Here is a 115343-nt window from a genome sequence, read left to right on the forward strand (position 1 = left end):
TACACGATTTCCATGGTTTTCATTTCGTCGCCGCCGCGCTTCTCAAACCACTCGAACGTGTACTTGTCCGGGCTCACGATGGTGATGACCTCGCGGCACTTCTGAATGCCGCCCATCTCACCGAGGTTCATCTCGCACTCGAAGTTGAACACCTTGCCGTCCTGCGTGCAGTGACCCTCAGAGGTCATCAGGCCCGTGGACATCGAATCGCCCCAGACGTTGATGTACTTGCCGGTCATGTTGTCATAGCAGGTGAGGCCCTTGCCGGTGAACTTTTCGCCCTCCCACTCGCCCTCGTACTCGCCTTCGAGGTAGCGGCCGTCCATGATCATGCGATTGACCGCGACGCCGGTCGAGACCATGGGTTCGCCGCCTGGCTCCATCCACATGGTGTTGACGACGTCCCAGGTGCCGACCATGGACTTGAGGTGCTCCTGATGTTCGCCGGGCTGGTTCATGGCCTCCCACTGGGCCATCATCTCTTCCGGATCCATCTCCGGTTCGTCGGACGAAGCACAACCGGTGAATGATGCAAGCGCAACCGCCGCGGCGGCCGACCAGCCGAAGATGCAAAGCCGATTCATGACGTCTCTCCTGCAATTGATCACCCGATCGAGTTGAAGCCGGGCAACGTGCCGGCGGCGATCGGTATTTGTTCGGATATCTTTGCATCGTGGAGCGTCTTTGGCAAGTTCGCGCCAGCCGACTCGGAACCGCCCGCAGGGCCCGGCTACAACTACCCATGACTGCCTCCAGACTTCTCTCGACCCTCGGGCTCGACACTCATCCCCTCGTGTCCAAGGCGCGCCCCTCGGAGGGCCAGTGGATCGCCACGGAGAATCCCACCACAGCTGAGTCGATTGCATGGGTGCGCCTGTCCGACCGCGTCAACTACGACGCAGCGGTCGTGAGCGCCGCCGACCGGTTTCGCAAGTGGCGGCTCGTTCCGGCTCCCAGGCGCGGCGAAATCGTGCGGCAGATCGGACTGGCCATCCGCGAACGAGTCGAGCCGCTGGGCGAACTGATCTCTCTCGAGATGGGCAAAATCAGAGCCGAGGGCATCGGCGAGATCCAGGAGTGCATCGACATCTGTGACTTCGCCGTAGGCCTGTCGCGCCAACTCTACGGCATGACGACGCACTCCGAACGGCCGCAGCATCGCATGTACGAACAGTGGCACCCGCTCGGGCCGATCGGGATCATCACCGCATTCAATTTTCCAGCGGCGGTGTGGGCCTGGAACGCGATGGTCGCGGCCGTGTGTGGCGACACGATGATCTGGAAGCCGTCACTGCTCACCCCGCTGACCGCGATCGCGCTGCACGAAACCGTCGAAGCAGTCATGCGAGCACACGATCTCGAAGGCGTGTTCGAGTTGATCATCGGCACGGATGAGCAGGTCGGCGAAGCCATGATCCGCGACAAGCGCCTGCCGTTGATCTCGGCCACCGGCTCGTGCAGAATGGGCCGCCACATCGGGCAGGTGGTGGCGTCGCGGTTGGGACGAACACTGCTCGAACTGGGCGGCAACAACGCGCTGATCATCTGCGATGACGCCGATCTCGATCTGGCGGCGCGCGCCGTCGTCTTCGGGGCCGTGGGCACCACCGGCCAGCGCTGCACGACGACACGGCGGCTGTTTGTCCAGCGCGGCGCGGCCGAAGAGGTCACCGGCCGACTTATCAGCGCCTACGAGACCATCCTGCCGCGCATCGGCGATCCGCTCGATCCGCACACGCTCATGGGGCCGATGATCCATGTCGGCGCCGTCGAGGCGATGATCAAGGCCGTTGACCAGGCGCGGGCGCAGGGCGGTGAGGTGCTTTTCGGCGGCAATCGCCTGCAGCGAACCGGCTACTTCGTCGAGCCCACGATCATCCGCGCCGCCGCGTCCATGCCCATCGTGCACGAGGAGACGTTTGCTCCCATTCTCTATCTCATCGAGTTCGACGATCTCGAGACGGCTATTGCGGAGCAGAACGCGGTGGACCAGGGGCTGAGCAGCGCGATTTTCACGGATTCGGTGCGAAGGGCGGAGCGCTTTTTGAGCCACGCCGGCTCCGATTGCGGCATCGCGAACGTCAACATCGGAACCAGCGGAGCCGAAATCGGCGGCGCGTTCGGCGGCGAAAAGGACACCGGCGGCGGGCGCGAGTCAGGATCGGACGCGTGGAAGGCCTACATGCGCCGCCAGACCTGCACGATCAACTGGGGCAGCGAACTGCCGCTGGCCCAGGGGATTCGATTTGAGCAGTAACGCTTCGGAAAACCGAATCTGGTGGAGCAATGCGTTGTTCCGGGGCATCTACCCGGGCGTGGACATCGCGATATGAACCAGTCGTCGACCTACCGCATCCGCTTCTCGGAATCCGGTCCGACGTAGATAACGCAATCCGCGCGGCCCTCATCCTCTTCGCGCAGCGTGTCGGACCAGTCGTTCACCATCGAAATCGTCCAGAGGAGGACGTCGCTGCGCTGATCGGCAATGCGCGAAACCGTGCCGCCGGAGTAGTCACAGTGCATCTGCCCAACGACGTGCACAACCGGGTGCCGCCCCTGGGCGACGGCCGACAGGATTGAATCAGCCATCGTGGCGTCCCACATGTTCTGCGCGCGGTAGTAGCCCTCGCCGTCGACCGGCGGCGCATTCGGGTTCGGGCTCCCCTCGCCGTGGTCCCCCATCATTTCAAAGAACTTCTCGCGATACCGGCCGCCGGTGAGCGACTCGGGAACGACGAACAACCTCTGCTGCTCGGCGCTGAGTTGACGCAGCGAATCGAAGCCATCGAGGCGTGCTTTTGTGACATACCGACGGGGAGCATTCGCGGCGATGACCGGTTGTCCGTTGGCCCTGGCCGTCTCGACCATGGCCCGGTGGCCCGGAGGATAGTTCGATGCGAACCGGTCAGCCGCGGCCCAGAACTCCGGTTCCTTTTCAGTGACTCCCGTGAGGTAGTCATCAAGCGAGACTTGCTCATCGCGCTCGAAGAACTCCATGCTCAGCGCCGCGTCGGGCTGCGCCGCCGCGACCTGCTCCCACAGCCGTAACGCCGTGGCGAGCCCGATCGGGTGGCCGTGCCTCTCGCCGATGAGCACGACGTCGGCCTCGCCGGCCGCCCGGACGAGATCCTCCCACTGCATCGGCGAGCCGTTCATGCCGTTGAAGAGGCGCAATTCATGCACATCAACCTCTGCGACTGGCTCATTGGGGTCGGGCAAGGGGCGCACCATCCGATCGCCCGGTCCCTTGCAACCCACCAGAAGCGACAGGCTCGCGATCACTGCAACTGCGGTTTTATGAATCATGCGCAAGGATCGCACGCGCCGGGGGCCGGTCAACCGGCTTGCGCCCAATCAGGTTGACATTCCTGAAAGGTGAGGCGCGCTCAGCCGCCCAGCGCTTCGGCGTTGAGCGACTTTGACCTCGGCCGCACGAGCGGGGCCGCCTGCTTGTCTGCATGGTAACTCGAGCGCACCATCGGGCCGCTTTCCACGCCGCGGAAGCCTCGCTCGAGACCCTCCCGCCGGAAGCGCTCGAACGCGCCAGGATCGACCCAGCGATCCACGGGCAGGTGGTTGCGCGTCGGCTGAAGGTACTGGCCGATGGTGAGAATGTCGCAATCGCTGCCGGCTCGCACATCGTCCATCAGTTCGAGCACTTCGTCATCGCGCTCGCCGATGCCGACCATGATCCCCGTCTTGGTGACCAGCCCGGCGTCCTTGCAGCGGCGCAGCAACTCGATCGATCGATGGTACTTCGCCTGGGGGCGGACCGTGCGGTACATCCGCCGCACCGTTTCCATGTTGTGGCTGAGCACCTCGGGTTCGGCGTCGATCACCTTCTGCAGCGCGTCCCATTTGCCGCAGAAGTCCGGTATCAGCACCTCGACGCTCGTGTCGGGGCACATGGCGTGCGTCTGGCGGATGGTCTCAGCCCAGATCGACGCTCCGCCATCGGGCAGCTCGTCTCGGTTGACGCTGGTGATGACCACGTACCTGAGATTCATGATCCGCACGGCGTCGGCCACGCGACCCGGCTCATCGACGTCGAGCACCGGCGGCCGGCCGGTCTTGACATGGCAGAAGCCGCACGAGCGCGTGCAGACATCGCCGAGGATCATGATGGTGGCGACCCCGTCGGCCCAGCACTCGCCCATGTTGGGGCACTTGGCCTCTTCACAGACGGTGTGGAGGTTGTGGCCCGTGACCAAATCGCGCAGTTCGTGGTACTTCTCTCCCCCGGGCAGCCGCGCGCGGATCCACTGCGGCTTGCGCCGGCGGAAATCCAGCGGCTCGGCGCTGAGGATCAGGTTGGAAAGGCTCAGGCTGCTCATGGGAACTCAAGTTTATGCATCGGCTGGATCGGGTGGCGCTGGAGTGAAAGTCTGCGGCCGCCGTTGGGGTCAGGTCGATAGTCGCTGGATGACCGCCTTGACGGATCTGCATCGTCAGGGCACGCACGGCTCACCGCGGATAAGATGCCAAAGGCCGAGTTCCGGCCCACGGCGCCCTCCCGCGGCCCGCGCCGCAGCCCAGCCGATTCTCCCTTCATCGGAGTTCGACACGATGACCGTCGATTCGACCCGCTCTGAGACAAGTTTCACCCGACGCAGCCCGCTGGCGATGCGGCGCTGCGTCCTTTCCAATGTCGCGCGGCCGCGGCCGTTTTTTGCCCGCGCGGGGCTCTGCGGCATGGTCCTTTCCGCGGTCAGCCTGACCGGCTGCCAGTGGGACTCGTTCATGGACCCGTCCGTGACGGGCCGCTTCGACGAGACGCCGATCCGCGTACCCATTCTCGACCGCATCGCCGTGATCGAAACCGATCAGGACGATTCGATCCAGGCGACGGAGATCCAGCCGTCGGATCTGATTGCCGAGCCGGTCATCTACAAAGTCGGCCCCGGCGATCTGCTGACGATCGATGTCTTCGAGTTCATCGCGCCCGGCCAGCCTTACGTCATTCAGCGCAGCGTGGATGAGCGCGGTTTCATCACCATCCCACAGTTGGGACAGGTGTACGTGGCGGAACTGACCGAGGCCGAGATCCGCGACAAGATCGCCGATCTCGTTGATCCGCAGTTCGTGCGCAATCCGGTGGTGAGCGTCGTTTCGGAAACCAAGCGCCAGACCACCTACAACGTGATCGCCGGCGTGGGCACCTCGAACACCTACTTCATTCCCGAGCCGAACTTCCGCCTGCTCGACGCCATCGCAACGGCCGGCGGCATTCCCGACACCGTGCGAACCATCAGGATCGTGCGCCAAGTTCCGCTTAAGCGCGAGGTCGAACTCGGCCACGGCAGCCCGGAGCGCGACGATCCGATGGACGATGAAGTCCCGGTAGAAATGCCCGAGCCGCGGAGCCCGGACGAGGACATTCTCGATCTCATCGATGACGTGATTGAGGGCACGCCCGACAAGCCCGGTGTGGTCGGAGCCGACGCCTCTGATTTGCGGCACCGCACGAGCCGGCGCCAGCCGCCCGCCGGCGATGGCGCGCAAAATGTTCCGCCGGCGATCGATATGCCCGCTCCAGCAAGCGAGGACCGCGACACCGATTGGGCCTACCTCGGCGGCAAGTGGGTGCAGATCGCGCGCAGTCCTGAATCCAAGGCCCTGGCGGCCAAACAGGAGACGCAAGAAGCCGAGCAGGAGTTCGAGCAACTCGTGACGCAGCGCGTGATCGAGGTGCCCGTCGAGCCGCTCATGGATGGGCTCGCGTCGTACAACATCGTCATTCGCCCCAACGACATCATCATGATCCCGCGACCGCTGCAGGGCCTGGTGCACCTCGATGGCGAAGTCGCGCGAGGCGGCACGCTGGCCATCCCGCTCAACGGCCGCCTGACGCTCAAGCGGGCCATCGCGGCCTCCGGCGGCCTTGGGCCGCTGGCCATTCCCGAACGCCTTGAGATCCACCGCATCCTCAACGACAACCTCGAAGCGATCGTCATGCTCAATTACCGGGCGATCAAGGAGGGCGTCGAGCCGGACGTGTATCTCAAGCCTGACGATCTGATTGTCGTGGGCACGACGTGGTACGCAGCGCCGCTGGCGGTGATCCGCAACGGCTTCCGGACCTCGTATGGGTTCGGATTCCTGCTCGACCGGAACTTCGGCAATGACGTGTTCGGGGCGCCTCCAGTGAACAGGGTTGGCCAATAGTCCTGAAAAACCGGTCCAATAACGGAGCATCTTGCTACAATCCGGTGTTTTGGAAACCGGAAGCGGCCGATGGTGATGCTGCCCGGTACGGGTATTCCCGGACCCGGGTCCTATGAGCGGATCGATCGGGCAGACCAGGCAACATGCAACCTCGTGCAGGGACAGGCAAATCCGAGGCCCGCTTAGCGCCAGGGACGTGGGTCAGCATCCTTCTGCTGGGCCTCGCGTTCTGCGCGTTCTTCTACCATTTTCTGCTCAATCAGATCGAGCACAGCCGTGACCCGGACTGGTCGCACGCGTACTTGGTGCCGTTCATCTCGCTCTACTACATCTACGAGAACCGCCGTCGGATCCTGACGCTGCCGGCGCGCGTGAATCTGCTCGGCCTGCCGCTGATTCTCTTCGGTGTGGCCGCGTACTTTTTCTTCACCTTCGGGCCGACCTTCAATCACTTCTTTCAGGGAATGGCGATGGTCACGACGCTGATGGGCGTCGTACTGCTGATGGTCGGGTGGCGCATGTGGCTGGCGCTGATGTTCCCCATGCTCTATCTGATCATGGGCATTCGCATGCCGCCGCGCCTGCTGCTCCAGGTCACGCCGACGCTGCAGGTCTGGGCGTCCAAGGGCTCGTACTACCTGCTCAACATGATCGGCTATGACACCGACATCTCAGGTACGGTGCTGACGCTGTACCGGAACGGACAGTCGATTCCGCTCAATGTCGCCGAAGCGTGCGCGGGAATGCGCATGATCGTCGCGTTCATCGCCCTGGGCATCGCCATTGCGTTTCTGATGACGAGCAAGTGGTGGCAGCGCATCGCGCTGGTCCTTCTCGGCGTGCCCGTGGCGATCCTGATCAACGTGCTGCGCGTCACGACGCTCGGCGTGGCGGCCACGTACAACGTCGATCTGGCCAAGGGCCAGACGCACCTCTACATCGGCATGCTGTGGCTGATTCCCGCGTTTCTGCTCTACATGGGAATCGTCTGGGTCATTCAACATCTCTTCATCGATGGCGCGGACTCCCACCCCGCGGACAAAACCGCGCGCACGGCGCCGCCGGCCGTCATCATGCGCTCGCCGTCGCCGCTGCATCGGCGCCTGGTTCCAATCATGGTGGCGCTCTTTGCGGGCGGCGCGCTCGGCTTTGCCCCCGCGCAGCAGTGGCTCGGCGTCTATCTTCGAAAAGAGCCCGTCCCGCTGCGCCGCCAGTTGAGCGAACTGCCGATGCAAGTCGGCCGCTGGAAGACGATCGGCAACGACGAAGTCGTATCGGAGGAGATTCTGCGCGAATTTGGCACGGAGGAGTACGTCACCCGGAACTTCGCCATCGACGGCGATCCCGCCAACGGAATTCTCCAGCTGCATGTGTCGTACTACACCGGCGGCATCGACGCCGTACCGCATATTCCCGATCGCTGCTACGTCGGCGGCGGCCTGACGAGGTCGGCAACCACCTCCGCCATTCGGCTTGACATTGATGACTCGCTGTGGTGGCCCGATCCCGAGTTTGACCCGAGCGATCCTCAGGCAGGCGCCGAGCCGTACCGCATGGCGCAGACGTCGGATCAGAGCCGGCAAGTCGTTCGCATGCCGCGCCTGCCCAACGGCCTGCACCTCAATGCGGCGGAGTACTGGGATCAGCGAAAGCCCGATGACACGATTGCGGCCGGCTACCTGTTCGTCGCCAACGGCGGCGTCACGGCTTCTCCGGAGGGCGTGCGCCTGCTCGCGTACGACCGATCATCCGAGTTCGCGTACTACTGCAAGTTGCAGGTCACACTCCAGCGGCCCGACCGCGGCGTCGATCGCCATGAACTGGCCGCGGTCGCCTCCGAGTTCCTCAGCGCGATGTTGCCCGATTTGATGTCCTGCCTGCCCGACTGGTGGGAGGTGGAGCACGGCCAGTGGCCGCAGATTAAGGCATCGGATGATTCCGAATCGGGGGAAAGCCCTTTAGGCTACAGGACTTCAGAAGATGCTGGCGTCCCGGGCAGTCGGCAAGTGCCGCTGCACGGCAATGGATGAAAGGCTCTCTATGCCCGCTCGGATCAACACGAAAGTCGTCATTCCGCTCATCGTCATCCTTGCCGTACTCGCTGGCGGCGTAATCGGTCTGGCCTGGTACACCGTGCGTCGAAGTCCCGAGTACTACCAGCGCAAGGGAGATGCGGCTGCAGCCACGAGCGACTGGCGCACCGCCGAGGAGTTCTACTCGAAAGCGGTCTTCCAGGATCAGGGCAACATCGAGTTGCTCGATACGTGGCGCGAAGCCATCCTCAAGATCGTGCCCGCCGACGCGATTGAGGCGGAGAAATACTGGCGCGACGCCCAGGGTGTGCTGAAGAAGAAGACCGAGAGCCGCCCTTTCGAGCCGCAGTACCACATTGACTGGCTCAGTCACATTCTGGAGCTGGTCATGCCCGACATCAGCTCGGGCAATGCGACGTACCTGGCGGACCAGGCGAACCTGATGATCGAAGGCAAGCCGAGCAGCGACGACAACCCGCTCTGGGAACAGGCATACCGGTTCCGCGGCATTGCCAATGCGCACCGGGTTCGCGAGACAGGCCTCGATCCGCAGATACGGGCGCAGGCCATGGAGGACCTCAATCACTGGCTGGCGCAGCAGCCCGATGACGCCGTCGCGACCGCCGCGAAGATGAAGTGGCACGCGTTCTCGGCCGAGTCGATGGCGTCCGGCTCCAAGCCGCGTGAAGCACTGGCCGAGGTCGATCAGGCCGAGTCGATAGGCACTGAGTACCTCAAGGCGCATCCGAACAGCGTGCTGGTCGCCACCACGCTCGTGGAGACGCTCGAGGTTCGCCGGTCCATCGAGCGCCGGCTTCCGGAGGGCCCGAGCGACGCGGCGGCGAGGCAGCAGGAGTTGCTCGCGACGGCCGAGCGCATGGCGCTGGACCAGTCTGATCTGCCCCCGTGGATGAGCCGCCGCCTGGCGATGGTGATTGATGGGCTTTCGGATGATCGAAACCAGGCCGCGCCTCGCGCCTTGAAAGTGCTCGAACACGCTCTCGAATCGAAACCGGAGAACCCGAGTCTGCGCTTCGAGCGGGCCAGATACCTCGCGCGAAGCGGCGAGTCAGAGCAGTCGCAGGCCGCGTACGAGGCGATCATCGAGAGCGCGAATCTTCCGGTGAGTTATCCCTCGGTGAAGCTCTTCGAACTGCGGCCGGCTGCCGTCAGCGAAATGTTCGATCTGGACTTCGAAGCCTGGGCAAGGACGAGTCCAAACGATGCCGCGGCGTCGCAACAGGCGCGCGACCAGGTCAAAGCGAGGCTGAATCAGTATCGAAGTATGGTTTCGGACACCGATCCGCAACTGCTGTTCATGGACGGATGCGTGGCACTGACCGACGGCAAGGCCGAAGTCGCCGCCAACCGCTTCAACCAGTACCTGTCCACGGTTGGTGACAACGAAATCACGACCAACAAACGCATCAGCGCGCTGCTGCTGCTCGCGTCGTCACTGCGCCAGTCCAACCAGATAGGCGCGGCATACGGATACCTGGCTCAAGCCGACCAGCTCGCCGGCTCCGTCAGCCCCCGAATCATCCGAGGACTGATCGAAACGGACCTCGCATCGCGCAACTTCGACCGGGCCGAGCGGAATCTGAACCGACTCGTCGCCCTGGATCCTGATTCGCCCGCGACGACGGATCTGCGCAACAGCCTGGCCATCGCACGCGACGGGGCCGGCGCCGGCGTTGTCGATAACGAGGTTCTCGCCGCCATCGTCGAGGCCAACGGCCTGCTGGCAAAGAAGGAAGTGGATCAGGCGCGGTCGATGCTGCTCTCCGCGCGCCAGAAGTATCCTGAGAACATCGCGCTGATCTTCAACATGGTCCGGCTTGAGCAGAGCCAGGGCAACACCGAGAAGGCAATCGAGTACGCCGATGAGGCGCTGGCCATCAATCCAAAGTCCGAGGAACTGCGAATTCTCAGAGTGATGCTCGCCGGCGGAGACCTCAAGGCCGCCATCAGCGAAGTGATCGAAGACCGAGCGGGCCTCACCGAATTCGAACGGCACATGGCCAAGGCCATGGCGTACGCCAAACGAGGCTTTGCCGCCGAAGCGAATGCGGAGTTTGACGCGGCAAAGGCCATCAACCCGGATGCACCGGCCATCATCGAACGGGACTTTGGGCTCGCGTTCCAGCAGAACGATCTTTCGGCCATGCTCAAGGTGGTGCGCCATGCGCAGGAGACCAATGCCGATCTCGCTAAGGGCCTCACGTACCGGGGGCGCTATGAACTGGCCAGCGGCGACGTCGCCGCGGCGATCGCCACGCTCCTGCAGGCGAGTAATCTCAAACCCTACGACGGCGCGGTGTGGCGCTTCCTGGGCATTGCGTACCGCGAAGCCGGCAACTACACCGGCGCGATCGATGCCTTCGGCAAGGCGCTCGACAGAGAGCCGGACAACGTCGCCACCCTGAAGGAACTGGCGACGCTTCAGGTTCAGCGTGAGGAGTACACCAAGGCGCTCGAGAGTATTCGAAAGGCCCAGGCCTACGCGCCCTCGGATGTCGAAATCCAGAACCGCCTGCTCGAACTGGAAGGAATGCATGGCAATCGCGCCCGAGCGATCGAGATCCGCGAGAGCATGCGCGACAGCGGCGGTGGCGTCGAAAATTCGCTGCTGCTGGCCCAGTTGTACGAACTCGACGGGAAGTACGACGAGGCCAGGGAAGTGCTCGATTCGGTTACGCCAGCCGACGAACGGGAGCGCCTTCTGCTCGCTCAGTCGCGCGCCCTCTGGCACCAGCGTCAGAACCAGGCGCAGGAAGCGCGAGACGCACTGCTTGGGTTCATCGAGTCAACTCCCCCGCCGTCCAACGAGATGATGATTCAGGCGATGCTCGCCTTGATGGGACACTACGTCGAGACCGGCCAGACCGACGAAGCGATCAAGACGGCCGAGCGGGCCGTTCAGTATCAGCATCCCATTCGGCGCGAAGCCGATTTCAATCTGGCGGCTCTCTATGAGAAGCAAGGTCGGATGGAAGACGCCGTCAAGAAGTACGAAGAGGCGTTTGTCAGCGGCGAGGAAACGCCCCACTTGGGGCTCCTGCTGATCGACCTGCACCTGGCCCTTGCCGGCCCGACGGAAACGCAGGACCCGGCAGGCGCCGCCCGGCACCGCGCGCGAGCCGCGGAACTGCTCGATGAGATCGAAAAGGAAAATGGCACGAGCGTCGAAGCGCTGCTGCTTCGCGGGCAACTGCTCGTACAGAACCGGGAGATCGACGCGGCGGAGCGGCTGTTCAATGACGCCGTGGCGCGCTACCCGCAGGATTCACGCGTTTATACGGCGCGGGCCCAGTTCAACCTCGCCTGCATCATCGAATCGGCCGACGTCGGGCGCGCCAACCGCGTCCGCGCTGATGTCGATCAGGCGATGGAGCTGAGCCCCAATGACCACAAGCCGCTCCTCACGCTCGTCGATCTGGCGAGGGCGCGACGTGATCCGGCGACCGGGGCTTTCAGCCCGGACTACGACACGATGATCGCCACATGGCGGCGAATCCTGGAGATCGATCCAAACCAGGATGAGGTACGCGCCGAGATGATTGAAACCGCCTTCTCTCGAGGCCAAAACTCGCAAGCGCGAATGCTCCTTCAACAGGCGATGGACCTGCAGCCGGATCGCGCCGCATGGTTCACGATTCGCGGCGATCTCGAGCGCAAGACGGGCGAGCGGCCAGAGGTCTACACGCCGTTCTACCTGCAGGCGTTCGAGAAGCAGCCCAGCGCCGACCGACTCGCCAAACTCTCGCAAGGCTTTCTGCTGTACAATCCGCCGCGCGCGTCCGAAGTCATCGCACTCTACGCGGAGTGGGGGGCAGGAGTCGGCGATGATCCGACGCATCGGCTCATCCTCGCCCGGGCGCAGGCGGCCGAGAAGAACTGGCCGGCGGCCCTGGAGGGCCTGCGCGAAGCGGCCCAAGTGACACTGCGGGTGACGGATGAGAATCGCCGCGACTTCCTGATCCAGGACTGGTATCAGACGTTGCCGGTGGTCGCCGCGCCCGATCAGTACATCAGCCTGAGCGAGGAGTGCTTCGGCTCGTTCGATGACCCCTGGCCGCAGGGATTGCTGGGCAACGCGCTGTACATCGCCTCCACTCAACCGCAAACGACTGACCCCGAGGGGCTGCGCCAGGCGGGAATCGAGCGGCTCGAAGCGGCGAGGCGCCGCATCGTCGCGATGGCCCCCTCGCAGCGCAAGACGCGCCTGCAGCAAGAAGTCGGCTGGAGCCTCGCGGGGGCCTACCACAGTGCCGGCGAGCCGGCAAAGGCCGTCGAGGTGTGGCGTTGGGTGCTCGAATCGGCTCCGGATCACTTTGGCACCCTCAACAACCTCGCCTTCGTCCTCGCCAACGACCTCAACGACCCGGTGGCGGCGCTGGAACCGGCAAAACGTGCTTACGAGGCCGATCCTGCCGACCCGACGGTGCTCGATACCTATGGTTATGTGCTGTTTCGGAACAATCGGCTTGATGACGCGGAGAGGGTGCTGCGCGACAGCTTGGATCGACTCGAGCAGGCCGCAGCCCGGATGCACCTCGGACAGGTTCTTGCGGCCAAGGGCAGCGTCGAGGCGGCCCGTCGCGAACTCACGCGGGCTCGAAGCCTCTCCGAGCAGCAGGGCAACGCAGCGCGAGTCAAGGAGATCGACGAGATTCTCAAGACCCTCTAGCGCCAAAGGCTGCGACCACTGGCGACTCGCCGGATTACCGGCATTTGGTGCGCGATTGAAGGGATCGACCCTATGACGACCATGCAAAGTTCAACCCCCACGACCTCTCCGCCGCGCCCTGGCCCGCCGCGCCTGCCCCGTCCCGCCAGTTCTGCCGCAAGACCGGCCGCGGCCGTGGCGACCGTCGATCCGCTGCGCGTGGTGCGCCAGTACTTCTGGTGGATCGCGCTGAGCGTTGTCATCGGCGCTGCCGTGGGACTGGGGGCGCATTTCATCTGGGCCTGGACGGCTCCGGTCTACTCCGCGACCACCACGTGGCGCATCAATCCGCCCAAACGAACTCTGGCATCGATCAACGACCCATCCAGCGTCACCGGCGAGCAGATGGACCGGTCCATCGCCACCGTCGCGGTCATGATCACCAGCCCGAACATCCTCAGGCCGGCCATCACGTCGCCGGAGGTGCGCCGAACGGAGTGGATTCAGGAGTTCATGGGTTCGTCGGGCAACATCGAGATCGACAACGCCCTGGCGGACCTCGAAGATCGCCTTGACGCCTCGACCGACGGCTCGCTGCTGGTCGGCATCACCGCAAAGGGGCCAAAGAAGGAAGACCTCGTCTCGATCCTGACCGCCATCAACCAGGAATACAGGAACTTCCTCGCCAAGGAGCGCGAGCGCGTCAAGACCGGCACCGTCGCCGCCTTTCGCACCCAGCGCGAGACGCTGGAATCTGAGATCCAGTCGATTGGCGAGCAGATCGCCCAGCGCATCGAGCGCGACAAAATCAATCTGAACGTCGAGAGTTCGGACCAGGCGATGGCGCTGAACCTGATTCGCCAGTCCATCAACCAGAGGCAATCGGACCTGTCGCTGGTCATGGCGTCAAGAGCCGCGGCTGAGCAGCGGCTCAGTGAGCCTTCGCTCACCTTTAATGATGACGAACGGGCCGCTGCACGGCAGGCCCCGAATATCATGCGGCTCGAAGCGGAGATCCTCCAGTTGCGCACGGACATCCGCGATGCCCGCCAGCGCTTTGGCGACAACCACCGATACGTAACGGGGCTTGAGGATCGGCTGAGCGCCACTGAGGCCGAGTTTGACACCGAACTCGACCAGGTGATGCGCCGTGATTTCCTGGGTCGCCTCGAGACCGCTCGGAACAACGAGAACAGCATCCGCCAGATGCTCAGCCAGCTCGAGACCGAGCGCGCGGCCGCGGAAGCCAGACTTAACGATCTGCAGAAGGCCGTCGAGTGGGTGAACACGAAGAAGGCGGACCTCGCTCGCGCCCAGGCGCGGCGCGACGCCCTCGAGTCGCAGATCACCGAAGCCGTCATGGCCAGCCAGATGCAGGATACGCTTCAGGCGAGCGAAGCGCAGCCGCCGGAAGCCGATGCGCTCCCGGTGTTTCCCCAACTGATCGTCATGGTGCCCCTGGGCATCTTTCTCGTAGCAGGCTTCACGACCGGCGCGATTTTCCTCCGCGAGATGACCGACCGACGCATCAGAGGACCGGGCTGCGTCGGCGTTCTGCCGCACGGCCAGGTGCTCGGCGTCGTGCCTCACACCGACGAGGACCCGAGCCATCCCAAGCGCATCGAACTCGTGCAGGTCGACGTGCCGCGCAGCGTCCTCGCCGAGAGCGTGCGCCACATCTTCGCCCCGCTCTCGCGCCGCATGAGTGAGAATGGGCATCACTCGCTGCTGCTCGTGGGCGGGCAACCGGGCGCCGGCTGCACGTCGCTGATTTCGAATCTCTCCGCCTGCTTTGCCGGCAGCGAGCGGCGCGTGCTCGTCATCGACGGCAACTTCCGCCGGCCGCGCATTGCCGAGGTGTTCGGCGTGGCGGCCTCGCCGGGTCTTGGCGACGTGCTCAACGGGGCGGCAACGCTCGATCAATCCGTGCAGGACTCGCGCGTGGAGAAAGTCTCCGTACTCACGGCCGGCAGCGAATCGAGCCGGCAGGTCGATCTGCTCACGACGCCGCGCTTCGGCCGCGTCATGGCCGAAGCGAGGCAGAAGTTCGACTTCGTGCTCGTTGATGCTCCAGCCGCGGTCGTCTCGGGCGACTGGCAGACCCTGGCCAACCACGTGGACGCCACGGTGCTCGTCGTGCGCTGCATGCAGGAAGAGCGCGGCCTGGTGTCGCGGCTCATCTCGCAATTGCGCGACGCCAAGCCCGAGCACCTGGGCGTCGTCATCAATGCAGTGCGCAGCGAAGCCGGAGGATACCTCAAGCGCAATCTCAAGCAGATGGACCAGTACCAGCGAGCCGGAAGATGAGCATGGCCTCTGACGGGCGCCCGGCAGCCCAATTGCGGCCGTTTCCCAGATGACCAACCCACCGACCACTACGGCGCTCATCACGGGAGGCGCAGGGTTCATCGGCTCGCACCTCGCCGAGCGCCTGCTCGCCCAAGGCTGCCGCGTGGTTGCGGTGGATGACCTGTCAACCGGCAGCGAAGCGAACGTGGCGCACCTGCCGCCCGATCGATTCAAGCTCGTTCGGTCTGCCGTGGTCGATGCCATGGACCAACTTCGCGCGAGGCAGTTCGACGAGGTCTATCACCTCGCGGCGGGCGTCGGAGTCGATCTCGTGCTCGAGCGCCCTCTTGAAGTGATCGAAGGCAGCCTGCGCAATGCGGTCGCACTCCTCGAAGCGGCGCGATCCTGGGGCCGCGGCGGCCGAGCCTGCCCGGTCCTGATGGCCTCTTCCAGCGAAGTTTACGGCAAGTCGGCGAAAGTCCCCTTTCGCGAGGATGACGACGTCGTCTACGGCCCGACCACGATGACGCGCTGGTCCTACGCTTACGCCAAGGGCATGGATGAATTCGTGGCGCTTTCCTACCATGCGCGGCACCAGTTGCCGGTCGTGCTCGCGCGGTTTTTCAACACCGTCGGCCCACGGCAGTCCGGCTCATGGGGCATGGTGCTGCCGCGATTCGTCCAGGCCGCGCTGCAGGGCCAGCCGCTGCGCATCTTCGGAGATGGAACGCAGCAGCGATGCTTCTGCGACGTGCGCGATGTCGTGTCCGTCCTGCCCGCGCTGCTTCGCAATCCCGCCTGCCGCGGCGGGGTTTACAACGTCGGCAGCAGCCAACTGCTGAGCATCCGGCAACTCGCCGAGACAGTGATCCAGGTGCTGGGCAGCACGAGCCGACTGGAACTCGTGCCGTACGACCACGCCTACGGCCCGGGATTCGAGGACGTTGCGGTGCGGCAGCCGGATCTCACCCGGCTGGAAACCGCGACCGGATTCGAGCCGACGATTACCATCATGCAGACGATCCGGGACCTGGCCGAGTCAATGGAGTCCGTAGGGGCCGATCGCACGTCCGCGTCGGCGGCGCCGGGGGGAGAGTAAGCGGCGATGCTCGCGGAACTCATGCAGTTGGTCGATCAGGCGCAGCGCCAGTTTGGCTCGCTCGACGACGAGACCGGCAGCAGCCTGCTCAACTTGCCGACAGGCGGGAGCACCGATGCCGGCGCCGGGGCGACAGGAGCATCACCCGGCGGGATTCTCACCGCCAACGGCGTGATCAACGATTATCTCGTCGTCTTCATGGTGGCGTTCCTCGTGACGCTGATCGTCACACCGCTCGTGCGGCGCATCGCGCTCAAAGCGAGGATCGTTGACTGGCCCGACCAGGGGCGAAAGGTGCATCGCGAGCCGGTGGCGTACCTGGGCGGCGTGGCGGTGTTCGCCGGGCTGCTATCGGGCATCATGACCAGTTACATCACGGCTCTCTACCACCCTACGCTCGCAACCGTCCCTCTCAACATCGTGATCGCCATGGCGATCATCATGTTCACGGGTCTGTTCGACGACGTGTTTCACTGGGATCCCAATCTCAAGGTTGGGCTCCAATTCACCGCCGCCGCCGTGCTGGCGCTGGATGAGCAGATCGGTGGTCGCGTGGCCGCAGGGCTTCTGCATCCCGTCGAAGAATTCATGAATGGCGCGATGGGGCTGGCCGTCAATCTCTCGCGGCTGGACATCATGCCCGGATCGGGCTCGGTGGAGATCGACCTCGTCTACTGGACGGGCGCGATCATCATCGGGGCCTTCGTCATCGGCGGATGCAACGCGGCCAACCTCATCGACGGCCTCGACGGCCTGCTCACAGGCACGACGGCCATCATGGCCGCATCTCTGCTTGTCATCACGCTCGTGGTGGCGGCGATGTTTCCGCACATGGCGGGGCAACTCACCGGCACCCGCGTGATCCTGTGCTTCGCGCTGCTCGGCGCCGCGCTGGGCTTCCTGCCTCACAATTTCAGACCGGCGTCGATTTTTCTTGGCGACGCCGGGTCGCTGCTGGTCGGCTTTACCGTCATCGTGATCATCCTGCTGCTCGGGGAGACCGGCTACACCCACCTGGTCTTTGCCGGGCTCATTGTCTTCGGCCTGCCGATTCTCGACACGACGCTGGCCATCATCCGCCGCCGACTCAATGGCATGCCCATTTCCGCTCCGGATGACAACCACCTCCACCACATGCTCAAGCGAACCAAACTGGGCGTGGTCGGGGCCGTGTTTGTCCTGTACGCGATCAGCATCGCCTTTTCGAGCGTCGCGCTGCTGCTCGTGCTGCTGCGGGCGCGCGTCGTGTACGCGCTGGTCATCGTCATGGCGGGGTTCATCGTGGTGATCGGCGTCAAAGCCGCGCGGCGCAAGCAGCAGATGGCCGACCTCGACGGGCTCACCATACCGCGCAGTCGCAGGGCCGGCGGATCCGTCGAGCGGATCGCGCCCCGGCCTGCGCCTCGCGCTGCACCCGAGCGGTCCGCCACCCTCGCCGCCGCCGAGAGCCCCGGCACCGAGGCGGTCTGAGTCGCCCGCCGCCGGTCGGCCTCAAGTCGCACATGAATCGGGTCGATGCGCCCGGTGTATGTTCAGCTCCATTCCGCAAAGCGCGATACCTCTCATCATCGGGATAATCGTCTTCACCATCATGGAGATGCTCCGTGTACTCTCGGTCTGGAAGCAGAGCGCCACGAAGTTGCACCAGTTGAAGTACGACACGCATTCCCTGCGCCTGCGGCTCAAGCGACAGTCGGCCGAGCGCATCGTCGCCGAAGAGCGCCACCGCGCTTCGTTCTCAAATCAACTCGCCGCCTGATCAGCGGCCCTTCAATGCGGCAAGTCGCTGCAGCAGCACCGCGTGCGAACGCTGGCCGTTGCGGAAGCACGCGAGTTCGAACTTCTCGTTGGGCGAGTGCACGCGATCGTCATTGAGCCCGAATCCGATGAGCAGCGTTTCGAGGCCGAGAACGCTCTTGAAGCCTTCGACGATCGGAATCGATCCGCCGGATCGGATGAGCACCGCCTCGCGGCCCATCGCCTCCTTCAGGGCGGCGCGCGCCGCCGCCATCGCCGGGTGATCGATCGGCGTCAGGCAGGGCCGGCCGATGCCGTGATCCACAACCTCGACCCGGCAGCCGGGCGCGAGTTGGGACTCGATCCACTTGCGGAAAGCGGCGGTAATCTTCTTCGGATCCTGGTCGGGCACGAGGCGAAATGAGATCTTGGCGGAAGCGGATGACGAGATGACGGTCTTGGCGCCCTGTCCGATGTAGCCGCCCTTGATGCCGTTGACATCGCACGTGGGTCGGCCCCACTGCCGCTCAAGCAGGCTGTAGCCCGCTTCGCCGTAGCCCTGCGACAGTCCCGCCTCGTCGAGAAACGCCCGTTCATCAAAGTCCAGTGCCGCCCACGCCTGGCGCTCCTGCTTCGTGAGAGGAAGGACATCGTCATAGAACCCCGGCAGCGTGATGCGCCGATCGCCGTCGTGCAGCAGGCCGATGATCCGCGCCAGTTCGTTGATCGGGTTGGGCACGCAGCCGCCATACAGGCCCGAGTGAAGGTCGCGGCTCGGGCCGTACAGGAACACTTCAAGATAGACCAGCCCGCGCAGCGAATAGGTGATCGCCGGGGTATTCACATCCCACATGCCCGTGTCGCTGACGACGGCGAAATCGCACGGCGAGCCGGGTGCGTCGCGCCCGACGAGCTCATCGCGCGACTGCTTCAGGAATTCGTGCAGGTTGACGCTGCCGCACTCTTCCTCGCCCTCGATTACGCAGGTGATGCGGCACGGCACGCCGCCGCCGGCCTCGTTCCAGGCGCGGCAGGCCTCGACGAACGTCATCACCTGTCCCTTGTCATCGACGGCGCCGCGGGCCACGATGCGCTGGCCGTGCGGCCCTTCGACAATCTCCGGCTCAAACGGCGGCGAGTCCCACAACTCGAGCGGATCAGGCGGCTGCACGTCATAGTGACCGTAGAAGAGCAGATGCGGTCCTTCGTAGCCCTTGGGCCCCGGATGGTGTGCAAACACGACCGGATGCCCCTTCGTGTCGCGCAGCGAGGCGGTGAACCCGATCGACTTGAGGTCGTCTGCGAGCCACTGGGCGGCGCGTCGGCAGTCGGGCTTGAAGGCTGGATCGGTGCTCACGCTGGGGATGCGCAACCAGTCGCTCAGCCGCTCGACCGACGCGTCAAACTGGCTGTCGAGATGATTCAGGATCGCAGACGTGTTCACGATCTTCCTCCCTGTGACTGTGATGTCCGTCGCTTGCGCGGTGGATCAGACGCGCGGCTTGCGCCGCTGCATGGCGGCAACCGCTTCATGGTAGACTTCGACGCACTTTCGCGCAGCGCCGTCCCATGTGAGCAGCCGAAGTTCCATGGCGCCGTTGCGCTTGAGCGTGTTGCGCAGCGGTGGATGGCGGAGCACTGCGATGATCTTGTTGGCCATCTCGTCCACGTCCCAGAAGTCGACCTTGAGCACGTGCGTGAGCGCTTCGGACACGCCGGACTGCTTGGAGATGATCACCGGTACATCATGGCTCATGGCCTCCAGCGGCGCGATGCCGAACGGCTCCGAGACGGAGGGCATGACGTAGCAATCCGCCATCTTGTAAGCCCGCGCCACGTCATCGCCGCGCAGAAAGCCCGTGAAGAGGACCTTCTGGCCGATGCCCATCTGCGCCGCGAGTTCGATCATGCGCGTCACCATGTCGCCTGAGCCGGCCACGACGAACTTCACGTTGTCGATCTTCTCCAGCACGCGCTTCGCGGCGGCAATAAAATACTCCGGCCCCTTCTGCATGGTAATGCGGCCCAGGAAGAGCACAATCTTGTCCGTCGGGCGGATCTTGGTCGGCGCCGTCGCGGGCGACTGACCCTGCTCCACGCCGTTCCACACCACGCGGATTTTCTCCGGACTCACGTTGTAGCGGTGGATGGCGATGTTGCGCGTCCAGAAGCTGACGGTGATCACGCGCATTGCGCTGTGCATGCCTCGGCGCTCGATCTCGTACAACTGCCGGTTGACGTTTTCGCCGGAGCGGTCGAATTCGGTCGAGTGCAGGTGGACGATGAGCGGGATGCCCGTGAGCCTCGCAATGGCCATGCCGGCGGGATAGGTGAGCCAGTCGTGCGCGTGGATGACGTCGTAGTGCTCGCCGCGAGTGAGCAGCACGCACAGTTCGGCGTAGCGGCGCACGTCGCCGATCAGATCGCCGCCATAATCGCCGCCGCTGGACGGCCGGCTGAGCCCGAGAAAGCCCGGCGTGCTCGCCTGCGCCGCCGAGATTTCGCCCAGCGACTGGCCGCCGCCGGGTGTGCCCTGCTGGGCAGCGTCGCCGCGGCGCACGTACTCGCCCTTGCGGATCAGTTCCTCGATCTGCTCCTGCGTCAGCCCCGCGCCGGCGCCATAGGGCGAACTCACGCCCGACGGGACGGCGCGAAAGGTGACGTGCGAGAATTCCGACGTGCGGAAGTCATACGCCTCGGCGGCACGCAGCGCCGCCCCGCCGCCGGCCGGCACTTCGCCGGTGGCTCGGTATTGCCGCAGGACCGGCTCGGCGCGAGCCACGTCCCCCGCCGTCACCTGCTCGGGGCTCAACAGCCGCACGTGCGAGGCGTGCGAGCGATTCACGGCCTTGGGAAGGACGAAGGTGATCTCATGCCCGAGCGCATCGAGCGCCTTGGTCAGGCCGTAGCAGGCCGTTCCAAGTCCGCCGGCTATGAACGGCGGGAATTCCCAGCCGAGCATCAGGATGCGCATGACTCACCACTCTCATTCGTCGCCAAAGGTCTGCCGCGCTATTCGCCACACCGTTTCTCGTTACATCTCTTCCTTCGACCCAGCCACGTCGCCCAGCTCCCGGAACGCCGCCTCGTACGCCAGCAGGTGCATCGCGGCGAACTGGACTGCGGCACGAAGGTCACCGAGGCCGCCGATTTCGACCGGCGTGCGAAACGTGAACAGCCGGTCTTCACTGCGGTAGTGCTGGTAGGTGATCTCGGCTTCGATGCCGAGTTCGGCCAGTTCCTCTTCAATGAGCTCTTCAAGCTCGTCGCCGGTGTGTTCGAGATCAGCTTCGATGGACTCGCTCAGCCAGCGGTCGGGCGTGACGAAACTGACCCACACCTGCGCGGGATCGGACTCATCCGGCTCGACGCGAAAGTAGGCCTCGCTCTCACAGCCGCGCGCGCGGCATTCGAGGCGGGCGCCATTCAGTTGCACCGAGTCGAAGACATCTGCATCGCGCGCTCGCGCCCGCACCTGTTCGAGCAATGACTTGAGATCCACACCTGGTCCTTCCGGACGAAACTCAGAGGAGAACACTAGACGCGGCGGCGGCGGACAACCATGCGATGCAACCTCACCGGGCGGAATGCGGGATATTCCCGACATCGCCGCATCGCGCCGGCGCCCGGACAGGCAGGTTTGCCGAGCGCCGCGGCCACGCGTCTACAATGCCGCGACGTGACCGCCTCCACCAGCGCCGCCGAAACCTGGACGACGCGCCGCCTCCTCCACTGGACGACGGAGTTCTTCACGCGCAAATCGCTCGATTCGCCAAGGCTTTGCGCTGAACTGCTCCTGGCGCACGTGATCGGCTGCGAACGGATGCGGCTCTACATGGAGACGGAGCGGCCGGCGGCGCCCGAGGAACTCAAGACACTGCGAGGCCTCGTCGAACGGGCCGGCCGGCACGAGCCTGTCCAGTATCTGCTGGGCGAGGCCTGGTTCTACACCCGGCCCTTTGCCGTCACGCCCGCCGTGCTCATCCCCCGCCCTGCCACCGAGCGGATCGTCGAGGAGGTCCTGCAGACCGCCCGCGCGGGTGCGCAGCAAGAGACGGCGATGACGGTCATCGACATCGGCACCGGCAGCGGCATCCTCGCCGTCACCCTCGCCGCCGTGCTGCCCGCGGCGCGGATCATCGCTACGGATATTTGCGCCGAGGCGCTCGCCGTGGCCCGAGGCAATGCCGCCCGGCACGGCGTGACCGATCGAATCGAGTTCGTTGAAGGCTCGCTGCTGGAGCCGCTGGCGGACCGCCGTCCTCCGGTTCGGGCGGATGTGCTCGTCTCGAATCCTCCTTACATTTCGGATTCGGAGTGGGACGACGTGGCGCCGAACGTGCGCGATTACGAGCCGGCCTTGGCGCTGCGCGCCGGCGCGGATGGCCTGGACATCCTGCGGCCGCTGATTGCCGAGGCTCACCACTTCATCAGGCCCGGCGGGCGGCTGCTGCTCGAGATCGCCGCCTCGCAGGAGGCGGCAGTGAACTCGCTCGCCGCAGTCAATCCTGCGCTCAGTAGCGTGCGCGTGCTGAAGGATTACGAAGACCTGCCGCGCGTTCTGTCGGCCACGACTGAATCACACGGCGCTTGAGGCGAAGCCTCTACTTCGCCTTGCCGTTCTTACTGCCTTTGGCGGAGTCGGCCGGCTTTGCGGCACACGTTCCTTCGCCGCAGGCGCAGGAGCCCGGCTTGCTGTCCTTGGACTCCTTGCCGCCGCTTTCGCCCGCCGGCTTCTTCTCCGCGTCGGCGGCCTTCTTGTAACCTTCCGATCGATAATCGGTCTGGTAAAAGCCGCTGCCCTTGAAGATCACGCCGGCCCCGGTGCCGATGAGGCGTTCAAGTTTCGCCTTGGCGCACTTGGGGCACTTGCGCTTGACCGAATCGGTCATCGACTGGAAGAGTTCAAACTCGTGGCCGCAGGCGCGGCAGACATAGTCATACGTTGGCATTCGTGTACTCCGTTACGTCGGCGAACTTCACTGCTCGCCTCGCGCCAGCGCGACCTTGGCCGGCCGCACGACGATATTGCCCACTGCGTAGCCGACCTGCATCTGCTGGGCAATGTGATTGGCTTCGATTCCCGGGGCGTCAATACGCATCATCGCCTCGTGCCGGTTCGGATCGAACTCATCACCCGGCTGCACTTCGATCCGCGCGGCGCCGTGGGCGGACAGCACCTTGAGGATCTCATCGCGCACCATGCGCACGCCCTGCTGCACGCTCTTCTCGCTTCCCGGGCCGAGGTCCTGCTCGCTGACGAGGTCAAGATTCTCGAGCGCCGGCACGAGTTCGCGGATCAGATCCGCCCGCGCGCGAAGGCGAGCCTGCTCCTCGTTGGCGTAGGCGCGGCGCTGAAAGTTCTGGAAGTCGGCCAGCGCGCGCTGGTACTTGGCCGTCGCTTCGTCGCGCTCGGCTGTGAGCTGCTCGATAAGCGCCTGCGTTTCATCGACGGTGTCGCCGTCGTCCGGCGCCTGGTCGAGTTCGTCCTCGTGAAGTTCTCGTTCGCTCATGGCTCAGTCTTCCTTCCCGGCCAGGAAGTCCTTGATTCGATTCCAAAAGCCCTGCGTCTCAGGCAGGACCGAGTGATCTTCCGTCTCCGCATACTCGCGCAGCAGCGCTTCCTGCCTGGGCGTGAGGCGCTGCGGAATTTCGATGCTCAATTGAACGAGCAAGTCGCCGCGCCGTCCGCTGCGAAGGTTGGGTAATCCCTGATTGGCCACCTTCACCACCCGCCCGTGCTGGGTGGCCTTGGGCACGACGACTTCGTGCTCGCCATCGAGTGTCGGGATCCGGACCTTGGCGCCCAGCGCCGCCTGCGTGAAACTGATTGGCAGGCGGATGGTGAGGTTGTCCTCTTCGCGTTCGAAGACCTTGTGCGGCGTGACGCGCACGACCACGTGCAGATCGCCCCGTATTCCCTGGCCGTGCGGCGCCTGCTCGGGGGATGGCGGCTCGCCCTCGCCGCGGATGGCCACGGCCTGACCCGAGCGGATGCCCGGCGGTATCTTGACCTCGAGCCGGCGGCGCTTGGGAACTCGGCCCTGACCACGGCACGTCTCGCACGGCTCGGTGATGATCGTGCCCTGCCCGCGGCAGGTCGGGCACGTGGTGACCATGCGGAACATCCCGCCGAGGCCCGACTGAGCGACTTGCCCATGCCCGCCGCACGTCTGGCAGGGCGTGCGCTTGGTGCCGGGTTTGGCGCCTTCGCCGTGGCAGGTGTCGCAGACGTCCAGGCGCGTGAAGTCGACCTCGGCTGTCGTGCCCGAGAGGACCTGTTCGAGCGTGATTTCGACCTGGGTCTCGAGGTCGTAGCCGCGCGCCACGCCCTGCTGCCGGCGGCGCCCGCCTCCGCGCGATGCCCCGCCAAAGCCTCCGCCAAAAATCTCGTCGAACATCGAGAAGATGTCCTGCGGATCCATCGAGCGGAAGTCGTGCCCCGGCGTGCCGCGCAGTCCCGCGTGGCCGTACTGGTCGTAAGCCCTTCGGCGGCTGTCGTCGCTGAGGACCTCGTAGGCTTCGGCGGCTTCCTTGAACTTCGCCTCGGCCTCTGCGTTTCCGGGATTGCGATCCGGATGGTACTTCATGGCCAGGCGGCGATAGGAGCGCTTGATCTCGTCTCCATTCGCCGTCCGCTCGACGCCGAGCACTTCGTAGTAGTCGCGCGTGGTGGCCATCGTCATCTCCGGGTCCGTCCGCTTACGAAAGCCCACGGAAGCGCGCGAGCGCTCCGTGGGGCTGTTTGAATCCATCGCGAAGCGCTGTTGATCACGCCACGGCGCCTTCGGTCGGCTCCTTCTCGTCCTTGAGCTCCGTCACGAGCACATCCGTGGTGAGCATGAGACCCGCTACCGACGCGGCGTTCTGAAGCGCCGTGCGCACGACCAGGGCCGGATCGATGATGCCGGCCTTGACGAGATCGACGAACTCACCGGTCGCGGCGTTGAAGCCAAAGTTGCCCTTGCCTTCGCGGACCTTCTCGACGACAACGTCGCCGTCTTCACCCGCGTTTTCGGCGATCTGGCTGGCCGGGGCTTCGAGCGCGGCGGCGACGATGTCGAAACCGAACTTCTGATCGCCCTTGGCCTTCTTGCGGCCGTCGATGACCGCGTCGATCGCGCGAATGAGCGCCACGCCTCCGCCCGCCACGTAGCCTTCCTTCGCGGCGGCACGGGTCGCGGCGAGAGCATCCTTCACGCGGTCCTTGCGCTCCTTCATCGCGGTCTCAGTCGCAGCGCCGACATTGAGGATGGCCACGCCGCTGGTCAGCTTGGCCAGACGCTCCATCAGCTTTTCGCGGTCGTAGTCGCTCGTCGAGCGGTCGTACTGGGTGCGAATCTGCTCGGCACGCGCCTGGATGTCCTTCTTCTTGCCCGCGCCTTGCACGATCGTGGTGTTGTCCTTGTTGACGACGATCTTCTTGGCGCTGCCCAGGTCGCTAAGTTCGATCGATTCGAGACTGCGGCCGAGATCTTCAGAAAAGAACGTGCCGCCCGTGAGCGTGGCGATGTCGCCGAGCATGGCCTTGCGCCGATCGCCAAAGCCGGGCGCCTTGACCGCGCACACCCGCAGCACACCGCGCAGCCGATTGACCACGAGCGCCGCCAGCGCCTCGTTCTCGACATCCTCGGCGATAATGAGCAGCGGCCGGCCGCTCCCCGCCACGCGGTTGAGCAGCGGCAGGAAGTCGGAAAGGTTACTGATCTTCTTCTCGTGAATGAGGATTGAGACGTCTTCGAGCACGCACTCGGCGGTTGCGGGATCGGTCATGAAGTACGGACTGAGATAGCCTTTGTCAAACTGCATGCCTTCGACGTATTCGAGCACCATCTCGGACGTCTTGCCTTCTTCGACTTCGACGACGCCCTCCGATCCGACCTTGTCGATCGCCTCGGCAATCAGTTTGCCGATCTCGCGATCGTGGTTGGCCGAGACGGTGGCGACTTTCTCGTAGTCGTCGCGGCCCTTGCACTTGACGGCCATGCCCTCGATGGCGCTGCACGCGACCTCGGCGGCGGCGGTAATGCCGCGCTGTAGTTCAACGGAGTTGTGGCCGGCGGCGACGTAGCGCAGCCCCTGGCCAAAGATGGCCTCGGCGAGCACCGTCGCGGCCGTGGTGCCGTCGCCGGCCTTGTCGGCGGTCTTCTTGGCGACCTGCATGACCAGTTTGGCGCCCATGTTCTCGAACGCCTCGGCCAGATCGATCTCCTTGGCGACCGACACGCCGTCCTTGGTGACGGTCGGCCCGCCATAGGACTTCTGAATGAGCACATTGCGCCCGACGGGGCCCATCGTGACGCGGACGGCGTCGGCCAGGCGGGTGACGCCCTTGCGGATCTCGACCTGCGCCTCGTTGCCGAACATCATCTGTTTCGTGGACATGATTCAGTATTCTCGCTTTGAGTTGGAGTGGTTATCGAGCCGCTCGCGATCACTTCTCGATGACGCCGAGCAATTCGGATTCCTCGATGATCACGTGCTTGACGCCCTTGATCTCGATTTCGCTGCCCGCGTACTTGCCGTAGACGACGGTCTCGCCCTTCTTGACGCCGACGGCGGCGCGCTTGCCGTCCTTGAGCAGCCGGCCCGGCCCGGTGGCGACGACGGTGCCCTGCTGGGGCTTCTCTTTGGCGCCTTCGGGCAGGTACAGCCCTGAAGCGGTCTTCTGCTCCGGGTCGTTGGGTTTGATCAGCACTCGATCATCGAGCGGTTTGACTTGCATGGGTGAACTCTCCTGTGAGGGGTTGTTTCGTTTCATGATGTAATCGTCGCCAGCGCTTTCTCGCGCGGAATCCTGGTTGCAAATCCAAAGGGTGGCCGCTCCTCTTTATCCGGCACGTCGACCAGTTCGATCTTCAGGATGTCGCCCGGCCGCACCGACAGGGCCACGTTGCGCTTGCGCGAATCCTGCCCGATGAAGTGCATGCACACGACCTCCTGCCAGCCGGTTGGATGCGTCACCACGCGCTTGCCGTGACCTGAGATCAGGTACTCCGAACCATCGCGCAGCGTCACGCGCACCACGAGCATTTTGCACTTGTCCGGCGTGTCGCACATCTCGCCCGCCAGATCGGAAAACAGCAGTTCGATCTCCTCGACCCAGTCGACCCCGGCCGGCGCGAACGGCGGCGGCTTGAGCGATGCGGGGCGCTTGCGGCTCGCCGCCCGGTCCGCACCGCGCTTCGCCTTCGTCTTCGCCTTCGATTTCTTCTTGCCGGGTGAGGGCATCGGCTCCTTTCATCAAGACGGAAGCGGCGCGGTCAGAATCCCATGCCGCCCATTCCACCCATGCCGCCGCCCATACCGCCCATCCCTCCCATGCCTCCCATGCCGCCGCCGTGGCCATGGGCGTGGGCGTGATCGTCTTTTTCCTCGGGCTTGTCAGTGATGATGCAGTCGGTCGTGAGCAGAAGCGAAGCGACGGATGCAGCATTCTGAAGTGCTGTGCGGTCGACCTTCGTCGGGGTGACGACGCCCATCTTCACGAGGTCGCCGTATTCGTCGGTGAGCGCGTTGTAGCCGAATGATCCCTTGCCCTCGGCAACCTTGGCGACCACGACGGTGCCCTTCTTTCCGGCGTTGTCGGCGATGGTGCGAAGCGGGATGCTCAGGGCGTTGCGCACGAGATCGACGCCGTGCTGTTCATCGCCCGTGCAGGAGTTGCGGACCTTCTCGAGGGCGGGGATGGAACGGACAAAGCTGACCGCCCCGCCGGGTACGATGCCTTCGGCGACGGCGGCGCGGGTGGCGTGCAGCGCATCTTCAACCATCGCCTTGCGGGCTTTGAGTTCGGCTTCGGAGGCGGCGCCGACGTTGATCTGCGCCACGCCCCCGGCGAGTTTGGCCAGGCGCTCTTCCAGCTTCTCCCGGTCGTAATCGCTCGTCGTGTTGCCGATCTCTGTGCGAATCTGCTCGATTCGCGCCTGGATTTCCTTCGTGGAGCCGGCGCCTTCGATGATGATGGTGTTCTCGCTGGTGATCTCGAGCTTCTTGGCCAGACCGAGCTGGCTGATCTGCACCTGGTCGAGATCGATGCCGAGGTCCTTCATGATGGCCGTGCCGCCGGTGAGCACGGCAATGTCGCCGAGCATCGCCTTGCGGCGGTCGCCGTAGCCCGGCGCCTTGACGGCCGCGACGTTCAGCACGCCCCGCAATTTGTTGATCACGAGTGTGCTCAGCGCTTCGCCCGTCACGTCCTCGGCGATGATGAGCAGGGGCTTCTTGGCCTGCTGCACTTTCTCGAGGAAGGGCACGAGTTTGGTCAGCGAGTCGATCTTGTCTTCGTAGATGAGGACCAGCGCCTTCTCGAACTGAACCTCCATCTCATCCACGTTGGTGACGAAGTTCGGAGACAGGTAGCCGCGGTCGAACTGCATGCCCTCGACGAGGTCCACGTAGGTCTCAAGGCTCTTGCCTTCTTCGACGGTGATCACGCCGTCCTTGCCGACCTTCTCGAACGCGTCGGCCATGATCTTGCCGATCTCGGGATCGTTGTTGGAACTGATGGTCGCGACGGACTGGATGTCATCCTTGCCGCGCACCGGCTTGGAGAGCTTGCCGATTTCCGCCGTCACGGCTTCAACCGCTTTGCGCATGCCGCGCACCAGTGCGTTGGCGTCGGCGCCGGCGGCGATGAACTTGAGCCCTTCCTTGAACAGGGCCTCAGCGAGCACGGTCGCAGTCGTGGTGCCGTCGCCGGCGTCGTCGCTGGTCTTGCTGGCTGCTTCCTTGACGAGTTGAGCGCCGAGATTCTCGAACTTGTTGCGCAGCTCGATTTCTTCGGCGACGCTCACGCCGTCTTTGGTCACGGTCGGCCCGCCCCAGGACTTGTCGAGCACGGCATTGCGGCCGCGGGGGCCGAGGGTGCTCTTGACGGCGGCGGCCAGCTTCTGCACGCCGGCGAGCAGCTGCTGTCGGGCCTCGATGTCGAACGAGAGTTCCTTGATTGCCATGGGACCGTTTCTCCGGTTGTCTCTGGTGGATTGGTTCGTGGAAGCGTCGGCCAACGGATCACGGCGCGGCGGATCTGGACCCTCCGCGCCGGCCCGGCATGACTGCAACGCCGGTGCCGGGCCGCGGGGCCACCCCAGCCGCTTCAGAGAGTCGCAAATATCTTATCTGCAACTGTTTACGGTAAACAACGAGCCCGCAGGCTGCCGGCGGGGCCTGTCAGGACTCACGAGGCTGCCGCCCCGACCTGCCAGCATGGCAGGCGGGCGCCTCAGCCGATCACCTCATCCAGCCGGTACAGCGGCCTCGCCAGATTTCGAGCCATGCGGCTTGAGTCGATCAGCAGGTTGAGCAGCGCCAGCAGGAGCATCGCAGAGCCAATGAGCAGCAGCATGGCCCCCGCCAGGGCGGAATTGTCCACGACGGCCCCCGCGAGCCCACGGGAATCGAGGACCGCGGAAATCACTCGCAGCGCGTCTCCCAGGAGGATGACGCCGAGCAGAACAAAGATGGCGAGGAAGCCCTGGCGGCTGGCGCCTCCGAGGCGGTGCGGGACGCTGTACCGGGCCAGCAGGAGCACAACGGGTCGAAAGCCGACGATCATCGCCAGCGCCGCGGCGTCGAGCGCCAGCCGGAGAACGGACCTCGCCACATTGGCGTGCACCAGATCGACCCACTCGTTCACGGGCTGACGCGACCGAACGTCGTAGAAGAGCACAGCGCCGTGCAGCAGCGCCCAGCAGATCAGGCCGCCGCGAGCGAGGTTCAGGCCCCTGCGATAGTCGCGCGGCGCGGCGGCGCCGGTGGGACGCTGAAGGCAGAACGTGGCCAGCAGAGCCGCGCCGGCCAACACGCCGATGAGCACGTAATGCCCGATGGTGACGTCGCCCATCAGCGGCGCGCCCGGCGAGCGGATTCGGCGGACCAGCGCCAGCAGGTACGGCCACCAGAGCAGCGCAGCGCTGAGCAGCATGGCCATCGTGACCATAACGAGGCACACCCCCAGGCGTCGCGGGCGATTCAGCAGCGCCAGGCGCACGTCCGCAGGATCAACGATCGGCCGCAGCGAAGGCCACGCCGCGGCGCCGCACTCCGGGCAGGCGCCGGCGGGATCCACGCCCTTGAGGTTGTAGCCGCACTGCTGGCAACGAACGGTCAGCAGGATGGCGCCTGCGGGGAATGCAGGGGTGGCATCTTCGCGCTGTTGCTTCGAGTCCATTGAGACACAGGCCCACGCGGATACGAACACGCCTCGGCTCGCACATCGTCTTCGCCAACCGCGGCACCGAGCAGAGGATTCTAACCATCGGATGAACGGGAAGTGTCGGCGAAAGACGGCGTAGGATGCCATCGATGTCTCCTGCGTCGTCATCACCGCTCAGCGGAGCCGTCCGGCCCCGCGCTCGCGCCCGTTGGCTGTGGCGGACACTGGTTTCAGTGGGCCTCGGAAGTCTGATCACCATCTCAATTGCCTGGGCTGGCGCTGTCTCCGGGCGCCTCAACTCGGTCAGCCGAAGTGACAATGGCGGCTTGGGCTACCTCGATGATCATGTCATCACGTTTGCAATGCGATCGAAATGTTGGTCCGGGACGCGCCTTCTCTGGTCCTGGCGGACGGACCTGCAGCCCGTGGAGTCGCTGAGCGACAAATCGCGCCGCTTTCGCGAGTTGGTGCTTGACGGCGGCAGCGCACCCCCATGGAGCCGAGTGCGCACATGGCCGACGCCTTACGCCGGCGTGAGCCAGCGCTACCTGCGCACTCTTCCACCGGACATCGTTGCGCGAGCCATGTTGGAAGATGGATTCGGCTGGCCGAAGCGCTGTCTTTCGATCGTCTACGGCTATGACCTCAAAGGCATGCGCTGGATCGTCGCAGTTGACGGTGCTGCGATTGAGTTATCAGGTCAGGCCACCGGCCTATCGGGCACTATCCAGCGCGCACTTCCCCTACTTCCCTACTGGCCGGGCCTGCTCATCAACTCGGCCCTCTGGGCCGCGGTGGTATTCACTGTGCTTTGGGGATGGACGGTCTTGCGGCACCGGCGTCGAGTCCGAAACGGCTGGTGCACCGCATGCGGCTACGACCTGCGCGCCCAGCGTGGGCAGACCGACGGCGACGGGCGTTGCCCCGAGTGCGGTGCCGGATTCAAGAGCGCACGCAGCGCGATATAGTCCCGGCTATGCCTGTACGGGAGGTGAGCAAGCGAGAAGACGCCGCACCGACGGAATCAAAACTGACTGTTGATTCCAAGGACGGCCCGACCATCCGCTCGGGCAAACTGGCCGGCCGGTCGCTCTATTCGGCGATCTGGATCATCGCTCTGCCCGTGCTGCTGGGCCAGTGCGCCAATGCGATGGTCAGCCTGGTGGACAAGATTTTCGCCGGCTTCCTGCCGGCCGAACTCGTCAAGCCGGCTCTCGACGGCCTCGGACTGGCCGGGTACGTCACGTGGTTCATCAGCATCTCGATGATGGCCATTGGAGTTGGCGGCATGGCCATTATCGCCCGGGCCGTCGGCGCCGGACAGCGTGAACTGGCCGAACGAACGCTGGCGCAGTGCGGGCTGCTCTCCATCGTCTGGGGTACCGTGGTCGGGGCGGCGCTATGGATCACGTGCCCGGCGATGGCGCGCATCGCACACCTCAGCCCGGACGCCACGGCCGACTGCGTGTCCTACATCCGCATTCTCGCGGCGGGTCTTCCCGCCACGGCCTACCTGCTCGTGAGCATGAGCTGCCTGCAGGGCGCGGGCGAGACGGCGCGGCCGTTTCTCATTCTCGTCGTCGTCAACATCATCAACGTGATCGCGAGTTGGGCCTACTCCGGCGTTGAAATCACTGTCGCCGGGAGCATCATCTACAACCCCGTGGGCATCAACGCCAACGTGCAGGGCATCGCCTTTGGCACCATCACCGCCCAGGCCTGCGGCGCCGTACTGATGCACCTGCTCATGCGGCACGGCATCGCCGATCTCAGATTCCACCTCGCCTTCATGCAATTCGACCGCGACCTGTTTCGGCGCATCGTGCGCATTGGCGGGCCCGGCTTCATCGACGGGTTGGGCATCTGGCTGGGGCAGTTGTTCGCGGTGCTGTGGGTGCTCGGCGCGATCGTAGAGCGATCGGATCTCGACGAGGGAATGATCGGCGCCCACGAAATTGCCATTCAATGGGAGTCATTCAGTTTCCTGCCGGGTTACGCGATGGGCGTTGCGGCCGGTGCATTGGCGGGCCAGTATCTCGGGGCGGGCAATCCGAAGATGGCGCGGCGGGCGATCCGCGCGTGCCTGTACGTGGCCATGGCCATCATGGGATTGGCAGGCCTCGTCTTCATTCTCGCGGGAGATCAACTTACGCTGCTCATCAGCCGCGATCCGGTGCACCTTGAACTCGCGCCCAAGGCGCTGTTCATCGGCGGCTTTGTCCAGGTGTTTTTCGCCATGTCGATGGTGCTGCGCGGCGCGCTGAGCGGCGCCGGCGACACGCGCATGAGCATGATCCTCGCGTGGACGAGCACCTACGGCGTGCGCCTGCCGGCGTCGTGGATTCTCGGCTACGTGCTCGGCTATGGCTTCGTGGGCGTCTGGATCGCGCTGAGCGGCGAACTCGTCGTACGCGGCCTGTTGTACTTCGCCCGCTACCTCTACGGCGGCTGGGCGAAAATCGAAGTGTGAAACGCAATCCAGGTCACAACGGAATCACAGCCAAGACACCCGGCATTGATTGCTTCGTGTCTTCGTGTCTTCGCGGTGAACGTTGGTTGTCCAATGCGAAGACCGTCAGACGCGCTCGATGAGCATCGCCACCGCGTTGCCGCCGCCCAGGCACAGCGACGCCACGCCTCGCTTCAGGTTGAGCCGCTTGAGCTGATGAACGAGCGTCACGAGCACGCGCGCGCCCGAAGCGCCGATGGGGTGCCCGATCGCCACGCCGCCGCCGCACACGTTGACCCTGTCTTCGGAGATCTCGAGCGACTTGAGGTCGGCGAGCATCTGCGCCGCAAACGCTTCGTTGATCTCGAAGAGATCGACGTCCTCGACGCCGAGGCCCGCCTTGGAGACGCAGCCGCGAATGGCTTCCACGGGCGCGATGAACAGTTCCTTCGGGTCGACGCCGTGTGTGTGGTAACTGACAATGCGCGCCAACGGCCTGAGACCCATGGCCTGCGCCCGGCTCTCGGAGGCAATCGCCAGCGCCGCGGCGCCATCGGAGATCTGGCTCGAGTTCGCCGCGGTCACCGTGCCGGCCTTGTCGAACGCGGGCTTGAGTTTGCCGACAGATTCGAGCGTCGTGTCGGCGCGCACGCCTTCGTCGGCGGTGATGTCCTGCTTCTGCTTCGCGTCGGCGGCGGAGACGGGCACGATCGCACTGCCGTACCAGCCTTTCGCCTGCGCCGCCGCAGCGCGCTGGTGCGACTGCACGGCGAAGCGGTCCTGTTCAGCGCGAGAAATGTTGTACTCCTTGGCGATCCATTCCGCGGCTGATCCCATGCCCCAGTCGCAGAACGGGCAGTGCAGCCCGTCGGCGCGCATGTGGTCGATGAGCTGCGCGTCGCCGAATTTGATCCCGGCGCGGACATACGTCAGATGCGGCGCCAGCGACATGTTCTCCATGCCGCCCACGATGAACGAGTCGCCGTCGCCTGCCTTGATTGCCTGCGCTGCGAGCATCGCCGCTTTGAGCGATGAGCCGCAGACCTTGTTGACGGTGAACGCGTTGAGGCTGTTGGACAGACCTGCCTTGAGGCCCGCCTGCCGCGCCGGATTCTGTCCCAGCCCGGCCTGCAGCACCACGCCCATGATGACCTCGTCCACCTTCTCCTTCAGCGCCGGCGCATCGGCGAGCACCGCTTTGATCGCCAATGCGCCCAGCTCCGTGGCGGGCACGCGCGAAAGTCCTCCCATGAACCGGCCGATCGGAGTGCGCTTGGCGGAGACGATGACTGGCGTGGCGGTAGGCATGTGTCGTCCATCCTTGACTGGTCAACGGCGTGCGGCGTCGAATCGCTTCGACAATCGGGAAATCATAGAACAAGGCGTTTGGCACGGTAAGGTTGCGCACGCTGCGGGGCGCCGGATTGGGGATTTCGCCCGCAAGCGTTTGCCCGAGGGCGCGTCTAAACTGCCGTACGTTCGGATGTCGCCTCGCCCATGCCGGCGCGCGGCCCGAGTGTTCAATCGCCGTCCACGCTTCCGAGCCGCTGCCCGGCCCTTTCGAGACCCCCTCCCATGACCGTCGATCTGCACCATCGCGTCACCCTCAAGCACGACACGAACCAGGCGCTGGGAATCGGCCGATTTGCCGTGGATTTCATGGCCGGCAAGATCGGAAAGCCCGCGGAGAGCGTTTTCGACCGCGTCACTCTTTTCCACACCGACGCCGTGCTGTGCGGACTCTCAGCGCTGGCGCTGCGCACCAATGCGCCGACGGTGCTGCGGCAGGAGGCGATGGAGTACGAAGACTCCCGCGGCGCCTGCGTCTTCGGCTCGGCGAAGCGCGTGCACGCGGAAAAGGCAGTGGTGGCCAACAGTTCCGCAGTGCGCGAGTGGGACTCGAACGGCACGAATTTCGGGTATAACCCCGACCTCGGTCACACCGCCGGAGAGTTCGGACACAACGACTTCTATCCCGTCGTGATCGCCGCGGCCCAGATGCGCGGCCTCGACGGCCGTACGGCGCTGCGCGGCATGATCCTTCTGGACGAGATTCGCGGGCGTCTGGCGGAAGTGTTCTCGCTCAAGTCGTACAAGATCGACCACGTCGTTCACGGCGCGATCGCTTCCGCAGCGACGTTGGGCGCGATGATGGGCGCGACGGCCGAGCAGATCGAGTCGGCCATCGGCATGGTCGTCGCGCATTACATCCCCTTCCGCGCCATCCGCGCCGGCAAGCAGTTGAGCGACTCCAAAGGCGCCTCGGCCGCCATCAGCGCCGAAGTCGCCGTGCTGTCGATGCTGCGCTCGATGCGCGGCTTCGTCGGACCGCGCGACATCTTCCGCAACAAGGAAGCCATCTTCCGCCTCAACGAACCGACGGATGGCGACCGCTCGCCGTTTGACATCGTCCTCTGCCACAGCGGCGACCAGTTCGCGGTGATGGGCATGCACTTCAAACTGGGCCTCTACGAGCACCAGTCCGCCGGCGCGCTGCAGGGGTTGATCAATCTGCTGCAGCAGTCGCCGGCGCTGCTCAACGAGCCAACGGGCAGGCACATCCGGTCCATCGTCATCAAGGCTTACCAGCCCGCGTTTGGAATCATCGGCGATCCGGCCAAGCGCGACCCGCACACGCGCCAGAGCGCCGATCACTCGATGGTCTACATCGTGGCGACCAAATTGCGCAAGGCGCTCGAACTCGCCGCGAGCAAGGGGTCAACGCACCTGGCCAACGACAACGACGGCTACTGGAAATCGCTCATGCTCTCGCCGTTCGACTACAACGAGCCGGCGATCTTCAACAGCGACACGCGGCGCCTGATGGAGCGCATCACCTTCGAGCACGGAGGGCCGGAGTACGACGCGAAGTATCCGGATGGCATCCCGACCTCGATGGTGATCACGGACGACGCCGGCCGGCGGCACGACAGCGGGCTGGTCATGTACCCCGCCGGGCACGCCCGCAACACGACCGCGAACCTCAAGAACATCCTCGATCACAAGTTTCGCATGCTTGGCGAACTGGCTGCGGCAGATCCGGACGCGCTTCTGAAACGGCTCGATCTGGCCGATAAGACGGCAGAGGACGTCGCCGCCCTGTACGACGTTGAGATTCTTGATCGCGGGAAGTTTGAATGATATGACGACGCACCCGGGACGAGTGCTGCGGGAACGGATGCAACGCTCTGCGGTCATGGCGCCCGGCGCGTTTGACGCACTGGTCGCGCGCGCCGTGGGCCGCGCCGGCTTTGAAGCGGTCTACATCTCCGGCGGCGCCACGGCCAACGTCGCGGGGTATCCCGACATCGGCCTCATCACCCTCAGCGAGATGACGCGCACCATCCGCGAAATCAGCCAGGCGTCCGGACTGCCGACCATCGTTGACGCCGACACGGGCTATGGCGAGGTCGAGTGCGTCATCCGCACCACGATCGAATACGAGCGGGCCGGCGCTGCGGCGATGCACATCGAAGATCAGGTCTTCCCGAAGCGCTGCGGGCATCTCGACGGCAAGGAACTCATCTCCATCGACGCGATGTGCGACAAGATCGCTGCTGCCGCGCGGAGCCGGCTTTCGGAGGACTTCATCATCATCGCGCGAACTGACGCGGCCGGGGTGAGCGGATTCGAGGCGGCCGTCGAGCGAGCCAATGCCTACCGCGCTGCCGGGGCGGACATGGTTTTCCCCGAGGGGCTCACGAGCGAAGAGCAGTTCGGCGAGATGGCGCAGCGGTCTCCGGGCCTGCTGCTGGCCAACATGACTGAGTTCGGTAAGACGCCGCTCATCACCGCCGAACGCTTTGCCCGGCTGGGCTACGCGCTGATCATCTATCCTCTCAGTATGATGCGGCTGGCCATGGGACACGTCGTGCGCGGTCTCGAAACGCTGAGGCGCGATGGCTCCGCGGCAGCGCTCATCGACGACATGCAGACTCGGGCCGAACTGTACGAACTGCTCGACTACACACCCGGCCGGCAATGGAACTACCCCGGCCGCAGCGGGCGCGATCTGGGCCACTCAACCAACGACTGATGACTGCATACAGATTGATCAAGTGGAGGCTCGACATCCATGACACCCTCACAAGCCACAGCCGCCAGTTCAGGACTTGAAGGCATCGAAGCCGGCTCGACCACTATCTGCAACGTCGGCCAGGGCCAGTTGCTCTACCGGGGCTACGAAATCCACGACCTGGCGGAGAACGCCACGTTCGAGCAGGTGGCGCACCTGCTGCTGGTCGGCCACAAGCCCAGCTCCGCCGAACTCACACGATTCAAGAGCGAACTCGTCAGTCTGCGCTCGGTGCCGGACTGGATCATCGACATCGTCCGCCGCGTCGCACCCAAGTCGCACCCCATGGACACGCTGCGCACCGGCGTGAGCCTGCTCAGCCACGTCGATGCGCATATCGGCAGTAACTCGCCCGAGCACAATCTCGCCAAGGCCAAGCGGCTGCTGGCGGCGATCCCGACGATCATCGGCGCCGGCCAACGGGCCATAGACGGGAAAGCCGCCGTCGCCCCCGATCCGTCGCTTGATCATCCCGCAAACCTGCTCTACATGATGACCGGCAATCGGCCGAGCGAACTGGTTGCCCGCGCGATGGACGTCTCGCTCATTCTCTATGCTGAGCACGAGTTCAACGCTTCGACGTTCACCTGCCGCACGATCGCCGGCACGCTGAGCGACATGCACTCGGCGGTGGTCGGCGGCATCGGCGCGCTCAAGGGGCCGCTGCACGGCGGCGCCAACGAAGCGGCGATGGACATGCTCAAGGAAGTCGGCACACTCGACAACGTCCGGCCCTTCATGGACGATGCGTTCGCCACCAAGCGCAAGATCATGGGATTCGGCCACCGCGTCTATAAGAACGGCGACCACCGCGCGCCGATCCTGCGCTCCTGGGGCCTCAAACTCACCAAAGAGCGACCGGAATTCAAGAAGTGGTTCGACATCGGCGATGCGGTACAGAAGATCATGCTCGACGAGAAGCACATCCACCCCAACGTGGACTTTCCGTGCGGCATGACGTACTTCACGATGGGCATTCCCGTGCCGCAGTACACGCCGATTTTCGTCGCCTCGCGCATCACCGGCTGGTGCGCGCACATCATGGAGCAGCACGAGAACAACCGGCTGATCCGCCCGCTGAGCACCTACGTTGGGCCGGATCGGCGGGAGTGGAACGGGTAATCGGCGTGCCCACATGTGTGGAGCAGAGGCAGCCTACAGCGCCGCGTCGATCCAGCCGCCTCCAATGACGACATCCGGCTCGGCCGCGTCATAGCAGACCACCGCCTGTCCTGGCGCGACGGCGAATTGTGGTTCGTCGAAGCGCACTTCGATCACGCCCTCGCCCGTGCGCTGCACGCGCGCGGGAACCGGCTCGCTGTTGTAGCGGATCTTCGCCAGGCAGGAGCGCCACTCGCCGAGGGCCGGTTCGTCGATGAGCCAGTTCGATTCCCGCGCCGTGCATCCATCCGAGAGCAGCATCTCGCGCGGGCCGACGGTAATCGTGTTCGCCTGCGGGTCGCGATCGACGACATAGATCGGATAGCCCAGCGCCACACCGACGCCGCGGCGCTGACCGATGGTGAAGTGCTGATGGCCGGCGTGGGCGCCGATCTCCCGTCCGTCGGGATCGAGAATCGCCCCGGCGCTGACCGCATCCGGCGTGCGCCGCTTCACCAGTCCCGCGTAGTCGTTGTCGGGCACGAAGCAGATCTCCTGCGAATCGGGCTTGTCGAAGACGGGCAGGTCGAACTCGCGGGCCAGCGCGCGGATCTCGCTCTTGCGATACCCGCCGATGGGCAGGAGCATTTCGTTCAATCTCTCGCGCGGCGCCCCGAAGAGCACGTAACTCTGGTCCTTGTCGCGATCGACGCCGCGCAGCAGTCGCGGCGATGCCCAGGGATGACTATCCCTGGGCGTTGACGTCCCGTTACGATCGATTCTCGCATAGTGGCCCGAGGCGACGTATCGCGCGTCGATCTGCTTCGCGTATTCGTGCAGCCGGCCGAACTTCAGCCAGTCATTGCAGCGCACGCAGGGGTTCGGCGTTCGGCCGGCGTTGTACTCGCCGACGAAGTAATCGATGATGCGCCCGAAGTCCTTCTTGAAGTTGACGACGTAGAACGGCACGCCGAGTCTCGCCGCCACCAGCCGGGCGTCGGCTGCGTCGTTGATCGAGCAGCAGCCCTGATGGCCGATGCGGAGCTTCGACGGATCGCACGATTCGCTGTCCGGGGTGAGTTCATCGAATGTCTCGCCGGGCGAGCCCAGGCGCATGAAGCAGCCAACGACTTCGTGGCCTTGGCGCAGCAGCAGCGCTGCGGCGACGCTGCTGTCAACGCCGCCGGACATGGCCACCAGCACCTTTTCCCGCCTGCCGCTCATTTCCGTTCGCAAGGATAGACGGCCGCCGCTAAACTGACGCTGATGCTGGTCTACGCGGGGATTGACGAGGCGGGATATGGGCCGATGTTCGGCCCCCTCACCGTCGCGTGCGCCACGCTGATTCTGAGCAACCACGAACCCGCCGGCGGGGCGCCGAAGATGTGGTCCCTCCTCCGCGGCGCCGTGGCTCGCCAACTGACCTCCGCCAAGGGCCGCATCGTCGTCTGCGACTCGAAGAGACTGAAGCGATCCAACGGCGATCCGGACAGTCGAGACCGCCACCCGCTCACCCACCTCGAGCGCGGCGTGATGACTTTTCTCGCGGCGGATCGGCAGACCGCGCTTCCCGCGCATGACCGCGCGCTGCTGGACTTCGTGTCGGCAGGCGCCTGGGCCGATCTTGAGCGCACGCCGTGGTACGCGGGGGCTGATGTGCCGCTGCCGGTGGGCAATGACGCCAGTCGGCTGCGCATCGACGCCAACGTGCTGGGCAACGCCCTGAAGCGCAACGGCGTCGTGGTCGATTCGTTGTGCTGCCATCCGCTGACGGAAGCGCAGTTCAACGAGGCGGTCGGCCGAGTGCGCACCAAGGCCGCGGCGAGTTTCCACCTCGTCGGCCGTCACCTCGCGGCGATCTTTGACAGGCACGGAGAGCGCCACCCGCGCGTCGTGGTCGATCGCCAGGGCGGGCGCATGCGCTACCGCGAACAGTTGCAGATCTTGTTTCCCGAGTCGATGATCCGGATCCTCGATGAAGAGGAGGCGCTGAGCCGCTACGAGCTGTCAGCCGATGGCGGGCGCATGACGATCACGTTTGTCGAGAAAGCAGAAGAGTCGCACCTGCCCGTCGCGCTGGCGTCGATGCTCGCCAAGTACGTGCGCGAGCTGCTCATGATCCGCTTCAACCGCTACTTTGCAGCGCTTCGGCCCGAACTCAAACCGACCGCGGGCTACGTCGAAGACGGCCGGAGATTCCTCGCCGATATCGAAGACCTCATCGAACAGCATCGTCTGCCGCGCGAGCGGCTGGTGCGCTGCTGTTGACAGTGCGGGCCGCCCTACGATTTCGTCAATGAATGCAGATATGGCCATGATGAACCGCGCGGCGCGCCTCGGAGCGCGGGGTATTGGCCGCGTCGAGCCCAATCCGCTGGTTGGCTGCATCATCACGGACGAATCCGGCGAGATCATCGGCCGCGGCTGGCATCAGCGATTCGGCGGTCCCCACGCCGAAGCTAACGCGCTCGAAGACTGCAGACAGGGCGGCCGCGACCCGCACGGCTCTACGTTGTACGTCACCCTCGAACCCTGCAACCACACCGGCAAGACCCCGCCGTGCACCGAGGCCATCATCGCCGCCGGAATCGCGCGCTGCGTCATCGCCCGGCGCGATCCGAGCGCGGCCGGGGGCGGGGCGCGACGACTGGAATCGGCCGGCATCCAAGTAGACTGGATCGACTGCCCGCGCGCGGCACGCCTGACCGATTCGTTCATGCATCGCATCGCCACGAAGCGGCCGTGGGTGATTGTGAAGTGGGCCCAGACGCTCGACGGCGCGATCGCGACGCGCGATGGCAGGAGTCGCTGGATTTCCAACGCCTCCAGCCGCGCCGCAGTTCATCGCCTGCGGGCCCGCATGGATGTGATCATGACCGGCGTGGGCACAGTGCTCAGCGATGACCCGATGCTCACGCCGCGCAACACGCGCCGCATCGCCCGGCCGGTCCGCCGCGTGATCGTCGATCCTTCGCTCATCACGCCGATCGAGTCTCAGATTGTGCGGACGGCCGTCGATGTGCCAACGACGATCGCCGTGGACGCCACTGTGGCGGCAAGCCATATCCCCCTCGTCGAACAGTTCGAAGAGCGAGGCGTCGAGATTCTCTCTGTGACGCCTCTGCAGGGCGATGTCGATCTCACCGAGCTGCTCGAGACGCTCGCGGACCGTCACCGCGCCTCGCGTGTTCTCGTCGAGGCCGGCGGTGGACTCGTCGGCAAATTACTTCGCTCGCAGCTGGTTGATGAAGTGATCACCTACATTGCGCCCACGGTCCTCGGTGATGCGGAAGCGATCGGACCCGTGCGCGGGCTCAACCCAAAGTCGATGGACGCAGCCGCAGCTCTCCGGCTCGTGCGCATTCGGCAGATTGGCAGCGACGTCGAGGCGATCTACCGCCCGGCGCGGCAGCAGGCCTGACGCGAAGGCTCAGTGCCTCCGCAACTGCTCTTTCGATGCGTGTACTCAGATGCCGCGGGTATTCGCCGCTCGGGCCATGCGGTTCTTCTCGCGCGCGGCCTGGAGCGCGGCAGTACGGGCCTTTTGCGAACCTTCGTCGGTGGCGGTCATCGCCAGCGCGGCTTCGAGTTCCCTGTTCGCGTCCGAAGCGATGAGATTCTCCGCCGGCGTGGACTTGTCGCTGAGGATCGTGAGCTGGTCGCCGAGCATCTGGGCGAATCCGCCTTCAAGCAGGTACCACCGGCTGGCGCCGCTCGCGAAGTCGAGCCGCATCGAGCCGATTCCGACGCGCGCCAGCAGCGCGCTGCGGCCGGGGGCGATGCCAACCTGCCCGTCCCATGCGGGAAAGGTCACGTAGGTCACCTGCTCGTCGAGCACCTGAGCTTCGGGGGTCACCAGGGTGCAGCGGAACGTCTCGGCCATGCTCAGCGGTCTCCGGAGAGTGGGAGCAGAGTGTAGACCCGGGTGGGAAACGGTCAACGCTGCCCGCCGCGCATGAGAGATTCACCCCAGTTCGGAGGCAGCGGCGAGTGCGGCGCTGCCCGTCAGATCGTCAGAACTGGGCAGGCCGTCGCCCCAGTGCAACTCAAACCAGAGGGCGATATTGAGCACGGGCCACAGGGTAAGCCACTGGCCGCCGGGATCGCTCGCGAGGGCGAGGGCGTCGCGCCGGCGGAACAGCTCCCCAGCCGCGGCGGCCCGCGGCAGCCACGACGCCGCCGGAGCCAGCCACTTCTGGAATGAAAGCGGGAAACTTGCCTTGGGCCGCTGGAGCACGTCGAGGGGGATGTCGCGCGCGAATGCGGCCCGGAGCACGCGCTTGGTTTCGACCCCGCCGCGCGCCAGGGTCTGCGCGGCGCTGGACCATCCCCCATCCGCCGCCGGTCGGGCGCCGAACTTGTACTCGAACGGGAGCGTCGCGGCGAGTTCCGCCAGACGAACATCGGCAAACGGCGTGCGGCCCTCGACGCTTTCCGCCATCGTCGATGTGTCGAGCCGGCCCAGCAGTCCGGACAGGTTGATGCGCTGGTGCACGCGCAGCAGGCGCTGCTCGGCTCGAATATCGACTTCATCAGCACGGCCGAACTGCGCGGCGATCTCCTCGTGCAGCAGCCGGTCGTACTCGGCGGTCTTGAGCACCTCGTCCGTCAACAACGAACCTTTACGCGCAGTGTGAATCCACGAGTTGGATCGAAGGTAATGCTCCGCCTCGCTGCCCAGAGACGGCGAGCCGTACTGCGCTGCGAGTTCCGCGCGGAATCGCGCCGGTGAATCGGACTGCTGCGCGTGGATGGCGTCGAGGCCGCAGAGGATGGGCAGAGCATAGCCGCCGAAGAGTTCATCAGCGCCCTCGCCGCTGAGCGCCACGGTCGCGTGCGGTTTGAGGGCCGCGGCGACAGCCCGGATCGCCGTCTCGTTGGGTGTGCTCACCGGGATGGCGTTGCAGGCGATGAGATCGAACCAGGCGCCGGTGAATCGGTCGGCATCCACAAGCGTGTCGTGATGTTGCGCGCCAAACTGCGCGGCGACGCGTGACGCGAAGCGGCGGTCCTCGCCGCAGTCGTCGGGGTCGGCGGCGCACCAGGTCCGCAGAGCGTCACTGGCTCCCAGATCGCGGCAGACGGAGGCGATGATCGCGCTGTCCAGCCCGCCCGACAGCAGCAGGCAGCGCGGCACGTCGCTGCGCAGATGTGCCGCAACCGAGTCGATCACCGCCTCTCGAACCAGTTCCGCCGCGTCGTTGAATTCGATATCCGTACGTTCGAGCGACGGCTCGCACCAGTATTCGTGCATCTTCCAGCGCGGCTGCCCGCCCGCGAAGGACACCTCGATGCACTCACCGGGCAGCGCGGTGTGCACGCCGGCAAAGAGAGTCCGGCGGCCAAGCGTCGTGCGGATCGTCGAGAGGTAGGCGGACACCACAGCCGCATCAGGCTGGCTCGTCATGCCGGGGTGGGCCAGGATGGCAGCGGGCGCGCTGGCGACGACGATCTCGCGTCCGATGGTGGCGTAGTAGAGCGGCTTGATCCCGAACGGATCGCGAGCCAGCAAGACCCGGTTCTCGACGAAGTCGTAGAGCGCAAAGGCGAACATGCCTCGCAACCGCGTCAGCGCCTCGCTTCCCCAGGCGATAAGTGCGTGCAGGAGTGTTTCGGTATCGCAGCGCGTGCGGAACTCGATGCGATACCGCTGCTGGAGTTGGCGCCGAATCTCCGCGTCGTTGTAGAGTTCGCCGTTGTAGATGAGCAGGTAGCGCCGGTCCGGCGACCACATGGGCTGCGCGCCGCCGTCCGGGTCGATCACTTTCAGGCGGCGATGGGCAAAGAGCACGTTGCGGTGCTCGGCGAACCCGGCGTCATCAGGTCCGCGCTGTCTCATGCAGTCGCGCATGCCGGCCGCGACGTCTGTCGAGACGCTCGGCCGCTTTCCCGGCGGGGCGATGATTCCAAGGATGCCGCACATTCCAAGCCTCCCAAACCGACACCAGAATATCGGCTCAGCGGAGGCTCCCCGGCCACGAACTCGCCGTCAAACCCAGACCTGGCAGATCAGAGCCGGCTCGCGCACCTTGCCGGTAAACTCGCCAATCGTCGAAGTGACGAACTTCACCTCGTATTCGGGGTGGGCGTCGAGCCACTCGTTGATGGTCTGATCCATGAATGCCAGCGAATCGGAGTTGAGTTTCGAGTGAAACGTCCGGACATGAATCGCGCCCGCGCCCGTGACATTGGGCCGACGATTCCATTCCGATTCAGGTCCTCCGCCGTGGCGCTCGAAGGTGCGAATCTTCTTGCTGCCTTCGACCAGCGGCGCCGGATTGGGCAGATCGACCGGGCTCAATTCTTCGTGCTCAACCTCGAAGCCCGAAGATCCGCTCGACGCAGATGATGATGACGCTCCAAAGCCCGTCGGCTCGGAGAATCGGATCTTGGGGTGCTGCGGGTTGTGGTCCTGCGATCCGCTCATGGAAACCCCCGTTTCGAGAATTGGGACATGACTGCGGCTGATACAGGCTACCACGACCAAGACGGCCTTGCAAGCGAAATCCGGATTCGCGGCGAAATCAACTCAGCCGATGGGCCTGCTGATGTCTGATCGACCATTGCTGCGGCGCGGGATCACCGTCCCAGTGCACACTGAGCAGCAGGTGCTCGGCGGCGGGCTCAACTTCTGCAGCAGGCGTCCACCAGCCGGACCGGACGCGCCGGACCAGGCCGCGGTCGCCGGCCACCGGGCCTTCGTAGTCGAGATACGTCGCGCGGTGGTCGGCGAGAGGTTCGACGGCAAGGTCTTCACCTGGCGGGACTTCGTCTGGCCGGAGCGCAACCCGCCATGTCCGCAGGCGCTTGGTCGCCGGGTCGTCCACGGCGAGCATCCAGTCGAAGTGCGCGCTGCCATCGGGCTGCTCGTGGCGGAGGATGACCGTTCGCAATCGCACCGGTGGAGGATACGGCCCGCCTTGCTGACCCGCCGTTCGCCACTGCGGCCCGGAGCGTGATATGATGCCCCTGAACCCTGCGACACAAGGAGTCCACGCATGGCACGGTGGATGGCCGTCCTGCTGATCGCCGCCTCACTCTGGCCGATTGGCTGTTCGAACAAGAGATCGCTCCCCGAATTGCGCGCCGACGGGCAGTACGCGCTCGACCACGAGCATTTTCAGGATGCGCTGGTCGCGTACCAGCAGGTTCTCGAGGTCAAGCCTGAGGATACCGAAGCGAACTACGGCCTCGGCAGGGCCCACCTCGCGCTGGGCGATCCGATGCGGGCTCGCACGCATCTGGGCATCGCTTATCAGCAGTCGAGCCACAACCCGGACCTCACGTTCCAGATTGGCGAGCAGCTGGCCGAAGCCATGGCCCGGAGCGGCGACCAGCAAGGCATGGTGATGTTCCTCAGGGACGCCGCCCAGAGCCGCGGCGAAGTGCGCGACTATCTCCTTTGGGGCGATATGGCCGCGAAATACGGCGACCCCGATTCGGCGGAACTCGCCTACCGCACCGCCATCCGCATCGAACCCACGCCCACCGTGCTGCCCTACTGGAAACTGGCCACCTTCTACGAATCGATCGGCAAGACCGAAGCCGCGACCCAGCGCCTGCGCCAGGCCTACTGGATTGAGCCGGAGAACCAGCAGGTCATCGAAAAACTCGAAACGTACTTCGCCGTGGTCGGTCCGAGTTTGAAACTCGCACCCGATCGCTGAGCAGTGCCGGCTGATTGAAGCGCGATCCTGATCGTCATGGCATCCACCGCACCTCGCCAACGCCTGACTGACCGCCTCGCGCTGCTGAGCGAAATGACGCGCCTGCGCCTGCTTCGGCTGCTCGAGATTGAGGAACTCGGCGTCGGCGAACTCGCATCCATTCTGCAACTGCCCCAGAGCACCGTCAGCCGGCATCTCAAGTCGCTGCTTGAAGGCGGCTGGATCGTGCGCCGCTCCGAAGGCACGGCCAGCATGTACCGCCTCGTGAACGAATCGCTGAGCGAGGAAGCGCGCGAACTGTGGCAACTCACCCGCAGGCAACTCGGCGAGCCGCCGCAGGTGCGCCAGGATGAGCATCGCCTCAAGCAGATCCTCGCCAAGCGCGAGACGGACACGATTGCCTACTTCGGCCGCGTGGGCGGCGAGTGGGACGCGATCCGCAGCGAACTGTTCGGCTCGAGCTTTGTGGATGAGGCCCTGCTGGCTCTTCTGCCTCCTCAGTGGACCGTGGCCGATCTTGGCTGCGGCACCGGCGACATTGCCGTGCGCCTGGCCACGCTGGTCGAGACGGTGCATCTCGTGGACATGAGCAAAGCGATGCTCGCCGCCGCCCGCAAGCGCCTTGCCAGGCACAAGAACGTCCACTTCCACCACAGCGATCTCACGGGCCTGCCGCTCGATGATGCCAGTGTGGATGCAGCAATCATCTCGCTCGTCCTGCACCACGTGAACCACCCGGCGACGGCGATCCGCGAAGCCGCGCGCATCCTCAAGCCCGGCGGCCGCCTGCTCGTCATCGACATGCTCGAACACGACCGCGAGCAGTACCGCCAAACGATGGGCCACAAGTGGCTCGGCTTCAAGCCGGCGGAGATGAGCGAGTGGTTCACCGCCGCGGGCCTGGGCCATCTCCGGACCGTCCACCTGCCCTCTGACCCACAGGCCAAGGGCCCGGACCTGTTCGTCATGGCCGGTTCGCGCGGGGCATAGCGACAGCGGCATCAGTGCCATCGGGTGCCATGGTCAAGCGAGGCTCTGCGAGCGCGGGCCATGCGGGCGCGCGGCACTCGATTCATCGACAGGCCCACCGCGCGAACGGCGTGGCCCGCGGGTCGCAGCCTTCGACTCAGGCTCAGACCAGGAACCCGACCTCTGGACCACGGCACCAGCGCCACGCCCCTTCCACTTCTGAGCCTTCTGTGCCTCTTTGCGGCTGATCCGACGGGAAACCGGATGGCACCGATTCCTCGCGGCCGCTCGGCCCTTGTCCGCCGCCGAATCTGCTTCTACACTCTATCCGGATGAACGGATGAATGCCGGCTCTCTCATGGCCGCCCGACCGCCCCGTCTTGACGAAATACCCCGAGAAAACCACACCAGAACGCTCTCGAAAGGACCTCTTGCCCATGACCACCGCCACTGCGACTCGCCCCAGTTCCGCCGGCGCCAAGGCTGACCGGCCCGCCTTCAAGGTCAAGGACCTCAGTCTCGCCGAGTGGGGCCGCAAGGAGATCATGCTTGCCGAGGACGAGATGCCCGGCCTCATGGCCTGCCGCACCAAGTACGGCCCGAGCAAGCCCCTCAAGGGCCTCAAGATCATGGGCAGCCTGCACATGACCGTGCAGACCGCCGTGCTCATCGAGACGCTGACCGAACTCGGCGCTGATGTCCGCTGGGTCTCGTGCAACATCTTCAGCACCCAGGATCACGCCGCCGCGGCCGTGGTGGTCGGTCGACCGGAGTCCGGCGGCACGCCTGAGAATCCCAAAGGCGTTCCCGTCTTCGCATGGAAGGGCGAGACGCTTGAAGAGTACTGGTGGTGCACCGAGCAGGCGATCTTCTGGCCCGATGGCTCCGGCCCGGACCAGATCGTCGATGACGGCGGCGACGCGACGCTGCTCGTTCACAAGGGACTCGAGTTCGAGAAGGCCGGCAAGATCCCTGCCTTCGACGCCGACAATGACCCTGAAGAATGGGGCGTGATTCTCAACCTGCTTCGTGACATCGCCAAGCGCGACCCCGGCGCGTGGAAGCGCATCGCGCCTGGCATCCAGGGCGTCTCCGAAGAAACCACGACCGGCGTGCACCGCCTCTACGAGATGCAGAAGGCCGGCACGCTGCTCTTCCCCGCCATCAACGTCAACGACTCGGTCACCAAGAGCAAGTTTGACAACCTCTACGGCTGCAGGCACTCACTCGTAGACGGGCTGAACCGCGCCACCGACGTCATGCTCTCGGGCAAAGTGGCGATGATCTGCGGCTACGGCGACGTGGGCAAGGGTTGCGCTCAGGCGCTCAAGGGCCAAGGCTGCCGCATCGTGATTGCCGAGATCGATCCGATCTGCGCGCTGCAGGCCGCAATGGAAGGCTACCAGGTCGGCACGGTCGAAGACTGGGCGGACAAGGCCGACATCTTCATCACGACGACGGGCAACTTCAACATCCTCACCGCAGCGCACATGGCGAAGATGAAGGACAAAGCCATCGTCGGCAACATCGGCCACTTCGACAACGAGATCGACATGGCCGGGCTCAAGAAGACCAAGGGCATCAAGAAGACCAACATCAAGCCTCAGTACGACATGTGGACCTTCCCAGACGGCCACAGCGTGCTCATCCTGGCCGAAGGTCGCCTGCTCAACCTCGGCTGCGCCACGGGCCATCCGTCGTTTGTGATGAGCGCTTCGTTCACCAACCAGGTGCTCGCCCAGATCGAGTTGGCGCAGAACCAGCAACAGTACGAGAAGAAGGTGTACACGCTGCCCAAGATTCTCGATGAGGAGGTTGCCCGCCTGCACCTGGGCAAACTCGGCGCGAAACTGACCAAACTCACCGACAAGCAGGCCGCGTACATCGGCGTCCCGGTCGAAGGGCCATACAAGCCCGAGCATTACCGGTATTGAGCGGCGCCGCAGCACGACTTGAACACAAAGCCCAGGTAATGCGTTACCTGGGCTTTGTTCTTGCGCCGCGGATCGCGTCAAACGAATAGATCGCCAGCGCGATCCAGATGATGACGAAGCACACGAGGCGGGGGGTGCTCAGTGGTTCGTGGAAGATGAGCCAGGCGATGAGGAACTGGCCCGAGGGCGCGAGGTATTGCAGGAAACCGACCGTGACCAGCCGCAGCCGGCGCGCTGCGCAGGTGAACCACAACAGCGGCAGCGCGGTGATGACACCGCCGGCGATGAGCAGCGTATCCGTGAGCCCTGATCCGCTGCCAAACGCTCCCCCGCCGTTCATTCCCGTCCAGATGAGATAGCCGATGCACAGCGGGGCGAGCAGCAGCGTTTCGACCGTCTGTCCGACCATCGCCTCGACGGGAACGAGTTTGCGAATCAGGCCGTAGGCCGCGAAAGTGCACGCCAGCGCCAGGGCGATGACGGGCGCCTCGCGCGAGGCGATGGAGAGGTAGATCACGCCGGCAGCCGCGATCGCCACGGCGAGCACCTGCAGGCGCCGCAGACGCTCGCCGAGAATCAGATAGCCCATCGCCACACTGATGAGCGGGTTGATGAAGTAGCCCAGGCTTGCCTGCAGCACCTGGCCGGTTTCGTGCACCCAGATGAAGAGGTACCAATTGACGCAGATGAGCGCCGCCGTACCCACGAGCACCACGAGCACGCGCGGCGTGCGAAACAGCACTCTCCACAGCGCCGGCCCCTGCCGACGGATGAGCACGAGCGAGACGAGAAAGACCGCCGACCAGAGAATGCGATGCGCCAGGACCTCGCGGCCGGGCGCGCGGGCGACGATGATCTTGAAGTAGAGCGGCGCCACGCCCCACCAGAGATAGGCCGCGAGTCCGTAGGCGACGCCTGCGCGAGCCCGCGCTGCGGCATCACTTCTGGACAGCAGTGGATCAGCAGCCGCGTCACTCATGCGCCGCGCCGTCAGTTTCCATTGTGCACCATGAGCACGCGCCAGGAGATATACGCCGCGTACGCGAGCAGCAGGAAGAGCCCTTCGCGCCGGATCAGGCGCTGGTTTGCCGTGAGCACCATCGGCACGAGCACAAACGACAGCCCCGCCAGCCAGATGAGATCGAACCACCCTCCGGCCGGAACAGGGATAGGTCGAACGGCCGAACTCACACCCATGATGAGCAGCAGGTTGAAGATGTTCGAGCCGATCACATTGCCCACAGCTATGTCTGACTGGCCGCGGTACACCGCCACCACCGACGTAACCAGTTCCGGCAGGCTGGTGCCCACGGCCACGAGCGTCAGGCCCACGACAACCTGCGGCACTCCAAAGGACAGCGCCAGCATTGTGGCCTGCTCCACTGTCACCTGCCCGCCGCCGATGAGCAGCCCGAGACCGACAATGCTCATGACAGCGCTCACCGCCAGCGACCGATCTTTGCTCTCGGGCGCGACTTGATCGAGCACCTGGGCCGACTCGGTCCGAATAGTGTCCTCGGGACTGGACTTGTAGAGCACCTCGGCCGCGGTGTAGTACAGAAACACGCCAAAGAGCAGCAGCATGATGAGCCCGTCGCTGCGATCGAACGCCCCGGCGCTGGCGCGGAGCCAGTTGTCGGCCGCCATTACGCACACGGCGATCGTGGCCAGAAGCATCATGGGCAGTTCGCGGCGGATGACCTGGCTGCGGATCTGCAGCGGTCGAATGAGCGCGGCGATGCCGAGGATGAGCCCTATGTTGGCGATGTTGCTGCCAACGATGTTGCCAAACGAAATGTCGCCCTTGTCCTCCCAGGCCGCGAGAACGTTGACAGCCAGTTCGGGCGCGCTGGTCCCGAACGCGACGACCGTCAGGCCGACGACCAGTTCGGATACGCCCAGGACGCGGGCCATCGTCGAGGCGCCGCGCACGAGCAGATCGCCGCCGACGATCAGCATGACGAGGCCGAGAATGAGCAGCAGCAGCGGAATCAGCATCTCGAAATCGAACTCGCTTCGGGTGTCGTGGCCATGAGTGAAGGCAAGGATAGCCGCGCGCGATGGCGCATCCCGCAGGCTCGACTCGCAAGCCCGCGATGCTAATCTCCGCCATGTCGCCAGGGTCAAACCGCAGGCACGAACGGATGACCGCGGCGCAGGCGCGCCTGCTGCTGCTCGATGCGCAGGGCCTGGCCGCCGCGCCAACCGGCGCCGCCGATGCGCAGCGCGTCTACGACCTCGTCGAGCGCATGGGCTTCGTGCAGATCGACTCGATCAACGTCGTGGACCGCGCGCACCACCTCATTCTCGCGGCACGTCTCGATCGGTTTCGCCCGGCCATGCTCGACCGACTCGTCGAGCGCGACCGCCTGCTCTTCGAGCACTGGACGCACGATGCATCGCTCATCCCGACAAAGTGGTATCGCCACTGGCTGCCGCGCTTCAACCGCCAGCGCACCGGCAAGTGGTGGCGCGAGCGGATGGGGCCGAAGTTCCCGCAGGTGATTGCCCACGTGCGCGAGCGCATCGCCGCCGAGGGTCCCCTGCTCTCGCGCGACTTCGAGCACGATCGCAACGGAGAGTCCGGCGCCTGGTGGGGCTGGAAGCCGCAGAAGGCCGCCCTCGAGCATCTCTGGCGCACGGGCGATCTGCTCATTGCGCGGCGCGACAACTTTCAAAAGGTCTACGACCTCGCGCCGCGCGTGCTCGGCGAGTTCACGCAGTCTGAGCCGCCCACTGGTGAGGAGCAGGTCGAGTGGGCCTGTGTTACGGCGCTGCAGCGCCTGGGCTGCGCGACTCCCAGTGAAATAGCGAAGTTCTGGAATGCGATTTCCCTCGCCGAGGCTCGCGCCTGGTGCGACGCCGCGCTTCGGGTCGGCCGGGCGGTTCCCGTTGAAGTGGAGGCCGCCGATGGCGCCAAGCCGCGCCTCGCCGTGGCTTTTCACGACTGGCGCAGCCGTCTTGATGCGGCGCCGCGGCCGCCGAAGCGCGCTCGGCTGCTGTGCCCGTTCGATCCGGTGCTGCGCGACCGGGCTCGCGCCGGCCGGCTGTTCAACTTCGACTATCGCTTCGAAGCCTTCGTCCCCGAGGCGATGCGCCGCTTCGGTTATTACGTCATGCCGGTGCTCGACGGCGATCGGCTCGTGGCCCGCGTCGATCCGAAGTTCCATCGCGACAAGGGCGTGCTGCGCATCGCTCGACTCTGGTGGGAGCCGGATGTCAGCGTCAGCGACGCCATGCTCAGTCGCATCGAGGCAGCCGTGGATCGCCTCGCGCGCTTCGTCGGAGCCGACTCGTGGTCCATCGGCCGCACGAGCGTGCGGCGAAGCAAGAGGTTCGCCGTTTAGATGCGGTCAGACCACTCGCTGAATCGCGCCCAAGCCCATCGGCTCAGCGGCATGCCGATCAGCGTCAACACCACGCCCATCGACAGGCCGATGATCAGCGTCCATTTCAGGTCGAACCAGATCGGCCCGAGAATGACGCACCAGATGATCAGCGGCCCCATGACGAAGATCATGTTGAATGTGATCGCGCCCGTCATCTCGCCGTGACGGTCTTCCTGTCCGGGTTTGGCGCGGTACTCGGCCATGTGCGAGCGATGCTATTCGTCCCATGCAAAGACCGCCCGGCGCAGGCCGGGCGGTCTCGTAAATCAGGTCAAATGTGCAGGTCGAATCAGTTCTCGTTCTTGCTGAAGGGGCACTCGCCGGTCTGGCCTTCGCAGTGCGACTTGTCGCCGACCACGGCGGGGCTGGCGGCCTTGGCTTCGGTGCAGTCGTCGCAAGCCTCGGCCTTGGCGCAGCACGAATCGGACGTCTCGGACATCGCCACGTCCTTGTCATTGCTGCTGCAGCCGACGAACGCGAAGCACGCCAACGAGGCGCCGATCAGGAACATCTTCTTCATGGGAGTCAACTCCTTCTGGTCCGCCCCACCTCAACGGATCAGGCGGCTGACGCATCCGCAACTGCGCGGCGCCCCAAGCGCCGGCGGTGGAATGCTGTTTGCAATCTGAACGAGTATACCGCCCTGCAGGTGGCCGGGTTCGGTCCGGCATGCGCTATTCACGCAAAACGGCGCCGACCTGCCGGCCCATTTCCGCCACCACCGCTGCAATCTGGGGATCGACCTCATCGTGGCGGAGGGTCCGCAGTGGATCGCGAAACGTCAGACGCACCGTGACGCTCTTGCGGCCCTTTTCGACTGGCTTGCCCCGATAAACACCCACGAAACGGATGGACTCGAGATTGGCCAGGTCGAGCGTTTCGATCCCACTCTCAATCTGCATCCAGGGAATGGAGTCATCGACCACGAGCGACAGATCCCGCTGGATCGAGGGGTAGGCCGAAAGGGTGTCCAGGGCCGGCTCCCGACGCTCAAGAGCGAGCAGGGCTTCAAAGTTGAGTTCGGCGACGACCAGCGGCGTCTCGATGTCGAAGTTCGCCTGCTGCCGGCGGCTCAGAAGTCCCATGATGCCCAGCCTCGCGTCGCCGATGCTGACGGTCGCCCCTGCGCCCGGCTCGAACCACGCGATGTCTTGCGCATCCACTCGCACCGATCCGGCAGGTCCGAGCAAGGCCGTCGCGACGGCGTCTAGCGCGCTGCGCATGGCGCGCAGCCCCTGCTGCCGATCGGGTGCGTCGAGGCACAACCCGAGCATGACCTGCTCGGCCTTCTCGCCATTGATGGTCGCAAAGCACGCCGCCTTCTCAAAAAGGCGCATTTCCTTCTGACCGAGATCCTGATTGCGCTTGCGGCAGCGCAGCAGACCCGGCAGCACGCTGGCCTGAAGCGCCGGCTCGGCCTTGCGGCGGTCGTCCTGCAGTGTGAGCAATTCAAATCCGGGATGCAGGAACGCTTCGGCGTCCTTCATCGGCAGGAATGAAAAGGTCACGACTTCAAAGAAGCCACTGGCCGTAAGCGCCTGCTCGACCGTGCGGCGCCGCTGCACCGACTCCTGAAGTCCGACGACGTCGATCTCGATTCGATCGCGCGGCTCGATCTGGTCGAGGCCGTGAATGCGCACGACTTCCTCGATCAGATCGATCTCGCGAGTCAGATCGAGTCGATGCGGCGCGATCGTGCACCTGATTTGCGACCCGTCGCCGTCCAGTGCGGGGTTCAGGCCGAGCCTCGCAAGAATGCCGACCATCGCTTCGTTGCCAATTTCGATCCCGGCGATCTGCCGGCAGCGATCGCATCGCATCGCGACCACGGGTGGTTCGGGCAGCGATGCGGCCGCCACGATGGCGTTGCCATCCCATTGGCCGCCGCACAGCTCGGCGATCATCGCCGCAGCGCGGTCCGCGGCCGCGGCCACCGTGGCCGGATGAACGCCGCGCTCGAAGCGATAACTCGACGGCGACATGAGTTTGAGCCGCCGGCTCGTGGCGCGCACGCTGGCGCCGCTGAATGACGCGGCCTCGAGGATGATGTCAGTCGTCGCGCTGCTGACCTCCGTGTCGAGTCCTCCCATAACGCCGGCCAGCGCCACTGGCCGCTGCGCGTCGGCGATGGCGAGCATGGACTCGTCGAGCGTCAGTTTCGAGCCATCGATGGCGGTTAGGTTTTCACCCTTGCGGGCGCGGCGGATCACGATCTTCGGGCCGCTCAGTTTCGCCAGATCAAATGCGTGCAGCGGCTGGCCAAGTTCAAAGAGGACGAAGTTGGTGATGTCAACGACGTTGTTGACGCTGCGCTGGCCGATGGACTCGATACGCTGCCTGAGCCAGTCCGGACTCGGGCCGACTCTGACGCCGCGAATGACGCGGGCGCTGTAGTACGGGCAGAGGTCATGCTCGAGATTCTCGACGGGCACGCCCGACGCGGCCACCGGCTCCGGACGCGATGTCTGCGGAACGCGGAGTTGCCGGCCCGTCACCGCCGCGGCCTCACGCGCCAGGCCGACCATGCTGACGCAATCTCCGCGGTTGGACGTGATCTCGATGTCCAGACGCGTGTCGCCGCCCGGCAGGTCTTCGCGCGACTCGCAGCCGAAGCCTGCCCCGGACAGGGCATCGACCAGAGCATCGATGTCAAGCGGGCGATCCAGATACTCGTTGAGCCAGTGGGCAGTGATGATCATGAGAGCCAAGGGTAGGTGAAGCAGGCGCGAGTGGCGATTTCGCCGCCCGCCGGCAGGCCGGAACGAAAACAGGGAAACGGCCCCGCACCAAATCTCGGCATATCGGCGGAAAATCGGATATATTAGTCATGTATTTGAGGCTGCGATCGGCACAAACCTTCGAAGGAGGCCACATGCGCGCGTACCGACACCTCACCCTTGCTCTGCTCGCCTGCTCGACAGCCTGGCTCGCCGCGACGGCCGCGCTCGCCGGGCCCGTCGATGAACTCGTCGCCCAGGTCAGTGCAACCACCTACCGCCACTACCTCGACGACCTCCTCTACACGCACCTGGGCCAGAACCGCGGCTACGGCGCGGAGCACGATCTGGCCCGCCAGAACATCTTCGACCACTTCCAGTCGCTCGGCCTTACGACGTCGCTCGAGCCGTTTGAGTACGGCAACACGTACTACAACGTCGTGGGCGTGCACGAGGGATACACCCGCCCCGAGCAGATCTACATCGTCGGCGCGCACTTCGACTCGGCCAACACGCCCGGAGCCGATGACAACGGCAGCGGCACCGCGTGCGTGATGGAACTCGCCCGGGTAATCGCATCGCACCGCTTCGAAGCCACCATCGTCCTCATCGCGTTTGATCGCGAGGAGCAGGGCCTCTACGGCTCCAAGGCGTACGCGCAGTCCCACTCTGGCGATGACATTCGCGGGATGATCTCCACCGACATGATCGCTTTCAATCCGGGCGGAGCGAACCGCGCCTCGATTTACGGCAGGACATCGTCCGATCCGTGCAAACAGGCGCTCGGAGACGCGCTCACGCAGTGGACTGGAATCGAGCCGATCTACCACGGCTCCATGGATCGCAGCGACCACGCCCCGTTCGAGTGGGAAGGTTTCGAAGCAGCCCTGCTCATCGAGGACGAGTGGGGCTCCAATCCCCACTACCACCGCTCGACGGACAGCGTCGATACGCCCGACTATATCGACTACGACTTTGCGGCTGACATGACGCGCGGCGTGCTGGGCTGGCTTGCCACGGCCGCGACCCCGATCGACGCCGTGCTGGCAGGCCCCGTGCCCGGCATCGCCGGCCAGGTGAATCAGTGGACGATCACCGGCGCGACGCCTGATACGCGAACCTACTTTGTCTACAGCATGGCCAACGGCTCGCATGAAGTGCCGGGTTGCCCCGGCGTAACGGTTCAGATGGCCGCGCCGATCATTGCCGGCTCGATCGTGACCGACGGCAACGGAGACGGCACGTTTGCGCGGTTCGTGCCGGCCGGCGCCTCGGGCCGCAGCATCGGCCTGCAGGCGGCGCAACCAGCCTCGTGCATGATCAGCAACGCCGACTGGCACCAGTTTGAGTAACGCCGCGCGCTCGGCGCGCTTCGACCCTGGCTCTCCTCTTCCACGCCTGGCTTCGCCACAATGGCCGGGCGTGGTCTTTTTTTGTGCTGCTGACTCGCCAGAGGCGGATCGCTTATGCTTTGAGCGATGACAACGCTGCTCATCGCCGTCGCGGCCGGGCTTGGCTTCATCATCGCCTACCACACCTACGGGCGCTGGCTGGGCCGGCGCATCTTCGCTCTGAGCACAAAGGCCGTGTGCCCCTCGCACCGCCTGCGCGATGACAGCGACTACGTACCGACCAAAAAGGCCGTCATCTTCGGGCATCACTTCACGTCAATCGCCGGCACCGGGCCGATCGTCGGGCCGGCGATCGCGGTGATGTGGGGCTGGCTGCCGGCGCTGATCTGGGTCGTGCTCGGCTCGGTGTTCATCGGGGCGGTGCATGACCTGGGCGCACTGGTCGTGTCCCTGCGCCACAACGGGCAGACGATCGGCGACGTCGCCGGCCGAGTGCTCAATCGGCGCGTGCGCGTGCTCTTCCTGCTGATTCTCTTCATGGGCCTGACGATCGTGCTGGCGATCTTCGGCCTGGTCATCGCCACGGTCTTTCGCCAGTACCCGGCGTCGATCTTTCCGTGCACGGTGCAGATCCCCATCGCGGTGGCCATCGGCGTCTGGCTGCATCGCAAGGGCGCGAGCCTGCTGCTGCCGTCGATCATCGCCCTGGTGATCATGTACCTCACCGTCGTGATCGGCGATGAGAACTTCTCGACCGACCTGCCGGTGCTGGCCCACGTCATGCACGGCCTGCACGCGGCCAATGCGTGGATGGCGTCGTGGTCGAACATGACGTGGGTCATCGTGCTGCTGATTTACTCATATGTGGCGTCGGTGCTGCCGGTGTGGCTGCTCCTCCAGCCGCGCGACTACATCAACAGCCTGCAACTGCTCTCGGCGATGGGGCTGATCGTGCTTGGCCTGGTCGTGGCGGCGTTCATCGGCGGCGCTCCGCCGGTGGAAGGGGCAGCCCGCCAGCCGCTTGAGGTCGTGGCGCCGATGTGGAATCCGAATCCGATCGGGGCCCTGCCGATTTTTCCTTTTCTGTTCATCACGATTGCCTGCGGCGCGGTCAGCGGCTTCCACTGCCTGGTGAGCAGCGGCACGAGCAGCAAACAGATCGAAAGCGAACCCGATGCACGTTTTGTCGGCTACGGGTCGATGTTGACGGAGGGGTTTCTTGCGACGCTGGTCATTATCGCTTGCGTCGCCGGATTAGGTTTGGGATCGACGTTGCGAACCTCATCAGGTCCGAATTATTACCAGGCATTTGTATCTACGATTCGCGACTTCGTCGATCCAACCGGCGTACAAAAAACGCTCGAGATCGCAGTTCCAGGGGACTCGCGCGCTGGCTCGACGCCTCTTGGTCTCCGTCTTGCACGACTAGGGCTGCAAGGAGGGATCAACTGGGGTTGGCACACGCAAGCTCCCAAGGAGGACATGGGACCTGAGACCGGTCTCTATCGGCCGCTTGGTCCAGATTCTCCGCCAACGGCGATCGTCTTTGGGACAGATGGTGTTGTAGTGCGCGGTGACGTGGAACTCGAATCAGAGATTCAGGCGGCGGTGGTAGGCCGGGCCGCATTCAACACGCGCTATCAATCCTGGTCCGCCGCAGGCGGCCTCGCGCGGACCGTCGCCGCGTTCGTAGACGGCTCGGCCAATCTGCTCCGCGCCATCGGCCTGCCGCTCGGCGTGGCCGTCGCGCTGATGGGCGTGCTCGTCGCCTCATTCGCCGGCACGACACTTGACACCGCCTGCCGCCTGCAGCGCTACGTGGTGCAGGAACTCGCCGCGACGTTCCTGCCATCTCGCCCCGCAAGCGACTGTCCCAAGTGCGGCTACACACTCTGGCAACACGCGACATCACTGCAGTCGCAAAGCGACGCGGCCTTCGCCCCGGAGGGGCGCGAGAATGTAGCCACGGGTGGAGTGAATCCCGAAGGGATGAGCGGAACCCGTGGACAGGATGCGCAGAAACTCCCAAGCCCCGAAGGGTCGACAGAAACACCCGGCGCGCGAGAAGGACACACGACTCCTTCGCCCCTCCGGGGCGATGATGATCGCGCGCACACTTCCCACGGGTTCCGCGATGCCCAGAGCAGCATCGCTCCACCCGTGGCTACGCTCGCCGGCCCCGCCGGGGCCGAAGACGCTGCGTTGCTTCGCTCTGCTCAGGCGGAACGCAACAAGCCGCCGACCAGCGATATCCAATGCCCCGAGTGCGGCGAGATGATCACTCCCGAACAGATCGAGCACGCCGGACGCTCGATGCCCGGCAGCGCATTCAACATCCTCAACCCCATTCACTGGCTCACCAACAAGCACGGCGCGACGATCTTCGCCATCGTCATCGCCACCGTGCTCGCGGCCCTGCCCACAACGCAGATCACGCCGGGCTTCTGGTCAACCTTGTTCACCGACGGGCCGGGCGGCGCCTGGACATGGATGACCACCAACGGCGGAATTGGCGGCCTGCTCCTCTGGCCGCTGTTCGGCGCGACGAATCAGCTCCTCGCCGGCTTGTCGTTCATCGTCATCACGATGTACCTCTGGCGGCGGCGCAAGCCGCTGTGGTTCCTCATCGTGCCGATGGTGTTCATGCTCATCATGCCGATGTGGGCGATGACCTGGCAGGTGTTCATCGGCAGCGCCGACTCGCCGCGCTGGCTCACGCCCGAGATCGGCGCGACGAAGTGGCCGCTGGCGCTCATCGGCATCGCTTCGATCATCATCGAGATCTGGATGATCGTCGAAGCGCTGCTCGTGTGGCCGCGCGTGCGCGGCATTGTCGAGCGCGGCGCCACCGATGCGCCCTGTGCAACCGGCGCACCCGTGACGGCATGACACGTGCAGCAGCGCAGAAGCCGCGATATGAAAAACAAAAAACCGCCGTGCGAAGCTCCGACACCCGCACGGCGGCAAGAAGACCGCGGTGACAAACCGCGATGTCCAAGGATAGACAGTCGGACTGACCATAGCCGCGACATGAAGCCCAAGTCAATTGAGAAATCAGATGTTGAGCGAAATCGCGCAACATCTTACAACACAAGGACTTACAAAATCACCCAACTTGGACGCTCTCGGGTCAGTGCAATTTCGGGGCCGCCAACTCCAGTATCCTATCGTAATCCAAACAAACGTACCCCGGCACGACCGGCCCGATGGCCGGCCGCCTCGGCAGGAAACCGGGGCGTGCACCGAATGGTCAGCGCGATGGGCGCCCCTTCGACCGAAGCGTGCCGCGGCCGGACCGCCGGCTGCCGTGCAGCGCGTGAAAAGGGGCTCAGCGAGTAGTTGAGGGCGATTCCGGAGCATCCGCCAAGTTGACCGGATGGTGCATCACCGCTATCTTGACCCCCTCATATTGTGTCCTTTTTCACAAGGGTGGTCCGGGTGCTCCTGGCACAGCAACCTCCGACGCTTGATCCGGTCGCGCCGTGGCTGTTTTACCTCTTTGCCGGGGTGGCGGTGCTCGGGGCTCTTGGCGTGGTCCTGTCCCAGCAGATCGTCCGCATGGCGGTGTTTCTGCTCTTCACGCTGGGCAGCGTGGCCATGCTGTACTTCTTCCTCGCCGCCGAGTTCCTGGCCGCCATCCAATTGATCGTCTACGTCGGCGGGACGCTGATTCTCATCATCTTCGGCGTCATGCTCACCAGCAAGAACCCCTTCATCCGCCTGACGGTGCCTCTGGGCCAGAGGATCGCCGGCTGGGGCATCGGCGGCCTGCTGGCGCTGCTCATGATCTTTCTTGGCGTGGTCGAGCTGGCCGGCGGCTTTCAACCCAGCACGCCGGGCGCGAGCGTCGAGCACTACGGCGTGGCTGAACTCGGTCAGAACCTGCTCAGCAAATACGCGCTGCCGTTTGAACTGGCCGGTGTGCTGCTGCTGGTTGTGATGATCGGCGCGGCCTACATCGCCAAGGGACGGCATTCGGATCTGGCCAAGGGCGAGGAGACGCCATGATCGGCCTGGGCCATTTCCTCACGCTTTCGGCGATCCTCTTTGGCTGCGGCGTCGCGACCATCCTCACCAAGCGCAACGCCATCGGCATCCTCATGGGCGTCGAACTCATCCTCAACGCGGCCAATGTCAACCTCGTCGCCTTCAACCGCTTCAGTTGGGCGGGCGAAGCGGTGGCGCAGGGCGGAGCCCCGGCGGTGGACGGGCTGATGTTTGCGATGTTTATCATCGTGCTCGCGGCGGCTGAGGCGGCTATTGCGCTGGCGATCTTCCTCAACTTCTACAACCACTTCTCGACCATCGACATCGAGCGTGCCCGCATGCTCAGCGGCTGAGCCTCCGCCGACGTCGAGGGTGATCCCATGCATCGCGATCGGATCCGGACCGCATGACTCCTGCGAATCTTCTGGTACTGGCAACGGCGCTTCCGCTGATCGGCTTTGCGATCGTGGTGCTGCTGTCCTCGCGCATCGGCTCGCCCAGGTTCTGGCCGTGGTTCACGGTCGGCATGGTCGGCGCCTCTCTGGCGGCGTCGACGGTCGCCTACGTCACGTTCATGAGTGGCGACGGCGCGGTCGAGGTGCATGCGTGGAACTGGCTGCAGATCGGCTCGCACGCCGACGGCAGCCCGCGGTATCTGCAGATCGGGCCGTATGTGGACAAGATGACCGTGCTGCTCTTTGCCATGGTCACACTGATCTCCACGCTCGTGCACATCTACTCGATCGGATACATGGAGGGTGATTCGCGCAAGAACCGCTTCATGGCCTACATGCAGCTGTTCACGTTCTCGATGCTCGGCATCGTACTGGGCAACAGCCTGCTGCAACTGTTCATCTTCTGGGAACTCGTGGGCATCTCAAGCTATCTGCTCATCGGCTTCTGGTACGAGAAGCGCGGCCCGCAACTGGCCTGCAAGAAGGCCTTCGTGATGAACCGCATCGGCGACATGGGATTCCTCGTGGGCATGGGAATCCTGTTCGTCAAGTTCGGCGGCGATCTGGTCCTGCGCGCCGCCGATCGCGAAGGTGGCGGCGTGTTCGGGTCGCTGCTGCTCAACTATCCCGGCGGCGCCATCGATGCTCTGCACGCGGGAGCCAACGAATGGTGGCTCACCATCGCCGGCATCGGCCTGTTCATGGGCGCGATGGGTAAGAGCGCCCAGTTCCCGCTGCAGACGTGGCTGCCGGACGCCATGGAAGGCCCGACGCCGGTCTCATCGATCGTCCACAGCGCCACGATGGTCGCGGCCGGTGTCTACCTCACCGCCCGGATCTTCCCCCTGCTCACGCCCGCGGCGCATCTGTTCGTCGCGACGATTGGCCTGATTACTCTGGTGATGGCGGCGCTGATCGCCTGCGTGCAGACCGACATCAAGCGGGTGCTGGCGTATTCGACGCTTTCGCAACTTGGCTACATGGTGCTGGCTCTGGGCGCCGGGTCGTATACGTTTGCGATGTTTCACCTCGTGACGCACGCGTTCTTCAAGTGCTGCCTGTTCCAGTGTTCGGGTTCGGTGATCCACGCCGCGCACCATGAGCAGGAGATGACCAGTTACGGTGGGCTGATGAAGAAGATGCCCATCACCGCGGCATGCTTTGCGATCTGCACGCTGGCCATCGCCGGCGCTTCGATCCCTTACACTCCGTTTGGGCTGTCGGGCTATTACTCGAAGGACGGCATCATCGCCGCCACAGTGAACTACGGCGACGCCCTCGCCGCCGCGGGAATGAACTGGGGCGCCGTCTTCTACTGGGGCCCGACGATCATCGCCTACGTCACCGCGTTTTACATGACGCGCGCGTTCGTGCTCACCTTTCTCGGCAAGCCGCGCGACAAGCACCTCTACGACCACGCACACGAAGTGAATTGGACGATGTGGGCGCCGCAGGTCGTTCTGGCCGCGTTCGCCATCTTCATCGGCTGGGGTTTCTTCAAAGTCGGCGCCAACCTGCATGACACGGCGCCCGCTATGGCGCAGCCGTTTGAAGAACGCGAAATGGAGCACGGCTACCACTTTGTGCACGGCGCGCTGCTGCACGGCTTTGGCTGGATGCTCTCGATCGCGCTGGGTTTCGTGATCTACATCAACGGCTTCACCATCAGTTCGCGGATCGCCGCGATTCCAGGCATCGCGCAGATCCATTGGTGGCTGTACAACAAGATGGGCTTTGACGGCCTATACGACATCATCGTCGTCAACATGTTCAAGGCGCTGGCCGGCCTGATGGGGGCGTTTGACAAACTCGTCGTGGATGGCATCGTCAACGGCGCCGCATGGGTGGGCAGGGAGCTGGGCTTCCTCATCGGCGGCTTCGATTACCGCTACGTGGACGGCACGGTGCGCGGCAGCGGACGCGCGGCGGTGCGCCTCGGCTCGATTCTCCACCGGACCCAGGCGGGCAACATCCGCATGTACGTGCTCATACTCTTCGTCGGCGTCTTCACCGCCCTGGCGATTGCGACGCCCTTCGCGCTGGGATGGGTGTGGTTCGGCCTGCCGCAGCATTGACGCGATGGAAAGGATCTGACGCGGCCCATGCGGGCCGGAGATTGCCATGAACGAAACGCTACTCAACCTGATGATCTTCCTGCCGCTCCTCGGCGCCGTGGGCTGCCTGCTGCCGAAGAACAACCCCGCGCTGAGCAAGATGATCGCGATGGTCACCGCCGTCGTCGTGCTGCTCATCAACATCGCCCTCGCCTGGGCGTTCTACGGACAGGCCGAAGGGCATGGCTATCTGCCAAGCGGCGGCGACACGGTCGTCCGGTTCATCACCGACAAGGTCTGGATCGAGAGCGTCAACATCCACTACCTCGTCGGCGTGGACGGCCTGAGCATGCCCCTGCTGCTGCTCACAAGCATCCTCAATGTCCTCATCATCGCCGCCGCGTGGAACGTCGAGAAGCACACCAAGGCGTTCATGGCGCTGTATCTCGTGCTCATGTTCGGTATGTACGGCGTGTTTCTCGCGCTCGACTTCTTCCTCTTCTACGTGTTCTTCGAAGTCAGCCTGCTGCCCATGTACTTCCTCATTGGCATCTGGGGCGGGCCGCGCAAGGAATACGCGGCGATCAAGTTCTTTATCTACACCCTCGTCGGCTCCATCTGCCTGCTCATGGTCATGCTCGGCTTCTATTTCCTCGTCCCCGACGTCGCCACCGGCGCCGCCGCGGCCGGCGGGAAAGCCTCGTTCAACATGATCGCTCTGGCGGCCGACGGCGGCGTGCAGCAGGCGTTCGCTCATGGCGGGGAGTACTGGACGTACGCGAAGTGGTTCTTCGTCCTGCTGTTCATCAGTTTCGCCATCAAGGTGCCGGCCGTGCCGTTCCACACCTGGCTGCCCGACGCGCACGTCGAAGCCCCCACGCCGATATCGATGATCCTGGCCGGCGTGCTGCTCAAGATGGGCGGCTACGCCCTCATGCGCATCAGTTACCCGATCTTTCCCGATGCGGCCATGTGGGCATGGTTCGGCGTGGCCATGGTCGGCGTGGTGTCGATCGTGTACGGCGCCTTCTGCGCCATGGCCCAGACCGACTGGAAGAAGCTCGTCGCGTATTCATCCGTAAGCCACATGGGCTACGTCATCCTCGGACTGGCGGTGCTCACTGAAGCCGGCCGCAACGGCGCCTACTTCCAGATGATCGGACACGGCATCTCCTCGGCGATGATGTTCTTCCTCGTCGGCGTCGTGTACGAGCGGGCCCACCATCGCGACCTCAACCGTTTCGGCGGATTGTGGAACACGCTGCCGTCCTACACCGGCCTGGCCGCAGTTGGATTCTTTGCCGGCCTGGGCCTGCCGCTGCTGTGCGGCTTCCCCGGCGAGGTGCTCAGCCTGATGGGCACCTTCGGGGCGATCGGCTGGATCGAAAGCGCTCCGGACTGGGTGCCGTTTGCCGGCTCGGGATCCAGCGCCACGGTGATCACCCTGGGCATCTTCGCAGCATCGGGCGTGATTCTGACCGCCGGCTACATCCTGTGGATGTTCCAGCGCGTCTACCTCGGCCCGGCCAGGCCTGAGTACACCTGGTCCGGCCGCGACATGGTCAACTCGCGCGAGTACTTCGTCATGGCGGTGCTGGCGCTGTTCGCCATCCTGCTGGGCGTGTGGCCCGCGCTGGTGCTCGACATGATCAGCAACACCTTCAACGCTATTTACGCGCCCTTTGTAAGCCTGACGAGCACCGCTTCGGCGGCGCTTGGCTTCTGAATTCATTGGCGGCCGACGGGTCGCCTGGAGTGCTAGTCCACCATGCTGGTTGGAATGTCCTGGTCAGAGACGCTGATGCTGCTGCCCGAGCTGTGCCTGCTCGTGGCAGTGTGCGTGGCCCTGGTCGCACCGGTCCTGCCTCCGCTGCGGGCGATGTTCCGCGCTTCGCACAGCCCGCTCACGGCGCTGGCGATCGTGGCGCTGCTTGCCGCCATCTTCTCCAGCATCGCGCTGCTTCGCGGGTTCGGCGGCCTGGCGCTGGCCGAGCACGCGGTGCTGGGCGGCATGGTGGTCGTCGATCAGTTCGCGCTGAGCGTGAAGATCATCATCTACATCTTCACGCTGCTGGTCATCATTCTCTGGTCCAATGTCACGCGGAATCAGGTGCGACTCACCGACGGCCCCGACTACGTCTCGCTGGTTCTCAGCGGCGCGCTGGGCATGAGCCTCATGGCCTCGGCGAGTAACTTCCTCATGGTCTTTCTGGCCATCGAGGCGGCGTCGTTTCCGAGTTACGCCCTGGCCGGCTTCAATAAACAGACCCGCCGCAGCAGCGAGGCGAGCCTCAAGTACGTTCTCATCGGAGCGGCCTCGTCGGCGCTGATGCTCTACGGCCTGTCGATGCTTTACGGCTACTACGGCACGCTCGATCTCGTGCCCATCGCCCAGCGCGTCGCCGAGGACGGCATGAGCGTCGGCCTGCTTCTGGGTGTATTCGGCCTGCTGATCGGCATCGGCTTCAAACTGTCGGCCGTGCCGATCCACTTCTGGTGTCCCGACGTCTTTGAAGGCGCATCGATCGAGATCACCACGTTCCTCAGCGTGGCATCCAAGGCCGGCGCCATCGCCCTGCTCGTGCGCATCATGATGACGCTGGGCCACTTCTCGAGCGGCGAGCATGCCAGGCAGATCCTGATCGGCATCGGCACGTTTGTCGGGCTCGTCGGCGTGATCACCGCGACCTGGGGCAACCTTGCCGCCTACTACCAGACGAACATCAAGCGGCTGCTCGCGTATTCGTCGATCGCGCACGCCGGGTACATGATCATGCTGGCGGGGCTGCTGACCGCCTCGATGGACAACATGCAGCCGACCGAAGTCGCGTATGCCCTGCTGTTCTACCTCATTGTCTACGCGTGCATGAATCTCGGCGCGTTCGCCGTGGCTTCGGTCATTGCCAGGGAAAGCGGCAGCGAATCGCTCGATGAATACGCCGGGCTGGGTCAGCGCAACGCGTTTCTCGCCGTGGCGATGGGCTGCTTCCTGCTGAGCCTGTTCGGCATGCCGCTGACCGGCGGCTTCTGGGGCAAAGTGCGGTTCGGCTTCCAGATGTGGCACGAAGGCATGTGGTGGCTGGTGGTCGCGCTGATCATCAACACCGTCTTCAGCCTCTACTTCTACCTCAAGCCGATCATCATCATGGTGTGGAAGCAGCCGGCCAGTTCGCGGGCGCTGTCCGTGGCGCCGGCGATGTACGGCATCATCGCCCTGTCTCTATTTGGCGTCTTCATCACCGGGCTCGCGCCCGATCCTTCCACCGCGTGGGCGAAGCGCAATGCGAATCTCGTCTTCGCCACCGCACCCGAAACGGCCGCACCCGAGACGGCGGCGGCCCCGGCGGGTGAGAGCACGCCGGCGGCGATCGCGGCTCGCACCGATTCGGAGGCCGGCCAGTGAACGCCGCGGAAGACATCCATTTCGACGACGCCTTTCTGGTCGTGCCCGACGAGGACGCGCCTGACTTTTCCGCGATTATCGCTTTGCTTAACGAACTTTACATCGCCGAGTCGCGCAGTTTCTTTCGCTACCTTGATTCGTGGGAGCCGTACACCGACGCAAACACGATCAAACTGCGCACGCTCTGCCGCGGCATGATGCGGACGAGTTTCCGGCACTCCGACCGGCTGGCGAAACTCATCGAATCGCTCGGCGGCGTCACCATCACCGGCGCCTACTCCAAGAGCAGCAGCGACGCAAACTACACAAGCTGGGCGAACCTGCTGCCCCGCTTCATCGCGACCAAGCGGGACATGATCGCACGGGGCCAGGTGGTGCTCAAGACGTTGCGCCATCTGCCCGGCGGCGCGGAGTCGGCGCCTGTTGTCGCCGAGTTGATGGAAGAAAACGCCGCCGAACTGGCCCTGCTTGAGCAGTGGCAGGCGCGGCTGGCGGCCGGTTGATCCTCGCGCCCTCCGCGCGGGCATACGATTGGCCGCATGCTCTCCCCCATTCCCGAGATTCTCGAAGACCTCCGCCAGGGGCGGATGATTATCCTCGTCGACGACGAAGACCGCGAGAACGAGGGCGATCTCGTCTGCGCCGCCGAGCGCATCTCGCCTGAGATCATCCACTTCATGACGCGCCACACTCCCGGCTATCTCTGCCTGGCGCTCACTGGCGAAGATTGCGACCGCCTCGAACTGCATCCGCAGACGGCTATCAACACGTCGCTGCGCCACACCGCCATGACCGTGTCGATTGACGGCCATCCGAAGCATGGCGTCGGGACTGGGATTTCCGCCTCCGACCGCGCCCGCACCGTGCGCGTCGCCGTCGATCCGGCGAGCGGGCCGGGCGATCTTGTGCGGCCGGGCCACATGGTGCCGCTGCGAGCCCGCGATGGCGGCGTGCTGGTGCGGACCGGCCAGACCGAAGGCTCGGTCGATCTCGTCCGTCTTGCCGGTCTGAGGCCGGCCGCGGTCATCAGCGAGATCAGCCGCGACGACGGCGAGATGGCGCGCATGCCGGACCTCGAAGTCTTTGCGAAGCAGCACGGCCTGAAGATCTGCTCGGTCGAGGAGATCATTCACTACCGGCTCGAGCGCGAGCGGCTCGTGCACCGGCTCGAGCCCGCCGAAGGCTCGCTCATCGACACCGACCACGGCCAGTTTCGCCTGTTCGCCTACCAGAGCGTCGTCGATCCGCTGCCACACATCGCGCTGACAGTCGGGGGCGTGGGCGAGGTTGATGCGTCGGGCCGCGTCGTTGAACGCACCGAGCCGGTTCTCGTGCGCATGCATCGTCGCAATCTGCTGGGCGACATCTTCGGCGACCGCAGCCAGCCGACCAATCGCGTGCTCGCTGCTTCGCTTGAAGCAATCCAGAAGGAGGGGCGCGGCGCACTTGTCTATCTGCGTCCTTCCGACGTCGGCGAGGGCTTGCTGGGTCGCCTGCAGACGCTTTCGTCATCTGCTCATGCGAAGATCGATTCGCGGCCGAATCTCACCGATCCGCACGGCGTGGGAGGCAGGGCCATGCCGATGGATCGGCGCGATTTTGGAGTGGGAGGCCAGATCCTGCGCGATCTCGGACTCACAAAGCTGCGCGTGCTCACGAATCACCAGTTGAAACTGCACGGCCTCAGCGCGTTCGGCCTCGAAATCTTCGAAAGCGTGCCGATTCCTGCCGTCTAGGCTCAGGCGATCCTCAAGGAAGAGCCTCATGAATGCTCAGCCACCACCGATCGCGCCGCCCGCCGTGCCAGGCCCGGCTGCGACCGGCGCCGCCGTAACCGCGCATCTGATATGCGTCGGCTGCCGCTATGACCTGCATGGACTCGATGCCGGCGGCAACTGCCCGGAGTGTGGCTGGGAGGTCGGCGCCACCATCCGCGCTTCTCAGCTGGACCCGGCGTGGCTCGCCGCGATGCGCACCGGTCTGCGCTGGATGCTGGCGAGCATGTACATGCTCGCTTTCTTCGCCGCAACTCGCTATGTTGAGTCGATGGAGTTTCTGGCGCTGGCTGTCATGCACCTCGGCGCCGCGCTGACTCTGCTGACGCCGAACCCGAATCGACCCGATGACACGCCGCTGGGCCGCTGGCCGCTGATCCTGCTGCTAGGCGCCTGCGGCGCGTACCTGCTCGGGTCATCGCGCTGGATGATGGACCCATACGTCGGCTGGTTCGTCGCCTCGATCGGCGCAGCGGTCCACGCGGCCGCGCTCACTACGCTGTGGTGGCGCATTCAGCAGGTGTTCGCGCAAGGCATCGCGCCCGCTTCGGCCGTGATCGCCCGCAATCTGGCGGCGCTGACAATCGTCGTGGGAGTGCTCGCGGTGCTGCCGCCGGTCCTGTGGGAGGTGTTGCCATCATCACTGATCAGCGGCGTCTCGGCGGGCCTGCGCCTGCTCTGGCTGCTGGCGCTCGTCGTGTGGTTCTTTGCGTCGATCATCACGCTGCACCTCGCGGGGATTTCGCTCCGCAGGCTCATTCAATCCCGGCCAGCTCGGACCGCCCATGACGCCTGACGCCGTTGTCGCCGAAAGCGATCCCGCGCCACAAGCAGGGCTTCTCGATCACGTGCTCTGCAGCGAATGCGCTTACGACCTGTTCGGCCTCTCAGCCGACGGCCGCTGCCCCGAATGTGGCGCGCCGATCGCGCAGACCCTGGCCCTGCGAGAGAGCGATCGCGCGACGCTGCTTCGCATGCGATCGGGCGTGCTGGCGCTTGAAGTCGGACACTGCACGATCATCGCATCAACGCTGCTGTTTCCCTTATTCCCGCTGGGCGTAGGGATGTTCATCCTGTTGCAGGTCGCCGCCGCAACAGAACTGGCGCCGCGGCATATTCCGTCGGCCTCGCGCTGGCGGTTCGCGCCCGTGGCGCTCGTCGGCACGGCACTGATGCTCTATGGTGCGTCAGCCATCTGCGCGGTCGCATCACCCGACCTTGCCTTCGTGGTGCTCGCCGTGTCGACCGCCGTGCACACTGTCGCCTCGGCAGTCGTCTGGGAGGGGTTCCGAGCCGCAGCCGCGGCTTTTCTCAGCCGCGCCGCGGAGCGCAGTTCCCGTTGGGTGACCATGCTCTATGCGCCGTTCGGAGTCGCGTTGGTGGCGCTCGTCGCCATCGTACCACCGATGGCCGCGAACGGGCGCACGGCGCACGCGGCCGACCTGGTGCAAGCCGGTGCCATCGCCCTTGGTGTCCTGTGCATCGTCCTCCACGCCATCGGTCTGCATGCGCTCTCCACTGCAGCGCGCCGCCTGAAGCCGGTGCCAGTCGAGCGAGCCCTAACCTGAGACAATAATCGTCGAGATGTCCCTCACGCCCCGCGTTTCCATTCTCATCCCCAACTTCAACAACGGCCGCGCCTCATCGCGCACCGGGCAGCGCGACTTCATCCGCGATCTCCTTGAATCCCTCGACGAGACATTGCGCCAGGACCCGACACCCTTTGAGATCCTCGCCTTCGACGACGGCTCGACCGACGACAGCATCGACACTTTGCGCGATTGGGAGGCGAATCGAACGTGGCCCGACGGCCGCCCCTTTCTGACGCTCATGGAAGCGCCGCACTGCGGCGTGCTCGCCGTCACTGCCAACAAACTCAGCCGCGCGGCGCGCGGCGACATCCTGGCCCGTCTCGACGGCGACATCATCTGCCTCACACCCAACTGGGTCAGCCGCCTGTGCGCCATCTTCGATGCCGGCCCGCCGAGTCTCGGCATCATCGGACCCAAGCAGCTCAACGTGCTCGGCCAGATACACGAGTTCGGCGACTGGCTCCTGCATCCCAAGGGCTACCACCACAACGCGCACGGCCTGCCGCGCGATGCCGTCAGCGGCGCGATGGAGGTCGATGACGCCATGGGCTGTTTCTACTGCTGCCGCAAGAGCGTCTACGACGAACTCGGCGGCTACGACGAATCGTTTCTGCGCGGGCAGACGGTTGACTTCGGCCTTCGAGCCCGTCTCGCAGGCTGGCGCTGCTGGGCCGTGGCCGATATCGAGTACATCCATGCCCACTCGGAGCGCGGCAACCGGCAGACCGCGGCCGACTCGAGCGGAGGACTTCAGAAGTCCATCGATCGCTTCGAAGAGAAGTGGGGTTTCAGCCGCCTCGCGCCCGACCTCGACCACGTGCGCCAGCGCTTCGCCGGCACCCCGCTGCTCTGGAATCCCAAGTGGCTCGCGGCGCAACTTTCATCGACGGCCTTGCGACACGAACCCGATGGCGCCGATGCGAGTCTGCCGACCGACTGGGATCGCTATCGCACGGACGCTGCGCTGCGCCTGGAGATCGATCTGCGCATGAAGGTGGCGCTTGATGTCATCACGCAGGCCGGTCCGCGCCGACTCGTCGCACACGTGGGCTGCGGCTGCGGGTTGATCGGCCACCACCTCGCGTCGCGCGGCGTGCCTTACCTGGGCCTTGACGAGCGGCCCGCGATGGTTCGCCTGGCCCGCACGAAGGTCGAGCACGAAACATACCCCGGTGAGCCGCCTCGATTCGATGTCATCGAGGATCGTCGTCACCTGCCCGTGAAGGACGGCAGCGCCGATCTCGTGCTGCTCTACGACATCGTCGAGCACCACCCCAATCCCGTCGGACTGTTCAAGGAATCAGCGCGACTGCTTGAACCGGGTGGGATCGTCCTGCTCATCTCGAAACGCGGCAAGCCGGGCGTCGAACTGCCGCACGACATCGAGCACCGCTACGACTTCCATCAACTCGCCACGCAGATGCTCGTCACCGGGCTGTTTCGAGCCATCACGAGCGCCAAACAGGACGATCCCGCTCGCGACATCCTCCTGGCGATGCAGCGCCTGCCGGCGCCATAGGGCGAGCCGGCTAAGGGGCTGCTCGCGACTCGCCTGGCTGAAAGGTGCGAGACTCGGTGTCGAACCTGTCCGCCCCGGACTCAAGAGCAAAGGCGGTGCGCATGATATCGAACTGCAGCGCCGCCACGTCGTCATCCCACGGGCACAACGGCGCGACCATCGCCGCATACTGCGGCAGGAACCGTTCGATCAGCCACGCCCGCTCGATCATGGCAGCGCCCGCTTCGCCCTGCGGGGCCGTGAGCACTGCCTCGGCCGCCTCTGTATCGCCCACGGCAAGCAGCGCCATCAAGGCATCGAGGCGCTCGCCGGGCTGAGTCGTCGCGACGGTCCATGCGTAGGCCCGATCCGCGGCGGCTGCAGCGCTGCCGAGGCTGGCCATCATGACGCCCAATCGCGCCGCGCGGCGGAACGCCGGATTCGAACTTGCTTCGTATTCCTCGCTCAGTCGCCATGCATCGCGCGATGTCAGGCCGTAGAGCAAGGCGCCGGCGCGCTGCACCTCGGGATCCAAAGCACTGAGCCACTGCCGCGCGAGATCGGAGGCACGCTCGCGGCTGAGCAGCCGTTCGGCCAGCAGCACCGCAGCCCACGCGCTGCCATCTTCGGCTACGGGTTCGTCGAGCAGATCAGCCACATCCGCCGGCTGCGCTCGCCACGCGGCCCAGCGCCGCAGGCGCATTGGCGCCTCAGTGTCATCACCCGCCAGTACTCCAAGCCAGGCCTGGTGCACCGCCGGCAGCCGCTCAGTCGGGTCACCCCACCGCTCGGCGGCGTGCAGCAGCGCAGGTCGGTTGCCGTCGAGCACCAGCGCTTCAAGCCGTTGCCGGGCGCGAGGATCGTCTGAGCGAGCCAGGAGCCACGGCAGTGTCGTGCTCGGCCAGGGCGAAGCGTCGCACGCCGTCAGAAGCGTCGCCGAATCATCGCGATCCGTAGCCGTCGCCGCCCACAGCATGGCCTCGGCGACCCGCGGCTGTTCTTCGCGCCACTGTCCCGCGTAGCCCGATTCGGGCTGGAGATGCCCGAGCAGCAGCCACGCCAGCCGCCGCACACCCGCGTCTTCGTCGGCGCGAGCAGCCGCCGCCAACTCCTCGACCCTGCCGCGCGGCAGGTTCGCCGCCGCTTCCATCATCGCGCGGCGGCGCACTGCGGCATGTGGAGGCCACTGCACGACACGCTGCCAGAGCGATTCGATCTCCCTGCCATTGCGCGGCGCTTCGGCAGCAGTAAGTTCATCGAGGACGCTCTCGGCCGCCGCACGGTCCTGCGAGTCGAGAATGAGATGGAGCCGCCGCGCCCACAACTGCTCTGAAATCACAGGAAAGCGCCAGAATCCCTCTTCGCGCAGCAGCGTGGCGACATCGACAAAGACTGCCTGCGGCGAATCGCCTTCGATCCCCGCCGCCGCCCGCCGGGCATAGTCGGAATGCTCCTGCAATCTCGATGGCGCCGGGTCTCCGGTCGAGGCGCCCGGTCGCGCGGCTTGGCCCCACCACTGCGCGGCCGCCCGCCGCGCGATCGCATCATCCTTGATGAGGTCGCGCAGCATCATTTCGCGCTGCACGCTCGGCCAGAGCAGCACACCGATCACCGCGCCCACCAGCAGCGCTGCAGCAAAGCCGGCCAGCCGCCGCCCGCGCATCACGCGTACTGCCGCATTGGCGAGACCAGCAGGTAATCAGCGATGGATCGGCACAGGCGATCACTGAGCCGGCCGAACTCGGGCATCAATCGCGCGGTCTCGGCGAGCAACTGCTCGTGGCCCAGGCCAGCCGCCTGCCGTTCGCGGCCGCGCAGATTCGACCAGCGCGCGATGGCTTGCGCATCCGCTTCGACGAGTTGGCCCAAGCCGTACGTGCGCACGCCCGCGCGCCACGCAAGCGTACGGCACTTTTTCGTACCCGCCAGCGCTGCCGAGTCGGGCGGCAGTTTGGTCACCTGCTCGCTGAGCCAGACGAACTGCATGCTCCGCCACGGCTGGCCCGTCAGTATCGTGTCCACCGTGCCGGCAAACGCGAGTTTGCTTTCGCGCCAGCCCATCTCAACGGCCCCATCCGCCAGCGGCCCCACAGCTCCGCCCAGCGCCAGCGCGACCAGCAGGCTTCCCGTGCCAATGCCGATGACGGGCATCTGCCGGCCGTGCGCCTCCCGAACGAGTGTCGCCTGGCCCTTGCTCCACGTCGCGCCGAGCAGGCTCGCCGTATTCGCGAACGATCCGAGCAGGACGATCGCGTCCACATCATCCAAGTCGGACCGGGGTGCATCACCGGTCCAGAGCCGCCGCACGTTCAGCCGGTGTCCGTAACGGAGCAGGACATCCCCCAGCCGGCCCGGGCCGCACGCCTGCTCGTGTTCAAAAACCAGAATGCTCATGTTGACCCACCCTTTCAGATGTCGCCGCGGGCCGAAATGGAGCCCCGGACGGCCGCAGACAGCCGACCTATCCTTTGCGTCTTCGAGGGGTTTCGCATCCTGTGACGAAAGGAAAGGTTCGCTCAATGAAAGCACGCAAACTGGCAATCTCCACGGCGGCGGTCGCGCTCTGCGCCGGCGCCATCTCCGCGGCGGTGATTCTCGAGCCCGTTGACTACTCGATCATCCCCGTTCCCTTCTCGCGCATCCACCGCTCGCTCAGCAGCGGCGATATCAACCTGCCAAAGGCGATTGAAATCGCTCAGGAAGCCACCGGCGGCGTCGCCGGCTCGGCCGTTGCCGACTTCTCGGGTGACAAGGTTCAGTTTACCGTGGACGCATACACCGCTGAGAAAGGCTGGACCGTGACCATCAACGCAGACGGCTCCGTGAAGGACAAAACCGAACTGAGCAACCTCCCCGGCGACGCCGTCACGGGCGACTGGACCGTCACCGACTCCGGCCTGCGGTACTACGACCTCAAGGTCGGCGAAGGCGCCCAGCCAAGCGGTCCAACGGCGCAGGTCAAAGTCCACTACACCGGCTGGACCGTCGACGGCAAGGTCTTCGACTCCAGCGTCGAGCGCGGCGAGCCCATCACCTTCCCGCTCAACGGCGTCATCAAGGGCTGGACCGAAGGCGTCCAGACCATGAAGGTCGGCGGCAAGCGCAAACTCATCATCCCCTACACCCTCGCCTACGGCGAAATGGGCCGCCCGCCCATCATCCCCCGTAAGGCGACGCTCGTGTTCGACGTCGAACTGCTCGACGTGATCGAGCAGTAAGCCCAATCGATTCAATCGACCAATCCCACGACGCCGCGCGATTCACTCGCGCGGCGTCGTTCGCTTTTCGGGCCGCACCACCTTTCTGCTCGGCTATCGAGGTCGACTCCCCGGCACGGCCATCCCCCCACCACCCACTGCGCCAACTGCGGCTACGACCTCCGCGGTAACGCCAGCGGCGTGTGCCCGGAGTGCGGGAGTCCACGCAGCGCGTAGGTCGGGACCGCTGCTCTGCTTGCCCTGAGCCATGTCGAAGGGAGCGCGGCCCGGCAGTTGGACTCGCTTCGCGCGAACAGGTCAGTCCAACGACTTCGGCCGCCCAACCGCCGGGCCTGCGCAGAGCCTTGTCCCGACCTACGACTGATGCCCTGCCTGCCCCATCACGTCGCTGCGGCGTGCATGACTTCGCGCACCGTCGTGGTCCCTTCGCGGGCCTTGGCCAGGCCGTCCTCGATGAGGCGGATGAGCAGGCTGTCCTTGCGGGCCCGCTCGGTGATGCGCGCCGCGTTCTCGTGGGCCATGATCATCTCGCGGATGTCGTTGCTGATCGTGAACAGTTCAAAAATCCCCACGCGACCGCGGAAGCCGGTGTTGCGACACTCGCGGCAGCCGGCCGGTTCGTGCCACGCCGCGCCTTTCGAACTCGCCCCTTCGGGCAGCGGCGCTTCGGGCGTATCGACGGGCTGTTTGCAGTGAGGACACAGCCGCCGCACGAGCCGCTGGGCGAGCACGCCTTCGAGCGAGCTGGCCACGAGATAGGGCTCAACGCCCATGTCGAGCAGTCGCGTCGTCGCGCTGGGCGCATCGTTGGTGTGCAGCGTCGAGAACACCAGGTGACCGGTGAGCGACGCCTGGATCGCCGCGTCGGCCGTTTCCTTGTCACGAATCTCGCCGACCATGATCACGTCGGGATCGTGACGCAGGATGGCGCGAAGGCCCGCGGCAAACGTCAGCCCGATCTTGTGATTCACCGGGATCTGGTTCACGCCGCTGAGGTTGTATTCGACGGGGTCTTCGACCGTTACCGCCTTGATCTCTTCAGAGACGATGCGGTTGAGCGAGGCGTAGAGCGTGGTTGATTTGCCGCTGCCCGTCGGGCCGGTCACCAGCAGAATGCCGTGCGGCCGGGCGATGAGATGATCCCAGCCGGTGAGGATCTGCTGCGTCATGCCCAGCGTATCAAGGCCGAAGCGCACGGAGGTCTTGTCGAGGATGCGCAGCACCACGCCTTCGCCGAAGATCATGGGGATGATCGACACGCGGAGGTCGTACTCGTTGCCCTTGTGGCGCAGGTTGATGCGGCCGTCCTGGGGCTTGCGCTTCTCGGCGATGTTCAGATTCGCCATGATCTTGATGCGGCTGATGATCGCGTTGCGAAACCGCCGGATCGACGCCGACATCGACGGCTTATAGAGCACGCCGTCCACGCGGTAGCGGATGTCGAGGCTGCCCTCGTAGGGCTCGATGTGGATGTCCGTGGCCCGTTCGGAGATCGCCTCGATGAGAAGGTCGTTGACGAGTTTGATGACCGAGGCCTGCTGCGCCTGCTCAAGTTCGTTCTTGGTCTCTTCGTCTGCTGCGGCAAGGCTCGCCTGCTCGTCGAGGTTGAACTCGGCGGCGGTATTGAGCGCATCAAGCGTGTCGCCCGCCACGCCGTAGTGCTCGCGGATGAAGCGGTGAAGGTCTTCCTCGTCGGCGAGGACGAGTTCGATCGAGGTGCCCGTAAGCAGGCGCAGTTCGTCAAACGCGGAGAGTTCGAAAGGGTCGCTCGTGGCGACGCGGAGCGTGCCGTTGGAGCGGCTGATGGGCACGCAGTTCTGCTTGTAGACGAGTTTGGCCGGGAGCATGCCCAGTGTTTCGGCCTCGGGCTCGACTTCGGTCAGATCGACGATGGGCATGTCGAACTGATCGCCGATGGCCTTGAGCACGTCGCCCTGACGGCAGTAGCCCAGACGAACGAGCGTGCGGTCCAGCCGCTCGCCCGTCTGCTTCTGGAGCATCAGGGCTTCATCGAGCTGTTCGCGCGAGATGACACCGCGCTCGACAAGGATACTGCCAATTCCCATGTCCCCTATTGTACCGGCCAACGCGGCGGGCGCGGCAGCGGACGGCCCGAAATGACCCGCCCTCGGGAAGGTCTCGCAGTGTCCGGATCGCCTCCTCTTGCACCGCCTTCCAGATCCGCGTCAGCCAGCTGATGGTGCATGAGTTCCAGTAGGCGCTGCGCCAGGTAGGTGGGTCACTGCAAGAGGTGATCCGATATCTCGCAAAGCGCCTCGTAGTACTCTTCGACCTCCAGGCCCAGCAGCGTGGCGCCGAAGATTTCGGCTTCGTCGCTGGTGGCGATGTCGCCGTAGTTGATCGTTACCAGGTGGTAGGCGATGACCAGCGGCAGGAGGTCGGCCTGCTTCTCCAGCGCGGGATGAACGAAAAGGCAGTAGCCGTCGGCCGGGCGATCGCCCAGCGGCTGTGCGTGCGCGAATTCACCGGGCAGCAGTGCGGCGGCGTCGTAGCGCACGCCGCACGGGTAGCGGGTCACCTGCCGGTCGTCGAGCATGTGCAGGATCGCCGCGGCGTCGATGTACAGCCCGTAGCGGAGCCGCGCCTGCATGGCAACCTGCACGATGTGATCTCGCAGCGCGATCCGGCTGTCTGCTTCGGTGAGTCGCCGTTCCACTGCTGACATCACTTCTTCTGTTCGTAGCGCTTCTGGAACTCTTCTGCGGCCGCCTTGCGACGGGCGGCCTCTTCGGGATCCATCTTGCCGAGGTACCAGCGGTGGTCGGCGCTGTTGAGGACTTCGTCGAGTTTGGCGGCGAGCGCTTCGGCGGCCTTCTGCTTGTCGGGATCGCTTGAGGCACGGCCGTGCTCAATGAGTTCTTCGAGTTCGGGAACGTATTCGGAGTACCAGTGCTTGGCAATCTCGTAGGTGCCGTGCCAGTGGGTGTAGTCCGGCCCCATCATCGAGACGCCATGACGGGCCCGGCGGCCTTCGTGGTGCCAGAGTTCGTACCAGATGAAGTCCACTTTGTTCGAGAAGGTCTCGGCGCGGAGCAGCGGCTTGGCGAGGTTGTACAGCGCCTCGCCCGGTTTGGCGTACTTTTCGTTGTACAGCTCGATGAGCGCATCATACTGCACGTAGAAGTTGTCCACCCAGTTCTGGTTGTGGCAGTTGAGACAGACGTTCTGCATGTTGGCCCGGCGCGTCTCCCAGTTGATGTGCTGGGCCGGCAGGTTCATCTTGGCGTCCGAAACCTCGGGACGCACGGACAGCACGGGCCGGTTGTTCCAACTAATGCGCAGCCCGATGTCGTGCGTCACGTCCTGGTCCTTGGTGGCGCTCATGTGGCAGGTGGCGCAGGTCGGAGCCTTGAAGTAGTCCTCGCCGACGATCCACTTCTCGGCGTCGAGATTCATCTCATCGATGTTGGCAAAGAAAGCGATACCGTGCTTCGACTCTTCGTAAATCTCCTTCTGCGGGTGATCCGGCCCCATGTGGCACTTGCCGCAGGTGTCCGGGTGGCGCGCCTGGGCGGCGGAGAAGGAGTGCCGGCTGTGGCAGGCGGCGCAGGAACCTTCCGAGCCGTCGGGGTTGATGCGCCCGATGCCGGTGTTGGGCCAGGTGGCCGGATCGAGTTTGCCCCCGTCGAGGACCTTGACCTCTGAGCCGTGACACTGCCAGCACCCGCTGACGGCTGCGGCGCTGTTGCCATGCGGGAACGCCGGCGTCACAAAGGCGCTATTCCCCTCGACGATCTCGGCCAGGCGATTGTCGAGTGAACCCAGAATCCGCGCGCCTTTGGCGTGGTGGCTGCCCTGAAACTCCTCCACTTCCCGGCTGTGGCAGCGCGAGCAGTCCTTGGGCGTCACGAGCACGGCGATCCACTGGCCCTCGTGCTCCATGGCATCAGGGTCGGTCTTGTCCGCGGCGTGGCACTCGAAGCAGCCGACGTTGCCGCGGAAGTGCTTGCTGTCGCCCCACTGCTGGTAGAGCGCGGTGCTCTCTTTCTTGTGGCAGTCGACGCAGGCGCGCGACTCGGCGCTCAACTCGGGCAGGCCAAATGCCTGGCCCCACGCCGCGCTCGCGCTGATCGCCAGAGCCAGAGTTCCGATTACAGGCGGCATGAACCGTGTCACGACGTGCTCCTTTCAATTCCGAGTGCTGTCGCGCTGGTGGATCTGTGCAGCGGAGGCTCCGCTTCGGTCGTGTAGGGATGGTCAATCGTGAGACGACCGGACAGAACCGGAATGGTGATTCGAACCGAGATAGTGAACAGGAGAATCCCCGCCGCCCAGATGCCCAGGCAGACAAGAATCTCGTTGACGGTCGGCCGGTATTCGACGATTTCGCCGATGGGCGTGGGAATGAACGCGGGGACGATCAGCCCCATGCCCTTCTCGATCCAGACGCCGATGATGATGAGAACACACGCGAGGTTGAGGTAGCGCAAACTCCGCGCCAGGGGCAGATAGAGAATGAGCAGCGCTACGGCCGTCATGCCCACGGAGGTCCAGATCCACGGCACGAGCGCGCGGTTTTCGCCGATACCGAAGAAGAGGTAGTGCGTCGAAGCGCTGTGGGCCGTGTCGGCGTAGAACTCCGTGAACACTTCGCTCATCAGCAGGAAGACGTTGATCGTGAGCGCGACGAGGATGATCTGCCGCAGCGTCATGAGCGCCTTTTGCGGCACGTTGTAATCGGTGAATCTCCGGATAACCTGCAGGGCCAGCACGATGAAAGCCGGTCCGGCGGCGAAAGCCGAGGCGAGGAAGCGCGGCGCAATGATGGCGCTGTTCCAGAACGGGCGGGCGCCGAGGCCGACGTACAGAAACGCCGTCACGGTGTGGATACTTACCGCCCAGACAATCGCGATCAGTACGAATGGCACGACGAACAGCGCCTTGCGCGGCTCGCGCTTGCGGTATGCGCAGTAGATGAGATAGCCGCAGATGTGCAGGTTGAGCAGCAGATATCCATTGAGAACTATCACATCCCACGTCAGCATCGACAGCGGAAAGTTGAAGCGCAGAAAAAGGTGGTGCACGCGGTCCGGCCGGCCGAGGTCCACCGTCACGAAGAGCAGGCACATGATGATGAACGAGACTGCGGCAAGTTCGCCGAAGATGACCAGGTCGTGCAGTTCCTTGTTGCGGTAGATGTACACCGGAATGACGAGCATGACCGCGGCCGCCGCCATGCCCACGAGAAACGTGAAGTTGGCGATGTACAGCCCCCAGGACACCTGGTCGGTCATGCCCGTCGTCGCCAGGCCGAAGACGAGTTGCCGGCAATAGGCGTTGAGCCCGAGCAGGGCGATGGCCGTCAGGGTGAGCATCCAAGCGCCGTAGCGCCAGTCGCCGACGAAACTGAGCCGGAAGCACCGCCAGAGAAAGACGATGTAGTCTCTCACGCGATCGCCTCCTGGCCATCTGCGGCCGCCTCGCGGTCGCCGCCGCTGCGCGGGTGACGCTCGTCGAAGTAGTAGAAGAAGCGCGGCAGAGTTCCCGCCTCTTCCTTGAGTACGAACACGCGCTTGGTCTTGAGAATCTCCGAGACTTCGCTCTGTGGATCGAGCACGTTGCCGAACTTGCGCGCGCCCGTGGGGCACACTTCGAGGCAGGCGGGCAGTTCACCGGCGCGGGTGCGGTGCAGGCAGAAGTGGCACTTCTCCATGACGCCCTTGTGACGCGGCCGGTTGGAGAGGTAACTCATGCGCGGATTGACGTCTTTCTTGGGCAACTTCGGCTCGGCAAAGTTGAACCGGCGGGCCCAGTACGGACACGCCGCTTCGCAGTACCTGCAGCCGATGCACCAGTCGTAGTCGATCACGGTGATGCCGTCGGGCTCCTGCCACGTCGCCTCCACCGGGCAGACCTTCACGCACGGCGGCTTGGCGCACTGGTGGCACTGGATCGGCACGTAGTAGTGCTCGCGGTCGGGCACGGTCGGCCGGTCGTAGTGGTGGTTGCCCTTTTCGATGTCGAGCGTGCCGCGCGGCATCTCGACCACGCGAATGTACTGAATCTCCGGGTCGCGGCTCTGGTTGTTCTCCTGCACGCAGGCATGCACGCACTTGCGGCAGCCGATGCAGCGCGAGATGTTCAGCGCGTAGACGAACTCGACGCCGTCCATCGGCCGCACGTCCCGGATGTCCGGGCGCAGGTCGTAGCGCTTCTCGACCTCGCGGGAGATGCGCTCGAGCGCTTGGCGCATTTCCTCGCCATCCATCTCCTTGTAGTGCTTCTGGATGAACTTCTCGACGGAGCCGAAGTCGTTTTCATCGAGTTCGCGCAGCGGGCTGAGGGCGCCGACGAGCGCGGCCATGCCCCCGATCGCCGCGGCACCCTTGCGGAGGAAGCTGCGGCGCGTGGTGCCGAGGCGATGCGGACCTGGACCTGAACAGGCGGACGAACACTCGCCGTGTGAACACTTCGACTGAGATGAATCGAAGATGCGCATCAGTGCTCATCCTCTCCGGCGGCGGGGGACTTCTCCGGCGCCGCGTCCGAGTCGTAGGGGGTAGGCTCTTCCTCCACGCCGATGCGCACCGGCTCATAGGGCCAGTCTTCTTCGGGCGGGTAGCGGCGAAGCGGGTTCTCCTCAGTCTCGTGGCCATGCGCACCGTCTGGATCCTGCCGGCCCATGCGCAGCGTGCTGGGCGCCGGCAGCGGTTGCATCGGCGCGTAGCGCGGCGCGTGCGGGTCGTGGCACTGCACGCACGTCAGCCTGACTCGCGCAGCGCTGCCGACGATCCACGAGCCCAAAGACTTGCCGTGCACGCCGCGCTCCCAGTCGCGATAGGTCGGGCCATGACACTGCGCGCAGAGCAGCTCAACCTGGTCGAAGCCGACGGTTTCGCTGCCGCGAAGGGCGAGGCGATTGCGGTCCTCGCGCGCGTGGCAGTTGAAGCAGCGATCGTTCATGCCGTGGTCGAGCACGAGATGGGTATGCTGGGTGAGGCGGCGGGCGGCCTCGACCGGAGGCTGCATGAGGCTGTGGCAGTCGTTGCAGTCGCGCACAAAGCCGTTGATGAGCGCCTGCGGCGGCGAGGTGAGCAGCGCCTGCGTCCGCAGCGGCCCGCGCGGCAGCGCTTCGGCGGCAATGAGTTGTGGCGGACGTTGGGGCCAGTTCGGCTCGACGGGTTCAATGAGAAAGTACACGGCGAGCGCCAGGAAAACGAAGGTCGTGGCGTAGTCGGAGATCTGCCTCGTGCGCCGGTGATTCATCGGGGCCAATCGCAGGACCGGTGGACCACAAATCTGGATAACGATATCCGATTATCAGTCCGGCTCCAGTCGCCGCGGCTGCAAAGACGGCCGCGCAAGGCCAATTCCGGGGAATCCCCTCAAGGAAGCACGTTCGTTGCGCGGCGCCGGGACGGCGCGACAGTCTCAAGTCGCAGGTGCGTGGGTTTGTGGGGCGGCGCGAATGCTCGGTTCGCGCGCAGCCGTCACCAGTTGGACGGATGGTTGATCCAACCGTACTTGTTGAAGTCGGACTTGTAGAGACCCGTGTAGTTTTTGCCGGGCGTCGTTTCGACGAGCAGGTCGTACGCCTGAAGATCGCCGGGCTCTTCGAGATCGTCGCGCAGTCCTTTGGGACTTTCGAACTCGCCGGCGGAACCGTCCAAGTATGCCACGTTGCACTTGCCGAAATGCCGTGTCGAAAACTGATCCCACCAGGCCCACGTGCCGTCAGGAGTGGGGTTGTTGTACCACGTTTCATCCTCCTCGATGAGAATGGGCATGGCTTGGAATGCTTTGAGATTTCGACCGGGGACGGCCGGATCGATTGGATAGAGCGTCCGCCATTGCAGATCGACTCGCGCGCCGGACATGCCGGCGACGAACGTGTAGTCATACTCCTTGTTTGCCGCCCGCTTGGCCTTGGGGCACTCAACCGCCGCGCTGGAGCGACTGACGTAGGGATAGATGCGGCCGGTGGGAAACGCCGGTTCATTTGGCAGATGTGGGTGCGAGTAGCCGGACCAGTCGAGTCTGTATGCCGGTCCGTGATTCGTACAGCCCGGGATCTGTCCGTAGTCGTTCCCGTAATTCAGGAACGCGAGCGCCAACTGGCGCTGATTCGACAGACAGCCAACCTGCTTGGCCCGCTCGCGCGCCTGGCTCAGCGCCGGCAGCAGCAGCGATATAAGCAGCGCAATGATCGAAATCACCACCAGCAGTTCGATGAGCGTGAAACCCCACCGCCCGAACGGCAGTGGGCAACGGACCGAGTGGCTCTTGGCGGAATCCGGCCGCATCTGACACTCCTTCCGGTCTGTGAGTCGCCGCCGCGTCGGCCGCGGCGCTAGACGATGTGATTGTACCGCCATTCTGGCTGGCGGTGGGACAGAATCCGCTCCAAAGGCGCGAGGCGCCTGCCCGGTGAATGTACCGCGTTTCGAGCGCCGCCGCAGCGCATTGGCCGCCATTCTGCTGGTCGGCCGGCGCGAGCCCGGTTCGGGAAAATCAACCCGATTCTCGAAAGGTCGTAGCAAGGATGGGCAAAATCTGGTCTAATAGAGGAACTGCGGCGGCCCCCACGAAGACATCTGCTCGGCCGCTTCGCATGATCCAACTGGACCTCTGGAAGGAGAGAACCAATGGCAGTACCCTCAGGACGGCAAGCTCTCGCACTCATCGCCACCGCCGCACTGCTCAGCACTTCCGCGCACGCTCAACTCGACAACAGCGTCTGGCCGCAGTACCGCGCCAACGACGCCAAGGCCGGCGCCGTGATGGCGCCCGGCCCGGCCGTGGAGCACGCCTGGACCAACGACACGGTTGCCATCCCTTCGCCCGGCGGAATCTGCGTCGCGGCCAACGGCGACATCTACTACAAGAGCATGGATGATGACGGCTGCTACGTCTATCGCATCGATCCGAGCGATGGACACGTCATCGCCCAGAGCGTGAACCTTGGCGGCGTCAACGGCAGCTACTCGGGCGTGGCCGTCGGCGTCAATCGCATCTATACGACGATCTACTCCGGCGCGGGCAACACGTCGATCAAAGTGCTCGACAAGGACACGCTCGCGGTGACCAACACCATCACCAACGCGGCGTTCCAGAGCCTTCTCGGCACGCCGCTCATGGGCACCGCGCTCAACAACGCGGGCCATCGCAACCTGTACGTCGTCGATTACGGCGCGCTCATGCTTCACGCGGTGGATTCGGTGACAGGTTCACTGATGTGGTCGCGAGCGTTGCCCGCAGTGGGGTTCTTCGGTGCCGTGGGCCCGATGTGGGAAGACGGAAACGGCAAGCAGGTCATCGCCCACTTCGGCAACGCCCAGTACTTCGGCGGCAGCGCCATCCGCGACAACGGCGACAACACCTCGACCGAACTCTGGCTCGGTGGACCCGAAAGTTTCAACTGGTGGGGCAGCGGCGCCATGAGCGCCGATGGCAACCGCATCTACGTCACCACCTTCAATGACAACGACGTGTCGCCGCTGTGGGCCATCGACAAAAACACCGGCTTGATCGTGTGGCGGGTGCCCGGCTTCCGCGGCGACCCCACCAGGGAAATGAACTTCTTCGCCCGCCCGGCGGTGGTCGGCAACCGCATCTACTGCGGCGGGGCCAACGGCGTCGTCGCCTGCTACCAGGACAACGGCAGCAGCGCCACGCTGCTCTGGGAGTACCGCGACCTGATGGATGAACACACGTGCATCTCGGCAGCGAGAGCGCCGGACAACAAGACCTACATCTATGCGGTGAAACAGGGCGCCAACCTGAGTCCGCCGCGCGGCGAACTGATCGTTCTGCGCGATGACGGCAGCAGTTACACGCTTCTGCTTCAGACCGATCTCAACGGGACCATGCTGCGGACGAACTACGCGACGAGTTCGTGCCTCATTGACAGCGAGGGCGGCCTCTACGTCGGCGGCGGCAACCCCGTCGATGCAGGCGTCGGCCCCAGCGCGATCTACAAGTTTGCTCCGGCGGGCGGCGGCGGCTATCGGCTCACGCTCACAGGCTCCTGCCCGGGCCAGATCGGCATCAGCTGGAGCGGCGCGACGCCGCGCATCCAGCAGGGCATTCTCTTCGCCCGCGGCACCGGCCAGCAGATCATCCCGCCGGGCAACCCGTGCGCGGGAACCCAACTCGGGCTCAACGCCAACGGCCTGATGCTGGTCGATCCGCCCGGATTCTTCAGCACCGGCAACAGCGGCAGCGGCACCATTAACGGCCAGGCGCCATCCGGCGCCTGCGGGGGCTACTTGCAACTCATTCAGGGCGGCTCATGCACGCTCAGCAATGTCGCTCGGATCCAGTAGAACACGCCAAAGCAGCCGATCAAGCAAGGCGGCGACCACTTCAGGTCGCCGCCTCTCGTTTTGCCCTGCTGTGGATTGACTGCAACCGCCCGGTCAGTTCTCCCCCACCGCGGCGAGAATCTCGCCGACCGCCTCGGGGAGCGGGCGCGTTTCGAGGTTGAGACCGCCGTCGGCCTGAACGGTGAGTTCGTAGAGCACGCCGGGCTTCATCGGCTTGTAGACCGCTTCGCCCTGCGCGACGCGCACGCCGTACTCGGCTGCAAGCGCCGGGTCGTTGCACAGATCCCAGAACCGCTCCCACAATTTCTTCTCGAAGTCGATGGGCCTCTCGGGCCCGCTGTAGCCCGCGGGCACTTCGCCTGCGACGTCGATTGGAAAGCCGTCGGCGGGCGCGAGCATTTCGGAGTAGACGCGACGGAGGAGCACGATCGTCTGGCCGCGCATCGGATGAGCCGTAGCGACCGCGTCGTGGTCGAACTTCACGACCAGGCCATCGAAGAAGGCGACGTGGCCGGGGATGGTGAAGCAGTGCCGGCCGACGGGCTGCTCATCGGGCCCGAGTTCCACCATGAGAAGCGAGGTTTCAGTCGGCAGCCCGGCCGGGCCGGTCTTCTGTTCGGTGACGACGATTTGCGCCAGCCGCCGGCTGCGGGTGAGGCGGTCGATCATGTTCTCGAGGACCTGCTGGCGCCGGGCGGCCTCGACGAGTGACTGCTCGAGCTGCTGCTCCCGGCCGTGAGCGACCTGGCGGTAGTGCCAGTAGGCGCCGCCCATCGCCGAGGCGAGAACGATCAGCGCCAGCGCCAGGAGGGTGAGTGGAAGGCTCGCGATGGTGGAAAGTCGCGGCATCGGCTGATCTTATCGGCACAGTTGCAGGTCCGTCCGCAAGCGAGTCGATACCTGTGGAAATGCGCCGCTTTCTGTTGCGAAACCTCCTCTTCCCCGCCCTGCTCGGCGGTTTGCTGGGCCCGCTGGCGCCCGCGTGCCCGGCTCAGACGCAGGAGGCAGGCGGCGTTGGACCTGGTGACCTCTTCGAGGATCTGACCTCGCGCGTGGTGCAAACCTTTGACTTCGATGAACCCGAGACCGCCGACCCGGTGCCGCTGTACTGGGTGCGCATCGCCGACAAGGGCTTCCCGCACTGGAACGATGCCGCGTTCTTTCCGGATACGCCGGCAGGTGATGGCGAGGATCGCTGCATCCGCATCCCGACCATCGGCGGCAATGCCGGACTGCGCCTGGTCGCCGGCGTGGTGCCGATCATCCCTGAGATCGACTACCACCTACGCATTCGGGTCCGCACCGAGGGCCTGCGTCGCTCGCGGGCCCGCGTCGTCGCGTACTTTGCCGACGAAGACGGGCGGCGCATTGAGCCGTCGTTATCCGCTTCGCCCCTGCTGGAAACGGATGGGCAGTGGCGCGACGCCGAAGTGGTCTTGCGCGGCCTATCGCCCGGAATGATGTGGCGCGACGCCGACGGCAACCGGACCGCCTCGCCGGCGTGGCTGCAGGTTGAACTGCTCATCGAGCAGCCGGCGACGTGGAACACCGACCCGGACACCCGCCCCCGGGTGCTGCTGGAAGACGTGGTCGGCGCCGCCGCGTACTTTGACGATCTCACGATCTGGCGCGTTCCGCGGATTGAACTGTCATCGACAGCGCCCCACAACCTGATGGTGGCGCCCGACGCGCCGACACTCTACCTTCGCGCGCAGGACGTGGCCGCGGCTTCGCTGCAGTCCACCATGCGCATCTACGACTTTCGCGGCGATCTCGTTGACGAGCGCGAACTGAGCCTCAGCAACGACTGGCAGCCGGTCCTCTACCGACCGAACCTGCCGGGCTATGGCTGGTATCGCGCGATCGCCAACGTGACCGAAAGCGGCGCAGCAGTGTCGCGCACGTGGCTGGATTTTGCATGGATGCCTCGCGTGGCCGGGTCGGTTGGGCCGCTGCACTTCCGCGGATTCAGCGTGGTCGGAGACGATCTGCCGCTCGAGCAGTGGCCGCACGTTCCTGAACTGATGGCCGGGCTCGGCGCCGATTCCATCTCATTGCCGATGTGGTCGAATGATCTGACGCGCAGCCGCATCCAGGCGCACCGCACCGCGCTGAGTCCGACGGTCAATCGTCTCAACGGCTCGGCGCGCGGCGTGCGTTTCGTCGTCACGGCTCTGCCCGATGAACTTTCCGCACAGGAGCACGCGAACTCATCGCTGGTCTACGAGACCTTCGGCGCCGGCACCGACGAGGTGTGGCGATACCTCGAGGACTTCCTCGTTTCGTTCGGGCAAGTGGTGGGACAGTGGCAGTTTGCTCCGACGGAGAGTCTCGGCGCCGGACGAGTGGATCAGCACCCGCAACGGCTCGAAGCAATTCTCCGGCGCCTGTTCGCTCTTGTGCCCTCGCCGCAGCTCGTCGTTCCCTGGACCGCCGAACAGCCGGCCGCGGCGGCGCTCATCGCCGACACAGCGGCCGACGCCATCAGTGCGCTCCCGGCAGGCGGCCGGCGATCGCTGAGCACGCCGCCGGTCCGCTTTGCGACCATCCTTCCCAATGAAGTGTCGCCCGACGTGATCGGCGAGTACCTGGCGCCATGGGTCGATCGCGAGCTGGCCTGCACCGTCGTCATCGAACCGGCCGACGCAGAATTGTTCGGCCTCGAGCACCAGGTCGGCGACCTGGTTCGCCGCACGGTGATGGCATGGGAAGCCGGCGCTACGGACGTGGCCATCAGGCATCCCTGGGACATGCAGCCGCTTCAGCCCGACCGGGCCATGCCCGGCGCGCTCTACCCGGTGTGGCGCACGCTGGCGGCTCACCTGAGCGGCCGCATGGAGCACGCGCGGCTCGATCTCGGCAACGACGTGACTGCAGTCGTCTTTCGCGACGCGCAGGGAAACGGCACGATCGCGGTCTGGCACGATTCACCCGACAGCGAAGTGGTGCGCGCTTCGATCTTTCTCGGCAACCATTCGATCAGCATGTGCGATGCATTCGGCAACACCGAGCAGGTGCCTGTGGTCGGAGGCGTGCACGAGATCCGAATCACGCGCCAGCCTCAGTTCGTTGATAACGCCGTGATCAACCTTGCGCTGCTGCGGTCGGGCTTTCGCGTGACGCCTCGTTGGATCGAGGGCGCTGCTGCAGTGCACATGCACGAGATGGTGCTGACGAATCCATGGAAGACGAGCATCGCGGGCACGCTGCGCATCATCGAACCGGCGGACTGGGATATTCGCCAGCGCGTGCGGCAGATCTCGATGGGCGCCGGCGAGGAGATCCGGCTGCCGCTCATCTTCACCTATCCAGCCTACGAAACCGGCGGGCCCAAGCGCATCGTGGTCGATCTCGCCCTTCAGAACATCTCCACCAACGCGGTCCGCATGGAGTCGATCGTCGAACTCGGCTTCCAGAAGATCGCTCTTATGCCGCACTACGAGTACGTGATCAACCCGGAAGGCAACGAAGAACTGGTCGTCACGCTCGAGATTTCGAATAACTCCGATGCGCCGGCATGGCTCTCGGCCATGGTCCTGGCGGAAGGCTACGGCCGGCTCGAACTCGACGTGGCGCAGCTGAAACCGGGCGAGACGACCGTGCGCGTGTTCCGCCTGACCGACCCCGCCACGCGCCTGCTCAATACCCAGATCCGCGTCGGGCTGCGGGAGCGCGGCGGATCGGGTCGCTTCAACCTGCTCGTGAATGCGACGCGGTGAACTCAGGATCCCGCGCTATGCTCCGTCGCGGCGATCAACTCGCGCAGGTAATCTCGGATTCCGTCATGGCCTCTGTCGAGTCGCACTCCCAGTGATCGGGCCGCGTCCTTCGTAAAGGTGTTCTTCGGCTCGGCGGGGCTCGATGCATCCACCGTCGCCTCGATGCCAAGCAGGTCGGCGGCGATGAGCGCCCAGTCGGCCCAGCGGGCGTAGCAGTCCACGAGGTTGTACGCTTTGCCCGCCGCGTCAGGATTGCCCACGCACGCAACCGTGGCGGCGGCGACGTCATCGACGTGCACGAACTTCCCGCCTCCGGGCTTGTCCACGGATTGGCCGCGGCGGAGTCGTCGGAGCATGCCGATGCCGTAGGTCCGTTCGAGATTTGGATCGAGACCGTACACGCCGCACGGCCGCAGCGCGCACGTGTGCTGACCAGCACTGAAGTGAGCCGCCCACAGGTGCGCCTCCACGGCCGCCTTGTACGCGCCGTACCACGAGCCGGGTCGGAGCGGGTGATCTTCATCGATGACGCCGCCCCAGCGCGGCCGCATGTCGTGGTGCACGGCGATGGTGCTGATGAAGATGAACTGCCGCGGTGCGCTCCATTGCAGCAGCCGGATCGAGCCGAGCAGGTTGCGCTCGAGATGCGCGTCGAGGTCGCTGCTCTTGAGCGGTGCCCAGTCCACGCCGCAGTGGACCACGCAGTCGGCGCCATGGAGCAGATCCGCCCACGCTTTCTTGTCTGCCAGATCGCCCTCGACGAACCGATCGATCTGCGGCTCAATGTGATCGCGCCGACTGCTCGCGCGAACCAGTGCTGCGCAGGTGTGCCCCGCGGTATGAAGATCGCGCGCGATCGCTGAGCCGATGAATCCCGAAGCGCCGGTGAGTGCGACGTGCATGGCGAGCCTCCCGGCGAGATGATACCGGCCACGGCCGGGCAGCGCCGCGACGTCACACCGGCGGGAGCCTACTGCTCGTCGATGGGCAGCACATCACTTGCCTGCCCACGGCCGTACGCTTTGATGCGCGGCACGACGACGTCCATGATGATGATCTTGCCGCATGCGGCGACGGGGATGGCCAGCAGCATGCCGTAGACGCCCGCGACCACGCCGCCGGCGAGAACGACGACGAGCACGGACACCGGGCCGAGATTTGTTGCCTTTCCGGAAATCACCGGCGTGAGGACGTAGCCCTCGACCAGTTGCACCACGGTGAACACGACCGACGGCCAAAGGATGATCGCCCACCACGCCATCTGCTCGCCGCCTTGCCCGTCAGCCTGCGACATCCACAGCAATCCGATGGCCAGGGGCAGTCCGATGCCGCCGAGATACGGCACCATGCTCAGAATGCCCGTCAGTATGCCCAGCACCAGCCAGTAGGGCACGCCGCACGCCCACCAGCCCGCCGCCAGCAGCACTCCCATGATGGCCGAGATGACAACCCGGCCGCGGACGAATCCGCTCACGGCGAGGTCCATCTTGTGGAGCATGTCATAAATCTTGCGCGAGTGCTCAACGGGAAACAGCTCGACAACCCCATCGCGCAACTTCGGCCAGCCCGTCGAGAACGCGTAGAAGTAGAAAGGAATGAGGAAGAGCGTGAAGGCGATGTAGATTGTCGAGCCTATAAACGCGAAAATCATCGAGACGGCATCACCAGTCGTCCGCACCGTGGCCTGGAAGACGGCGCCGAGGTTCGCGTGCAACCAGTCGCGGATGTTCGCCGCGATCTCGCGCGATTGGCTCGCGTCCGACTGCGGCGGCGACTGCGCTTCTGCTGCCGTTGAATCCGCCGGCGGGGCTTGTTCAGTGGCGCCCTGCTCCGGGTCCGCCGCAACCTCTGAAGGGCTGGCCTGGTCATCCGGAAGTGCTGCATCGTCGCCCTGGGCCGGTCCGAAGAGGCTGCCCAAGCCGTCCATCAGCGCCTCGCCGACGGGCTCGGGCAGCCGCTCATCCACGTACTGGATCGCCTCCGCCACGGAGTCAGGCAGCCTGCGCAGCAGGTCGATTGTCTGAACCAGCGACAGCGCGAAACCCACGAGCGCCAGTGCAAACAGCACGCCCACGGCCCCGACGAGGCTCCCGGCCACGACCGGCCGCGACACGTTGAAGCGCCGCGTGACGCGAATGATGATCGGCTCGAAGAGGTAGGCCAGAGCGAGCGCGATCAGCAGCGGCACCGTGACGCTGCGCAGCCAGTAGCCGCACAGGATCAGAAAGATCGCCAGCGCGATGACGGCGATATCGCGCACCGACTGAATCTGCCAGAGGTGCAGGTGGCGCGGGTCTTCCGGCTGGAACTTCGGCTGCAACTGGCCCTGAGTTGGCTCATCCATGGTTGGTGCAGGATACCGATCCGATGGACGGCGACAAGTCCGCCGGAAGCCCGGGGCGGACACGCCAGAGCCGAGAATGCGGCCGATTCAGTCGCGGATCAATTGCGGATCAGCGAGTCGAGCACCTGCGCCTGATCGAAGGCCTCGTCGAACGAGTAGACGGCGGCGAAGTCTTCGATGCGATCATCATCGCTGCACGACAACTGGCCAGACTCGATCAGGCTGTAGACGATGCGGCCGAAGTCGTCGGTGCGGTGGATGTTCCAGTGTTCGAGGACCGAGCGCGCGAGCAGGCCATACTTGGTGATCGCATACTCGCGCAGGCCGTGACAGAGTTGCTGGCCGCTGATGTGCCGCGTGCCCGCCTCCTGTTTCTTCCCGCCGCCGTGCATCTTGCCGACGGTGAAGCCGAGCGCTTCCTGAACGAAGAGGTAGGCGCTGCGCGGATACGGATTGACGGCCGGGAGTGAGGGCGAAACTCTGACCTGCTGCTGCTCTTGCGTCACTTGTGTGCTCCAGTCGAATCGCGGCACGCGTTGGACGAGCCTGTCGGTGCGATTATAGTCGGCGGCATCAGGTGCGTGCCGATGCCAGCCTCATGATTCTGCTCAACCAGATTCGACCAGCGATTTCTTCCCGCCGGATTTCCGCTTCCGACACTTTCTCTCCGCTCGGCAGCCAACCCGCAGCCGGGGATCGAATCGCAACCGGCTGCGAAAGACTTGCGGCGGACGGCTAGACAGAGAAGTAGCGGAGACCCAAGGCGCGCCTATCGGACGCTCGGGCGCGCCGCAGGCCGACCAACCCGGCTGTTCAGGCGACTTCGAGATACGCCGCCAGAAGGTTGCGAGCCGCTTGGAGATCGATCCGGTGCACCATCTCCGTCACGGTGTGGATGTAGCGCGTGCCGACGGAAATCGTGATGGCCCGGGCGCCCGAGCCGGCTCGCTGGAGCGCTGCGGTGTCGGTGCCGCCCCGGCCGAGGATCGAACGCTGGTGCGGAATGTGGTGCTTGCGCGCAATCTGCTCGAATTCGTTGACGAGCGAGTGGGCCGAGATGACCGAACCATCCATGACCGTGATCGCCACGCCATCGCCCTGCTTGGTGACCCGGTCCGTCTCACACACGCCAGGCGTATCGCAGCAGAGCGTCGTGTCGATGCCGACGCCAACGTCGGGCTTAACGGTGTAGGCGCTGGTCATGGCGCCGCGCAGGCCGACTTCCTCCTGCACCGTGAAAACGCAGTGGATTTCGCACGCATGCCCGGCTGACTTCGACGCCCCCGACCTGCCCTTGGCCTTTCCGCCCCCGGCCACCTGCCGCACGGCTTCGATTCCCAGCCAGCAGGCAACGCGGTTGTCCATGGCTTTGCTCACCAGCGTGTCGCCGATCTCCGCAAAGGGTTCATGAAGCACGACCATGTCGCCGATGCGGATTCTCTTCTTCACCGCGTCGGGCTTCATACCCAGATCGACGTAGAACTCCGTAACCTCCGGGATCTTCTTGCGGTCTTCAGGCGAGGAGATGTGGATCGGCTTGCCGCCGGGGTTGAGCACGCCGACGAGGTCGCCATCTTCAGCGCAGATAAGCACGCGCCGCGAAAAGAGATTGCGCGGATCAAAGCCGCCGGCGGGATTCAGCCACACGAACCCCTTGTCATCGATGTGCCGCACGTAGAAGCCGATCTCGTCCATGTGGCAGGCGAGCATGACCCGCAGCGACGACTGGCCCTTGGCCGCCGGGCGCGTCGGCTTGCGGACGCAGATGAGCGATCCCATCGGGTCGGTCCGCACCTCGTCGAAGAGCCCCTTGACCTCGCTTTCGATGAGAGCACGGACGCGTTCTTCACGACCGGGAACTCCGGGAGTTTCGCACAGCCTCTTGAGCAGATCGACATTCATCGAGTTTCTCGCAGCCGAAGGACTTATGATTGCACACGGAGCGGTCCGGTCGCTCCGACGAGTTGACGAGCATAACCCTTCCGCGCCGGGAGGCAAGGCGAGGCGATGGCGACCATCAGTCCACTGCGCAATCTCCAGGAACAGGCCGAGGCCGAATTCATGGTCCACGGCCGCCGCGATCCAGGCTCGGCTGCCGATGTCGCCGCCGAAGGCATCGAGATCGTCTCCACCTACGGCGAAGTCGAAGCGGAGTACGCCTCGCTGCGGCGATCGGCGGCGCTGATGGACCTGCCCCAACTGGGCATTCTCCGCGTCACCGGCGCCGACCGCGTCGATTTCCTCAACCGCATGCTCACCAATGAACTCAAGGGACTTGCGGCAGGGCAGGTCGTGCACGCCTTCTGGCTCAATCGCAAGGGGCGCATCGAAGCGGATCTCAGCGTGATCGAACTCGGCGACGAGATGCTGCTCATCGTGGACGCCACGCTGGCCCAGCGCACGGCCGACTCGCTCAGCGGATTTCTCTTCAGCGAAGATGTGGCGATTGAAAACCTCACAGGGGGGCGGCACGTCCTGAGCCTGCACGGCCCGCGCGCCATTGAGTTCCTGCGTTCAGTCGTGGAAGAGCCGCAGGCGGCCAGCCTGAGCGATCTCACGCCCGGCCGGGCCATGCGGTGCACCGTCCACGGCCACCCGGTCGTCGTTTATCGCAGCGACCAGATTCGTGAAGTTGGGCTCCATCTCATCTGCCCGGTCGACGAAGTCGTTGCCGTGCACGAGCAACTGCTCGAAATCGGCCTGGGCCAGGGGCTGCGCTCGATCGGCTGGTACGCCTTCAACATCGCGAGAATCGAAGGCGGCTGCCCGATGCACCTGATCGACTTCGGCCTCGACTCGCTGCCGCACGAGACGGGCATTCTCCGGCAGCGCGTGTCGTTCACGAAAGGCTGCTACCTCGGTCAGGAGGTGGTCGCGCGCATGGAGAGCCTCGGGCACCCGTCAAAGGTGCTCGTCGGCCTCAAGATCGAAGGCGAACACATGCCCGTCACAGGTTCGCAGGTCTTCGAGCCCGCCGACCAGATCGCCGAAGTCGTCGGCGCCGTCACCAGCGCCACGCCCAGCCCGATGCTCGGGCGCACCATCATCGCCTTTGCGATGGTCAAGCACTCCAAAACCGGACTCGGAACGGAAGTGATCGTGAGCGCCGAGGGTCAGCGGGCCCGGGCGGTTGTGCACGATCTGAAGTTCTGGCCGCGCGAGACGCCGCGCGAATCGTAGCGGCGGCTACTCGATGACGGTCTCCACGACATTGCTGGCCTTCTGGTATTCGGCGGCCTGGAGCCAGATGCGCCGGCCCACCGTGCCGCTGGGAATGCGCTGCGACAGGCTCGCCACGCCGTTGGCATCGGCGGTGCGGGCTCCGATGAACACCGGCGCGTCGATATCGACCGTGACGTCGAGTTGCGGGATGTACACGCTGCCCAGGCCACGAATCGAATAGAGGAATACGACCTGCGCGCCCGGCGTGGCGCCGGTCACGTCAAGTGTGCCGCGCACGCCCGAGACGAGTCGCGAGGAGACGAGGACCATCGGCGGCTCGCCGACGTCGTAGCGTGCGACCCATGTTCGCCACTGGCCGTTGAGCGTGAATTCGTGGTGACCCCAGAACGATCCCAGCGTCGCCGGATCATTGACGGTCGCGCTGTAGTCGCCCCAGCGGCCGCTCGTGTGGGCGGCGGTGCTTTCCTTGACGAACTGCGGCGGCTGGAACTGGCCCGGGGGGTCGCTGAACTTGCGCACGGCCCGCGACATGGAGATGTACTCATCCGGCGACGAGCGAGCGAAAGTGATTGCCGCATTGCCTTCTGCGTCGACGCCGATGCTCGGGAAGAAGGTGTGAACCGTGCCGCCGTAGTCGAGTTCACCCCACTGCGCGATCTCGGGCGTGTTGCCGCTGCCCGGCCAGCCGCGCATGTTGAACTCGTACCACCGCACCCGGGCCCGCGACGAGTTGACGTGATGCACCGCCCAGAGTGAATCGTTCATCTGAACGCAACTCCAGAAGCGAGGCTCGAAGAGGAACGGCCGGCTGCTCGAACCGCGCTGCGGCGGCTGGTTCGGATACGTGTAGGACGGAACCGTAAGCGTAAACGTGGGCCGGCTGTAGGTGCCGAACGGGTCGATGCACGCATGAAAGATGACCGTGTTGTTGGTCGTCAGTTCGGTTGACTGGAGAATGTACTGCGCCGGCGCATCCGCGTCGTGCATGACCGGAATGCCCATCGATTGCTGACTGGCGCCGGTGATGAGTTCGTGCCGGGTGACTGGCGTGCCGCCGGAGAGAATCGAATTCTTGTCGATGAAGTAGAGCAGGTACTTGTCGGGCCCGAAGAAGTCGGCCGTGAGCAGCACGTTGTTGGCGTCCACGGCCATGTTGGGCGAATCGATGTCATTATCCGAGATCGCCGTGACGTCGATGCGGTACTTCCACCAGTCGTCGCGCGTGTTGGGCGTGCTCGTCTTGGAAACCGCGAGCAGGAACATGGAGCGGCCCGTATTGCTGCGCTCGCACGCCATTGCGAAGAGCCTGTTGCTGTGCGGGTCCCACACGCACTCGGGGTCGAAGGTGAAGTTGGTAGCGCCAACTTCGCCCCAGAAGCCGAACGAGTCTTCGATTTCATCGCGGAAGAGGTTGTTGCCGCTCTTGTCAAAGAGCGAAATCTCGCCGTTGGTGATGATGAGAATGCGGTCGTTGCTGACGGCCATTTCTGGATCGGGCGGAGTCCAGCCAGTGCTGGTCACGCCTTCAAAGCCGAAGTCAGGCCCGTCGCCGCCTTCGCTGCCGAGGCGCTCGAGTTTGACGTGATTCGGGTCCCAAATCGGCGGGATGGGCGTAGCGGACTCGCCCGCGTCCGGCAGGAAAGCGAGACGCTCCACGGTTGCCGGCGCGTCCTCAACGGGCATCGCGCGGGGCAGCCGAACCGTGAGGTTGACGGATGAATCGTCGCCCTCGCTCGACTCGCCATTCCAGCACACCGCGAGACGACCTGCGTCGTCGATGACCACGCGCGAAGCGCCGGTTGCGGTAGTGATGGCCTGTGCGCCCTTCGAGTTGACGTTGAGCGCGACAGGCTCCGCCAGGATGCGGCCGCCGGCGTCGATGAGCAGACCCATCACGCCCGAGCCGTTGCCGTCGCCGCCGGCTCCGTCGCTGTTGTAGGTGACGAGGTACCGATCGTCGGCGGCGCGCACGACCGTTGCTCCGCTCTTCCAGCCATTGGAGGGCTCGGCCACGGCCACGGCATCGGTGAGCGGCGAGCCGTCGCGATCGAAGAATCGGACATTGACGGCGAACCCGCCGTCCACCGAGGTATGCCAGGCTGCAACAAACCCGCCGCCCGCAGCGGCCGCGAGCGACGGTTCGATGTGATCGTGGGCGTCCATGTCGTTGACGGTGATGGAGTCATCCGCGAGCGCCCCGTCCGCCGCGATGCGCCTGACGACGATCCGGTTGGGGTCGCCATCTTCCGTGTGTGCCCAGGCGATCCACTGGTGTCCCTCAGTCGTGCAAACGAGTGAGGGTGAGGCGCAGGCGCCCGGCTCATCGCCGCTGACCTGGAACTCGTCGCCGAGCGCGACTCCCGCCGAGTCGAATCGGCGGGCCATGATGCGGCCGCTGCCGGCAGAATCATCCACCCACGCGATCAATGCTCCGCCGTCAGCGCCGGGTACGATGGCCGGGGACATCTGGTTGCCCTGTTGCGTCTGGTTCACGGCAATCTCGCCGCTGGGATTGGCCATGCGAAGATCGAAGCGCCGCGCGACCACTGCCGCAGCGCTGCCGTCCTGTCCATGGGATTGCCAGGCGATCCAGATGTGCTCGCCGGCGGCGGTGATGACCGGCCGCTCCTGCATGCCGCGCACCGTGAGGTTGATCGGAACTTCCCCGCCGATGGGCCGGCCGAACGCGTCGAAGCGCTGAGCGACGACGGCATAGCCGCCGAACTCCTGCCTTCGGCTGTCCCAGACTGCGACAAATCCGCCGCCGGGAACGGCCGCTACGGCGCCGTGCTCCTGAGTGCTGCTCGTGAAGACGTTTGCCTGCGTCTCAATTGCGCCGCCGCCAAACAGGCTGTCGGTCGCCGACAATTCACCGGCCCCCGATCGATCATCCACCGACGCGGAGGCGAAACACGCCATCGACAGCGCTGCCGTGGCTGCGCAGGACCAGAAGCCGATGCGAGCAGCGATCGACGCACGACTTGAACAGCGCTTGGATGGCATGACTCCCCCTCTGTTTGCGGCGCGGATGTCTCCAGCCGGCTCGACCGGCCGGCTGCGGAAAGGTTACCGCACAAAACCCACGAAAGGTTGCAGCAATTCCGGGAGTTGGGGCAAATGGAGTCGAATTCCATGCCCGAGGGCGGCGGGCCCCGGACTTCAGTTCCAGGGATCGGCCACGTCGCATGTCCCGCCGTTCTTGACGACGAAGTCCTGATGCCCGACTTCGGCCGGCCAGAAGACCTTCGCTGCCTCCACCTGCGTCACGATCGGGCTCTTGTATCGGCCTGAAGCCTCGAGTTCTGCGATGAACTTCTCGGCCTCGCTCCTCTGGGCTTCGTTGACGAACCAGATGCCCGAACGATACTGGTTGCCCAGATCGGCCCCCTGGCGATTGAGTTGCGTCGGGTCGTGCATGTCGAAGAACGCCTGCAGCAGGCGGCGGTACGAAATGCGCGCGGGATCGAAGACGACCTTCACGGTCTCTGCGTGGTGGGTGTTCTCCATGCAGACCTGTCCGTACGAGGGATTCTCCACGTCACCCTGCATGTAACCACTCACCGCCTCGAGCACGCCCGGCCCCTGGTCGAAGTAGTGCTCGATCCCCCAGAAGCAGCCACCCGCAAAATAGGCGGTATCGACCTGCACCGGCTGACTCTCCGGCGGCAGCGGCTGGTCGGCCGCGTAGAACCGGAGTGAGACGGAATTGACGCAGTAGCGCAGGCCCGTCGGCGGCGGCCCATCGACCATGCGGTGACCAAGATGCGATCCGCACCGGCCGCACTGGATTTCGTAGCCGCGCACGCCTCCGCTGCCGTCTTTGATGGTTACGACCTGCTGCGGGTCAACTTCGGTGTAGAAGCTCGGCCAGCCGGTGCCGGAGACGAATTTGTGCTCGCTGGAGAACAGAGGCAAGCCGCACACGACGCAAACATAGGTGCCTTCGACGTGGACGTTGAGCAGATCGCCGCAGAAGGGCTCTTCCGTACCGGCCTTTTGAGTGACGCGGTAGGTTTCCTCATCGAGTTTCGCCACGAGCGGAGCGAGCTGCTCATCCGTCAGCGGCGTCACGTCATAGCCGGACGCGGAGTAGCGTGGCCGGATCGTCTCCTCAGCAGCGGCCGGCGCGATCAGCACGGCGACGGCAGCGCAGACCGCAAGCGTGCCCCCTACACAAACCAGCACGAGCGTCCGCCGTCGCCTCATGAGCCCTACCCCCAACAGGCAACGATAGGGGGCGCAGGCGGCGCCGGAGCGGAGAATTCCCTCCTCCACCCGTGCGTCGCTCTGTCAGGATCGAGAGTTTACTTCCACGGATCGGCGATGTGACAGGCCCGGCCGGTCTTGCTCACGTAGTCCTGGTGATACTCTTCCGCAGGCCAGAATGTTTCCGCCTTCTCTACCTGCGTGACGATGGCGCGGCCCTTGTAGCGGCCGGACGCCTCGAGTTCCTTGATGAACTTCTCCGCTTGAGCCTTCTGCTCATCGCTGGCATACCAGATCCCCGAGCGATACTGGTCGCCGACATCGGGCCCCTGCCGATTGAGTTGCGTCGGATCGTGCATGACAAAGAACGCTTCGAGCAGGCGGTGGTACGAAATGCGCTGCGGGTCAAACACGACCTTGACCGTCTCGGCATGGCGCGTGCTTTCGTAGCAGACCTGTTTGTAGGTCGGCTTCTCGACGTTGCCCTGCATGTAGCCGCTGACGGCCTCGATCACGCCCGGACCTTCATCGAAGTAGTGCTCGATGCCCCAGAAGCAGCCTCCGGCGAAGTACGCGGTCTCGGTCTTCACGGGCTGGCTCTCGGGCGGCAGCGTCTGGCCATTCTCAAAGAACGTCAGCGATGCCGAATTGAGGCAGTAGCGCAGCCCCGTCGGGGGCGGCCCGTCTTTGAACACGTGCCCGAGATGCGCGGTGCAGCGAGCGCACTCGATTTCCGTGCGCACCATGCCGTGGCTGCGATCTTCGATCTCGGTAATGTGCGCGGGATCGAAGCCGGTGTAGAAGCTTGGCCAGCCGGTGCCTGAGTGAAACTTGTGATCGCTGGAGAACAGAGGAAGCCCGCAGACGACGCAGACGTACGTGCCTTCTTTCTTGTTGTCGAGCAGGTTGCCGCAGAACGGGGCTTCAGTGCCGGCTTTCTGGGTGATGCGATACGTCTCCGGGTCGAGCCGGCTCGCGAGTTCTTCAACGCGCTCGGGAGAGAGCGGCGTGATGTCGTAATGTGACTTCGAGTACTTTGGCTTGGCGTCGGCGCGCGTCTGCATTGCTTCTCCACTGGACTCAACCTGGCCCGGATTCTGGTCGCCCCCGCGCCAGGCCATACCGGCGGCAACGGCTCCGCCTGCGAGGCCAAGGCTGAAAAGGGCGACGGCAATTCGTGAGTTCATAACACCGGTCTCCTCTGATCAACTGTAGAGAGCGGCCATGGCGGCGGCCGCAGCACTTCCCGCCCCCACTACTTTCGCCGGCCCCGCGAAGTTCAAGTCGCCGGACCTGTGGACCGGGGCTTCTATGATCGCCCGTGGTCGATCTGCAGCGGCTCCTGGCGTACGACGAGTGGGCAAACCGCCACATGGCCGCGGCCCTGGCCGGCGCCCGCGGCGATCTGACCCGCGGCCTGCGCTTGCTGGGCCACATTGCGGCCGTGCACGAACTTTTTCTTGCGCGGGCCACCGGATCCGGCCCGGTCGTGGTCTGGCCACACTGGGATCTTCGCGAGATCGACGAGTCGCTCATGCGATCCAGTCAGGGCTGGAGCAGTCTGCTGCAGCAGCGCGACGCCGGTGAAGTCATCCGCTACACGAACAGCAAGGGCGAGCAGTGGTCCAACACCATCGGCGAGATGGCCATGCACGTGGCGCTGCACTCCTCCTATCACCGCGGACAGATCGCGATGCTGCTCGCCGCCGTCCAGGCGACGCCTCCCTACACCGACTTCATCCAGGCGGCGCGCACCGGCGTCGTCTGATCCAGCGCCGGGCGGACCATCGCGGACGCGCGCGACCGACTGCGGCGATATCCTTCGGTCGTGAGCGAACGCGGCAACCGAGCACCGGCCGATGTGCATGCCCGCTACTGTGCCATGTGCGGCTACCGGCTCGATCATTTGCGCGAGTCGGGAGCGTGTCCCGAATGCGGCAGGGAGTACCGTGCGGTCACCACGCAGGGCCGCGACCTGCCGGGGATCCTCGAGATCGTGGTGCGCTTCGGTTGGCCGGTGCTGCTGCTGGCGCTGCTCCTGGCGGTGAACCTGTCAACGCTCGTGACGCGCGGCCAAGGCGTCGTCTCCTACCTTGGACTGCTGGCCTTCTTCGCCTGCTACGCCAACATTCCGGTGCAACTGCGCCTGCTGCGCCGTTCGGGCCTGCTCATGAGCGGTGCGCCTCCGGCAGCGCATGATTACTGGATGGCGATCATGATCGTGTTCGCGTTGTGCGCGCCGGTACTGATGCCCATCGCAGCTGCGTTGATCGCCCGCATGACATAGCGCCACCCGCACAACGCACTCGCGCTCAGCCCGCGGCCCGGCGGGTGGTGTCATCGATGCGCCTCGCGAGCGAATCGGGCGTGAACGGCTTGACGAGAAAATCCGTCACACCCAGGCGGAACGCTTCGATGACGCGCGGCTTCTCGGTCTCGCTCGTCACGACGATGACGGGCGTGTGGCGGTCGCGCTGGCGGAATGCCTTGACGAAAGTGAGTCCATCCATCACCGGCATGCGCAGATCGAGCAGGATGAGCTCGGGGCTGCAGGTCTCCGCCATGTCCAGCGCCTCGGCGCCGTTGGCCGCTTCGCCGGCGCACTCGTGGCCGAGCTGCTCGAGTGCGGCGCGCTGAAGCAGTCGCATCGTCTGCGAATCGTCCACGATCAAAACTCTCATGCCCCTGCGCATCGACCCGAACGCCCGGCGGCTGGAGCAGGAAATGCCCTCAGGCGCGAGGAAGTTGCCCTTGGCCGATGGTCCCACGCCTTCGGCGGTTCGATAATTCGCTCACCGGCGGCCGGCTGTCCGCGGCTGCCCCATTGACGGGCGAAAGGAACCACAATGAAACTGGGCGTGATGGCGGCGCTGTTCACCGGCATGGACTTCGATAGAGCGCTGGACTACTGCGCCGAGGTCGGCCTCGACGCGATCGAACTGCCCGTGGGCGGCTATCCCGGCAAGCCGTTCTTCGACCCGGCCAAGGTCAACGAGAGCAAGAAGCTGCTCGACGAGATCAAGGCCAAACTCAAAGACCGCCAACTCGAAGTCTCCGGCCTGGCCGTGCACGGCAATCCGGTCTCACCCATCAAGTCAGCCGCGAAGAAGGACCACGCCGATTTTGTCACCGCGTGCGAACTGGCAAAGAAACTCGGCACCGACACCGTCATCACCTTTTCGGGATGCCCCGGCGGCAGCGCTCGCGACACGATGCCCAACTGGATCACCTGCGCCTGGCCGCCTGAGTATGGCGAGGCGCTCAAGTACCAGTGGAACGAGGTGCTCATCCCCTACTGGACCGAGCAGAGCAAACTCTGCAGCCAGCACGGCGTCAAGGTCGCGTGGGAAGCGCACCCGGGCTTTACCGTCTACAACCCCGACACACTGATGCGACTGAGCGAAGCGTGCTGCGGCAGGAAGGGCAAGGCGAATCTCGGCGCCAATCTCGACCCCTCCCACTTCTTCTGGCAGGGCATCGATCCCGTCGAAGCGGCGCGCGTGCTCGGCGAAGCCGGATTGCTGTTCTACTGCCACGCCAAAGACACCGCGATCGATCCGCACCAGACGCGCATCAACGGCACGCTCGACACCCGCTCCTACGGCGACCTGCACCTGCGCTCGTGGGTCTTTCGCACCTGCGGCTACGGCCACGGCGATGAGTTCTGGAAGCCGTTCGTCTCCATGCTCCGCCGGCACGGCTACGACGGCGTGCTGAGCATTGAGCACGAAGATTCCTACATGTCCGTCAACGAAGGCTTCGAAAAAGCGGTCGAATACCTCTCCGGCGTCATCCTCAGCGAACCGGTCGGCAAGGCGTGGTGGTTCTGACGGAAGGGCATCGATGCAGAGAACATTCGTGATATGACTCCGGGCCTAGCCGTGGTAACGCTTGAACCGATGCATGAGCAGGAGAGTTCGCTGTGTGAAGCGACGCTGCGAGCCTTGCCGAAGTGGTTCGGCATCGAGAGCTCGCTCCTCGAGTACGTCCGCGACACACGGACTCTGCCGACGTGGATCGCCAGGCGCGATGATGAGCCTGTGGGTTTTATCACGGTCCGCACGCACAACCCGCTCTCGGCGGAGATCCACTGCCTGGCGGTTCGCCCTGAGCATCACCGCACCGGCGTCGGTCGCACGATGGTCCGATTGGTTGAAGGGCATGTTCGAGCGCAGGGTGTCAGGTTGCTTCAGGTCAAGACACTTGGGCCATCGCGTCACGACGAGCACTACGCGCGCACGCGACTGTTCTACGAAGCGATGGGGTTCATCCAGCTCGAGGAGATGAAAAACCTCTGGCCTGGAAACCCGTGCCTGATTCTCGTCAAGGCCCTCTGAGCCCGCGACTGGGGTTGATGCCCGGCCCCCGCGCATCGCGCGGGCCGACTAGGATGTCAGGAGTCGGATTGCTGAATCTGCTTCACAAGGAACTCGACATGCAGAGCATTGACTGGGTGGCGGTTCTGTTTCGCTGGATGCACATCGTTCCTGCGATCGTCCTGCTGGGCGGGACGATCTTCCTGGCGATCGTGGCGGTGCCGACGACCTCTGCGCCCGACGGCGCGCCGCCGCCCTGGCTGGGCAAGGTGCGCAAGCGCTGGGCCATGCTTGCCGGTGTGTGCATTCTGCTGCTGCTCGTGAGCGGCCTGTGGAACTTCATGGTCTATCGCCTGCCGGAGGTGAAGGAGATCGGGCTTTACCACGCGCTGTTCGGCACCAAGGTGCTGCTCTCGCTAGCGGTGTTCTTCATCGCGTCGGTCATGGCAGGCCGCAGCCCGGCGTTCGACCGCATGCGATCCCGGCCCGGAAAGATGCTCATGATCACGGCGGTGCTGGGCTTGCTCGTCGTGCTCCTGGCCGGCGTTCTGCGCGGCGTCCACCAGGACACCAACCTGCCGGGCCAGAATGAAATCGAACTCCCGAACGGGTAATTGACCCTGTCGCCGCGGCGCTGATACGGGCGGCGCTCGTGGATACAGTTCGGCCCTGAGCCCTCGCATGCCCCACGAAGCACCCTCGACAACCTCGCTCATCATGGCCGACTACTGGCCGATCCTGCTGCTCGTGCTGCTGGCGGTTTCGTTTGCCGTGGCCGTGCTCATCGTGACGCACCTGCTCGGGCCGCAGCGAGCCGGCGCCGTCAAAGCCGGGGCCTACGAGTCGGGCATGAACCCCATCGACACGGCCCGCAAGCGCTTCAACGTCCGATACTACCTCCTGGCGATGACGTTCCTCGTCTTCGACGTTGAGATCATCTTCCTCTACCCCTGGGCGACGACTTTCCGGCAACTGGCGCCCGGCAGCGAATTGAGCGCCGTTTTTCTCGGCCGCATCCTGTTCTTCCTGCTCATGTCCGCGGCGGCGTACGTGTACGCCTGGCGCAAGGGCGTCTTTCGCTTCGACTGAAGTCCAATCGGCCCCGCCGGCGTCTTTGGATCCCCGCTCGGAGATGCACACCATAAACCGGGAAGTGCTGGCCACTATTGGCCGATGCTGTAAGTGTGTCATCTGATCGGGGGATGCGCGACCAAGGGCGTGTGGCATGGGCGACAACCGACCGAGCGGGAGTGTGGACGCAGCCGATCTCAAGGCGCGGCTCAGCAGCGTGATCGCCTCGCGCGCTCTGCGGGTGGTCTTCCAGCCGATTCTTGAATTCCGCACCGGTTTGGTGGCAGCGCGTGAGGGGCTGATCCGTCCGCTCGACGGCGGCCCGTTCCCGCACACGGGCGCGCTTTTTGAAGCCGCCGAGCGCGTCGGTATGCTGGGTGAACTTGAGCGGGCCTGCCTCGAGGTCATCTTCAGCGCCGCCCAGGACCTGCCGCCGGGGGAGTTCCTCTTCGTCAACCTCTCGCCCTCGGTCTTTGCCGATCCGCGGATTGTGGATGACGTCGCGGCGATCTGCCGCAACTGCTCGCGGCTCGAACCCAGCCACGTCACGATCGAACTCACCGAGCGCAACGAAGCCGCGAGCGTCGAGATGCTCGCCGCACAGGCCGACGCATTCCGTGACCGCGGGTTCCAGTTCGCGATCGACGACGTCGGCGCCGGCACGAGCGGGCTCAATCGCATCATGCGCCTGCGACCGAACTGGCTCAAACTCGACCGCGAACTGATCTCAAATCTCGACGCCGACCCGTTTCGGCGCAACCTGCTTCAGTTCTTCGTTCACTTTGCGCGCCTCAGCAGCATGCTGCTGCTGGCCGAGGGCATCGAGCGGGAAGAGGAACTGCGCACGGCGATTGATCTGGGCGTCGCGTTCGGCCAGGGGTTTCTGATCGCGCGACCCGCCGCCGCCGCCAATCAGGGCGTCGATCCGCTCTGGGTTGAAGTGATACCGCACATGCAGCACCGCATGGAGCAGCGGCGCTTCGAAGACCCGCGCATGGCGCCCATCGGCGAACTGGCGCAGCCGCTCATTTCCTGCCCGGCCGAGATGACCGTCGCCGACGCGGCTGAACTGATCGGCCACCTGAGCAGCGCGGCCACGCTCGCGGTTTTGGATGGGCAGCGCGTGCTCGGGGCCGTCGCGCCTCCCAGGATCAGGGAAGCCTGCAAAGCCGACCCCGAAGCCACGCTGGGCCGGTTGTGCCGCCCGGGCGTGATCGTCGCCAGCCCGGACATGACGATTGCCGAGACGATTGACTGGGCGGTGCTCCGTCCTGATTCGGAGATCATGGAGCCGATCCTCGTCGCCAGCGAGGATGTCGTGGGCATGCTCTCGATGCGCTCGCTCATCATGGCGGCCGGGAAGATGCGCCCCGAAGGCTCGCCTCACACGGCGTCGCTCACCGGTCTGCCCAACCGCGTCCAACTTGACTGGCAGATTCAGAGGCGCCAGGACCAGCGAGCCGCGACCTCCGCGGCCGTGATCGATATCCGCTTCTTCAATCGCTACAACCGAGCCTACGGCTTTGAGATGGGCGATACGATGCTCCGTCAACTGGCCGCCCTGCTCATGCTGCACTTCGGCGAGCGCGAAGCAGATGAATTCATCGCCCATGTGACCGACGATCATTTCATCATCATCTCCCCGCGGGCGGACCTGAAGGTGCGCATGCAGGTGCTCGCCGCCGAGTTCGATCGATCGCGAAGCCAGTTCTTCAGCGCCGAAGAACTCAAGCGCGAGTCGTTCGCCGCGCCCGGTCAGCCTCCGGGCCGCATGCCGCTGTGCAGTCTGCGCGCGTTCGTTGTTGCGGAGATCCTCAACCGGATCTGCTCAAGCAGCGACCTGATGGACGTCTCGAGGCGCGGGCGCCGGCGGGAAGACGCCGGGAGCGTCGGGCACCAGAGCACCGTGAAGGTCGTGAAGATCCGGCAGGTCAAGTCGTGCCGCAGGGCCGCCTGACCTCCGGCTGACGCCCCGATTCGCCATCCGATGTGCACAAACCGTGGATCGTCCGGGATTGTCCTGTCCGTTGGCCACCCGCGCCCGCGGAATGTGATACCCTGATCCCAACCGCACCGATGTTGCCGGTATGATCAGCCCCTCCGATCGCATGACCCAGTCGCCTCCGAATCCCGCCTCAGCTCCTTCCGCCTCTGCCCCGTCGAGCCGCTCCGGCCGCCGGCGCGAACGGGCGAGCGTCGAATTGGGCGCCCTGTTCGATCGCTTGCCGCCGCACTCGGTCGAAACCGAGATGGCGCTGCTGGGCTCGATGATCCTCGATCCGAAAGTGATCGGCGATGTCATTCTGACGGTCAAGTCGCCTGACGACTTCTACCGGCCGGCTCACGGCGCCATCTTCGCCTCGCTGGTCGAGTTGTACGACCGGCACGCGGCGGGCGATCTCACCCTGCTGCACCAGCGGCTCGAGGAGAAGGGCGTGCTGGCGGACATCGGCGGCGTGGAGTACCTGCTGCAACTGGCCGAGAGCGTGCCCGCCGCGGTCAACGCCCCCTACTACGCCAAAGTCGTCGCCGAGAAGTCCCTCGTACGCCGGCTCATCGGCGCGGCCGGGGAAATCCTGCACGCCGCGTACATGGAAGGCGGAGAGGTGCGCGATGTGCTCGACGCCGCGCAGCGCTCCATCTTCGACGTCGTGCTCCAGTTTGATCACGAAGGGACGCGCTCGCTCAGTTCGCTGCTCGAAGAGACGCTCAAGGCCATCGAGTCGCGCGAGCAGGGACACATCACCGGCCTGGCAACGCACTTTCGCGAACTCGACGAGATGACCTCGGGCCTGCAGCCCGGCGAGATGGTCATCGTCGCCGCGAGGCCTTCGATGGGAAAGACCTCGTTTGCGCTCAACGTCGCCGAAAACATCGCGCTGATGGGCACTCCCGTGGGCGTGTTCAGCCTCGAAATGGGCAAGCAGCAACTCGCCGAGCGCCTGCTTTCATCGCGGAGCGAAGTCGATTCGCACAAACTGCGGCGCAACATGATCAGCAAGCACGACTACCACCGCATCGCGACCGCGGTGGGACAGTTGAGCGAGGCGCCGATCTTCATCGACGATACGCCGGGGCTGAGCGTGCTCGAACTCCGGGCCAAGGCGCGGCGGATGGTGGCCAAGCACGCGGTGAAGCTCATCGTGGTGGACTACCTCCAGTTGATGATGGGATCCACGCGCGAATCGCGCCAGCAGGAAGTGGCGGAGATTAGCCGGGGCGTCAAGTCGCTGGCGCGCGAGTTGAGCGTTCCCGTCATCTGCCTGAGCCAGTTAAACCGCGCCGCCGAGAATCGCGAAGACCACAGGCCGCGGATGGCAGACCTGCGCGAGTCGGGCTCGATCGAGCAGGACGCCGACGTGGTGATGATGCTCCACCGCGAGGACTACTACAACCAGAGCAAGCCGGACTTCGAGCCGACCAATATCGCCGAACTCATCATCGCCAAGCAGCGAAACGGGCCGACCGGCACCGTCCGCCTGACATGGGTGGGCAGCAGCATGAAGTTCAAGGACTTCTCGCCGATGATGCCGCCCGTGGAGTCGATGCGCCCTTCGCGACCGGCCTACAGCCCGGCGGCGCCGCCTCGTGCGTCAGCCGCTCCGCCGGCTGACCTCGACGACGGCATTCCTATCTGAATCAGCCGCGCCGGGACATTATCGGGCCTCCCGGGCCGATTTTTCAGCCCGATCCGAACCGCCAGGGCCACCGGCGGCGGCTGTAAGTGAAGCGCCCACCATACGTTGCCGATCTTGAAGCGAGACAGTCCATCCGGACGATGAATCACTTCAAGGAGTGCGATGCGATGGTTTATCCAAACCTGAGGCTCACCGAGACGTGCAGCCCGAATGATGAGATGACCTTCGAGCCACTGCCGTTCCGACTGGTCGGCGATCTGCTCCACCCCCCAGCGGATTCGGCCGATGACACCGCCGACGAAGTGCTGCGGACCATCGATCGCCTGAGCATGACCCTGGACAGCTTCCGGCGGCAACTCGATGAATTCGAGGACGATCCGCGGCCGGCAGCGTAAATCAACCAAGCCAATGGCAATGAAGCGGCAGCCTCATCCCCTCAGATGAGGCTGCCTGCTTTGCGCGCGCGTTCAGGGGATCGCCGCGACGTTGCTCGTCGAGCACGGGTTGCCGTTCACCACAATCAGCTGCAGATAACCGCCGCACGCGGCGGGCCCCGCGTTGCCGTTCACCGAACCGCTGCCGCTGCCGGTGCTCACCGTGCGCACCAGCTGAATCTGGCTCGCTCCCAGGCCCAGCACCGTGCCGGCGCACGGCCCGCCCGGCACGACGAACGCGCCGGTGCTGCGGGCGTAGACGATCCCCATCTGCCGGTTGGGCGTTGCGCCGCTCCAGGCAATGGCAATCGATCCCGGACACTGGCCGGTGAGAGTCAGCGCCGGCCCCGATGAACAGGGCGTGACCTCAAACATCATCCGCGCGGCAATGGTGTCGGTGTTGTTGCCGAAGATCGAAGAGTTCCATGCGCGGGTCGAATCCGGCAACCCGTACGTCGTCGAGATGGCGATGCCAAGCGAACACCCGCTGAGGTCGATCTGGACCAGCAGATTCCCGCTGGCGGGTTCGTAGCAGAATGGCGTCGTGAACGGCAGCCGCATGGAAAAGTGATCCGGCCCCTGCGAATCGACAATGCCGCGGAACGACGGCGCGTTGAGCACCGTGGTAAGCGAGCCGCGCACGTTGCTGGGCAGATCGGGCGAGAGCCCGCCGGGCGCCTTGTCGGTGTAGCCCAGTCGCACGACCAGATTGCTGATGGTGTAGTCCTCGCCGTTGTAGAACGAATCGGGCGCGAATGAGAATGAGTGGATGTTGATCGGAGCAGACCCGAACTGGCCGGCCGCGAAGACCTGCTGGTACGCGCACGGCGGAGTCCAGAACGGGATGCCGTTCCAGCCGCCGTGCGGATGATTTGGATAAACCTGCCCCAGAGTCGATGATGCAACGACAAGCGAGGCCGCAGCCGCGCTCAAGCCAGTGATGCGACACATGTAAATCACACTCCCGTCAGACAATGTGTTTGCCGCTGCGCTGTGAGCGAACGCCCGGCTGCAGCGGTCACACAATCGTATTTGCCGCGCCCTTCCTCCGCGGCTGGCCACAACGGATTCAGGTCCGATCAGGGTGCTTTTCTCGCACCCCGGCCGGGCGGATTGTTACGGCAAATGAGCCGTGTTGCTCACCGTACAGGGAGTGCCGTCCACCACCACCAGTTGCAGATACCCGCCGCACGCGGCGGGCCCCACGTTGCCGTTCACCGAACCGCTGCCGCTGCCGGTGCTCACCGTGCGCACCAGCTGAATCTGGCTCGTGCCCAGTCCCAGTGCCGTGCCGGCGCACGGCCCGCCCGGCACGACGAACGCGCCGGTGTTGCGAGCGTAGACGATCCCCATCTGCCGATTGGGCGTTGCGCCGCTCCAGGCGGCGTTCAGGACGCCGGGGCACTGGCCGCTCAGTTGCAGGACCGGCCCGCCTCCGCAGGGCGTGATCTCGAAGAGCATGCGGGTGGCAACCTCGTCGACGCCATTGCCGAACATGAACGAGTTCCAGGCTCGCGAAGCGTCGGGCATGCCGTAGCTGTACGACGTGGCGATGGGGATGAACGTGTTCACGCTGTAGAACTCAACGAGCAGGTTTCCGTTGCTCGGGTCGTAGCAGAACGGCGAATCGAAGGAAAACTTGAACGAGAAGTATTCGCTCCCGCCGTACTCGACGACGCCGCGCATTTCGAGCATGTTGAACACCTCCGGCATCGGCCCGCTCGGGTTGGTCAAGAGGTCTGACGAGAGTTCGCCCGGCTGTTTGTCGGTGTATCCGATGTGGATGCGCACCTGGTCGAAGATGTAGTCTTCGCCGTTGTAGGTTGCCGCCGGCGCAAACGCGAGCGAGTGGATCTCGATCGGCGCAGAGCCGAACTGCGCCGCCGCGAAGACCTGCTGGTAGGTGCATTCATCGACCCAGAAAGGAAGGGCGTTCCACCCGCGGTGAGGCTGGGCCGGGTAGACCTGGGCGATGGCGGACGGGACGATCGACGCAGCGGCAATCCCTGCCGCAGCGGCCAGTGTGGAAATGCGAGCCATGATGGCCCTCCCTGTAGATGTCGTTCGCGAGGCGGTGATGCACAACTCGCTTCACAGCCGAACTGGACTCGGAAGATACTACATCGAGAGGTGTCGCTGCCCTTGGCGATCCACGCCGCAGAGCACCATTTCAGGGTGACTTTCTCGTGGGTCGGAGTAACTGCGAACGAACGCAAGCAGCCCCGAGCGTGAGCCCGGGGCTGCCTGCAATTGACGATTAGCGGCCGTGCGAATGCGATTGAAGTTACGGCAGCTGCACGACGTTGCTCGTCGAGCACGGACTGCCATCCACGACAACGAGCTGGATGTAGCCGCCGCACGCGCCCGTTCCGGCGTTGCCGTTGACCGAACCGCTGCCACTGCCGGTGTTCACCGTGGTTACGAGTTGGAGCTGGTTCGAGCCAAGCCCGAGCTGCGTTCCCGCGCAGGCTCCGCCGGGCACGACGAAGCTGCCGGTGTTCAGCGCGAACGCGATTCCAAGCGGCCGGTTGGGAGTCGCGTTGGCCCAGTGCACACCGATGGAACCCGGGCACGAGCCTGACAGTCGAAGCGTGACGCCACCGCCCGAGCAGGGAGCCAGTTCGAACAGCATACGCTGAGCAACGCCATCCGCGTTGTTCCCGAAGCGCGGCGAGTTCCATGCGCGCGAAGCGTCCGGCACGCCCGCGCACCGGCTTGTCGAGACGTCAACCGTCGAGTTGGTCGCGCGGATCTCGATCAGCAGGTTTCCTTCATTCGGGTTGTAGCACCATGGCGTGTCGAACCGGAAGACCAGCGAGAAGTCCTCGGTTCCGCCGGACTGAAGTTGCTGCGAGAAGCCCGGCGCGCTGAGTACCTGCGTGAGACTTCCTCGGGGATTGTCCGGCAGGTTGGCGGAAAGACCTCCGGGCGACCGGTCGGTGTAACCCAGACTGATCACGAGCTCGCTGTAGACGACGGTCTGGCCGTTCACGCCAGGATTCGGCGCGAATCCCAACGAGCGGATCTCCACCGGGTCGGTCCCGAATTGCGCCGCGGCATAGACCTGGTGATAGGTGATCGGCCCGTTGTTGATGCCAAGAGGAATGAAGTTGTAATTGGCGTGCGCCTGATTTGGGAAGACCTGAGCCATTGCAGCCGGTGCGGCTGACAAAAGACTCACACTGATGATGCCACTTGCCACCTTGAGCCACGTCATGATCTCTTCTCCTTTCGACTTAGCCCGCGGCGCGAACTTCCACGAAAAGCCGCAAGTGCCGGGGCTTCGGAACCAGTATACCAGAACGCGGTTTCCCCTGCAAGGGGCTTGGGCGGCCCCTGAGCCCGATCCAGAGAGCCTGGCGTCCCGGAACCGTAAACTCCAGCCATGATCGACACCCACTGCCACCTTACGTTCCCGCAATACGCCGGGCGGGTCGAAGCGGTTTTACAGGCAGCCGCGCACCGAGGCGTGGTTGGCGCCATCACCGTCTCGACCACGACCGCCAACGCGGCCGATTGCCTCGCCCTGGCTCGGCGCTTCGCAAGCGTCTGGTGTTCGGCCGGCGTGCATCCGCTCCACAGCGATGAGCCGGCGGACTGGCCCACCATGCTCGCCGCAGCCCGGGATGAGCGGTGCGTCGCATTCGGCGAACTCGGCCTCGACAAACACTACGACCATCCGCCGCTCGACGTCCAGCGCCGCATCCTTGCTGAACAACTCGATGTGATCGGATCGAGCGGCCTGGACCTGCCGATCATCGTGCACTGCCGCGAAGCGTTTGACGAACTGCTGCCGACGTTTCGCGCCAGCGGCCTCGCCGGCAGTCGCTTCGTCTTCCACTGCTTCACCGGCGGGCCCGACGAGGCGCGCGCAGTGCTCGACTTTGGCGCGATGATCAGTTACACCGGCATCGTCACATTCAAGAACGCCGGAGCGATCCAGCAGGCCGCGAAGATCACGCCTGGCGACCGCCTCATGATCGAAACCGATGCTCCGTTCCTCACGCCCGAGCCGCATCGCAAGATCTACCCCAACGAGCCGCAGTACGCTGCGGACACGGCCCGGTTCGTGGCTGAATTGCGCGGCCAGTCATGGGAGGATTTTCACGCCGCGATCAACGCGAACACGGCCCGATTTTTTCGCATTCCGCCCGAAGCGTGCGCCTGATCGACCGGATTGGCCCCCGATCACGTATAATCCGGCAGCGGCAGCCAATTCGTGGCCGATCTTGATCTCCAATGGACAGGCAGCGTTCTCAACTTCAACGACTCATGTCACGCACGCAGCGGCGCTTGCTGCTGGCCGATGCGGTGCGCCGCAGCGGGCTGTGGCTGTCGGTCAGCGCCGCAGCGGCACTGCTGCTCACGCTCGCCGATCGATTCCTGAACCTGGGCGCGCCGGTCTGGCTGATCGCGCTGCTGGCGCTGAGTGGGCTGCCGATTGCGTGCGTCGTTGCCGGGCGCCGACGCGCTGCGAGCCTGGAAGCCGCCATTATTCTTGATGGGGACCTTGGCCTCAAGGATCGGCTGGGCACGGCGATATCGCTCGAGTCGCTCACCTCGGCCGATCATGACAACCCGATGCGCCGCTGGGTGGAGCAGGACGCCCAGAGCCTGGCTTCGCGGCTTGATCCGCGCGCGGTCGCGCGGATCGAGTGGCCGCTGTCCTGGGGAGCGGCGGCGCTGGGCGCTGTTGCATGCGCACTGCTGCTGTGGCTGGTCGAGCCGCGCAACGTCCTGGCGGGCCCCGGGCCCACGGCCGAGCAGCTCGCATCACGCGATGCGCGGCAGAAGGCAGCCGAGGCGCTGCGCGAGCGGGCCGACCACTTGCGCGGGCGCACGGCCGATGATCCACTGGCCCTCAGCGACGCCAACGCCACCGCCCGCGAGCAGGCGCTGAACACATTCGACCGGCTCGCCAGGCAACTCGATGCGCCGGTCGAAGCCGAGTCGTCTGAATCACGATCCGGCGCCTCGGGCGATCGCGATGCCGAGATCGCTTCGGCGGCGCGCGAAGCCATGGAACTGGCCGACCGACTCGATCGGCAGTCGCAGATCGCCGAGCAGGCCCGGCAGCGCGCCTCGGAGCGGCTGGCGGGCCTCCCTGAGCCCGTCGATCCCGGCGCCGCTGATGAATTCACCGATGCGCTGCGCCAAGGCGACATGGCGGCAGCTGCAAAGTGGCTCGATGAACTCGATCAACGACTTAAGGACGCGCCGCCCGAGCAGCGCGAGGCGCTGGCCGAGTCGCTGAGGCAGTCGGCAGAGCAGATCAGCGAGTCGGCGCAGCAGGAGCGCATTGATCCCGCCGGAGAGTCGCCCGAGCAGACGCTCGAAGACCTCGGCCTGCCGCCCGAACAGATCGAGCAGTGGAAGCAGGACCCTCCGTCCGTCGATGAGATTCGGCGCGAGTTGCAGAATCAGGGCCGCGATCCCATTGATGCGCAGCAACTCGCGGAGCAGGCGCAGCGCGAACTGGCAGAGCAGGCAGCCGAGCAGCGGGCGCGTGAACAACTTGAAGAAACGGCCCGGCGGCTTTCTGATCTCGCGGACTCCGTCGAGAATCCGCCGCCGCCCGCTGATCGGTCGCAAGGCAATGAAGCAGGTCCGCGCCCCGATCCCGGCGAGAATGCCGACTCGCCGCAGCCTCCCCCGGGTCGTGAAGGGGAGAACGAGTCCAGGCCCGCCGGCGAGGAGCCGAAACAGGGCGACCCAAACAACCCCAGCACTGAGCAGGGCAACCGGCCACCGACGCAGGAAGGCCAGTCCCAGCCCGGGCAGTCGCCGCCCACCAGCGAGAAGACTGATCCTGAGGAACAGGCCGAAAGCGGCCAGCCGGCCGAGTCGGGCGAGCCACCTGAGCCCGGCAAGTCGACCCTGCCTGGTGAGAAGACTCAACCCGCTGAGAAGACCAAACCGGGCGAGAAGACCGAACCGGGCGAGAAGACCCAGCCGGGTGAGAAGACCAAACCGGGTGAGAAGACCCAACCGGGCGAGCAGGAGCCGTCGGAGACCGGCGAACCGGGCGAGTCGCCCCAGCCGACGCCGGGAACCCAGCCGGGCGAGCTCCCTCAGCCCAAGCCCACCGAGACGGGGCCGGGAGAGACCACACCGACCCCCGAGGAGGAAATCGAACCGGACGGCAAGCCTCGCCCTGAGCCATCCGGCACCGGGGAGCCTCAGCCAGCCGGCGAGCCCCGGCCAGGGGAAGAGGGACAGCCTGCGGCGGGCGATGGCGCGGCGGGCCAGCCACAGCCGGGGCAGGGTCGTTCACAGCCGCAGGGCCAGCCTCCCGGCGGGCCAGGCAGCCGCGTCGATCCCGCGCTCACTCCCGGCTCTCAGGGTGGCCCCGACGAGCTGGCGCCATCAACCGGGTCCGGCACCGGAGAACAGCCCGGATCGGTCGCCGATCGCGTCAAGCACCTGCGCGATGCGCTCGAGCGGATTGACGAGGCGCCCGGCACCGGTCCGAGCGACCAGGAGATCTCGCAGGAGATGAAGGACGCCGCCCGGGAACTGCTTGAGCAGATGTCGCCCGAAGAGCGCCAGGAACTGGAGCGTTGGGCCGCTGAGAAGGCCAGGCAGAACGGCGATGGCCTCGGCAGCACCGCCGACGGCTCGCCCAAGTCGCTCCTGGAGCGCACGCTGCCAACTCGAGCCGTGCAGAATCCTCGCCTCTTCGACTACGACACGCAGGACATGGACCTTTCGAAGCCGGACAGGCCCGTGAACGACCGCGTCATCGCCGAGATGTTCGGTCCGGATCACGAGCGGCCCGAGGGCGCGATTGATCGCCAGCCGATGGACTCGGCGCCGATGCGCGAAGCGGCGCAGGCCATCGAGCGCGCCCTCAACGAAGAAGCGATCCCGCCGCGCTATCGCGAGTTGATTCGCAACTGGGCTCGCCGCCTGCCCCGGCCGGATGCGCCGCCGTCGTCCGGCACGTCGCCCGATCAATAACGACGCGCTGCTCGCCGCGCTGCTGCCGCCGACTAGACTCCCCTTTCGGCGCCTTCAGCGCCGGGTGGAGGCGCAGGGCATGGGCAGCGAAAAGGCGGACATCGGACTCATCGGCCTGGGCACCATGGGCCAGAACCTCGTGCTCAACATGGCCGACCACGGCTTTCACGTCGCCGTCTACAACCGCACCACCGAAGTGATGGATGAGTTCGTGGGCGTGCACGGCGACACGCCCGGCGGGCTCACCGGTTGCCGCACACTGGGCGAGTTCGTCGCGGCCCTCAAGCCGCCGCGCATCGCTGTGCTGCTCGTCCCGGCGGGCAAGCCGGTTGACTCGGTCACCGAGCAGCTGATCGGCGCCGGAGTGGGCAAGGACGACCTGATCGTCGATGCCGGCAACTCGCTCTGGACCGACACGATCCGGCGCGAACGCGACTACGCCGACCGGCTCAAGTTCTTCGGCTCGGGTGTCAGCGGCGGCTCGGAAGGCGCGCGCTTCGGCCCGTCGCTCATGGCCGGCGGAGACGCGAAATCCTGGCAGCGCCTCAAGCCCATCTGGGAGGCTATCGCCGCGAAGGTTGATCCGAAGACCGGCCGGCCGCTCGAAGGTGCATCGCCGGGCAGGCCGGTCAAGGGCGGCGAGGCGTGCGCGGCGTACATCGGCCCCGACGGCGCCGGCCACTACGTCAAGATGGTCCACAACGGCATCGAGTACGCCGACATGCAACTGATCTGCGAAGCGTACTGGCTGCTGAGCACGCTGCTGGACATGTCGCCGCCCGAGATCGGCGATGTGTTCGCGAAGTGGAATCGGGGCGACCTCGACAGTTATCTCATTGAGATCACGGCCGATATCCTGCACCAGAGCGACCCGCAGAAGAATGATGCATGGTTCGTCGATTCCGTCCTCGATACCGCCGGCCAGAAAGGTACGGGCAAGTGGACGAGCGTGAACGCGCTCGACATGGGCGTACCGGCCGCGACGATCACTGAGGCCGTGTTTGCGCGGATCATCAGTTCTCTCAAAGACGAGCGCGTCGGCGCCGCCAAGAAGATCAAAGCTCCGGCGCCGCTGAGCCGCCGCGCCATCGGCTCGCGGCAGATGCTCGTGGATGCCGTGCGCCAGGCGCTGTACTGCTCGAAGATCTGCGCGTACGCGCAGGGGTTTCAGTTGATGCGGCAGGCGCAGTTGGAGTATCGCTGGAGCCTGGACTTTGCAACGATCGCGCGCATCTGGCGGGGCGGCTGCATCATCCGCGCCCGATTCCTCCAGCGCATTGCCTCGGCGTACGAGGAAGACGCGAACCTGCCCAATCTCCTCCTCGACCGGACGTTTCGGCGGCAGATCAATGCTGGCCAGGGGGCCTGGCGCAAAGTCGTCGCGTTGGCGGCGACGGGCGGA

General features: G+C 65.0%; 94 protein-coding genes (2 of these 94 cut by a window edge). 48 read left to right on the top strand and 46 right to left on the bottom strand.

The genetic code is table 11. The features are described 5' to 3' along the window. Window positions 1-584: the 5' portion of a DUF1579 domain-containing protein gene (locus IT430_15270; protein ID MCC6909298.1), read on the bottom strand. It extends 16 nt beyond the left edge of the window; only the first 584 of its 600 coding nucleotides appear in the window; the start codon lies at window positions 582-584; its stop codon lies beyond the left edge, outside the window. Window positions 585-742: 158 nt separating this feature from the next. Here IT430_15270 and IT430_15275 point away from each other — a divergent pair, with 158 nt between their 5' ends. After that, window positions 743-2257, top strand: coding sequence for an aldehyde dehydrogenase family protein (locus IT430_15275; GenBank protein ID MCC6909299.1), 1515 nt, complete (start codon window positions 743-745; stop codon window positions 2255-2257). Between the two features lie 89 nt (window positions 2258-2346). Here the strand turns inward: IT430_15275 and IT430_15280 are convergent, their stop codons facing one another. Next, entirely contained in the window at window positions 2347-3306 is a 960-nt protein-coding gene (locus tag IT430_15280) for a ChaN family lipoprotein (protein ID MCC6909300.1), read from the bottom strand. A gap of 80 nt (window positions 3307-3386) precedes the next feature. Continuing rightward, window positions 3387-4334 (bottom strand): lipoyl synthase, encoded by a 948-nt coding sequence (gene lipA / locus IT430_15285; protein ID MCC6909301.1) that lies wholly within the window; start codon window positions 4332-4334, stop codon window positions 3387-3389. A 232-nt stretch (window positions 4335-4566) separates the two neighbouring features. On the opposite strand from lipA, the gene IT430_15290 reads away from it, so the two are divergent. The 7 genes from IT430_15290 to IT430_15320 all read left to right on the top strand — a co-directional run bounded on the left by IT430_15290 (window position 4567) and on the right by IT430_15320 (window position 18014). Then, window positions 4567-6165 (top strand): polysaccharide biosynthesis/export family protein, encoded by a 1599-nt coding sequence (locus IT430_15290; protein ID MCC6909302.1) that lies wholly within the window; start codon window positions 4567-4569, stop codon window positions 6163-6165. Window positions 6166-6308: 143 nt separating this feature from the next. Continuing rightward, a complete protein-coding gene (locus IT430_15295) occupies window positions 6309-8195 on the top strand; it encodes an exosortase/archaeosortase family protein (GenBank protein MCC6909303.1) in 1887 nt (628 codons plus the stop codon). A 10-nt stretch (window positions 8196-8205) separates the two neighbouring features. Next, the gene (locus IT430_15300) at window positions 8206-12888 is read left to right on the top strand and encodes a tetratricopeptide repeat protein (GenBank protein ID MCC6909304.1); all 4683 of its coding nucleotides are present in this window, start codon (window positions 8206-8208) and stop codon (window positions 12886-12888) included. Between the two features lie 72 nt (window positions 12889-12960). Next, window positions 12961-15174: a hypothetical protein gene (locus IT430_15305; GenBank protein MCC6909305.1), complete on the top strand. Its 2214-nt coding sequence runs from the start codon at window positions 12961-12963 to the stop codon at window positions 15172-15174. A gap of 49 nt (window positions 15175-15223) precedes the next feature. After that, a complete protein-coding gene (locus IT430_15310) occupies window positions 15224-16255 on the top strand; it encodes a GDP-mannose 4,6-dehydratase (GenBank protein ID MCC6909306.1) in 1032 nt (343 codons plus the stop codon). A gap of 6 nt (window positions 16256-16261) precedes the next feature. Further along, window positions 16262-17725, top strand: a complete 1464-nt coding sequence (locus IT430_15315) for an undecaprenyl/decaprenyl-phosphate alpha-N-acetylglucosaminyl 1-phosphate transferase (protein MCC6909307.1) — start codon at window positions 16262-16264, stop codon at window positions 17723-17725. A 58-nt stretch (window positions 17726-17783) separates the two neighbouring features. After that, entirely contained in the window at window positions 17784-18014 is a 231-nt protein-coding gene (locus IT430_15320; GenBank protein ID MCC6909308.1) for a hypothetical protein, read from the top strand. On the opposite strand, the gene IT430_15325 is transcribed toward IT430_15320, so the two are convergent. Genes IT430_15325 through IT430_15335 form a run of 3 tightly spaced genes read right to left on the bottom strand, consistent with a single transcriptional unit; the run spans window position 18015 to window position 21494 of the window. Continuing rightward, a complete protein-coding gene (locus IT430_15325; GenBank protein MCC6909309.1) occupies window positions 18015-19436 on the bottom strand; it encodes a dipeptidase in 1422 nt (473 codons plus the stop codon). A gap of 45 nt (window positions 19437-19481) precedes the next feature. Further along, window positions 19482-20966 carry a glycosyltransferase gene (locus IT430_15330; GenBank protein MCC6909310.1) on the bottom strand — a complete coding sequence of 495 codons (1485 nt, stop codon included), beginning with the start codon at window positions 20964-20966 and terminating at the stop codon, window positions 19482-19484. Window positions 20967-21026: 60 nt separating this feature from the next. Then, on the bottom strand, window positions 21027-21494 hold the full coding sequence (locus tag IT430_15335) for a hypothetical protein (protein ID MCC6909311.1): 468 nt from the start codon (window positions 21492-21494) through the stop codon (window positions 21027-21029). A gap of 177 nt (window positions 21495-21671) precedes the next feature. On the opposite strand from IT430_15335, the gene prmC reads away from it, so the two are divergent. After that, window positions 21672-22586 (top strand): peptide chain release factor N(5)-glutamine methyltransferase, encoded by a 915-nt coding sequence (prmC, locus tag IT430_15340; protein MCC6909312.1) that lies wholly within the window; start codon window positions 21672-21674, stop codon window positions 22584-22586. A gap of 10 nt (window positions 22587-22596) precedes the next feature. Here prmC and IT430_15345 read toward each other — a convergent pair whose 3' ends face one another. The 8 genes from IT430_15345 to IT430_15380 all read right to left on the bottom strand — a co-directional run bounded on the left by IT430_15345 (window position 22597) and on the right by IT430_15380 (window position 30164). Continuing rightward, on the bottom strand, window positions 22597-22944 hold the full coding sequence (locus IT430_15345) for a zinc ribbon domain-containing protein (protein ID MCC6909313.1): 348 nt from the start codon (window positions 22942-22944) through the stop codon (window positions 22597-22599). Between the two features lie 27 nt (window positions 22945-22971). Further along, window positions 22972-23505, bottom strand: a complete 534-nt coding sequence (locus tag IT430_15350) for a nucleotide exchange factor GrpE (GenBank protein MCC6909314.1) — start codon at window positions 23503-23505, stop codon at window positions 22972-22974. A 3-nt stretch (window positions 23506-23508) separates the two neighbouring features. Next, window positions 23509-24672 (bottom strand): molecular chaperone DnaJ, encoded by a 1164-nt coding sequence (dnaJ, locus tag IT430_15355; protein MCC6909315.1) that lies wholly within the window; start codon window positions 24670-24672, stop codon window positions 23509-23511. Window positions 24673-24763: 91 nt separating this feature from the next. Next, on the bottom strand, window positions 24764-26377 hold the full coding sequence (groL, locus tag IT430_15360; protein MCC6909316.1) for a chaperonin GroEL: 1614 nt from the start codon (window positions 26375-26377) through the stop codon (window positions 24764-24766). Window positions 26378-26426: 49 nt separating this feature from the next. Continuing rightward, the gene (locus tag IT430_15365) at window positions 26427-26717 is read right to left on the bottom strand and encodes a co-chaperone GroES (GenBank protein MCC6909317.1); all 291 of its coding nucleotides are present in this window, start codon (window positions 26715-26717) and stop codon (window positions 26427-26429) included. A gap of 32 nt (window positions 26718-26749) precedes the next feature. Beyond that, window positions 26750-27223, bottom strand: coding sequence for a hypothetical protein (locus IT430_15370; GenBank protein ID MCC6909318.1), 474 nt, complete (start codon window positions 27221-27223; stop codon window positions 26750-26752). A 32-nt stretch (window positions 27224-27255) separates the two neighbouring features. Beyond that, window positions 27256-28947 (bottom strand): chaperonin GroEL, encoded by a 1692-nt coding sequence (gene groL, locus IT430_15375; protein ID MCC6909319.1) that lies wholly within the window; start codon window positions 28945-28947, stop codon window positions 27256-27258. A 269-nt stretch (window positions 28948-29216) separates the two neighbouring features. Continuing rightward, window positions 29217-30164 carry a hypothetical protein gene (locus IT430_15380; protein MCC6909320.1) on the bottom strand — a complete coding sequence of 316 codons (948 nt, stop codon included), beginning with the start codon at window positions 30162-30164 and terminating at the stop codon, window positions 29217-29219. Between the two features lie 488 nt (window positions 30165-30652). Between IT430_15380 and IT430_15385 the strand changes: the two genes are divergently transcribed. Together IT430_15385 and IT430_15390 are read left to right on the top strand one after the other, a co-directional pair. Then, window positions 30653-31117, top strand: a complete 465-nt coding sequence (locus IT430_15385; GenBank protein ID MCC6909321.1) for a hypothetical protein — start codon at window positions 30653-30655, stop codon at window positions 31115-31117. Between the two features lie 23 nt (window positions 31118-31140). After that, window positions 31141-32619 carry an MATE family efflux transporter gene (locus IT430_15390; GenBank protein MCC6909322.1) on the top strand — a complete coding sequence of 493 codons (1479 nt, stop codon included), beginning with the start codon at window positions 31141-31143 and terminating at the stop codon, window positions 32617-32619. A gap of 105 nt (window positions 32620-32724) precedes the next feature. Here IT430_15390 and IT430_15395 read toward each other — a convergent pair whose 3' ends face one another. After that, window positions 32725-33906: a thiolase family protein gene (locus IT430_15395; GenBank protein MCC6909323.1), complete on the bottom strand. Its 1182-nt coding sequence runs from the start codon at window positions 33904-33906 to the stop codon at window positions 32725-32727. A 267-nt stretch (window positions 33907-34173) separates the two neighbouring features. Here IT430_15395 and IT430_15400 point away from each other — a divergent pair, with 267 nt between their 5' ends. The 3 genes from IT430_15400 to IT430_15410 are packed head-to-tail and all read left to right on the top strand — an operon-like array spanning window position 34174 to window position 37795. Beyond that, window positions 34174-35739: an MmgE/PrpD family protein gene (locus tag IT430_15400; GenBank protein ID MCC6909324.1), complete on the top strand. Its 1566-nt coding sequence runs from the start codon at window positions 34174-34176 to the stop codon at window positions 35737-35739. A gap of 37 nt (window positions 35740-35776) precedes the next feature. Continuing rightward, complete coding sequence (locus IT430_15405; protein MCC6909325.1) at window positions 35777-36634, top strand: isocitrate lyase/phosphoenolpyruvate mutase family protein; 858 nt, start codon at window positions 35777-35779, stop codon at window positions 36632-36634. A 39-nt stretch (window positions 36635-36673) separates the two neighbouring features. Further along, a complete protein-coding gene (locus IT430_15410) occupies window positions 36674-37795 on the top strand; it encodes a citrate synthase (protein ID MCC6909326.1) in 1122 nt (373 codons plus the stop codon). Window positions 37796-37828: 33 nt separating this feature from the next. On the opposite strand, the gene mnmA is transcribed toward IT430_15410, so the two are convergent. Further along, complete coding sequence (gene mnmA, locus IT430_15415) at window positions 37829-38998, bottom strand: tRNA 2-thiouridine(34) synthase MnmA (protein MCC6909327.1); 1170 nt, start codon at window positions 38996-38998, stop codon at window positions 37829-37831. A 42-nt stretch (window positions 38999-39040) separates the two neighbouring features. On the opposite strand from mnmA, the gene IT430_15420 reads away from it, so the two are divergent. Continuing rightward, window positions 39041-40042, top strand: a complete 1002-nt coding sequence (locus IT430_15420) for a hypothetical protein (GenBank protein MCC6909328.1) — start codon at window positions 39041-39043, stop codon at window positions 40040-40042. Between the two features lie 28 nt (window positions 40043-40070). Then, window positions 40071-41195 carry a bifunctional diaminohydroxyphosphoribosylaminopyrimidine deaminase/5-amino-6-(5-phosphoribosylamino)uracil reductase RibD gene (ribD, locus tag IT430_15425; protein MCC6909329.1) on the top strand — a complete coding sequence of 375 codons (1125 nt, stop codon included), beginning with the start codon at window positions 40071-40073 and terminating at the stop codon, window positions 41193-41195. Window positions 41196-41240: 45 nt separating this feature from the next. Here the strand turns inward: ribD and IT430_15430 are convergent, their stop codons facing one another. From IT430_15430 to IT430_15445, 4 genes are all read right to left on the bottom strand, one after another. Further along, a complete protein-coding gene (locus IT430_15430) occupies window positions 41241-41657 on the bottom strand; it encodes a F0F1 ATP synthase subunit epsilon (GenBank protein ID MCC6909330.1) in 417 nt (138 codons plus the stop codon). An 81-nt stretch (window positions 41658-41738) separates the two neighbouring features. Beyond that, complete coding sequence (gene asnB / locus IT430_15435; GenBank protein MCC6909331.1) at window positions 41739-43697, bottom strand: asparagine synthase (glutamine-hydrolyzing); 1959 nt, start codon at window positions 43695-43697, stop codon at window positions 41739-41741. Between the two features lie 66 nt (window positions 43698-43763). Continuing rightward, window positions 43764-44201, bottom strand: coding sequence for a hypothetical protein (locus IT430_15440; protein MCC6909332.1), 438 nt, complete (start codon window positions 44199-44201; stop codon window positions 43764-43766). A 97-nt stretch (window positions 44202-44298) separates the two neighbouring features. Beyond that, window positions 44299-44673: a hypothetical protein gene (locus IT430_15445; GenBank protein MCC6909333.1), complete on the bottom strand. Its 375-nt coding sequence runs from the start codon at window positions 44671-44673 to the stop codon at window positions 44299-44301. A 99-nt stretch (window positions 44674-44772) separates the two neighbouring features. Here IT430_15445 and IT430_15450 point away from each other — a divergent pair, with 99 nt between their 5' ends. The 3 genes from IT430_15450 to IT430_15460 all read left to right on the top strand — a co-directional run bounded on the left by IT430_15450 (window position 44773) and on the right by IT430_15460 (window position 48344). Further along, complete coding sequence (locus IT430_15450) at window positions 44773-45441, top strand: tetratricopeptide repeat protein (protein MCC6909334.1); 669 nt, start codon at window positions 44773-44775, stop codon at window positions 45439-45441. A 36-nt stretch (window positions 45442-45477) separates the two neighbouring features. Next, on the top strand, window positions 45478-46431 hold the full coding sequence (locus IT430_15455) for a metalloregulator ArsR/SmtB family transcription factor (protein MCC6909335.1): 954 nt from the start codon (window positions 45478-45480) through the stop codon (window positions 46429-46431). A gap of 416 nt (window positions 46432-46847) precedes the next feature. Further along, window positions 46848-48344: an adenosylhomocysteinase gene (locus IT430_15460; GenBank protein MCC6909336.1), complete on the top strand. Its 1497-nt coding sequence runs from the start codon at window positions 46848-46850 to the stop codon at window positions 48342-48344. A gap of 43 nt (window positions 48345-48387) precedes the next feature. On the opposite strand, the gene rarD is transcribed toward IT430_15460, so the two are convergent. Further along, window positions 48388-49323, bottom strand: coding sequence for an EamA family transporter RarD (gene rarD, locus IT430_15465; protein MCC6909337.1), 936 nt, complete (start codon window positions 49321-49323; stop codon window positions 48388-48390). An 11-nt stretch (window positions 49324-49334) separates the two neighbouring features. Next, on the bottom strand, window positions 49335-50342 hold the full coding sequence (locus IT430_15470) for a calcium/sodium antiporter (GenBank protein MCC6909338.1): 1008 nt from the start codon (window positions 50340-50342) through the stop codon (window positions 49335-49337). 146 nt (window positions 50343-50488) lie between these two features. Here IT430_15470 and IT430_15475 point away from each other — a divergent pair, with 146 nt between their 5' ends. Next, window positions 50489-51691, top strand: a complete 1203-nt coding sequence (locus IT430_15475; GenBank protein MCC6909339.1) for a YcaQ family DNA glycosylase — start codon at window positions 50489-50491, stop codon at window positions 51689-51691. Here IT430_15475 and IT430_15480 read toward each other — a convergent pair. The 3 genes from IT430_15480 to pheT form a co-directional block, all read right to left on the bottom strand. Continuing rightward, complete coding sequence (locus IT430_15480) at window positions 51688-51936, bottom strand: hypothetical protein (GenBank protein MCC6909340.1); 249 nt, start codon at window positions 51934-51936, stop codon at window positions 51688-51690. The genes IT430_15475 and IT430_15480 overlap by 4 nt on opposite strands. An 86-nt stretch (window positions 51937-52022) precedes the next feature. Further along, window positions 52023-52253: a hypothetical protein gene (locus IT430_15485; GenBank protein MCC6909341.1), complete on the bottom strand. Its 231-nt coding sequence runs from the start codon at window positions 52251-52253 to the stop codon at window positions 52023-52025. A 154-nt stretch (window positions 52254-52407) separates the two neighbouring features. Then, window positions 52408-54432: a phenylalanine--tRNA ligase subunit beta gene (gene pheT / locus IT430_15490; protein MCC6909342.1), complete on the bottom strand. Its 2025-nt coding sequence runs from the start codon at window positions 54430-54432 to the stop codon at window positions 52408-52410. A 173-nt stretch (window positions 54433-54605) separates the two neighbouring features. Between pheT and IT430_15495 the strand changes: the two genes are divergently transcribed. The 12 genes from IT430_15495 (at window position 54606) to IT430_15550 (ending at window position 70587) form a co-directional block, all read left to right on the top strand. Then, window positions 54606-55802 (top strand): Zn-dependent exopeptidase M28, encoded by a 1197-nt coding sequence (locus IT430_15495; GenBank protein MCC6909343.1) that lies wholly within the window; start codon window positions 54606-54608, stop codon window positions 55800-55802. 126 nt (window positions 55803-55928) lie between these two features. Next, window positions 55929-58691 (top strand): hypothetical protein, encoded by a 2763-nt coding sequence (locus IT430_15500; GenBank protein MCC6909344.1) that lies wholly within the window; start codon window positions 55929-55931, stop codon window positions 58689-58691. A gap of 549 nt (window positions 58692-59240) precedes the next feature. Beyond that, window positions 59241-59810 (top strand): NADH-quinone oxidoreductase subunit J, encoded by a 570-nt coding sequence (locus IT430_15505; protein ID MCC6909345.1) that lies wholly within the window; start codon window positions 59241-59243, stop codon window positions 59808-59810. Continuing rightward, the gene (gene nuoK, locus IT430_15510; protein MCC6909346.1) at window positions 59807-60142 is read left to right on the top strand and encodes an NADH-quinone oxidoreductase subunit NuoK; all 336 of its coding nucleotides are present in this window, start codon (window positions 59807-59809) and stop codon (window positions 60140-60142) included. Before IT430_15505 ends, nuoK begins: the two co-directional genes overlap by 4 nt. 53 nt (window positions 60143-60195) lie before the next feature. Then, window positions 60196-62319: an NADH-quinone oxidoreductase subunit L gene (gene nuoL / locus IT430_15515; GenBank protein ID MCC6909347.1), complete on the top strand. Its 2124-nt coding sequence runs from the start codon at window positions 60196-60198 to the stop codon at window positions 62317-62319. Between the two features lie 46 nt (window positions 62320-62365). After that, window positions 62366-64024, top strand: a complete 1659-nt coding sequence (locus IT430_15520) for an NADH-quinone oxidoreductase subunit M (GenBank protein MCC6909348.1) — start codon at window positions 62366-62368, stop codon at window positions 64022-64024. A gap of 54 nt (window positions 64025-64078) precedes the next feature. Then, window positions 64079-65701, top strand: a complete 1623-nt coding sequence (locus IT430_15525) for an NADH-quinone oxidoreductase subunit N (GenBank protein MCC6909349.1) — start codon at window positions 64079-64081, stop codon at window positions 65699-65701. After that, window positions 65698-66204, top strand: coding sequence for a hypothetical protein (locus IT430_15530; protein MCC6909350.1), 507 nt, complete (start codon window positions 65698-65700; stop codon window positions 66202-66204). The genes IT430_15525 and IT430_15530 overlap by 4 nt, the downstream gene beginning before the upstream one ends. Window positions 66205-66240: 36 nt before the next feature. After that, window positions 66241-67437: a 3,4-dihydroxy-2-butanone-4-phosphate synthase gene (gene ribB, locus IT430_15535; protein ID MCC6909351.1), complete on the top strand. Its 1197-nt coding sequence runs from the start codon at window positions 66241-66243 to the stop codon at window positions 67435-67437. Between the two features lie 28 nt (window positions 67438-67465). Further along, window positions 67466-68272, top strand: coding sequence for a hypothetical protein (locus IT430_15540; GenBank protein ID MCC6909352.1), 807 nt, complete (start codon window positions 67466-67468; stop codon window positions 68270-68272). Continuing rightward, window positions 68262-69044, top strand: coding sequence for a hypothetical protein (locus tag IT430_15545; GenBank protein MCC6909353.1), 783 nt, complete (start codon window positions 68262-68264; stop codon window positions 69042-69044). The genes IT430_15540 and IT430_15545 overlap by 11 nt, the downstream gene beginning before the upstream one ends. Window positions 69045-69060: 16 nt before the next feature. Then, complete coding sequence (locus tag IT430_15550) at window positions 69061-70587, top strand: methyltransferase domain-containing protein (GenBank protein MCC6909354.1); 1527 nt, start codon at window positions 69061-69063, stop codon at window positions 70585-70587. A gap of 10 nt (window positions 70588-70597) precedes the next feature. Here IT430_15550 and IT430_15555 read toward each other — a convergent pair whose 3' ends face one another. Continuing rightward, entirely contained in the window at window positions 70598-72232 is a 1635-nt protein-coding gene (locus IT430_15555) for a hypothetical protein (GenBank protein MCC6909355.1), read from the bottom strand. Then, window positions 72229-72960: a hypothetical protein gene (locus IT430_15560; protein MCC6909356.1), complete on the bottom strand. Its 732-nt coding sequence runs from the start codon at window positions 72958-72960 to the stop codon at window positions 72229-72231. Before IT430_15560 ends, IT430_15555 begins: the two co-directional genes overlap by 4 nt. 125 nt (window positions 72961-73085) lie before the next feature. Here IT430_15560 and IT430_15565 point away from each other — a divergent pair, with 125 nt between their 5' ends. Next, window positions 73086-73784 (top strand): FKBP-type peptidyl-prolyl cis-trans isomerase, encoded by a 699-nt coding sequence (locus IT430_15565; GenBank protein MCC6909357.1) that lies wholly within the window; start codon window positions 73086-73088, stop codon window positions 73782-73784. A gap of 380 nt (window positions 73785-74164) precedes the next feature. Here the strand turns inward: IT430_15565 and tadA are convergent, their stop codons facing one another. The 7 genes from tadA to IT430_15600 form a co-directional block, all read right to left on the bottom strand. Then, a complete protein-coding gene (gene tadA, locus IT430_15570) occupies window positions 74165-75850 on the bottom strand; it encodes a Flp pilus assembly complex ATPase component TadA (GenBank protein MCC6909358.1) in 1686 nt (561 codons plus the stop codon). Window positions 75851-76023: 173 nt separating this feature from the next. Further along, entirely contained in the window at window positions 76024-76470 is a 447-nt protein-coding gene (locus IT430_15575; GenBank protein ID MCC6909359.1) for a hypothetical protein, read from the bottom strand. Continuing rightward, window positions 76470-77921 (bottom strand): hypothetical protein, encoded by a 1452-nt coding sequence (locus IT430_15580; GenBank protein MCC6909360.1) that lies wholly within the window; start codon window positions 77919-77921, stop codon window positions 76470-76472. Before IT430_15580 ends, IT430_15575 begins: the two co-directional genes overlap by 1 nt. Beyond that, complete coding sequence (gene nrfD, locus IT430_15585) at window positions 77918-79195, bottom strand: polysulfide reductase NrfD (GenBank protein ID MCC6909361.1); 1278 nt, start codon at window positions 79193-79195, stop codon at window positions 77918-77920. Before nrfD ends, IT430_15580 begins: the two co-directional genes overlap by 4 nt. Beyond that, window positions 79192-80109 (bottom strand): 4Fe-4S dicluster domain-containing protein, encoded by a 918-nt coding sequence (locus tag IT430_15590; GenBank protein MCC6909362.1) that lies wholly within the window; start codon window positions 80107-80109, stop codon window positions 79192-79194. Before IT430_15590 ends, nrfD begins: the two co-directional genes overlap by 4 nt. A gap of 134 nt (window positions 80110-80243) precedes the next feature. Beyond that, the gene (locus tag IT430_15595) at window positions 80244-81011 is read right to left on the bottom strand and encodes a hypothetical protein (GenBank protein ID MCC6909363.1); all 768 of its coding nucleotides are present in this window, start codon (window positions 81009-81011) and stop codon (window positions 80244-80246) included. A gap of 224 nt (window positions 81012-81235) precedes the next feature. Then, window positions 81236-82048 (bottom strand): DUF1559 domain-containing protein, encoded by an 813-nt coding sequence (locus IT430_15600; protein ID MCC6909364.1) that lies wholly within the window; start codon window positions 82046-82048, stop codon window positions 81236-81238. 342 nt (window positions 82049-82390) lie between these two features. Here IT430_15600 and IT430_15605 point away from each other — a divergent pair, with 342 nt between their 5' ends. Beyond that, a complete protein-coding gene (locus IT430_15605; GenBank protein MCC6909365.1) occupies window positions 82391-84070 on the top strand; it encodes a PQQ-binding-like beta-propeller repeat protein in 1680 nt (559 codons plus the stop codon). Window positions 84071-84163: 93 nt separating this feature from the next. Here IT430_15605 and IT430_15610 read toward each other — a convergent pair whose 3' ends face one another. Continuing rightward, window positions 84164-84919, bottom strand: a complete 756-nt coding sequence (locus tag IT430_15610; GenBank protein MCC6909366.1) for a hypothetical protein — start codon at window positions 84917-84919, stop codon at window positions 84164-84166. Between the two features lie 59 nt (window positions 84920-84978). Here IT430_15610 and IT430_15615 point away from each other — a divergent pair, with 59 nt between their 5' ends. Further along, a complete protein-coding gene (locus IT430_15615; protein MCC6909367.1) occupies window positions 84979-87789 on the top strand; it encodes a hypothetical protein in 2811 nt (936 codons plus the stop codon). Window positions 87790-87791: 2 nt separating this feature from the next. Here the strand turns inward: IT430_15615 and IT430_15620 are convergent, their stop codons facing one another. The 4 genes from IT430_15620 to IT430_15635 all read right to left on the bottom strand — a co-directional run bounded on the left by IT430_15620 (window position 87792) and on the right by IT430_15635 (window position 92035). After that, entirely contained in the window at window positions 87792-88691 is a 900-nt protein-coding gene (locus IT430_15620) for an NAD(P)-dependent oxidoreductase (GenBank protein MCC6909368.1), read from the bottom strand. A 68-nt stretch (window positions 88692-88759) separates the two neighbouring features. Then, on the bottom strand, window positions 88760-90133 hold the full coding sequence (locus tag IT430_15625) for an AI-2E family transporter (GenBank protein ID MCC6909369.1): 1374 nt from the start codon (window positions 90131-90133) through the stop codon (window positions 88760-88762). Window positions 90134-90231: 98 nt separating this feature from the next. Further along, a complete protein-coding gene (locus IT430_15630; protein MCC6909370.1) occupies window positions 90232-90639 on the bottom strand; it encodes a hypothetical protein in 408 nt (135 codons plus the stop codon). A 307-nt stretch (window positions 90640-90946) separates the two neighbouring features. Next, entirely contained in the window at window positions 90947-92035 is a 1089-nt protein-coding gene (locus IT430_15635) for a M42 family metallopeptidase (protein ID MCC6909371.1), read from the bottom strand. 105 nt (window positions 92036-92140) lie between these two features. On the opposite strand from IT430_15635, the gene IT430_15640 reads away from it, so the two are divergent. After that, the gene (locus IT430_15640; GenBank protein MCC6909372.1) at window positions 92141-93313 is read left to right on the top strand and encodes an aminomethyltransferase family protein; all 1173 of its coding nucleotides are present in this window, start codon (window positions 92141-92143) and stop codon (window positions 93311-93313) included. A 6-nt stretch (window positions 93314-93319) separates the two neighbouring features. On the opposite strand, the gene IT430_15645 is transcribed toward IT430_15640, so the two are convergent. From IT430_15645 to IT430_15655, 3 genes are all read right to left on the bottom strand, one after another. Then, window positions 93320-96319 carry a hypothetical protein gene (locus tag IT430_15645; GenBank protein MCC6909373.1) on the bottom strand — a complete coding sequence of 1000 codons (3000 nt, stop codon included), beginning with the start codon at window positions 96317-96319 and terminating at the stop codon, window positions 93320-93322. A 156-nt stretch (window positions 96320-96475) separates the two neighbouring features. Then, entirely contained in the window at window positions 96476-97522 is a 1047-nt protein-coding gene (locus IT430_15650; protein MCC6909374.1) for a bifunctional methionine sulfoxide reductase B/A protein, read from the bottom strand. Between the two features lie 98 nt (window positions 97523-97620). Continuing rightward, a complete protein-coding gene (locus tag IT430_15655) occupies window positions 97621-98709 on the bottom strand; it encodes a bifunctional methionine sulfoxide reductase B/A protein (GenBank protein MCC6909375.1) in 1089 nt (362 codons plus the stop codon). A 134-nt stretch (window positions 98710-98843) separates the two neighbouring features. Between IT430_15655 and IT430_15660 the strand changes: the two genes are divergently transcribed. Together IT430_15660 and IT430_15665 are read left to right on the top strand one after the other, a co-directional pair. Further along, window positions 98844-99290 (top strand): hypothetical protein, encoded by a 447-nt coding sequence (locus IT430_15660; protein MCC6909376.1) that lies wholly within the window; start codon window positions 98844-98846, stop codon window positions 99288-99290. A 60-nt stretch (window positions 99291-99350) separates the two neighbouring features. After that, on the top strand, window positions 99351-99809 hold the full coding sequence (locus tag IT430_15665; GenBank protein ID MCC6909377.1) for a hypothetical protein: 459 nt from the start codon (window positions 99351-99353) through the stop codon (window positions 99807-99809). Window positions 99810-99834: 25 nt separating this feature from the next. On the opposite strand, the gene IT430_15670 is transcribed toward IT430_15665, so the two are convergent. Then, complete coding sequence (locus IT430_15670) at window positions 99835-100203, bottom strand: response regulator (protein ID MCC6909378.1); 369 nt, start codon at window positions 100201-100203, stop codon at window positions 99835-99837. A 165-nt stretch (window positions 100204-100368) separates the two neighbouring features. Here IT430_15670 and IT430_15675 point away from each other — a divergent pair, with 165 nt between their 5' ends. The 7 genes from IT430_15675 to IT430_15705 all read left to right on the top strand — a co-directional run bounded on the left by IT430_15675 (window position 100369) and on the right by IT430_15705 (window position 106942). Further along, complete coding sequence (locus tag IT430_15675) at window positions 100369-101352, top strand: sugar phosphate isomerase/epimerase (GenBank protein MCC6909379.1); 984 nt, start codon at window positions 100369-100371, stop codon at window positions 101350-101352. A 69-nt stretch (window positions 101353-101421) separates the two neighbouring features. Beyond that, window positions 101422-101859 (top strand): GNAT family N-acetyltransferase, encoded by a 438-nt coding sequence (locus tag IT430_15680; protein MCC6909380.1) that lies wholly within the window; start codon window positions 101422-101424, stop codon window positions 101857-101859. A 68-nt stretch (window positions 101860-101927) separates the two neighbouring features. Further along, window positions 101928-102452, top strand: a complete 525-nt coding sequence (locus IT430_15685) for a hypothetical protein (protein ID MCC6909381.1) — start codon at window positions 101928-101930, stop codon at window positions 102450-102452. Between the two features lie 67 nt (window positions 102453-102519). Beyond that, on the top strand, window positions 102520-102927 hold the full coding sequence (ndhC, locus tag IT430_15690; GenBank protein MCC6909382.1) for an NADH-quinone oxidoreductase subunit A: 408 nt from the start codon (window positions 102520-102522) through the stop codon (window positions 102925-102927). A gap of 136 nt (window positions 102928-103063) precedes the next feature. After that, a complete protein-coding gene (locus tag IT430_15695; protein MCC6909383.1) occupies window positions 103064-104866 on the top strand; it encodes a GGDEF domain-containing protein in 1803 nt (600 codons plus the stop codon). A gap of 130 nt (window positions 104867-104996) precedes the next feature. Beyond that, complete coding sequence (dnaB, locus tag IT430_15700) at window positions 104997-106547, top strand: replicative DNA helicase (protein MCC6909384.1); 1551 nt, start codon at window positions 104997-104999, stop codon at window positions 106545-106547. Between the two features lie 86 nt (window positions 106548-106633). Continuing rightward, on the top strand, window positions 106634-106942 hold the full coding sequence (locus IT430_15705; GenBank protein MCC6909385.1) for a hypothetical protein: 309 nt from the start codon (window positions 106634-106636) through the stop codon (window positions 106940-106942). Window positions 106943-107014: 72 nt separating this feature from the next. On the opposite strand, the gene IT430_15710 is transcribed toward IT430_15705, so the two are convergent. The 3 genes from IT430_15710 to IT430_15720 form a co-directional block, all read right to left on the bottom strand. Next, on the bottom strand, window positions 107015-107932 hold the full coding sequence (locus IT430_15710; protein ID MCC6909386.1) for a hypothetical protein: 918 nt from the start codon (window positions 107930-107932) through the stop codon (window positions 107015-107017). 165 nt (window positions 107933-108097) lie between these two features. After that, window positions 108098-109021 carry a hypothetical protein gene (locus IT430_15715; protein ID MCC6909387.1) on the bottom strand — a complete coding sequence of 308 codons (924 nt, stop codon included), beginning with the start codon at window positions 109019-109021 and terminating at the stop codon, window positions 108098-108100. Between the two features lie 244 nt (window positions 109022-109265). Continuing rightward, the gene (locus IT430_15720) at window positions 109266-110198 is read right to left on the bottom strand and encodes a hypothetical protein (protein MCC6909388.1); all 933 of its coding nucleotides are present in this window, start codon (window positions 110196-110198) and stop codon (window positions 109266-109268) included. Window positions 110199-110366: 168 nt separating this feature from the next. On the opposite strand from IT430_15720, the gene IT430_15725 reads away from it, so the two are divergent. The 3 genes from IT430_15725 to gndA form a co-directional block, all read left to right on the top strand. Next, a complete protein-coding gene (locus tag IT430_15725) occupies window positions 110367-111149 on the top strand; it encodes a TatD family hydrolase (GenBank protein ID MCC6909389.1) in 783 nt (260 codons plus the stop codon). A gap of 104 nt (window positions 111150-111253) precedes the next feature. Then, window positions 111254-113941, top strand: coding sequence for a hypothetical protein (locus IT430_15730; GenBank protein ID MCC6909390.1), 2688 nt, complete (start codon window positions 111254-111256; stop codon window positions 113939-113941). Between the two features lie 79 nt (window positions 113942-114020). After that, window positions 114021-115343 carry the 5' portion of an NADP-dependent phosphogluconate dehydrogenase gene (gene gndA, locus IT430_15735; protein ID MCC6909391.1) on the top strand. Its footprint extends 192 nt past the window's final position, so the window shows 1323 of its 1515 coding nt (coding positions 1-1323); the start codon lies at window positions 114021-114023; its stop codon lies beyond the right edge, outside the window.

The organism is Phycisphaerales bacterium, from assembly GCA_020852515.1.
Lineage (GTDB): Bacteria > Planctomycetota > Phycisphaerae > Phycisphaerales > UBA5793 > UBA5793.

Bases quoted from the DNA above. Each gene is read 5' to 3' on its own strand.
- IT430_15275 (MCC6909299.1), top strand. From the start codon at position 743: ATGACTGCCTCCAGACTTCTCTCGACCCTCGGGCTCGACACTCATCCC.
- IT430_15280 (MCC6909300.1), bottom strand. From the start codon at position 3,306: ATGATTCATAAAACCGCAGTTGCAGTGATCGCGAGCCTGTCGCTTCTG.
- lipA (MCC6909301.1), bottom strand. From the start codon at position 4,334: ATGAGCAGCCTGAGCCTTTCCAACCTGATCCTCAGCGCCGAGCCGCTG.
- IT430_15290 (MCC6909302.1), top strand. From the start codon at position 4,567: ATGACCGTCGATTCGACCCGCTCTGAGACAAGTTTCACCCGACGCAGC.
- IT430_15295 (MCC6909303.1), top strand. From the start codon at position 6,309: ATGCAACCTCGTGCAGGGACAGGCAAATCCGAGGCCCGCTTAGCGCCA.
- IT430_15300 (MCC6909304.1), top strand. From the start codon at position 8,206: ATGCCCGCTCGGATCAACACGAAAGTCGTCATTCCGCTCATCGTCATC.
- IT430_15305 (MCC6909305.1), top strand. From the start codon at position 12,961: ATGACGACCATGCAAAGTTCAACCCCCACGACCTCTCCGCCGCGCCCT.
- IT430_15310 (MCC6909306.1), top strand. From the start codon at position 15,224: ATGACCAACCCACCGACCACTACGGCGCTCATCACGGGAGGCGCAGGG.
- IT430_15315 (MCC6909307.1), top strand. From the start codon at position 16,262: ATGCTCGCGGAACTCATGCAGTTGGTCGATCAGGCGCAGCGCCAGTTT.
- IT430_15320 (MCC6909308.1), top strand. From the start codon at position 17,784: ATGTTCAGCTCCATTCCGCAAAGCGCGATACCTCTCATCATCGGGATA.
- IT430_15330 (MCC6909310.1), bottom strand. From the start codon at position 20,966: ATGCGCATCCTGATGCTCGGCTGGGAATTCCCGCCGTTCATAGCCGGC.
- IT430_15345 (MCC6909313.1), bottom strand. From the start codon at position 22,944: ATGCCAACGTATGACTATGTCTGCCGCGCCTGCGGCCACGAGTTTGAA.
- IT430_15350 (MCC6909314.1), bottom strand. From the start codon at position 23,505: ATGAGCGAACGAGAACTTCACGAGGACGAACTCGACCAGGCGCCGGAC.
- dnaJ (MCC6909315.1), bottom strand. From the start codon at position 24,672: ATGGCCACCACGCGCGACTACTACGAAGTGCTCGGCGTCGAGCGGACG.
- groL (MCC6909316.1), bottom strand. From the start codon at position 26,377: ATGTCCACGAAACAGATGATGTTCGGCAACGAGGCGCAGGTCGAGATC.
- IT430_15365 (MCC6909317.1), bottom strand. From the start codon at position 26,717: ATGCAAGTCAAACCGCTCGATGATCGAGTGCTGATCAAACCCAACGAC.
- IT430_15370 (MCC6909318.1), bottom strand. From the start codon at position 27,223: ATGCCCTCACCCGGCAAGAAGAAATCGAAGGCGAAGACGAAGGCGAAG.
- groL (MCC6909319.1), bottom strand. From the start codon at position 28,947: ATGGCAATCAAGGAACTCTCGTTCGACATCGAGGCCCGACAGCAGCTG.
- IT430_15380 (MCC6909320.1), bottom strand. From the start codon at position 30,164: ATGGACTCGAAGCAACAGCGCGAAGATGCCACCCCTGCATTCCCCGCA.
- IT430_15395 (MCC6909323.1), bottom strand. From the start codon at position 33,906: ATGCCTACCGCCACGCCAGTCATCGTCTCCGCCAAGCGCACTCCGATC.
- IT430_15400 (MCC6909324.1), top strand. From the start codon at position 34,174: ATGACCGTCGATCTGCACCATCGCGTCACCCTCAAGCACGACACGAAC.
- IT430_15405 (MCC6909325.1), top strand. From the start codon at position 35,777: ATGCAACGCTCTGCGGTCATGGCGCCCGGCGCGTTTGACGCACTGGTC.
- IT430_15410 (MCC6909326.1), top strand. From the start codon at position 36,674: ATGACACCCTCACAAGCCACAGCCGCCAGTTCAGGACTTGAAGGCATC.
- mnmA (MCC6909327.1), bottom strand. From the start codon at position 38,998: ATGAGCGGCAGGCGGGAAAAGGTGCTGGTGGCCATGTCCGGCGGCGTT.
- IT430_15420 (MCC6909328.1), top strand. From the start codon at position 39,041: ATGCTGGTCTACGCGGGGATTGACGAGGCGGGATATGGGCCGATGTTC.
- ribD (MCC6909329.1), top strand. From the start codon at position 40,071: ATGAATGCAGATATGGCCATGATGAACCGCGCGGCGCGCCTCGGAGCG.
- IT430_15430 (MCC6909330.1), bottom strand. From the start codon at position 41,657: ATGGCCGAGACGTTCCGCTGCACCCTGGTGACCCCCGAAGCTCAGGTG.
- asnB (MCC6909331.1), bottom strand. From the start codon at position 43,697: ATGTGCGGCATCCTTGGAATCATCGCCCCGCCGGGAAAGCGGCCGAGC.
- IT430_15440 (MCC6909332.1), bottom strand. From the start codon at position 44,201: ATGAGCGGATCGCAGGACCACAACCCGCAGCACCCCAAGATCCGATTC.
- IT430_15450 (MCC6909334.1), top strand. From the start codon at position 44,773: ATGGCACGGTGGATGGCCGTCCTGCTGATCGCCGCCTCACTCTGGCCG.
- IT430_15455 (MCC6909335.1), top strand. From the start codon at position 45,478: ATGGCATCCACCGCACCTCGCCAACGCCTGACTGACCGCCTCGCGCTG.
- IT430_15460 (MCC6909336.1), top strand. From the start codon at position 46,848: ATGACCACCGCCACTGCGACTCGCCCCAGTTCCGCCGGCGCCAAGGCT.
- rarD (MCC6909337.1), bottom strand. From the start codon at position 49,323: ATGAGTGACGCGGCTGCTGATCCACTGCTGTCCAGAAGTGATGCCGCA.
- IT430_15470 (MCC6909338.1), bottom strand. From the start codon at position 50,342: ATGCTGATTCCGCTGCTGCTGCTCATTCTCGGCCTCGTCATGCTGATC.
- IT430_15475 (MCC6909339.1), top strand. From the start codon at position 50,489: ATGACCGCGGCGCAGGCGCGCCTGCTGCTGCTCGATGCGCAGGGCCTG.
- IT430_15480 (MCC6909340.1), bottom strand. From the start codon at position 51,936: ATGGCCGAGTACCGCGCCAAACCCGGACAGGAAGACCGTCACGGCGAG.
- IT430_15485 (MCC6909341.1), bottom strand. From the start codon at position 52,253: ATGAAGAAGATGTTCCTGATCGGCGCCTCGTTGGCGTGCTTCGCGTTC.
- pheT (MCC6909342.1), bottom strand. From the start codon at position 54,432: ATGATCATCACTGCCCACTGGCTCAACGAGTATCTGGATCGCCCGCTT.
- IT430_15495 (MCC6909343.1), top strand. From the start codon at position 54,606: ATGCGCGCGTACCGACACCTCACCCTTGCTCTGCTCGCCTGCTCGACA.
- IT430_15500 (MCC6909344.1), top strand. From the start codon at position 55,929: ATGACAACGCTGCTCATCGCCGTCGCGGCCGGGCTTGGCTTCATCATC.
- nuoK (MCC6909346.1), top strand. From the start codon at position 59,807: ATGATCGGCCTGGGCCATTTCCTCACGCTTTCGGCGATCCTCTTTGGC.
- nuoL (MCC6909347.1), top strand. From the start codon at position 60,196: ATGACTCCTGCGAATCTTCTGGTACTGGCAACGGCGCTTCCGCTGATC.
- IT430_15520 (MCC6909348.1), top strand. From the start codon at position 62,366: ATGAACGAAACGCTACTCAACCTGATGATCTTCCTGCCGCTCCTCGGC.
- IT430_15525 (MCC6909349.1), top strand. From the start codon at position 64,079: ATGTCCTGGTCAGAGACGCTGATGCTGCTGCCCGAGCTGTGCCTGCTC.
- ribB (MCC6909351.1), top strand. From the start codon at position 66,241: ATGCTCTCCCCCATTCCCGAGATTCTCGAAGACCTCCGCCAGGGGCGG.
- IT430_15540 (MCC6909352.1), top strand. From the start codon at position 67,466: ATGAATGCTCAGCCACCACCGATCGCGCCGCCCGCCGTGCCAGGCCCG.
- IT430_15545 (MCC6909353.1), top strand. From the start codon at position 68,262: ATGACGCCTGACGCCGTTGTCGCCGAAAGCGATCCCGCGCCACAAGCA.
- IT430_15550 (MCC6909354.1), top strand. From the start codon at position 69,061: ATGTCCCTCACGCCCCGCGTTTCCATTCTCATCCCCAACTTCAACAAC.
- IT430_15560 (MCC6909356.1), bottom strand. From the start codon at position 72,960: ATGAGCATTCTGGTTTTTGAACACGAGCAGGCGTGCGGCCCGGGCCGG.
- IT430_15565 (MCC6909357.1), top strand. From the start codon at position 73,086: ATGAAAGCACGCAAACTGGCAATCTCCACGGCGGCGGTCGCGCTCTGC.
- tadA (MCC6909358.1), bottom strand. From the start codon at position 75,850: ATGGGAATTGGCAGTATCCTTGTCGAGCGCGGTGTCATCTCGCGCGAA.
- IT430_15575 (MCC6909359.1), bottom strand. From the start codon at position 76,470: ATGTCAGCAGTGGAACGGCGACTCACCGAAGCAGACAGCCGGATCGCG.
- IT430_15590 (MCC6909362.1), bottom strand. From the start codon at position 80,109: ATGGCCGCGCTCGTCGGCGCCCTCAGCCCGCTGCGCGAACTCGATGAA.
- IT430_15595 (MCC6909363.1), bottom strand. From the start codon at position 81,011: ATGAATCACCGGCGCACGAGGCAGATCTCCGACTACGCCACGACCTTC.
- IT430_15600 (MCC6909364.1), bottom strand. From the start codon at position 82,048: ATGCGGCCGGATTCCGCCAAGAGCCACTCGGTCCGTTGCCCACTGCCG.
- IT430_15605 (MCC6909365.1), top strand. From the start codon at position 82,391: ATGGCAGTACCCTCAGGACGGCAAGCTCTCGCACTCATCGCCACCGCC.
- IT430_15610 (MCC6909366.1), bottom strand. From the start codon at position 84,919: ATGCCGCGACTTTCCACCATCGCGAGCCTTCCACTCACCCTCCTGGCG.
- IT430_15615 (MCC6909367.1), top strand. From the start codon at position 84,979: ATGCGCCGCTTTCTGTTGCGAAACCTCCTCTTCCCCGCCCTGCTCGGC.
- IT430_15620 (MCC6909368.1), bottom strand. From the start codon at position 88,691: ATGCACGTCGCACTCACCGGCGCTTCGGGATTCATCGGCTCAGCGATC.
- IT430_15625 (MCC6909369.1), bottom strand. From the start codon at position 90,133: ATGGATGAGCCAACTCAGGGCCAGTTGCAGCCGAAGTTCCAGCCGGAA.
- IT430_15635 (MCC6909371.1), bottom strand. From the start codon at position 92,035: ATGAATGTCGATCTGCTCAAGAGGCTGTGCGAAACTCCCGGAGTTCCC.
- IT430_15640 (MCC6909372.1), top strand. From the start codon at position 92,141: ATGGCGACCATCAGTCCACTGCGCAATCTCCAGGAACAGGCCGAGGCC.
- IT430_15645 (MCC6909373.1), bottom strand. From the start codon at position 96,319: ATGCCATCCAAGCGCTGTTCAAGTCGTGCGTCGATCGCTGCTCGCATC.
- IT430_15650 (MCC6909374.1), bottom strand. From the start codon at position 97,522: ATGAGGCGACGGCGGACGCTCGTGCTGGTTTGTGTAGGGGGCACGCTT.
- IT430_15655 (MCC6909375.1), bottom strand. From the start codon at position 98,709: ATGAACTCACGAATTGCCGTCGCCCTTTTCAGCCTTGGCCTCGCAGGC.
- IT430_15670 (MCC6909378.1), bottom strand. From the start codon at position 100,203: ATGAGAGTTTTGATCGTGGACGATTCGCAGACGATGCGACTGCTTCAG.
- IT430_15675 (MCC6909379.1), top strand. From the start codon at position 100,369: ATGAAACTGGGCGTGATGGCGGCGCTGTTCACCGGCATGGACTTCGAT.
- IT430_15680 (MCC6909380.1), top strand. From the start codon at position 101,422: ATGCATGAGCAGGAGAGTTCGCTGTGTGAAGCGACGCTGCGAGCCTTG.
- ndhC (MCC6909382.1), top strand. From the start codon at position 102,520: ATGCCCCACGAAGCACCCTCGACAACCTCGCTCATCATGGCCGACTAC.
- IT430_15695 (MCC6909383.1), top strand. From the start codon at position 103,064: ATGGGCGACAACCGACCGAGCGGGAGTGTGGACGCAGCCGATCTCAAG.
- dnaB (MCC6909384.1), top strand. From the start codon at position 104,997: ATGATCAGCCCCTCCGATCGCATGACCCAGTCGCCTCCGAATCCCGCC.
- IT430_15710 (MCC6909386.1), bottom strand. From the start codon at position 107,932: ATGTGTCGCATCACTGGCTTGAGCGCGGCTGCGGCCTCGCTTGTCGTT.
- IT430_15715 (MCC6909387.1), bottom strand. From the start codon at position 109,021: ATGGCTCGCATTTCCACACTGGCCGCTGCGGCAGGGATTGCCGCTGCG.
- IT430_15720 (MCC6909388.1), bottom strand. From the start codon at position 110,198: ATGACGTGGCTCAAGGTGGCAAGTGGCATCATCAGTGTGAGTCTTTTG.
- IT430_15725 (MCC6909389.1), top strand. From the start codon at position 110,367: ATGATCGACACCCACTGCCACCTTACGTTCCCGCAATACGCCGGGCGG.
- IT430_15730 (MCC6909390.1), top strand. From the start codon at position 111,254: ATGTCACGCACGCAGCGGCGCTTGCTGCTGGCCGATGCGGTGCGCCGC.